Genomic DNA, 94,454 nt, shown 5'->3' with positions numbered 1-94,454 from the left:
AAAAACAGTTTATATTTGTGTATCACCACCAATACAAAAACGCCCTGAACTTAAAAGCTCAAGGCGTTGTTTCATATACGGACTTACCAACTAACAATTAATAGTGATATGGAAACTTAGAGAAGTTTTTTGGACGTTTTTCTAAGAATGAATCACGGCCTTCGCGCGCTTCATCAGTGCCGTAGGCGAGGCGAGTGGCTTCACCGGCGAAGAGTTGTTGTCCAACCATGCCATCGTCAGTCATGTTTAAGCCAAACTTCATCATGCGTAGTGCAGTTGGTGATTTTTGGCAAATGATCTTACCCCACTCAAGCGCTTCTTTTTCAAGGTCAGCATGTGGAACCACTTTGTTAACCATGCCCATTTCAAAAGCATCTTGTGCGCTGTAGTCTAAACCTAGGAAGAAGATTTCACGCGCTTTCTTTTGGCCAACCATTTTCGCTAGATAAGCTGAACCGTAGCCTGAGTCAAAGCTCGCCACATCGAGATCGGTTTGTTTAAATGCTGCGTGTTCTTCTGAGGCAATTGTCATATCACACACAACATGCAATGAGTGACCACCACCAGCAGCCCAACCCGGTACGACTGCGATCACGGCTTTTGGCATAAAGCGGATCAAACGTTGTACTTCTAGAATGTGTAGTCTGCCTAATTTTGCAGGGTCGATTTGGTCTTGTGGCATACCTTCGTATTTGTAGCCATCTTTGCCACGAATACGTTGATCGCCACCAGAACAAAATGCCCAGCCGCCATCGCGGGCACTAGGTCCGTTACCGGTCAGCAAAACGCAGCCTACATCGCTCCACATACGTGCATGTTCAAGCGCGCAAAAAAGCTCATCGACGGTTTTAGGTCGAAATGCGTTGCGACATTCTGGACGGTTAAAGGCGATACGGACTACTCCGGCATCTACTGCGCGGTGGTAGGTAATATCTTCAAATGAAAAACCTTCAACTTCTTGCCAATCTTCAGGGTTAAAAATATCTGAAACTTTATTCATGCTGACAGACCTTTATTTGGTTTAGTTCGATGTATTAATCTTGTTTTATTTCGGTAGCTAATGTTTGTTTTTTTAACGCGACCAGTGTGATTATCATAGAAACCACAGCCATGATCGCCATTAATAAGTAAATCGCATTGAAGCCTGCTGCCAAGGTTTCATGGCTATATTCCGCAAGGCTATTTTGTTTGGTAACACCTTCATGATTTAGGCTCAATTGGAATACGGTTGAACAAGCAGCAACGCCGATAGCTCCGCCTAATTCACGACCAAAGTTAAATAATGACATGCCAATACCGCGGTCTTTTGCTGGCAATACGTTTTGCACCATTACGCCAATCGCTGGCAGGGTAAAGCCGATGCCTAGACCTGCTAAACCAAGAGCTACCGCTGGATAAAAATGTTGTTGGATCATCGCAAAGCTAATTGCCGCCAGTAAAAACCCAAACAATGCATAGCGTTTGGTTTCACCTGATTTATTGACTAGCTTGCCACCGCAGTAAGCGCCAATAGTGATGCTAAACATGAAGATCACCATGATTTCGCCGCTGGCTGAAGCGGATAAACCACGCTGCCACTGCATTTGCATTGGTAGGTACACCAAAATGGCAAACATTAATAACTGTGAGCATAAAATCAGTAAGATGCAAACCAAGTAGTTGGGTAGTTTAGCTAAGCGAGCAGGCAGCATAGGATCGGAAACGCGTCGCTCAACCAAAACTAATATTAAGATTGAGGCAATAAACGCACCCCCCGTCCAGCCCATAGGAAGTTCGGCTTCGGGAGAGAGTAAAAGCAGTAAGCTGGTGGAGCCGATCATCAGCATCATCGCGCCTAGCCAATCAAATTTCGAATTACGCTTTTTATTTAAATGTGAAAGGTTACGACGAATCAAAAATACTGCCAGTAAACCGAGTGGGATATTAATCCAAAATACCCAGCGCCAGGATAAGTGTTCAGCAAAATAGCCGCCAAGCAATGGGCCAGCGATACTGGAAACCGCATAGACCATTGAGATGAAGCCTTGGTATTTACCTACTTCACGCGCCGGAATACAGTCGGCAATGACAGTAAAGGCGAGGGCAATTAAGCCACCACCACCGATGCCTTGAATGACACGAGCAATGATTAAGGTTGGTAAATCTTGCGCGAAGCCACATGCTGCCGAGCCTAGCACAAAGAGCGTAATGCCGATATACAGCATTTTTACTCGGCCTAGAATGTCACTGAGTTTACCATAAACCGGTAATACCGCAGTCGCCGCTAATAGATAGGCAGTGACGACCCAAGTGAGTGCATTGCCTGCATTGAGTTGCTCACCAATGATAGGCAGCGGGGTGGTGACGATGCTCTTTTCTAGCGATCCGAGCGCGATAACGAGTGCGACACTCATGAATATTTTTTGTGGTGAAACCGCTTTTTGTTCAGTCACTATTTTTCCTCAACACAACGTTTATCAAAGCTATTCTTGTTCAAAATGGATATTAGCCTAGTGCTTAATGAATCTGAACCACGGTATTGAGAGTTTAGTCTGTTATCCGCAGTTTAGACTGATTGATTCACTCTTTAGTCATTAACCAATAAACGATAAGTAACCTTGGATGATAATTAAGTTCACAATATCGATGAAAAAGGCACCGACAATTGGCACGACCATAAAGGCTTGTGGCGAAGGCCCGTAATGCGTCACAATTGAACCCATGTTCATTACCGCGGTTGGTGTAGCGCCCAAACCAAAACCACAGTGACCACCAGTGATTACCGCTGCGTCATAGTTTGAGCCCATCACACGGAAAGTCACATTGTAAGCAAACACCGCTAAAATAATGGTTTGTACACATAAAATGATCAGCAGGGGAATCGCGAGTGAAAAGATTTCCCATAATTGTAAACTCATCAAGGCCATCGCTAAGAATAGAGATAAGGATATGGTTCCGAGAATATCAACGGTATCGGTATTGAGTTTGTACTTGCCTGAAACTTCCAAAATATTAGTGATAATCACACCTAAGAATAGGGCATATACAAAGTCTGGGATCTTTAGCCAACGGATTTCAACGGTATTTACCCATTGCTCAACATAAACCGCACCCACTACGCAAATCAGCATCATAAATAACGTTTCAATCACGCGATAAGCTGAGACTTTATCTTCTTCACGGTCGTTGTAAGTTATGACATTTGGGAAATTATCGTGGTGCTTGTCACCGGTGCCATATTTTGACACTAGGGTGTGCTTTTGAATGCGTCGTTGTGCCACTGGTCCGCCAATGATACCACCAACAATTAAGCCGAAGGTGGCTGCCGCCATGGCAAATTCAAGAGTATTAATGCCATAGGTATTTTGGAAAGTGCTTGCCCAAGCTGCACCAGTACCGTGTCCACCAGATAGCGTGATAGAACCTGCCACTAAACCAAGTAGTGGGTTGATCTTCAGTGCTTCTGCTAAGCCAACACCTACCGCATTTTGAATAATGATATAGATAGATGCAACACCAAGGAAAATAAAGACTTTTTTACCACCTTTTAGTAACTGAGTGTAGCTTGCGGATAGGCCAACCGTAGTAAAGAAGAGCAGCATTAAGGTATGTTCTAGCGGTAAATTAAATTCAAGTGTGATGTTTTGGAAATGTAAGATTGTGCTAATAATCGCCACAATTAAGCCACCGACAATTGGCTCTGGGATTTTATATTTAGATAAAAATGGTACTTTGGAATTAATAGAATGACCGAGTAGCAACACGAAGATCGCGAGCAAAAAAGACTCGATAGAATTCACAGGATAAACTGTATTCATATACTGCCTCTAAAAAAGTAAAACTTAAAGAGTGAAAATGTAGACCGCCGTTATTGAGCATAAAGCTTGTTTTAACTTGACCTTCGGGAGCTTCATTCAAATCTCTTCTTTTTATAAGAGATAGGCTGCGTCAGATTAGTTTGAAAGGTGCTTACATCCTTCGCCAATCTTCCTTGCCTAAAGGATTGGATGATAGCTCTGAATTCTGCATCTTGAAGTCACTTGGGTATAGATATCATTGAGAGCAATTAGGACAGATGATCACACCGTTCGCTACTTATGTTTTGAAGTAACAAAAAGTTGCATCATTAGTGGCTCTAGTGGTTAGTAAAGTTTGATCTTGATTGAATTATTGACATGGAGTTTTCAATTTTATGACGTCAGAATCAAAGTAGGATTTAGTATGTTAAATAATAGTTTCGTATTTTGTTCTAGAGCCCGATTACTGGAGATTTTATGCCTGTTTTATTTTGCCAATCATGCTGCCGCGATACTCAACATAAAGCGATATTACGTAAGCGAGCGGAAGATGATATGTCATTAAAAAACAAGTTCCAAAAATTCAATGAGTTGATCAATCACCTTTTCAGCGGCGTACCTTACCACAAAATGGACCGTGTGTGTTTATGTCGTTATTGTAATCATCAAAATGCCGTATATTCATTAGATTCTGCTCATTGAGGACTTTATTTATCTAGACGATTTTTTATATACCAATACTTTTCTTTTGTCTGCTCTTACTACCAGCTAAAAACTCAAGTACAGTAAGTCATTATCACTCTATATCTAACATGGAAGTGCACAATGACGCGTTATTATGATCATGCTTTATCTCTCTGGAAGTATTTAAAATTCGATCAACCTCTTCAAAAAACGGATGCTTTATTACTTCTAGGCAGTTCTGATTTACGTGTTGGTGAGCGAGCCGCTGAGCTTTATCATCAAGGTATTGCCCCGTTATTGATTATTTCAGGTGGCAAAGGCCGAATGACCGATGAGTTGTTTGAACATTCTGAAGCGGAAACTTTTGCTAAAATCGCCATGGATTGCGGTATCCCTAATCATGCTATTTTACTTGAGGCTCAATCAACTAATACTGGTGAGAACTTTCGTTTCACGCAACAATTATTGCAATCTAAAGGGCTTACTCTCAGTAGTGTGACTTTAGTACAGAAGCCTTATATGGAGCGTCGTGCGTTGGCGACTTGTCAGCAACTATGGCCACAAGTTCAAGCTCAAGTCAGTTCTCCTCAATTTGAATTCCTCGATTATTGCAGTGCGCTGCATCCTTCTTCTGAAGTGATAAACCTGATGGTCGGTGAAATTCAACGCCTTAAAACCTATCCAAACCAAGGTTTCTTTGCTGCTCAAGATATTCCTGAATCGGTTGAACAAGCATTTTCTGTTTTATGCAATATTGGTTATGACGAGCACGTGGATGTGTAATATGAAAATGACGATCTCGACTCAATCATGGCCAATCAATGGTGCGTTTACTATTTCTCGCGGTTCGAAAACTCATGCTGATGTAGTGGTCGTCACTTTAGCTCAACAAGGACATGTAGGGCGAGGGGAGTGTGTGCCTTATGCTCGCTATGGCGAGTCGATTGAACAAGTGATGGCGGATTTAGAAACTATTTCGGAGCAGTTATCTCAAGTCGATTCAGCGCAAGATATTCAACAGTTACTACCCGCAGGCGCAGCACGTAATGCCTTAGATTGCGCTTGGTGGGATTTACACTGTAAACAGCAACAAAAGACCATTTGGCAGTTGCTTGAAATAGAGCCTCACGATCTTACTACGGCGTTTACTTTATCGTTAGCCAGCCCTGAAAAAATGGGTGAGGATGCCAAAGCCAATCAAACTCGCCCAGTGCTGAAATTAAAATTAGCCGGAGAAGGTGATATTGAGCGAGTTGCAGCAGTCAGACGCCATTCACCTAATGCGAAGATTATTGTTGATGCCAATGAAGGTTGGAATGTGGAATTGTATAATGCGATGATCCCTCAACTCAAAGCATTGAACGTGGCGATGATCGAACAACCGTTTCCTGCGGATAAAGACCATTGGCTTGATGGATTAACGCGTCCAATCACCTTGTGTGCCGATGAGTCATGTCATGGAGTTTCAAGCCTAGCTAAGCTGGTGGGGCGCTATGATATGGTCAATATTAAGCTTGATAAAACCGGTGGATTAACCGAAGCGCTTAAACTGAAACAAGCCGCTATCGAACAAGGTATGCAAGTTATGGTCGGTTGCATGGTCGGCTCATCACTTGGCATGGCTCCAGCTTTTGTAGTTGCTCAAGGCGCACAAATCGTTGATCTTGATGGCCCACTTTTATTAGCCCAAGATCATCTGCAAGGTTTTGAATTTGATATCTCTACAATGAAGGTGATGAGCCCAGAGTTGTGGGGGTAGAGGTCAGCAACTCCACCAACATACCTAAATAGTGCTCACAGGCATAATCTGCAGAAACTGGCGGTAATTCTACTGTTACGCACAATAAATCACGCTCGGCACACCAAGAACCAAATGATCCCGGCGTGTCGTAGCCAACATCTTTCACCATCGGCAAGTTCATTTTCTGAGATAACCAATGAGCTAAAGGTGAAAAGCTAGGATCGTCAATGCAGGCTAAAGGTTCATGAAATGAGGTTACCCATGCTGGATTGATCTCTTCAATTAGATGACATAACGCTGCGGTTTCTGGCTCTGAATTGCCTGTCTCACCGGTTCCTACTGCAACATCGCGCTCTGGCTCTTGAGTACTCCAACGATATACCGTGCCGCCTGCTTGCCAATTTTGACTCGCAAAGTTGCGGTTTAAATCTACTCCATTGGCATTAGTGCGAGTCCCTAATTGATTACCATCAGGGTTCATACTGAGCACAACATGGTGACGAAGTTGGCCAGTTTCTATTGAGCGCAACGCGCAAGAAAGATTCACGATTGAAGCAGTTTCGTCACCGTGAGTACCGGCGATAATCAACCCGGTATTTTCATCTTGAATTTGCGCAGGGAAATAGACTAGTGGCGCACCGAGTACAGAATGACCATAGGTAGTGGGTTTGAATTGAAATTGAGCGCGTTGCTCACGAGGTCGAAGAATGACAGCCATACGATCTTCCTAATCTAGATTTGTAAATCCATTATTAAGCAGTATTACCGAATTAGGCTCACATAGAAAGTATAAAATCGTAATAAAAATATGGGTTAAAACGATAGTTAACGTTATAGTTATTATTATCTTTTCTATCATTACTTCTTCATTTACAAGGAAGCCTCATGCTCTCTTTTAAACCTTCAGTTTTAGCGTTAACCCTTTCTGGCCTTCTTTTACCTACTTCAAGTTTTGCGGCTCAAGTACCCGATGGTGTGACACTAGCCAAAAAACAAGAGTTGGTGCGTGGTAACGATGCAGAGGCGGCAACGTTAAATCCATTAAAAGCGGAAGGTATTCCTGAGATGCATATTCTGCGTGACTTGTTTGAAGGATTAATGATTCAAAACCAAGATGGTAGTGTGGTTCCGGGTGTGGCAGAAAGCTGGGAAACTAAAGATAACCAAACATACACTTTCCACTTGCGCCAAGATGCTAAATGGTCGAATGGTGAACCTGTTACCGCACAGGACTTTGTTTATAGTCTACATACTGCGGTCGATCCAAAATTCGCATCACCCAACGCTTGGTATTTAAAACTGACCGGCATTAACAATGCAGAAGCGATCATTGATGGTAAACAGCCTGTTAAAAAGCTTGGTGTTAAAGCGCTAGATGAACATACGTTACAATTTCAATTAGATAAGCCTGTCCCATATTTTGTGGCTATGACGGCGCATACAGTGATGATGCCGATTCATCAAAAGTCGGTTGAAAAGCATGGTGATAATTGGACTAAGCCTGAAAATATGGTTTCCAATGGTGCGTATAAGCTAACCAATTGGGTGATCAATGAGCGCTTGGAAATGGAACGAAATCCTAATTACTGGGATAACAAAGATACCGTGATTAACAAAGTGACTTACATTCCATTTGAAAGCCAAACTGCGGCGATGAACCGTTATATGACGGGAGAAGTGGATATTACATCTGATGTACCGGTCGCGATGGTAGACAAGTTAAAACAAGAACACCCAGATGCTTATAAAATCACACCGCTGTTGTGTACTTACTACTACGCTTTAAACACCAAGCGTAAGCCGTTTGATGATCCTAGAGTACGTAAAGCGATTTCATACACTATTATGCGTGATGTAATTGCTAACGGCGTGACCAAAGGCAATGTGCCCGCTTATACTTTTGCTCACCAAGATGTTGCGAATTTCAAAGCGACACAGCCGGAATACAGCCAGTGGACACAACAACAGCGTGATCAAGAAGCGGCTAAGTTATTAAAAGAAGCAGGGTATGACCACAATAATCCGCTAAAAGCCGACTTACTTTACAACACCAGTGAAAACCATAAAGCGATAGCGGTGGCGATTGCCTCTATGTTGAAAAAGAATTTAGGTATGGAAGTGACGCTCGATAACCAAGAGTGGAAGTCTTACCTAGCCGCGCGTCAAGAGCGTAACTTCGACATCATGCGCGCTTCGTGGTGTGGGGATTACAATGAAGCGTCAACGTTCTTAACCTTATTAGGCTCTGATAACGATAAAAACTTCCCATCTTATGTAAACCCTAAATACGATGAAGCCTTAGCTAAAGCTCAATCCGCCGTTGATTTAAAAGAGCGTAATCAATATTACAATCAGGCAGAACAAATGTTGGCGCAAGATATGCCGATCGCACCAATTTACTACTTTATGCAATCACGCTTAGTCGATCCAAAACTAGGGGGTTACCCAATGCACAATGCGGAAGGGCGTATTTACTCGAAGGATTTGTATTTCGCCCAATAAGTACTCTCTAAGTCCAATTAGCTTTAACAAACCCGATCATGTATCGGGTTTATTTTTGGCTCTAAGATAGCTTTTGCCCAGAAATAGCCGGATGATAAATTGGTTGAACAACATTGCCTGCCGGATCGGTACAGTGAAAACTACGTGCACCATCGCTATGATCGTGAGGGGTATCGATCAACGGAACTCCTTGGGATTGTAAAAATTCATACCATTGCTGCAACTCTTGTTTGCTATCTACCACAAAGCCAAAGTGATCAAGGTTATGGTGACCGCTTTCTTGCTCTGAATGGGAGCGAGACAGTGATAAGTTATCGTTGCCACAACTTAGGTAGACTAGGTTGTCATTCGCACGACGAAGTATCGCCATTCCCATAATCTCATGATAAAAATGGACACATTCCTCAAAAGCGTAGACCTGTAAAGCTAAATGTCTTAATCCATTAAATGGTTTTGGTCTTTGCATATATCCTCCTTAAATGACTTTGTATTATTTATTGTATACAATTATGGTGATTTTGCTAAGCATGGAGGAAAATATGTTTTGTATCATTGTGAAAAATGAAGTGAAGAATGGATGTCGTGAGCAGTATTTATCAATTATGCAAGAGAATGCAAAAGCCTCAGTTTTAAACGAATCAGGCTGCCATGCTTTCGATGTGCTGGTGGATCAAACCAATGACCATCATTTTTATTTATATGAAATCTATCAAGATGAAAGTGCGTTAGCGGAGCATAAAAAGACCGAGCATTATTTAGAAAGCCGAAAATATCTGGCAGATATTGTTGAAAATGTCTCAGTCATTCGTTGTGATGTAGTTCAGCGAAATCAATAGTATTGAGAATAGAAAGGAGCAAATATATGAATTGGAATGTCTACTTGTCAGGTGAAATACATACAGATTGGCGAAACCAAATTATTCAAGGTTGTGAAGAGAAAGGGTTGGATATCACATTTAGTTCAGCTGTGACAGATCATGAAAGTAGTGATGCAGCTGGCGATGGGCTAGGCGAGGAGTCTAATGCTTTTTGGCGCGATCATAAATCAGCCAAAGTGAACGCGATTCGAATTCAAAAGCAAATTAAGCAATGCGATCTAGCGATTATCCGCTTTGGCGATAAGTACAAACAGTGGAACGCTGCTTTTGATGCGGGTTATTGTGCTGCGTTGGATAAGCCTTATATTACCTTGCACAGTGAAGATATTATCCACCCACTAAAAGAAGTTGATGCTAGCGCACAAGCCTGGGCGATTAACCCTCAACAAGTCGTGGATATTTTGTCGTATTTGTTATTGCAGAAGTAAATTGTTGTTTAAATGAAAAAACTCTCGCCGATACGAGAGTTTTTTATTTAGGTAGCTTGTTTTATCTGTGGGTTAGGCTGCATTTGAGCTTTGCTCGAAGCTTTGATAATTACCCAATAAAGCATTATAAAACTCGCTGTCGTTCAATACTCCAACTAGCTTGCCATGTTCAACCATTAAAACGGGATGAGCGGTGCGATTTTTGAGTTCAATGGCATCACGCATACTAATTTCAGGGCTTGCCATGACCAGCATGTTGGGCTCAATCGCTGTTAAATCTTGAATTTTTTCCCATTCTACTAGTGTTAAAGACTCAGTACTGTTGATGGTTAGATTCTCTAAACTCGATGTTGAGGTCGGTTTTTCTATCCAGATCCCGGTATTCGCGCATAACTGAATGCGATGATCATCTGATCTAAGATCGTGAGTCGGCTGCATTAAAGAGCGACCTTTTAGCACGTTGAGTGGGTTTGTGTGTGCCACAAAATCTTTAACGTATTGAGTTTTAGGCGCGAGGACGATTTCTTCTGGTGTGCCGTGTTGAATTAAACGACCTGACTCCATAATCGCAATGTTGTTGCCGATTTTAAGCGCTTCATCTAAATCATGGCTGACAAACAAAATAGTCTTGTTTAATTTTTTTTGCAGTTCGAGTAGCTCATCTTGCAGTTGAGCGCGGATTAATGGATCGAGCGCTGAAAAGGGTTCATCCATCAGTAGGATATCGGTATCCATAGCGAAAGCACGTGCAAGACCGACACGTTGCTGCATGCCACCAGATAACTCGTGTGGGTGTTTATCTGCCCATTCTGCTAGGCTCACCATTTCCAATTGCTCGAGTGCTTTTTTACGGCGATCGGATTTGCTCATTCCCTTCATTTCTAAACCAAAGGCAACGTTATCAAGTACCGTCAACCAAGGCATTAAGGCAAACTTTTGGAATACCATGGATACTCGATGAGTTCGCAAATGACGTAAAGTTGTGCTATCGCAGTTCGCAAGATCAACAAGGTTATCACCATCTTTGATTTCTAATGAACCTCGAGAAATGGTATTCAGGCCATTGACCGCGCGTAGTAGGCTTGATTTACCTGAACCAGATAACCCCATTAATACACAAATTTCGCCTTCTTTGACCTTGATATTGACGCCATCGACCCCGACGACTTGGCCGGTCTGGTCAATAATATTTTGGCGAGATTTACCTTTGTCGAGTAGTTCTATCGCTTTGTCTGGGTTATCACCAAATACCACATCAAGGTTGTTAATTGTAATTGCGTCCATAATTATCCCTCTTTAGCTTGGTTTGGTGTTTTACATAAACGATCAAGAATGATGGCGACCAGAACAATCGCGAGTCCTGCTTCAAACCCTTGAGAAATATTGACGGTGTTTAATGCTCGGATCACTGGTTTGCCTAAGCCATCCGCCCCAACGAGTGCCGCAACGACAACCATAGAAAGCGATAACATAATGCACTGTGTGACACCTGCCATAATGCTTGGTAGCGCCGCAGGTAACTCGACTTTAAACAATAACTTCATTCGGCTGGCTCCAAATGCTTTACCGGCTTCCACTAGCTCTTCTGGCACTTTAATAATGCCGAGATAGGTCAAACGGATTGGGGCGGCGATAGCAAAAATTATGGTTGAAATCAGTCCCGGTACGATCCCCAATCCAAACAATACCAAGGTTGGGATTAAGTAAACAAAGGTTGGTACGGTTTGCATTAAATCTAAAATAGGGCGCATTAAGGTATACAACCAAGGGCGATGCGCTGCCATGATGCCTAGTGGGACGCCAATTAATACGGAAATCGTTGTCGCCGCGAAGACGAGAACAAAGGTTTCCAGCATTTCTTGCCAATAGCCCATATTTAAAATTAGTAGTAGTGAGGCAATGATGAACATCACTAAAGATAATTTACGGTGTAAATACCAAGCCAGTGCGGCGGTAACTACGATAGGGACTGCAGGTGGCAGCCATTGAAAAACACTGACTAGGCTCATTATGATGGTTTCAAGAAAGATAGAAATTGCATCGAAAAGTGTTGCTGCATTGATGGTGAGCCAATCGACAACAATTTCCATCCAATGCCCAAGTGGGATTTTATGATCGGTAATAAAATTCACAGTACTGCCTTATCTGGCGAGTTTACACCCACCAGCTCAATTGAAAATATTAAAAAAAGAGTGTTGCGTTTGCTAATTACTTCATGGATTGCTTGAGATAAGTAATGACTGCTGGTGCGGCAGCTTGACCATCCAGAGTTTTGACATTTTTGAGCCAAGTTTGGATTTGTTCAGGGTGTTGGCTTAACCATTCACGAGCAGCAATAGCGGGCTTCTTATTTTGGTTTAAGATTGAATTCATGATCTGGTTTTCCATTTCCAGACTGAATTTAAGATTGGTTAATAAGTTGCCGACATTTGGACACTGGGTTAAGTAATCTTGGCGTACGTTGGTGTGTACGCTTGCTCCACCATAGTTAGGGCCAAAGAAGTCATCGCCACCGGCAAGGTACTTCATTTCAACTTTGCTGTTCATCGGGTGTGGAGCCCAACCTAGGTAAACGATCCATTGATTACGACGTACTGCGCGGGTGACTTGAGAAACCATGCCAGCTTCACTAGATTCGACTAAGCGGAAGTCCTTTAGGCCAAAAGCATCTTGATCAATCATGCTTTGCAATAGGCGATTACCATCGTTACCTGGTTCGATACCGTAAATTCGGTCATTAAATTTATCGGCATTTTTAGCGATATCTGCAAAAGTTTTTACCCCAGCATCGTAAACATACTTAGGCACTGCCAATGTGTATTTAGCGTCTTCTAGGTTGGCACGCACGGTCTCTACTTTGCCTGATTCGCGGTATTTTTTGATATCGTTTTCCATGGTTGGCATCCAGTTACCAAGAAAGACATCAATATCGCCATTGGCCATAGAAGAGTAAGTCACGGGAACCGAAAGTAATTCTGTTTCGGTTTGGTAGCCCATGCCTTTTAATAGTTGGCTTGTAACGGCGGTGGTTGCGGTGATATCGGTCCAACCAACATCCGAGAAACGTACCGTTTCACATTGATTTGCGTAGGCGTTAAAAGTGGCTAGGCTGGTAAGTCCTAACGTAAATAGTGCTGTTTTTTTTAGTGGCATAATCATTCCTTGTAATCAGTGACTTGCTATTAATTATTCGGCCAGTGGTAAAGCGCGTACTGGCTGTTGGATGCGTTGGGTATGTTGCCAATTGGGGTCAATCCAAACCGCAACATTATCGGGAGTCAGTAATGGTCGACCTAAGATCATATCGGCGGCACGTTCAGCAACCATAATGGTTGGCGCATTTAAGTTGCCATTAGGGATAACTGGAAAAACAGAGGAGTCGACGATTCGTAGATTGTTAATGCCTAGGACTCGGCACTGCTCATCAACTACTGCCATAGGATCATTCTCTGCACCCATTTTGCAGGTACAAGATGGGTGATAGGCACTTTCTACGTTTTCTTTTACCCATTGATCAATCGCCTGATCGGATTCAACCTCAATACCGGGTTGGATCTCTGTGCCTCGGAAATTATCCATAGCAGGTTGAGCTAAAATTTCACGAGTAAGGCGAATACAGTCTCGCCAGTCTTGACGGTCTTGATCGGTTGAAATGTAATTAAATTCGATGCTTGGCTTCGCATGAGGGTTACTGGATTCAATCGCGACGCGACCACGACTTTCTGGTTTATTCGGACCAACATGAACTTGAAAGCCATGACCATCAAATGCGGCTTGACCATCATAACGCATGGCGGCTGGTAAGAAATGGTATTGAATATTCGGCCATTTCAAGCCTTTACGTGAGCGGATAAAAGCGCAAGATTCAAAGTGGTTGGTAGCACCTAACCCAGTGCGTTTTAAGATCCATTCAGCGCCAATTAAGCCTTTGCTAACTAAACCGAGTTTGCTATTTAACGTGATGGGTTGTTTACACTCATATTGAAAGTAAACTTCTAAGTGGTCTTGTAGGTTTTCACCCACACCAGGTAATTCGTGCTTTAACTCTACGCCAGCTTGTTTTAATGTTTCGCAATCGCCGATACCTGATAGTTGAAGCAGTTGCACCGAACCAATAGAACCGGCACTTGAAATCACGTCTTGATCCGCATAAACCTGAACGATTTTTCCAGATTTTTCGAATTCAATCCCACGTGCGGTTTTGCCTTCGAGTAAGATTTTATGAGCGACGATACCCGTTAATAACGTTAGATTAGGACGTTTAAGTGCTCGGCGTAGATAAGCGTTGGAAGTGGAAGCGCGCACGCCACCATCAACCGTCATGTGCATCGGGCCAAAGCCTTCTTGCTGATAGGCGTTGTAGTCTTGGGTTTCTGGATAACCCGCTTCTTTTCCAGCATCAATAAAAGCTTGGTATAAAGGGTTACGATCCATGTTATTACCGTTACAGGTACCAACAGGGCCGTTGCCACCACGATAATCATTAGCGCCTTCGAACCAGCTTTCCGCTTTACGAAAGTAAGGTAAACAGTTTTGATAATTCCAGCCTTGTGCGCCAGATTCTTCCCATTGATCAAAATCACAAGCATGGCCACGTACATAAACCATACCGTTAATCGAGGAACTACCACCAAGTACTTTTCCGCGAGGGCAGTGTAATTGACGGCCATCAAGACCAGACTCTGCTTTGGTTTCAAATTGCCAAGCGTACTTATCACTGTTCATCGGATAAGAAAGTGCGGTGGGCATTTGAATGAAAATACTTTTATCACTGCCACCAGCTTCTAATAGTAAAACGTTATGTTCACCAGATTCGCTAAGTCGGTCGGCTAATACGCAGCCGGCCGAACCCGCACCGACGATAATATAATCGTAGTGTTGTTGCATAAGATTGATTCTCCGCTTCCGTTTAAGAACGTATCGGTTTAAAGACTCGTGAGTGACTGCTCAACGATAGATAAATCACTCGCTTTTATTCATAAGGGCTTTCGAAGTCACCAAGATGGACAAACACACTTTTGGTTTGCGTATAGTGACGTAGGGTTTCAGTACCATTTTCGCGACCAATGCCGGAATGCTTATAACCACCGACAGGCATTTCTGCAGGGGAATCTCCCCAGGTATTTATCCAACAAATACCGGCTTCTAGTTGATGAATAACGCGATGAGCGCGTGATAGGTTTTGCGTGAACACACCGGCGGCAAGTCCGTAGTCGGTTGCATTAGCGCGAGTGATTACTTCGTCTTCATCCCTAAAAGGGAGAACGGACATAACAGGGCCGAAGATCTCTTGTTGAACATGCGCCATGTCGTCTTCACAATCGATAAAAACCGTTGGGGCAACAAAGTTACCTTTATCTAATCCATTTTCGGTTACTTGGTAGCCGCCAGTGAGCAATTTAGCGCCGCTGTGTTTGGCGGTTTCAATTGCGCCCAGTACTTTGTCTAAATGCTGTTTAGAGATCAACGCACCGACTTGAGTATTAATGTCCATAGGATCACCAATAGTCATTTTTTCGGTGCGAAGTTTTAATTGTTTAATGAAATCTTGGTAGATAGCTTGATGTACAAAGACTCGAGTACCATTGGTACACACTTCACCTTGAGTATAAAAGTTCGCCACCATGGCGGCAGATACCGCTTGATCAAGTTTGGCATCGTCAAAAACAATTAAAGGTGATTTACCACCTAACTCCATAGTGACCGATTTCAAAGTCTTAGCACTGTCACCCATAACGACTTTCCCTGTGCCTGATTCACCTGTGAAGGAAACTTTCGCGATATCAGGGTGAGCCGTTAGCATTTGACCTGCGCGGTAATCGCCTTGGATAACATTAAATACGCCATCCGGCACACCTGCTTGGGTAAATATTTCAGCCAGTTTGAGAGCGGACAGCGGCGTTTCTTCTGAAGGTTTGAAAATCATCGCGTTACCTGCAGCGAGGGCTGGAGCTGATTTCCACATGGCGATTTGAATTGGATAGTTCCAAGCACCAATGCCAGCACAAATGCCTAAAGGTTCACGGCGGGTATAGAAAAACTGTTCATCACTAAGGGGTTGTTGTTCACCTTGTAGGCTTGGAACGAGGTTGGCGTAATATTCAATTACGTCAGCACCGGTGATAATATCGACTTCTAGTGCTTCTTGCAGTGGCTTGCCGGTATCGGCTACTTCTAAAGTCGCCAGTTCATCGTTTCGTGATCTAAGGATTTCAACCGCTTTTAATAAAATACGACTGCGTTCCACGGCGCTCATTTGGGACCATACTTGAAAGCCTTGTTTCGCTGATGCTATCGCTTTGTTGAGATCATCCTGTGAGGTTTGGCCGATTTCAGCGATCACTTCACCATTGGCAGGGTTAATACTGTTGAAGGTCTCACCAGATGTTGCAGCAGTCAATTGGCCGTGGATGTATAGAGTTTCTGTGGTCATATAAAAGCCTAATGATGTAATTTAAAGTGAAGGTTGATTGTAAAAAGCGAGTTGTTTATCGAGGTAGTCATTGATGATTTCTCGTGCTTTTTCGGCATCAATACCCTCCGGGTTTAAGGTGCCACGCAGCCAAATACCATCGATTAGAGATGCAATGCCATGTGCCACTAAGTTGGCTTGTTCATCAGGGAGTAGCGCTTTTAATTCAATTCTCAAATGTGAAAGCAAACGCTGTTCATTGACGCGTTGAAGCCTTTTTAATTGTGCGTCATGCATCGAGTAAGACCAGAATGCCAACCATGTTTTGGCAACTTTATTTTCAGCCTGAAAGCCTTCAAAGTTAGCGTTCACAATGCCAATAATGCGTTGTTGGTGAGCATCGCTTGGTAAACCATTGAGTTTGATTTTTACCGTGTCTGAGAGCGCTCTTAAAATGGCTCGCATGGTCTCCTCTAGTAATCCGTGTTTACCGCCGAAATAATGGTTAATGATACCAGTGGATACGCCCGCTTCTTTACTGATGAGAGAAATGCTTGCGCCGTGCAAACCTACTCTTTCAATGACCGCCATCGTGGCTTTTACTAGCTGCGGTTTTCTAATATCAGGCATTCCAACTTTTGGCATATTTCGAACCCATTTATTTTTTATTGAACGGTTAATTAACAATAATGCTACACGCAAAATGTTTAGACCTCAAATTAATATTTTTAGCTTTACAGGGTTTTCCAGATGGGGTGTGAAGGTATTTATTTAATTATCATGATGTTATGTATTGTTAAGGAAATTAACAAGTAGAGATTTTGATTATGGATGTAATGAGTTTTTTGGAAAAAAAATGCCAACCTATTTAAAAAGTAGGTTGGCATATTGGTTATCAGTAATGCATGGATCTCTGGTGGATTAGAATCCTACATTCATTCCTACCCAGTAACGACGTCCGTCTTCTACATAACCATATTCATCATAAGTGACTTCTTGATCAAGTAGGTTATAAACCGCCGCATTCACTGATACATTGCTGGTTAAGTGATAGCTAACACCCATATCCCAGAAAGTATAAGATGGCGCCTCGATGCTTCTTGATGATGGACCAGTGATCGGCTCCATTTCTTCGCCGTGATATGTCACTTGAGTCCAAGCTTCTAAATCAGACGTGGCTTGCCAAGAAAGATCGGTACTAAATAAGTGTTTTGGCAGTTGAACTAAAGGTTGGCCTTTGTAAGCTCCTGATTTTTGCTCTGAATCATTTAAGGTGTAGCTTGCGTTCCAGAAGACACTTTCACCGAGCGGAGTGCCTAGAGCAAATTCGACCCCTTGTGTTTCTGCTTTATCTACGTTTGTGCGTTTAGTCGCTACACTACCACTGCTATTGATTGGTCCGCAGCTTGGGCAAGCAACGCGAGTAATTTTATCTTTGAAGTCATTATGGAACAGAGTGACCGACGAGGTTAAGCCAAAATCAGCTTGGTAGTTTAGACTGATTTCTTGGTTAATTGACGTTTCTGGTTTTAGATCCGGGTCACCATAAATATCACCGCCTCGGCTACCTTGCGCCCAATCAGCCGATGTTTCTCTTAGTGTTGGTGCGCGGTAACCAGTTGATACTCCGCCTTTTAGAACCCAGTTTGATGTAATGCTCCACACGCCGTAAGCACGTGGGCTGACATGAGTGCCATAATTTTTATCGTCGTCCAAACGTGCACCAACAGTTAAGCTGAATGAGTCGACAATCGCCCATTCATCTTCTAAAAAGAACGCATAACGATAACTATCTAATTCGGTTAAATCAGATGCGCTATTTGAAGTGTAATCTTCAAGTTTTTCATAAGTGTATTCAAAGCCAGATGTCAAAGTATGAGAATAAATGGGTGTGACAAGGCTGGTTTTAAACACCGTATTCATGCTTTCCATTTCTCGGCTTTTATTTTCCGAGTCTTCGTATTGTAGGTAAGTATTGGATTGTCCAACCGCACCCCAATTACCATTATGGGTGATCGCGTAATTAGTACGCTTATATTCATCTAAAGAATCTGCACAAGTACCTCGACATCCGGTTGTTGGTACCGATTTTCCTACTGTGCCAGCACGAGATTGCTTACTAATACCCGCTTCAAGAGAAAAGTCATGATCGTCATTTAATTGATAAATGAGTTTAGAGTTAAAGCTATTTAAATCTTTATCTTCATAACCATTGGTAATGTCATCTTCATCACGGACGGTGGTTTGGCCATTAAACTGAGCGGTCAAGTTGTCAGTCAGTGGGCCTGTTAAGTAAAAGTTAGCACTACGCTCATCACCTGAATCACGGTTTTCTTGAATCGTGGTACCAAGCTGAACATTACCATGCCATTGCTGAGCATCTTTACGGGTGATCACGTTGATAACACCGCCAATCGCATCAGAGCCATAAAGCGTCGACATAGGACCACGAATCACTTCGATACGTTCAATCGCTTCTAAAGGTGGCAGCCAGCCTTGTTCGATACCAGGACCATCACTATTAGGACGAGTTTGACGAGAAGATTGACGCTTACCATCAACCAGAATCAAGGTATAGGCTGAGCCCATGCCACGAATACTAATGTCTTTGTTATCGCCACCACCGGTAATGGTGACACCAGGAACGGTTTTCAGTGCATCAGTCACATCGCGATAATACTTATTTTCTAATTCATCACGAGTGATCACACTGATACTCGCCGGAGCGGTCATTTCAGCTTGTTCATAACCAGAGGCAGTGACGACCATAGTTTCGGTTTTTGTAGGTTGAGCAGCGTGTGCTTGAGTGGCCAATAAAATTGATCCCGCTAAAGTGGAAAGCGGTAAACGATAACTAGACATTATTATTCCTTTAAATGATAATGATTATTAAATTCATTTGAGATTATTATCATCTTGGCAGCTATTGAATAGATCAATGTATGGAACAGACAGTTCCAAATATGGGATATGGGTTAGAGAGCGATGAAAACTGAACTACAAGGAATTCGAGCTTTTGCTGCATTAAGTCGTTATCACAGTGTGACGGCTGCGGCCAAAGCATTAAATCAACCAAAATCAACCATTAGCCGTCGCTTGGCACAATTAGAGACCGAGCTAGGGCAAGCTTTATTTATCAAACAAGGTTCTCGTTTAATGTTGACGCGTGCCGGTGAAGTGTTTGCGGAATATTGTGAGCGCTTACTTACCATGGCAGAGGAGTCACAGAACGCTTTACAATCATTAAAGCAAAGCATCAGTGGCGAAGTAACCATGATTGCTCCACCTTGTTTGATTCGTAGCTGGTTGCGCGCACAATGTCATCAATTCCTCGATGATCACTCACAAGTTAACATTCGTTTATTTACTGAAGCTCGCGATGAATATTTTCAAAATGAACCGGATATTGTGTTGTCAATTGGTGAACAAGACTTGCCTGGCACATGGCGTAAGAAAACCTTAGGTTATTGGCAATTTGGATTATACGCGTCGCCTAGTTATGTCTCTCAGAAGGGAGCACCAACCCATCCCAATCAGCTCAGTCATCATCAATGGTTACCATTTGAGTGTGATAACAGTAGTACAATTTATTTATCAAATGGCCAAGAACATTGTATGGCTATGCCACCAATAAGTCGTTTAACTAGTGATAACTTATTGCTACAGATAGATTCTATTGCATCGGGATATGGCATTGGCTTGTTACCAACTTGGGTTGCTGATAATTATTCAAAAGTACATCCGGGAAATATAGAGTTGTGCATGCCAGATTGGTATAGCGCAGCTCGCCCGGTGGTGTGTTATTTTGCCGCAGGAGTCTTGCCATTAAGAGTTCAAACGTTGATTAAAGCGCTTAATGACAATACTCCGAAAGAATGGCTAGAGCCTAGAAGTGTTAAAAGTAGTGTTAACAATACAACATCTGATCATGAGAAATATAAACACATGCGATTACCGTCGACTTCAATAACATTAAATGGTGTTTCGTAGATTTCAGATAACACAGAGGCCTCGATGACTTGATTGACGTTTCCTTTTGCCACAATTTCGCCTTTTTTCAGAGCGATAATGGTATCGGAATAGCAAGAAGCAAAGTTGATATCATGGATGACAATCACTACGGCTTTATTGAGTTCATGGGCGAGCCGACGAATGGTCGCCATGATTTGCAGTGAATGTTTGATATCAAGATTATTCAGCGGTTCATCTAAAAAGATATAGTCAGTATCTTGTGCGATAACCATGGCAATAAAAGCCAATTGTCGCTGGCCACCACTGAGTTCATCGAGATATTTATCTTGAATTAAAGTAAGGTCAAGGTAGTCAATTGCCTTATCAATCGCTTGATGATCGATATCTTTTAAGTTGCCTTGGCAATAAGGGAATCGTCCAAAAGAAATTAGTTCTCGTACGGTAAAACGCAAATTAAAGCTATTGGCTTGGCGTAGTACTGATAAGCGTTTGGCGAGGGCTTTAGTATCCCATTCCACCAGTTCTTTACCATCAATCCATACTTCACCTTCATCACGTTTCAGTAGTCTTCCTGCCATCGAAAGTAGGGTACTTTTCCCTGCACCATTAGGGCCAATAATCGCAGTGACTTTCCCTTTGGCAAATTCTGCACTAGCATTTTGTACTACAGGATGTTTGCCAAAGCGTTTGGTTAGTTGTTTTAATTCAATCATCAAGGTTACATCACTTTATTGCGTAATAGCAGGAATAAGAAATAGATCCCGCCAACAAAATTAATTACCACACTTAAGGTGGTTTCAAATCCGAATGCTTTTTCAATAATCCATTGTCCTGTCAGCAAGGTCGCTACAGACATCAAGCCACAGGCAGTAAGTAAGTACTTATGTTGGTAAGTGTTTAGCCATTCACGTGTTAGGTTGGTAATTAATAGACCGAAGAACATAATCGGCCCAATTAAAGCCGTTGAAATTGCAATTAACACGGAGGATAAAATGAGCACGGTGCGTGTAGTGCGCTTGATATCAACGCCTAGGCTGGTGGCGTTATCTTGGTCGAGTAAATACACATCAAGCGTGCGATGTAGCTTAAACAACCAGATGGATACGATGGCTAATATCGGGATGGTCCAGTAAACCAGTTCAGTATCAATATTATTGAAGCTGGCAAACATACTGGCTTGAAGATTGGAAAACTCATCAGGGTCCATCAGCATGGTTAAAAAGGAAGATCCGCTTTGGAATAGCTGACCGAAAATCACTCCTAATAGTAGTAGTGAAATAATATTGCTGGCGGAATAGCGGAAATACAATAGAAATAATACTAATGAGAAACCCATCATCATGACTACGGAAATTGAAAAGTTGATCACATGGTTAGTCATCATCACGCTTAAGCCACCAAACAAGGTGACTACTAGCACTTGAATCAATAGATACAGTGAATCAAACCCCATAATACTAGGCGTTAATATGCGGTTGTTTGTGATGGTTTGAAAACAAAACGACGCAATGCCAATTGCAAATCCGGCAATCACCATGGCGAGTACTTTAGGTACTCGACGTGATAAGAAGTATTGATAGTTATCTTCGGTTAAACCATAGCCAATAAACAGAGTTGCCATGACTAGGCTTAACAGTAACAAAGCGATGATTTTTTGTTTATCACCTGACCATGAAGGCATACGGGTAAAGACATGCCTTTTGTTTTTAAGCATCGGTTTATTTAATAATTTAGCGCTCATGTTTCATACCTTTTAACACTAAGAAAATAAACACGCTGCCACCTAATAAACTAATCACCATAGAAATTGGGATCTCGTAAGGGAAGATAATAATGCGCCCAACCACATCACAAGCTAGTACCAAAATCGCGCCCAATATTGCGGTGCGAGGAATATTCTTACGTAGATTATCGCCATAAAAACGGTTCACTAAGTTAGGCACAATTAAACCAAGAAAGGGAAGCTGACCGACGATCATCACCACAGAGGCAGACATGATCGAAACCAGAGCGACACCAATAGTCATTACTTGCTGATAATTTAATCCTAGGTTAATCGCAAAATCTTTACCCATGCCAACTGCCGAGATTCGAGTTGCGTAAAGGTAACTAAAAATAGCGACTGGAATAGCGATATAGAGTAGCTCGAAGTTACCTGCCAAAATGTTGGCAAAATTAGCTACCGCCCAACCAGATAGGTTTTGTAGTGCATCGTACTTATAGGCAATGAACGTGGCCATTGAAGAAACAATGTTGCCGAAAATGATACCGATAAGCGGCACAAAAACGGCATTTTTAAATTGAATACGTTGAATCAATTGAACAAAAAAGAGGGTGCCAATCATTGAAGTGGCAAAAATCAGCCAGAGTTGATCGCCATTACCAAAAATCACTAAGCTTAAAACGAAACCCAGCATGGCACATTCTATAGTGCCGGATGTGGAAGGCGCTGCAAATCGGTTTTGGCTGATTTGCTGCATAATAAGGCCAGCAATGCTTAAACCGCTCCCAGCTAATAAAATGGCTAGTAAGCGTGGTACACGACTGGTGAGAAATAATTGCCAAGCATTCGCATTACCTGAAATAAGGTGGGTTAACGAAACGTTACCCACCCCAACAAATAATGAAGATAGACTTAGGCAGACTAAAATTAACAGCAATTTAGCCACAACAACCTCAGGTTTTTATTATTTGGTTAATGACTCAATATCGGTAACCATAGTCTCTGTTGCCGTAATGCCAGAGCTTGCCACATACCAAGCGGGGATATCTAGGTAGATCATACGGTTGTTTTTATAGGCATTTGTTGACTTAACTAACTCATTATCAAAGTCTTGGCGAGTCGTGCTTTTACCTTTGTTGACTAATTTATCGCGATCTAAAATCAATAATGTAGATGGGTTTTCTTGACTAACCAGTTCGTAAGACACTAATTGACCATGACCACCTGTTTTTTCAGATTTTTTGTCTTTGACTGTGATGGTTGGTTTGAAACCGAAATCTTTATATAGAACGGAAAAACGCGAACCTTCACCAAATGATGTCACATTACCACCAGAACTCATCAGCATTAATGCATCTATGTCATGGCTTTGGTTATAAGATTTAATCGCTGCAAAGCGTTGGTTTAAACCATCAATTTTCTGATTGACCAATTCTTGTTTATCAAAAATTAAGCCTAAATCATTCCAGAGAGATTGGGTGTTCTGCCAGTAATCAGAGCCATTTTCCACCGCAAAGACAAAAGTAGGAGCGATTTTCGACAATTCTTTGAAATGTTTAGAGCTGCGTGGTCCAACAATAATAAGATCAGGCTTCTGAGTGTAAATGGTTTCAAAATCAGGTTCAAAAATGGTGCCAGAAGAAGCGATGTTATCAGCGTTATATTGATCAAGATAATCAGGTAGGGGGGTCCCTTTTGACACTGCAACAGGCTTTATTTTAAGTGCATCAACGGCATCAAGTACGCCTGTACCAATGACCACCACACGCTGTGGTGATGATTCCAGTGTGGTTGAACCCATAATATGATCAACCGTGATAGATTTAGCATTCACTGAAACTGAGCATAACGTTGCAATTGAGATGAAAGCGGAGGCTATCAAACTAGATTTATTGAAACATTTCATTTCTTATCCTTTACGTAATCGATAACTATTATCATTTCGATTACTATATAGGGCAAACGTAAGAAATCAAGAGCGAATAGTGTAAATTTAGTTAAATTGATTTTTTATTTTGTGCGGTGATAGCGAAAGTTAAATTCTTATCATTTCAGAGAGTAAGTTTTAGTCTACATCTTTGATAATTTTATCAAGAAGTTGAATTAATAACTGAGCTTCTCCATCATGTAAACTTGGAAATTGGCATCGAATATGTTCAGGTATTTTTGCTGCTTTTGATTGTAAATTCTCTCCCGAGTCACTCAATTTAACGACACGTTTACGCTTGTCGTGCTGATCTTTCACTATGCTCAATAACTGTTTATCTTCCATTTTTTTGAGAATTTGCGTCATAGCGCTACCATCAATTGCGGTTTTCTCAAGTAAAGTGGTAATGCTGATGCCATCTTTTTCCCACAGTGCCATCATCACAACATATTGAGGGTAGGTTAAATTGAGCTCGGCTAATGAATCTCGGTAGGTACGAGTAAGTCCATTAGAGGCCATATATAAACGGTGGCAGATTTGGTTGTCGAGTTTGAGTTGGGGATGTTTCATGTCTATTCTCATTTTGTGCTTATCGCCATTTTAGTTTGCACACAAAATATTTGCAATTAACGTTTTTACGATCTACTATTTTGTATGCAAAGTATTTTCGTCAACCCAAAAGGAATAAAACATGAAAGAACTACAAAGTGTTGCCTACACCGCTAAAGCGATTGCAACAGGTGGACGTGAAGGTTCAGCAAAATCAGATGATGGTCGCTTGGATGTGGCTCTTTCTACACCAAAAGGCTTAGGTGGTGATGACGGTCAAGGCACAAACCCTGAGCAACTTTTTGCCGCAGGTTACGCAGCATGCTTTATTGGCGCACTGAAATTGGTAGCAGGTCAGGCTAAAGTAGCACTACCACAAGACACGCACATTAACTCTGAAGTATCAATTGGCCCAATTGAAGGCGGATTTGGTATTGCTGTGAAATTAGAAGTGAATGTTGGCGACCTTGATAAAGCGATCGCTCAAGATCTAGTAAACAAAGCACATGAAGTTTGCCCGTACTCAAACGCGACTCGCGGTAATATCGCGATTGAACTATCCGTTGCTTAAGTCATTTAGGCTCACGTTTAGATAAAGCGTTCAAATAAAACAAAGGCCTCACGTTATTGATATAGCGTGAGGTCTTTTTGTTTTTGGTATCTCAATGTTAAATCAGTCGAATTGACTAGTCTGCAAAGGTGATATCTCTTAAAAAGAGTGCAATGCTTGGGAAGAAAATGAGTAAAGCGGCTGATAATAATAAGATAAAAATAAATGGCCCAGTGCCACGAATTACTTCCCAATAAGGGCGCTTAAAGATGGCAATCGCGGTAAATATGTCACAGCCAAACGGTGGGGTCGCAGAACCAATCGCAACTTGCAAGGTAATGATGATGCCGACATGAACCGGATCGAGTCCCGTTGCCGCAACCGCGGGCGCAAATATGGGGGTTAGTACCAAGATCACGACGATAGGGTCAACAAACATACAAGCCACGAAAAAGGCGATTGAAATAGCTGCTAATACGCCAAGTGGCCCCATTTGATCAATGCCAATCGCATCTAAAATGGTTTGTGGTACTTGAGCAAAAGAAATGATCCATGAGAAGCCATTTCCTACTCCAACGAGTATAAATACCACTGCGGTAATTAGCCCGGTAGATTTGGCTATCACATAAATATCTTGTGTATTAAGTGAGCGGAAAATAACAAACTCTAAGATGATGGCATATAGAACACACACCGCTGCAGCTTCTGTTGGGCTAAATACACCACCGTAAATACCACCGACGATAATCACAGGGAACATTAATGGCCAAATTGCTCGCTTGGAGGCGGTTGCTCTCTCGCTCCAACTTGCTTTTTCTTCGGTTGGCACTTTTTTGACGGTCGCGTAGATGTAACTGTAAATAGAGAAGAACAACAAGATCATTAAGCCAGGGCCAATGCCGGCAATAAATAGTTCTGCAATTGAAGTCTCCGAGATCACGCCATAAATAATCATGCCGATACTTGGTGGAATTAAAAATGCGATATCACTAGCATTAATAATAAGGGCTAATGAAAAAGAATCACTGTAACCTGCTTTAAGTAATTTGGGGCGTAACGCTGAACCGACGGCGACTACGGTTGCTTGGGTAGATCCAGAAACCGCACCGAATAAAGTACATGAAGCCGCAGTACTAATCGCTAGCCCACCTTTGATGTGGCCAATAAAGGTCATCACCATATTGATTAATCGATGTGCTGATTGTCCGCGTGTCATAATATCGGCGGCAAGAATGAACATAGGAACCGCGATCAGGGAAGCAGGGCGAATACCTCCAAGTACTTGTTGAATAAAGGTATCCATTTGGCTCATTCCACCAAACATCATATAAAAGCCCGTTAGAGCGGCCGCGGTGAGAGGGATCATCATTGGAAAGCCAATTAATAGCAGTACCAACATGATGAGCATTAAAGTCAGTGCCATAAAATAGTGCCTTTAGAGGTCTTGTTCATGATCGGTGTAGCCATCAACGACACCACTTGATAAGTAAACTTTTTGACTAGTGAGGTTTTTAAATACAGTGAGTAAGTATTGAATACCGGTAATAGCAAAACCCATTGGTACCCAAATATAAATCCACCAAATTTCGAACCCTAGTGCCGGTAAGATTCGACCTCGCTCATAAACGCTTACCACGTATTGAAAAGCAAAGTAAGCTAAGGCGAACATAATGACGGCAGTGATAAGTGAAATGAGGATCATCAAAAATTTTCGGCCACTATCAGGCAACATATCGAAAAACGCTGACATGCGAATATGACGCCCAAGACGAGCAGCAAAGCCGATTCCGGCAAACGTAATAAGAATGATCAATATTCGATTAATTTCTCCAGCAAAGAACAAGCCTTCACCAAAGGCAAATCTCGCTGCGACATTGATGCAAGTATTTAAAGCCATGAGCAATACGCCTGTCGCGAGCATCACCGCTTCTATTTTGCTTAGAAAGTTATCGAGGGTGCCCAAAAAACCGGGCAGTTCGGAGTGGTAATCTAACCTATCTGAATTAGGCATAGTGCTTCCTTCAATAAAGAGCACCGAATACTCTCATGCGATAAAGTGACTCGGTGCCCAGTCCTACTGTAATTAACCTTAGTTAAAGCTAATTATTATTGTGAAGCTTTTAAATCAGCCTTGAATTGATCAAGTAAGGCTTGGCCACCTTCACCTGTCATTTCAATAAACGTTTTTTCAACTTGAGGAGCTCTTGCTTTAAATTTAGCAAGTTGCTCATCCGTCAAACGAGTGACGGTGACTTTATCGCTCTTAGACTGGATTTGTTTAAGTGATTTTTCCGCTAAACCCGTAATGTGCTTAATGGTTCCGTCATAAGCGAAATCTGAAGCTTTTTGGATCAATGTTTTATCTTCATCTGATAAGCCATCATAGAACTTCTTATTCGCCATTGAAGCGGTAGTAAACCAGCCGTGATGAGTGAAAATTAGATTTGGTGACACTTCATATAAACCGCCTGATTCAATCCAGAAGATTGGGTTTTCTTGGCCTTGAATCATATTCGTTTGTAGTGCGCCGTAAACTTCACCCCAAGGGAGTGGGGTCGGTGTTGCCCCAAAGGCTTCATAAGTTGATGACAATAGAGGGTTTGTCATGACACGTATTTTTTTACCTTTTAGCTCATCAGGAGAAGTGATTGGTTCATCGGTGGTTAAAACCATTTCACCTTCTGGATACATTTTTAGTAGCTCTAAGCCTTGCTCTGCATACAGTTTAGGGAAGTCTTCATTGATGGCTTTACTGCTACCAAAGAATTTAATAACCGCTTGAATATCCGTAGGCATTAGATAAGGAATAAAGAAAATTTGCGCCTCTGGAATTAATGAACCCGTGAAGCCAGGTGATTGGTTAACAAACTGCAAAATACCACTTTGAGTTTGCTCCATAATGTCATCCGATTCACCAAGCTCACCAAAACGATAAACTTTTAGAGTGTGATCAGAATTATCCTCGATGTACTTTTTGAATTGTTGAGCATAAATATCTTGAACATCATTTTCATATTCTTCATGGGCATAACGCCATGTGTCGGCACTAGCAAAACTTGAAAATCCAATACTTGCGGTAATGCAAGATACGGTAGCAAGCTTTTTTAAGCTATTTCGAGTAAACATTTGCTCTCCTTTCCTTGGTGATGTCGTTCATAACGATGTTTATACCCTTCGTATTTGGAGCTGCAGCTTTGTTGATAGCGCTCATTTGCACCAACCGAATAAGACGAGCTATGCTCATGGGGTCTCATTCACTTGTCGCCTCACTGTAACTCCAATTAATTTGGGTATATCTAAGGTTTTACTTAATCATCTTTTCATAAACATTTTGGACTAAACACATGGGAAGAATGCGGACTTTTTGTTGGTGTGATCATTGTCACGATTTTGGTGTGGTTTTATTCCAATATGTTGAGTGATCTAACAAATTTAAACATTCAATTTGCTTAGGTTTTTACTGCTTTTGGCTGAAAAATGTTAAGTACACTACACATTTATTTTGTGAATAATTAAAATAAATTAGCCAATATCAGCTATTTAGTCACTAAATTTAATAATAATTCAAAAGTTTCTCTTAACTAAAACTTAGAACACTATAGATAAAATTCAAGTATATAAGGCTATTGGCTAGCATCAGAAAGAAGGAGGAGAGGATTACAAAATATTGTTACGCACTAAACCGCGTTTAACGTTTTTACATAGTTTGCCAAAACGGCGGATTTCATCAAATTGTGGGGTGACACCACGCCTTAGGGCACTTTCCCAATATGACAGTTCTGAATCAACCAGTTCCATTAACTTTTTAGGGCAGCCAATACAATTCCCTTCCGTACCGCAAACAAAGGTATCTTCTTCATATAAAGGAAAAGTCTCCTTTGCTTCATTAATGATGATTTGCATGGCTTCTGTACGTGTCGGTTTTCTGTTCATGCTATATCCTCTTGGTTACTAGGGTTATAATAAAATTTTAAACTTTAAAAATAAATTGAACTTTGGAGGTAGATTGAGCGTTGCAGAATGTGAAATATACCTAGCGTACTTAAATCATTATGCTTTCTTCTTCAGTTAAGGTACTCTCATTATGGAAGTCTATACGGCTATTTTTATTTAAAAGGGATATTTATGACAATGAAGAAAACCATTACCAAGCTTGCACTACTTTTTCCTTTGGCATTAGGGTTAACCGCTTGCGGACAAGAAGACAAAACGGAAGTCATCAAAGTGGGCGCGACGGTTGGGCCTCACGCTCAAGTGGTTGAAGCGGTTGCAGAGGAAGCGGCTAAACATGGGTTGAAAGTGGAGGTGGTGACCTTTTCTGATTACATCACACCGGATGCCGCGCTAGTCGATGGCAGTATTGATTTAAACAGTTATCAGCACCAACCTTTTTTGAATAATTTTAATGATAACAATAAGAAAGCGCACTTAGTTTCTATTGGCCGATCTATTTTGATGCGCATGGGCGTGTATTCCGATAAGTATCAAAATTTGGCTGATTTACCGCAAAACGCCACCATTACTATTCCAAATGATCCAACCAATAGTGGCCGTGCTTTATTGTTACTAGCAGAAGCTAAGCTTATTACGTTAAAACCGGGCGTAGGCTCGAAAGCGACAGTGTTTGATATTGTTGAGAACCCAAAGCAGTTTGATTTTATCGAAATGGACGCCGCACAATTACCAAGAACGTTAACCGATGCTGATGCGTCTGTGATCACAATGAATTACGTAATGTCTGCTGGTTTAGATCCAAAAACACAAGGTATCTACTTTGAAGCAAAAGATGCGGAATTAGCCGTTATGATCATTGCCTCACGAGAAGCGGATAAAGATAACGAAACGTATAAAAAGTTCGTTGAGATTTATCAGTCACAACCGATTCGTGACTTTATCCAAACCACCTTTAAAGGCACGATTGAGCCAGCGTTTTAATTGACCATTTAAAATAAAACAAAAACGAGCACTTTAGATGGTAGTGTTCGTTTTTGTTTATAGTGTCCATACGCTACAAGTTTCAACATTTACGATAGAATAAAACCATGATTAGCCCTGAATGGACGGCATTGAATTTACTATGAACATAGAACACCTAAAATTACTTGTTCGTTTAGCCTCAAGTCAGAGTATTAGCATGGCAGGTCATGAGTTAGGCTTATCTCCGGCGGTCGCCAGCTCACATATTAATAAGCTAGAAGAAGGCTTAGGGGTTCGATTGGTACACAGAACCACGCGCAAAGTTTCGTTGACTGAAGAAGGGCTCGCTTTTTTGCCGTATGCGGAAGAAGTATTGGCCTCTGTTGAAGCTGCCAGAGGTGCGGTAGGCGCTGGGAATAATAATCCAACTGGGACTTTACGAGTGACTGCACCAGCCTCATTTGGGCGTATGCATTTGATCCCTGGATTAAACGCGTTTATGGCTAAATACCCTGATATCACCGTCGATTTTCGTTTTTCTGATTCGATTATCGATATGGTGGAAGGTGGATTTGACGTGGCGATCCGCGTGGCTGAACTCAAAGACTCAACGTTAATTGCTCGTAAGCTTGCTCCTGATCGTCGTATCGTGGTGGCCTCTCCAGATTATCTAAAACAGAATGGTGAACCCAATACGCCACAAGAGCTGGTGGATCATGATTGTATCAACTTAATGGGAATGGATAACTGGGCTTTCAAAACTGAAAATGGCCTAGTGAATGTGCATACTTCAGGACGTTTTCGAACGGATAATGGGGATGCGATGCGTGATGCCTCTATTCATGGTGTTGGTATTTCGATCAACTCATTATGGAGTGTTCATCAGCATCTTGAAAATGAGGAGTTGGTGGAAATATTACAAGATTATCCACTGGATATGAATGCCAGTATTTGGGCCGTCTATCCAAGTTCTCGTTTAACCCCGTTAAAAGTTCGAGCGTTTATTGATTACTTTATTGAGTACTTTAGTCAGCAAACCTATTGGGAATAAAGACTATCTAAAGTTTTTATAACATCGTTTACCTTCGCTGAATCTAAAGCATCCGAGTGAGGCATAGCAAAAGCTTCAATATCGTTATCAAAATAGGCACCATGTGCTTGAGCAAATTCGTCTGATAGCGCCGCTTTTACTAAAATATCGGCGCCAAGTTGAATATCGCCACCGGCAACACCATAAGCCTCTTTCACCATTTTACTTCCCAGAAAAGACTTGGGATTCACCGATACGATCATAGGACCAGTCTCTTTATAGGCTAAACCCAAGTGCCGAGACCACATCGTAAGTGCTAACTTGCTTTGGGCATAAGCGGCATTGTCGTTGAGATCGGTTTTCCCGATAAGTGCATTTAAATCGACACTCGTTTGTGCTGCTGATGAAAGATTTACTACGCGACCAGTTTTATCGAATAGCGGTAATAACTCTTTGGTTAAGATGTAAGGAGCGAGGGTGTTGACCACGAAGCGAACATCTAAATTATCTTGCATCTTAGGAGTAGAAGTGGTGAAAACCCCGGCATTATTGATGATGATATCTAATTTTCCAAAGCGCTCAGCCACTTCGATCACCATGGCTTTAACCATAGTGATGTCTGATAAATCTGCTGTGATCGTTTCAACTTTATTTTGAGCGGTTTGCTTCAGTGTTTGTTGCAGTAAATTTAATTTTTCTGAATTTCGACCATGTAAAATCACATGATGGCTTTGTTGCACTAATGATTTTGCTGTTTCTAAGCCAATGCCATCTGTTGCGCCAGTGATTAAGATAATTTTTTTCATAGGTCAGATTCTCTATGGGGGGTATATGGATATTGTAAGTTGTAAATATCATACCCCAATCATTTTCAATAAAATCTATAAAGTAATTCAACAAATCACTCTATTATCAATTTTAAACTTTCACGTATGATTGCTTTCAACGTTAGCGCATTGGTTGATTTTTCCCTTAGCGCTGTAATCTACATTGTATTGAAATAAGGTATCAAGATGTCTCATCCAATCATCACAGATCTAAACAACCGTTACACTGCAAAAAAATATGATGAAGAAAAGCGTATCTCTCAAGAAGATATGGCTATCATTAAAGAAGCGATTCGTTTATCGGCATCATCGATTAATTCTCAGCCTTGGAAATTCCTTGTTTTGGAAACGGATGAAGCAAAACTTCGTTTTCACGATACGTTTGCCAATATGCACCAGTTTAACCAACCACATGCGAAAGCGGCCTCACATACGATTCTTTTGGCGTACGATCCAAAATTTACCAAAGAAAAGTTTGCCAAACGGGTTGATGCTGAAGTGACATCAGGCCATTTACCAGCAGAGATGTACGATCAATTTATGGGTGCTTATGCCTTCGTTGATGCCAATACCGATGAATCAGGTTTTAATGGTCACTGGTCTAAAGCTCAAATGTATCTTGCACTAGGTAACCTATTGCATACTTTGGCTCGCTTAGGTATTGATTCCACTCCAATGGAAGGCGTTGATTCAACCTTAATCGGAGAGTCATTCAAGTCGGAGTTAGATGGTCATATTTGTGAAGTCGCCATCGCGATTGGTTACCACAAAGATGGCGAAGATTATAATCACGGCTTACCGAAAGCTCGATTGGCTCTCGATGATGTGATTACGACGTTGTAAAGATTAAGATAAGGTAGCCATTACATATAACGAGTATTTCAGATGAAGTACTCGTTTTTTATCTTCATAACTCCTGCTCAATTTCCCACATCGTTTTACATCTCCCCCTTTTTTTTGTTAAGGTGCGCGCGCATCAAATTTGTGAGAGGGATAAATGAAATTACTGTATAAGTTGGATGAATGGGTATCCCTTTCCGAAAACGAACAGCAATCCCGTCTTCCTTTCTCTGGAAGTAGTCAACTTGATGATGTGTTTGTCCGCTATCAGCTGGTGGATTTAAACAAGCCACTATTGTTTACTTTCTCTCCTTCTGGCACGGATGTGAAAGAGCGAGATCTGCATGACAACTTCTCTCCCTGGGGCTATGAACTTGCCCAACAACATCAAGTGAATGTGATTGCTTTTCAGCACCTTGGGATCAGTAATTGGTTCCGCAGCCCGAATTTGATTTATTTCCTTGAGCAACTTTCGATGTTGCTAACGCCTTTCAAGCTTCGATTAGGTTATGGCTTAAGCCGTGGTGGCTTTGCGATTGGGGCTTTCGCTAACTTGCTTAAACTGGATCATGTTTTGTTGTTCTACCCAGTCAGTACCAAAAATCAATCATTGGTGCCATGGGATGATCGTCCTAGTACCCAGCTCGCTCAACAGTTTGATTGGCAAGGTGATTATCATGATCGTGACCTAGGTAATGCTCAGGGTTATATTATTTATGACCCAACCAATGACATCGATAAGCTCCATGCTGAACGTTACCCAGAACTGATCCATTTTACTGTGGTGGGAATGGGGCATGGCGTTCACCCGAATAATTTAGACAGGCGAGATTTTTATAATCAGATGGTCGAGCAATTTATCCATCATCAAACAATAGATATTTCTCAATTTAATGAACAAGTCAAAATCCAGTTTTTAAAAGAGGACTGAACGCCCTTATATGGGAGATACGACACAAATAATTTTAAAACAATTGCTTACGGCAGTTTAGATGGAGGATAAATGAAGTTACTGTATTGGTTAGATGAATGGTCTGCGCTTGATAAACAAGAGCAACAAGCGAGGCTACCAATAACAGGAGAAGACTTACTAGACGATGTTTTTGTTAAATATGAGTTTGTCGATTTAAACAAACCATTGTTGTTTACCTTTTCGCCTGCCGGCACCAATCTACAGCAACAAGATTTACACTCAGACTTTGCACCTTGGGGTTACAGTCTTGCTCAAAAGCAAAATGTGAATATCCTCTCTTTCCAGCATCTAGGCAAAAGTAATTGGTTTCGTAGCCGTAATTTAATTTTCTTCCTAGAGCAACTATCTACCTTATTAGCACCGTTTGAGTCTCGCTTAGGTTACGGGCTAAGCCGCGGTGGTTTTGCCATCGGGGCATTCGCAAAATTGCTGCAATTGGATCAAGTATTGTTGTTTCATCCTGTCAGTACCAAAAATAAAGATCTTGTACCTTGGGATGACAGAAGCAGTACTGAGCTCGCCCAACAATTTGATTGGCAAGGGGATTACCACGATTTAGATCTTGGTGATGCTCAGGGTTATATTATTTATGATCCAACCAATGACATCGACCGTCTACATGCCAAACGCTATCCACAACTGACCCATTTAAGAGTGTTCGGCATGGGCCACGGTACCCACGCCACCTATCTCAATAAGTTTGGTTTTTATAAACAAGTTGCGGTGGATTTTATTTGTCACCAACAGATCGATATTGCTCAGTTTCGCCATCAAACCAAAACGTTGCGCTTAAAAGAGGAATACTACGATAGCCTCAATAAAGCGAATGTAAACTCTGCCCATCGTTTAGGTTTATTGAGCACCGCACATAACGTGTTAATTGATGAGAAAAGAGCCCACGTCAAAGAACATAAGAAGACCATTGATATTCAACCACTGGTAGAGATTGCGACCAAGCACCAGCAAGATAACCCGCAAGATGCGTTAAAGCTTTTAGAAGTCGCTAAGAAGATCGCACCAGATGATTTGTTGGTTGAGCATAAATTGCAGCAGTTGTCTTAAATTGGCTATATGGAGCGTCCCTTCTCTAGAGCAATTTACAATACAAACCCCAACAAAAAAGCGAGCACTTCTCAGTACTCGCTTTTATCATTTTAGCTTTTTATAAACCCTTACTGATAACTCTCAATACTCGGGCATGAGCAAATCAAGTTACGGTCACCGTAGACGTTATCGACACGGTTGACGGTTGGCCAGTATTTGGCATCTTTGGCTTGAGCCGATGGGAAGCAAGCTTCTTCGCGAGTGTATGGGCGATCCCAAGTATCGCTCATTAAGTCCGCTTGAGTGTGTGGCGCATTGACTAACGGGTTGTTGTCGAGCGGCCATTCACCTTGTTGTACTTTGTCCATTTCTTGACGGATGGCGATCATGGCGTCACAGAAGCGATCTAGCTCGGCTTTGTCTTCCGATTCCGTTGGCTCAACCATTAAGGTTCCCGCTACAGGAAATGACATGGTAGGTGCGTGGAAGCCGTAGTCCATTAAGCGTTTAGCAATGTCTTCTTCGCTGATGCCGGTTGCGTCTTTAAGCGGACGAATATCAATAATACATTCATGCGCGACACGGCCATTGTGACCACGGTAAAGCACGGGGTAGTGTGGGCGTAGACGCTCCATGATGTAGTTAGCATTTAAAATGGCGATCTTAGTGGCTTCGGTTAAGCCTGTGCCGCCCATCATGGTGATGTAAGCCCATGAAATCGGTAGAATAGAAGCACTACCTAGATCTGCTGCTGAAACCGCGTAGTCTTTGCCTTCAACGCCATTTTCAATGTGACCTGGTAAGAATGGAGCAAGGTGAGATTTAACACCAATAGGTCCCATACCTGGACCACCCCCACCGTGTGGAATGCAGAAGGTTTTGTGTAGGTTCAAGTGTGAAACGTCACCACCAATCACGCCCGGGTTCGTTAAGCCAACCTGTGCGTTCATGTTGGCACCATCCAGGTAAACCTGACCGCCAGCGGCATGTACCATGTCACAGACTTTTTGCACTTGTTCTTCGTACACACCGTGAGTCGATGGGTAGGTGATCATAATGCTTGAAAGCTCGTTGCGGTGTTTATCGATTTTCGCAGCAAGATCTTGCATATCGATGTTGCCGTACTCATCACACATTACCACCACCACTTTCATGGATACCATAGAAGCAGTAGCAGGGTTGGTGCCGTGTGCAGAACTTGGAATTAGACAAACATTACGATGACCTTCACCGCGGCTTTGGTGGTAGCGTTGAATCGCGATTAAGCCTGTATATTCACCAGAAGCACCGGAATTAGGCTGGAGAGAAAACTCATCGTAGCCGGTGATTTCACACAGTTGTTTTTTCAGAGAATCAGCAAGGGCTGTGTAGCCAGCGGCTTGCTCTAATGGCGCGAATGGGTGGATTGCACCAAACTCTGGCCAAGTGATCGGGAGCATCTCAGCGGCTGCGTTGAGTTTCATAGTACAGCTACCCAATGGGATCATGCCGTGTGTTAAGGAGAAATCTTTGTTTTCCAGTTTCTTCAAGTAACGCATCATTTGGGTTTCGCTACGATGGGTGTTGAATACTGGGTGAGTTAAGAACTCAGAGGTACGCTGACAATCGGCTGGAATGGCTGAAAATTCATCGGCGGCAATTTTGCTGGAGAAATCTTCCACTTTGCCTTCTACCGAGAACACAGCAAATAGCGCTTCGATATCTTCTACTTTAGTTGTTTCATCCAGGCTGATACCAATTTGAGATGGTAGCTTACGTAGGTTAATACCCGCATGTTGCGCCGCTTGGTATAAACGCTCGGTTTGTTCTTGGCTGTCGATCGTGATGGTGTCGAAGAAAGTATGGTGTACTAACTTATGACCAGCTGATTGTAAGCCAGCTGCAAGGATCGCGGTAAAGTGGTGAGTGCGGCGCGCGATGGTACGTAAACCTTCAGCGCCATGATAGACCGCATAGAAAGAAGCCATGTTGGCAAGTAGAGCTTGAGCAGTACAAATGTTTGAGGTCGCTTTTTCACGGCGAATATGTTGCTCACGAGTTTGCATTGCCATGCGTAGTGCTTGTTTGCCTTTACTATCGATAGACACACCGATCACACGGCCTGGCATGGTACGTTTGTGTTTTTCACGGGTTGCCATAAAGGCTGCGTGTGGTCCGCCGTAGCCAACGGGTACGCCGAAGCGTTGTGCGCTACCAATCACGACATCAGCACCCATTTCACCCGCTGGTTTTAATAGAGTAGAGGCCAGTAGATCAGTGGCAACCGTCACCAGTGTTTTATTGGCTTGAGCCGCTGTGATTACATCGGTTAAATCACGAACTTCACCTGTAGTGTTTGGGTATTGAAGTAGCGCACCAAACACATCTTGCTGAGGTAGGCTATCAATATTGCCAATCATCACTTCAAAACCAATGAATTCAGCGCGTGTTTTGACGACTTCGATGGTTTGAGGATGCACATCATCAGCCACAAAGAACACGTTACTTTTGCTTTTGCCAGCACGTTTACATAAAGTCAACGCTTCACCGGCAGCGGTGGCTTCATCAAGAAGAGAAGCATTGGCGATATCCATGCCGGTTAGGTCGATCACCATTTGTTGGTAGTTAAGTAGAGACTCTAAACGACCTTGAGAGATTTCTGGTTGATAAGGTGTATAAGCGGTGTACCAACCTGGGTTTTCAAGCACATTACGCAGGATAACGTTTGGCGTGAAAGTGTTGTAGTAACCTTGACCAATAAAAGTACGTTGCACCTTGTTAAGCTGTGCAATGCCTTTTATTTTTGTCAGCATATCTGCTTCGCTCATTGGTGCGTCTAAGTTCATAGGCGCTTGCAAGCGAATGTTAGCCGGAACGGTTTGTTCGATTAATTGATCAAGTGAATCTGCCTTGCTATCACTGAGTGAGTTAATGATATCGAGCATGGCTTGTTGATCGTTAGAGTTCGGCCCATTGTGGCGACCAATAAACTCTTGGCTGTTACATAAATCATTGATTAGATTAGTCATGGTGTTACCTGAATGAAAGTAAAAGCCAGCGAATAAAGGCTGACTTTTTGAATGTAGATTCGATTTTCGAGCGCTGCGCTTCTCGTTACTCGTGTCTCGAAGCGTTTAACCACAGCCTTCTTTTCCAAGCCCCGAGCAGCGCAGCGTCCTAGTTACGAGAAACGTAATTACTCTTCTTCAATGCTCGCCAGATAATCTTCCGCACCTTGCAAGTTATCTAATTCAGAGGCGTCATCTAACTTCACTTTAACAATCCAGCCGCCTTCATAAGATTCGCTGTTGATAAGTTCAGGGCTGTCTTCTAGCTCTTCGTTGATTTCAACAATTTCACCTGTCACAGGAGCATAAATATCCGACGCCGCTTTTACCGACTCCACTAAAGAAAAGCTATCACCGGCATCGATGGTGTCACCGACTTCCGGTAGATCAACAAAAACCACATCGCCTAGCATTTCTTGAGCGTGTTCAGAAATACCGATGGTTACTGTACCATCACCATTATCACGAACCCATTCGTGGCTTTCGGTAAATTTTAGAGTCATGTCCATTTTATTTGCTCCTAAAAATAGAAAGTTTTTCTAATCAATGATTTATCGCGCAATCGTTTGCTTTTGGGTCGGCAAAACGATCGTGTTAATTAGTGTAGTCATTGAATGTGTATTTAAAAAGAACGGAAGTTGGCGAGAAATATTTCCTTTCAAGCCTTACCATTCTTGCATGCGATTACCCATAACATACTTTTCACAAGTCGATTATTCAACCAAAAGTTTCCTATAAGAAACAAGATTTCCATTTTTGTTACCTAACGCACCTTTTAGGAAATAGTTTCCCTTTAATCTGATATTTTGAATCGGTAGACTGTTTAGGCAATCGTTTGCTTTAACCCTAAGTCATTTGGGTATATCTAGTGAAATCCTAGATTTTAAAGCAATGAAAAAGGGATAGCACGATAGGGGACATCGGTGAGTGTAAAAAGTGAATTAGTAAATAAACAGATGACGTTTCAGTCAGACGATCCTGATCAAACCTTAACGCCATTGAATTTAGGGCAGCGTTTGAAAGATATCCGTTTACAGATGGGGCTAACGCTAGAAGAAGCGAGTAAGCGCACAGGCTTGGCGCGTTCGACATTATCTAAAATCGAAAACGAGCAAATTTCTCCGACTTTTCAGGCTTTGCAAAAATTGGCGACTGGATTGGATATGCCGATCCCACAAATTTTTGAGCCACCAAAACAAGCCAGTGCTATTGGTCGACGTGACGTGACTTTAGCAGGTGAAGGTAAACCTCATCCAACGACAACTTATGAGCACGAATTATTGGCGACTCAACTTTCCAATAAGAAAATGGTGCCGTTTAAAAGCCGAATTCGCTCACGCAACTTTGATGATTATCAAGAATGGATTCGCCACGATGGTGAAGAGTTCTTGCTCGTGCTGGAAGGGGAGGTGCGCTTTTATAGTGAATTTTATGAACCTGTTGAATTAAAACAAGGCGATAGCGTGTACTACGATGCCAGTATGGGGCATACCTTGATTTCTGTCAGTGATGACGATGCATTAATACTGTGGGTTACCGCTAAATAAGCATAATGTTGTTTATTTGTTACAAAAATGAGTGTTTTTTCACAATTTTATGATTCTTACTAGGTACGATCGTTTTTCATGCTTATTATGAAATCATTCAGAGTATGCTCTATGGAGTGGTTTTTGCATGGCTCTGGTTCGATTTGTGTTCTTGTTGTGGGCATAAGTGAATAATCATAAGAGAAAGGACTTCATATGGAAGCGTTAACCAATTTTATTTCTGCTATTAATGGGGTTGTCTGGGGCGTCCCAATGCTGGTTATTATTTTAGGTGTCGGGTTATTTTTAATGCTCGGTCTAAGATTTATGCCAATCTTAAAACTACCGCAAGGTTTTAAGTTGTTATGGAATGGGCGCACCAGTTCATCGGAAGGGGACATTACGCCATTTAACGCCTTAATGACTTCGCTTTCTGCCACTATTGGTACCGGTAATATTGCTGGTGTGGCAACCGCCATTGCACTCGGTGGTCCAGGTGCATTGTTTTGGATGTGGTGTACTGCGTTAGTCGGTATGGCAACTAAATATTCAGAAGCGGTATGTGCGGTGACGTACCGTGAAAAAGATGAATATGGGAATTATGTCGGTGGCCCGATGTATTACATCAAAAACGGTTTATCGAAAAAATGGACATGGCTAGGAACGCTATTCGCCATTTTTGGTGCAATTGCCGGTTTTGGTATTGGGAATGGTGTACAAGCTAACTCGGTTGCAGATGCATTAGATAGTAATTTTGGTGTCTCTCCTGTGATCACTGGCGTTGTGTTAATGTTGTTGGTTGGTCTGGTTCTTATCGGTGGTATCAAACGTATTTCTGAAGTGGCGGGTAAGCTGGTTCCTCTAATGGCGTTGTTTTATATCGTTGCCGGTCTAGGGGTAATGATTGCCCATATTTCAGATATTCCAGCCGCATTTGCTTTGATCATCGAAAGTGCCTTTAGCCCAGTAGCGGCACAAGGTGGCTTTGCTGGTGCAGCGGTTTGGGCTGCTATTCGTTTTGGTGTGGCTCGTGGTGTGTTCTCCAATGAAGCCGGTTTAGGTTCTGCGCCGATTGCTCACGCAGCCGCAAAAACCAAGAACCCAGTGAAACAAGGTTTGGTTGCGATGCTCGGTACTTTCATTGATACCATCATCGTATGTTCAATTACCGGTTTTGCGATCATTTTGTCTGGCGAATGGATGTCGGGCGAAACAGGCGCATCGTTAACGTCAAGTGCGTTTGGTAGTACTTTCTCGTTTGGTAATGTGATTGTGGCTATCGCGTTGGCTATTTTTGCTTTCACGACTATTTTGGGTTGGAGCTTCTATTGTGAGAAATGTGTCCAATTCTTATTTGGTACCAAAGCGATTAAACCGTTTCGTATTGTATGGGTACTTGCCGTGCCAGTTGGTGCGATGAGCTCATTAAACTTTATTTGGCTACTGGCCGATACCATGAACGCTATGATGGCGATTCCAAACTTAATTGCCTTGGTGTTACTAAGCCCAGTGGTATTTAAATTAACTCGTGACTATTTCTCAGGGAAAGACGTCACAATTAAAGAAACGAAATAGTTTCGGCTGTTATCAATGGCGTGAGCCTGATGGAGGATAAATGACAGATCAACATACTTCAGACGTATGTCTAAAAACACCTTTGTATGATGTACATGTAGAGGCTGGGGCAAAAATGGTGCCATTTGCGGGCTATGAAATGCCAGTGCAGTATCCACTTGGGGTTAAAAAAGAGCATTTGCATACTCGTGATGCAGCCGGTCTTTTTGATGTTTCTCATATGGGGCAATTACGTTTGAGAGGAGAAGGTGCAGCTGCGGCGTTAGAAGCACTTGTGCCAGTTGATATTATCGATCTTCCATCAGGTAAACAGCGCTATGCGTTCTTTACTAATGATCAAGGTGGCATTATGGATGATCTTATGGTGGCAAACCTTGGAGATCATCTTTTTGTGGTAGTCAATGCGGCGTGTAAAGAGCAAGACATTGCTCATTTGCAAACGAACCTACCGCAAGGTGTGGAACTTGAAGTGATTGAAGATCGTGCATTATTAGCTTTGCAAGGTCCGAAAGCGGCAGAGGTGTTAGCACGTTTTCAACCACAAGTGGTTGAGATGCTGTTTATGGATGTGCAAGTGATCGATATCGATGGCGTAGAATGCATTATTAGCCGTTCAGGTTACACAGGTGAAGATGGCTACGAAATTTCGGTTCCTAGTGATAAAGCGGCGGAATTGGCGAATAAGCTGACTGCTTGTGAAGAAGTGGAATGGATTGGCTTAGGTGCACGTGATTCATTGCGTTTAGAATGTGGTTTGTGCTTATATGGTCATGATCTTGATACGACCACTACACCAGTTGAAGCAAGCCTATTATGGGGCATTAGCAAACCGCGTCGTGCTGATGGTGAACGTGCTGGTGGTTTTCCTGGCGCTGATATCATTCTTGAGCAAATTGCTACAAAAGCGGTCAGACGTAAACGTGTTGGCTTGGTTGGACAAACCAAAGCGCCGGTGCGAGAAGGCTGTAAACTGTTTGATGCTGATGATAATGAAATAGGTATTGTGACGAGTGGTACTGCAGGTCCAACTGCTGGAAAACCGGTTTCAATGGCCTATGTTGCTACTGAGTTTGCAGTCATTGGCACTGAGATTTTTGCGGATGTACGTGGTAAAAAACTACCAATGACAGTCGAAAAAATGCCGTTTGTGCCTCAGAGATATTATCGCGGTTAATTGTTGTTAATTAATTAAAACCCAGTTTTTACCTCAAATACCATTCTCTCTTTGGTATAGGGATGATCAAAAGCCAATTGTTGCGCATGTAAATGCAGACGGTTGGCTTTTTCTCCATATAGGTCATCACCTGTGATAGGCATGTTTAAACCATTTTGATGGGCACAATGGACCCTTAACTGATGAGTTCGGCCAGTTTTCGGGTAGAGATACACCTTACTTTTTTCTAAACCATTAATGGTTAGTGTTTCGACTAATTGCCAATGGGTTTGCGCTGGTTTTCCGTACTCAAAACACACCATTTGTCTTGGTCTGTCTTCTAAATCGCCGCACAACGGTAAATCAATATCACCACTGGTTTCTGATAATTTCCCATCCAGTAGTGCGACATATTTTTTTTCGACACCACGGGTAATAAATTGTTTTTGTAGGCCTTTATTGGCACGTTTGGTCAGTGCAAAAACCAGTAAACCAGACGTCGACATATCCAGGCGGTGCAGTACAAATGGACCTTCTACATCAGGGTAGAGTGCTTGCAAGCGAGTGTAGACTGAATCTTTTACATTCACACCGGGTACCGATAAGAACTCTGCGGGTTTGTTGACGACTACTATCGCTTCATCTTGATAAATAATGTCGATGTCTTGGCCTTCAGCGTGATTCTTAAGCAGAGGATTTTCGTCGAGTTCAATACCTTCTAGCATGTGAGAAAGAATAGGATGACATTTACTTTGGCAAGCAGGGTAGTATTTCTTATGTTGGCGAATTTCCGACTTCGGTGAGGCTCCCCACCAAAATTCAGCCAAACAAATAGGCGTAAAGCCATGCGCGAAAGCATATTGTAGAAGCTTAGGCGCAGCACATTCTCCTGAGCCTGCTGGTGGCGTTGGATTGGCGGTAGTCTCGAAAATATCCAGTAGCGATTTGGATTGTTGGTCTTGATTGAGAAATTGGTACTGAGCAAATAATTCTCGTTGTAGTTTGGCAGATTGTTGTTTGCGATCTTGTTTTAATCGTTCGATCACTGCCACTTTTTGCTGTAGCTGTTGTTCCGCTTCTTCTATTTGCTGTTGCCAATGCGCTTTTAAGTGCTTTTGTTGTGCTTTTTCTGCCACGCTTTGTTTGCCTAAATCCGCAAAGATAGCTTGTAAGTCTTGATCGTCAATCTGGTTATTTTGATGTTGGTTTTCGGCTTGTTTGCGTAATGCTTTTCTTTGCTTGCGGCTTTCTACTATCGAAAGGCGTAATGCTTCTATTTCTTGTTGTGCTTGCTGGTTAAAATCACGGATAGTTTGTTGTAATAAAGCAAGTTCAGGCTCTGATTCAAGCTGTTTAATTCTATGGTTTATTTTATTAATCGGCGCAGTGCCTTCAAGGAAAAAGCTGCCTTCGGTAAGCATATCAAAAACTGGTGGTACAAAATGAGGAAGGTGATTCTTCTCAGCCAGTTTGCCAGAAAATGCCGATAAAAAACCAAGTTCTTCTTGAGCGTTTTTTACCACTAGTACCCCAAACATTTTACCGGCTTCCTTGCGGCTTTCTTCAAAACCAAAGTCATGTTGCCAATCCGCTTGAGACTCTAAATACTGCTGTAGTTGTTTGGCGGCAATTTGGCTTAATGGATGTGGCTCATAGCAAAATGGAAAGGTGAACTTTTCTGGTAAGTCGATATCAGAAACGTCAGTAGTAAAAGCGGTGAAACAAGACATAGCAGCGACTCGAATTAAATAAACGGAGCAATTGTACTGATTTCATATTGGAATACCAATTTATACCCTTGGTGTTGGAGGATATTAAAGCTTACAAATGACAATAAAGTTCAAAATGTTTTGTCGCTGTTGTAGCAACTTACCTTTTGTTCTACAAGTTTTTCCCAAAGTAGTTTAGCGTAACTAACCCATCCAGCTTCCCTTCGATGCATTTGACTAAACAGAAAGGAAGTACAAAGAACGCCCTCCCTTTACCAATGAAAAATACTTGGCATCAAGATTTACAGCCAAGGGAGGGCGGATGTGACTTATTTACGTCTAAGAGTGTGTTGGAGCAGTCCATAGCAAACACTTGCTTTGGATTACTCGACTCCGAGTAACTTTATTGCTATGTTTGGCAAAAATATATGAATAATTTCCTGCACATTATTTCCCATATGTCGTACTGAGTAATATCTTGATAGGTTGAGGGAAGGAAAAATGAAAGCCAATATAATAATGTTGTTTCTACTCAGTACCTTGTGTGTCAGTGTTAGTGCGAAGCAGCCAAAATACCATTCTGGGCTAACAGTCAAAACGGTATTCAGCGAAGACAGAGACAAATATGTAGAAGTCTATTACTGGTATCCTACAACGAACGAAAAAAACAATTTCACGTTTGGCAGGGGGAACATTTTTAAATCAGTCGAAACGCAGTTAGATGCCCCGTTAGCAAGTGGAAAATTTCCCGTTGTGCTTTTGTCGCAGGGTGGAATACGGTCAGCATTTTCCCACAGTGGTTGGATAGCCTCGAGCCTGGCGCAACAAGGTTATGTCGTTGTTGTACCAAAGCCTCCTGCACCGAACGAAATCAATGCAGAAATGGCTGTTGATGAAATCACATTCAGGACTAGTGATTTGGTGCTTGGGCTGAATGAATTAAGTTCGGTCGAGATATTGTCCGGAGGTGTAGATACTGATGAAGTGCAGGGGGTCGGCTTTTTTCTGGGCGGCACATCTATGCTGATGCTCTCCGGTGCACAGATAAGCCCCGAAAAATACCGAACATCGTGTCACAACGCCACCAATGTAGACTGTCATTGGTTACGTGAAAATAACGTTGATATTACCAACACCCCGGATCAAAAATTCCCCCGGTTTCAGTCTGAAAACAAACTGAAATCGGTCGTCGTTATCAACCCTGAGTTAACGAAAACCTTTGCCTCCAAAACTCTGGCCTTGATGAACAATACCATCACCGTAATGACACTTTCTGCCTCGCAACATCCCGCACTGACACCTGCTAAATCACTCGTTGCTCTTCCCAATGTGACACATCAAGAAATCCCCAGTGCAACTCAGTTTAGTGCGTTCGCAGAATGTACTGAACGTGGCATTAAAATTCTTGCATCAGAAGGAGAAGAAGCACTTTGCTATGAACGTGACGAGGTGTCCAGAAAGGATAATCACCAATACATTTTGGATGTGATTTTGGCTGGGTTAACAAAGTCATAAGAATAGCAACAATGCGGAGCTTCTTACGCATTGTCTGCTTGAACCAGTGATATGTGTAGAGATTTATGGGGAAATCTCTACGGAGATAAGGGCTACGTATCAGAAATATTACATGATGAATTCGCTCAAAAAGAGAGTAACTTTATCACTGGTTCTAGGAAAAATATGAAACCTAAGGCTATGAAGTTATAGGGTAAGTTAATGTTACGGAAGAGGTTTATTACCGAAGCTGTGTTTGACCAATTAAAAAACATCTCCCAGATAGAGCATACTAGACACAGAAACTGTATTAGCTTCATGGTGAATTTAGTCGCAGGATTAATTGTTTATACTTTTCAAGAAAAAAGCCGAGTATTAAAGTGACTCGGCTAGAAAAGCAATTTCTTATGCAGATCTGAGGTTAAACACATACTTTGCAAAAATATAAAGAGAGATAGATTAAATTTTGAGATCTTTATGGATCTGATGGGTATATTTATTTGAAAACAAAAAAACCGCGAGCCATGCAATATGACTCGCGGTTTACACTGTAAAGTGATGGCTAGAATTTAAGTTAAGCAACTAATCAATTAAGCCGTAACTGCCTGAGCTTCAGCCTTGTTTTTTAAGAAGGCATAAGTCACGCCGGTTACTACCGTACCGGCAATAATTGCCACAAGGTATAAAAGCACAGGACTAATTGCATTTGGAATTAATAATACAAACAAGCCGCCGTGTGGTGCCATTAGTTTTGCACCAAATAGCATAGAAAGTGCGCCGGTTAATGCGCCGCCCGCCATACAGCTTGGGATTACGCGCATTGGATCTTTCGCAGCAAATGGAATCGCACCTTCTGTGATAAAGCACAGACCCAGAACAAAAGATGCTTTACCAGCTTCACGTTCAGATTGAGCAAATTTATCTTTGGCTAAGAATGTCGCTAGGCCCATACCTAGCGCTGGAACCATACCTGCGGCCATTACCGCTGCCATTGGTGCGTAAGTTTGCGATGCTAATAGACCAACCCCAAATGTGTAAGCGGCTTTGTTGATTGGGCCACCTAAGTCGAAACACATCATACAGCCTAGGATAATACCAAGTAGTACTGCGTTAGCTGAACCCATATTATTTAGGAATTCAGTCATTGCGGTCATAATGCCTGAAACCGGGCCACCGACAATGTAGATCATCACAAGACCCGTAAATAAGCTCGCTAATAATGGAATGATCAGAATTGGTTTTAACGCTTCCATTGATTGCGGTAGCTTCACTTTCTCAGCAATAAATTTAGCTGCGTAACCGGCTAGGAAACCGGCAATGATACCGCCGATGAAGCCTGCACCTGTTGAGCTAGCAAGCATACCGCCAATTAAACCAGGAGCTAAACCCGGGCGATCGGCAATGGAGAATGCAATGAACCCCGCCAGAACCGGGATCATTAATGCAAAGGCTGAACCTCCACCAATTGTCATTAAGGCTGCCGCTAGCGTCCCTTCTTCTTTAAAGGCTTCGATACCGAAAACGAATGAGAGAGCAATTGCCAAACCACCGGCAACCACTAATGGCAGCATGTGAGAAACACCGGTCATTAAGTGCTTGTAGACGCCAGCTTTTTCTTCTGAAGATGCACTAGAAGAACTTGATTGTTGACCGGCTTGATGTGGTGTAGCTTGCTCAAAAGCTTTGGCAAATTCTTGTTCGGTTTTCTTTAAAGCCAAACCTGTGCTGGTTTTGTATAACTTTTTACCTACAAATCTGTCCAATGGTACTTCGATATCTGCTGCAATTATGACGAGATCAGCCTCGGCAATATCTTGATCGGTCAGTTGATTTTTTGCACCAACTGAACCACGAGTTTCTACTTTAATTTTGTGACCAAGTTTCGCACCGGTTTCTTCTAGCGCTTCCGCTGCCATGAAGGTGTGAGCGACACCCGTAGGGCAAGCGGTAATCGCGACGATCTTAGCTTGACTATTAGTTTGTGGTTGCTCAGTAGGTGTGGAGCATTGCTCTAATACGCTTGCTTGCTTAACGGCATTTTCAAGCCAAGCTTGTGCATCATTCAAGCTAGAGTTGATATCACCTTGGTACACTTTCTTGCCGACAAAACGCGTCGTATCAACGGCAGTATTGGCTGCAATGACGATCACTTCAGCGCGATCAATTTGTTCTTGAGTTAGTTCGCTACCAGGAATGAGGGAAGACTGGCATTCAATGATTGAATTCCAGTTTAATGCTTTAGTTGCTTGTTCTAGTACACCAGCGGCGATAATGCTGTTGGCAACGCCACTTGGGCATGCAGTTATAATGGCAATATTCATAGGATATCCTTAGCTCTTCTATATACGAGAGTTCGTTTCAGTGCGAATTTTTTGTTGTAGGTTTTTCACGGTATTAAGGTCGGTTACGCCAACGCCTGTTTGAGTAACCGCTAATGCTGATAATGCTGTAGCAAAGCTTAGAATTTGCTGTTGTGGCCAATTGTCTTTGTCCAAATCTTGGTTAATGTGCCCCCAAATCAGTCCAGCAACCAAAGTGTCACCAGCACCTACTGTGCTCACTACTGCCATTTTGGGCGGCTTAGCTTGTAGCCATTGACCTTGGTTTAGCCACATCACGCCTTTAGAACCCATGGATACCACAATGTTGTCGATGCCTTTTGATTCCAAAGTTTGCGCGGCTTGCTGGTAATCTTCGATGCTATGTAGCTCTTTTCCAATTAGATCTGAAAGCTCTTCATCATTGGGCTTAATGAGCCAAGGGTGAGAATTCAGACCTGCTTTTAGTGCCTGACGACTACTATCAAAAATCACTTTTTTGCCTTTTTGATGTAGCGATTCAATCCACTGGGCACAAAGCTCTGGACTAATGCCACGGGGTAGGCTACCCGCCATCACAAAGTAATCATGATCATTGGCAAGCTCATCAAGGGTGGCTTCGAAAGCTTCAATAGCGGTTTGATCGACTTCGACACCAGGGAAGTTAATGTCACTTACCTCACTGGCTTGATCGACCAATTTGACATTGATACGAGTGGCTCCAGAGACGCGAATAAAACGGTCGTTGGCGTTAATTTCTTTGAATAACTGACAAAATGCTTCTTGGTTATCGGCACCTAAGAAACCAGTGACCGTCACATCTGCACCTAAATCAGAAAGTACTTTCGCGACATTGACGCCTTTACCTGCAGGGTGCAATGTGCTGCTCGATACTAGGCTGACACTACCAACGCTGAGGTTATCGGTTAACTGACCAGTTAAATCAAGGGCCGGGTTTAAGGTAATCGTGACCACTTTTTTAGATGACGTTTTTTTGATAGACATACCAACTTCCTTAACCTTCACCAAGGCCTGATTCAATCGCTTTACCAATCGAAGTGAGTGCTAACTCGGCATCGGTACCATCGGCAGTAAATTGCAGACGGTGACCATGTTTTACCCCTAATGCGATCACTTTCATTAAGCTTTTAGCATTCACACTGCCGCCTTCGCCATCTAAGTTTTCAACGCGAATCGTAGATTCAAACTTCTTAGCTTCGGCTACTAACATCGCGCCAGGGCGAGCGTGCAAGCCGTGAGTGTTTTTGATTTTAAATACGGCTGTGTTGGCCGCATCTTCATTGATTTCTGGTGCTTTTTCAGTGAGGTCGAATAGCTCAAGTAAGTGATTGATATCTGAATCTAAAATGTCATTTTGACGCTGGGATAAAATCAATTGAGTTAATTTATCTAGTAGAGGTTTATGACTTGCATTACAAGCAGCAAAGGCAATTAATCCTTTAACTGGCTTACCTTCAAATTCACAATCATTAGCGGTTGAAACAAATGACATGGCAGAGCGATGCACGCCGGCACCACCGCTGATTAACCATAAGCCATTGCCTAATTCAGTTGGTGCTTTGGTGATGATCTCAGAAATATATTCATCAGTTGTGCAACCTGTATTGCGGAGTAGACCACCGGCAACGGCTGTCATTTGCAGCATATCGCTGGCTGGAAATTTCAATTGAATTAATGAAGCATCAAAATCTGCAGTAAGTTGAGTTTGGCCACTTAATATATCGATGATGTCTTGCTCCGTTTTGGCATTTTTTAGTGCCGTTTCCACACCATCGGCTGATAGGACTTTCGTTAACTGTTTTAAAATGCCTAAGTGTTCGTCAGATTTTGCAGCAATACCAATCGCGACATAAACCGTACCATTTCCCCAATCCACACCTGCTGGGAAGTGGTGAACGCTTACGCCGGTTTTTTGTACTAGGCCACGTGTATCAGTCGTACCGTGTGGAATGGCGATACCGTTACCTAAAAAGGTCGAAGATTGTTCTTCACGGGTCAGCATGCCTTTGACATATCCAGACTCCACATAACCTTGTTGAGTTAACGTCGCGGCAATATTCTTAATTGCCGTTGATTTATCTGATGCCGATTGTGTCAGCGTCACTTCTTGAGTGGTGATAGTTAGCATGATACGTCTCTCTTTTAGCCGTATTAATAATTAACGGTCGAAATTATTTTTGATTGTGCTGAATCGATTCAGCTTTAAAGTGAAAAAATTCAGCAAATGTTAATTGCTTTGCCACGTATTGATAAAGTTACTTATATATATTGAGTAATACATAAGAGGTTTTTTCGTTAATGTGACTAAACTTAAAATTTGCTGAATCCTTTCAGCTTTCATACTGAATCGATTCAGCATATAATTCAAATAAGAAAATGATCGAAATAAAAAATTTTTGATCCAGTGCACATAAGCGTGAATAAAAGAGGTTAACCCGATGACGCTTGATGAAATTGCCAAACTCGCAGGAGTATCAAAAACGACAGCGAGCTATGTCATCAATGGTAAAGCGACCAAGTACCGTATTAGTCAAAAAACACAGCAGAAAGTCATGGCTGTAGTCGAAGAGCATCAGTACCAACCTGATCATGCAGCTTCTTCTTTACGCGCCGGGCAAAGCCGTTCATTTGGGCTTGTGATACCGGATTTAGAAAACAGCAGTTATGCGCGTCTCGCTAAATTATTGGAATTTAATTCTCGTCAGGCGGGCTATCAAATTTTGATTGGTAGCTCTGATGACGATCCGGAAACTGAAAAATTAGTGGTCAATGCTTTAGTCAGTCGTCGGATCGATGCGTTATTTGTCGCAAGCTCTCTTCCAGATGCCAATGAGTTTTACACTAACATTCAAACGCGTGGTATTCCGGTGATTGCTCTCGATCGCCCATTAGATGATGAATACTTTAGTTGCGTGATCAGCGAAGATTTTGAGGGGGCTTTAAGTTTGACTGCTTCGGTATTGTTTGATGATGTTACCTCAGTGGGGTTAATTGGTGCATTACCCGATTTGAATATATCCAAAGAACGTCAACTAGGTTTTGAAGCGGCTGTTCGTCAACATAATAAGCCTTTGCAAACGTACGTTGAGTATGGCGCGTTGTTTAATTCTCAATCCGGTCGTTCAGCGATACAAAAATGGCTAGATCAAGGCACGATGCCAGACGCGATCATTACCACTTCTTACACTTTGTTAGAAGGTGTGCTTGATGTGTTATTCGAATACTCAGAACTGATGGGTAAAGTTAAGGTTGCCACTTATGGTGATAATCGTTTATTGGATTTCTTACCGATTAAAATTAACTCGCTATCTCAACGTTTTGAAACCATTGCCGACAGCGCGTTAGAACTTGCCTTGAATGCCTCCGCGAAACGCTATAAGCCTGGAGTAGAGCTGGTGGCGCGTAGGTTGAATGTCAGAAATAGAATGACCTGAATGAATTGAAAACTACCTTGAAGTTACTTGAGGATAAAAGTATGAGGGAGCCACGGATGCCTTATGCTATTATGCACATGAGTTTATTTTTATTTCTTTTGGAGCACCCCTTTGCAGTTTAAAGATCTTGGTTTAGATAATCGTCTACTGAAAAACCTACAACACTACAATTTTGCACAAGCAACGGATATTCAGCGTCAAGCGATCCCAGTTGCGATTGCAGGTAAAGACTTATTGGCTTCATCCAAGACAGGTTCAGGTAAAACATTAGCCTTTGTTTTGCCTATGCTGCATAAAGCGTTAAAAACCAAAGCCTTTTCTGCTAAAGATCCTCGTGGTGTGATTTTGGTCCCAACCCGTGAGCTAGCGAAACAAGTATTCGGTGAGCTAAAAGCCATGCTTGGCGGTCTTTCCTACACTGGCACTTTGATTGTTGGTGGCGAAAACTTTAACGACCAGGTGAAAGCACTACGTAAATATCCGAAATTTATCGTGGCAACACCAGGCCGTTTAGCCGATCACCTTGAGCATCGCTCTTTATATTTAGAAGGGGTTGAAACGCTGATTCTTGATGAAGCTGACCGCATGCTAGATCTAGGTTTTGCTCCAGAATTACGCCGTATTCATAACGCAGCTAAACACCGTCGTCGTCAGACGTTAATGTTCTCAGCAACACTTGATCATGCCGAAGTAAGCGGTTTATCGAATGAAATGCTTAGAGATCCAAAACGTATTTCAATTGGTTTATCAGCAGAAGAACATAAAGATATCGACCAATCATTTTACCTTTGTGATCACCTCGATCATAAAGAAGCGATTCTTGAGCGACTGCTTGAAGAAGCGGAATACAAACAAGTGATTATCTTCACCGCAACTCGTAGTGATACGGAACGCTTAACTACTAAGCTAAATGAGAAACAGCTCAAAGCGGTGGCGTTAAGTGGTGGGTTAAATCAGACTCAGCGTAATAACATCATGAGCCAGTTTGAGCGTGCCGTTCATAAGATTCTTGTAACGACCGATATTGCGTCTCGTGGTCTTGATATTGCAAACGTAACCCACGTGATTAACTTTGATATGCCAAAACATACTGAAGAATACGTACACCGTGTTGGTCGTACGGGGCGTGCTGGCAACAAAGGTACCGCAATCTCATTAGTTGGCCCGAAAGACTGGGTGAGTTTTAAGAACGTCGAAACCTACCTACAGCAAGATTTGACCTTCTCAGTACTTGAAGGTTTGAAAGGTAAATTTAAAGGTATTAAGCCACGTAAACCTTTTGTGAAAAAAGGGGCGGCGAGTACGAAGAAAGTGACTAAGAAATCTAATACGGTTAAGAAGCCAGTCAAACGTGATAAGAGCTTCTATAAGAATGTCGATGTTGGCGAACAAGTTTTCATGATCAAGAAGAAAAAGAAACCAATCGTTGATGATGAATAAAACATTGGCTTAGCCAAATAAAGAAGGGCTTATCTACTTTTAACTAGGAAGAGTAGATAAGCCCTTTTTATACCCTTGGTATTTGAAGCCGCAGTTTTGTTAACGGCGTTCTTTCGCTTTAATGTTACTTTAATTACTGGTTGGGGTATTACTTCGCTTGAATAATCGACTGCAGGAAGCGTTGCTTGGTTTCACTGTCGGCTTTCTCATACCAGTAGTGCAACATTTGTTCTTCAGTGGTTTTGTACTGGCTGTTAGCCGGCATTTTTAGTACGACTGCAGCCGTTGTTGCTGGCATGATGGCTGCTACGCCACCGGTTTTGTTGTAAGCAACGGATTCTTGATCGTAGTTACGACCAAGTTGAACACCCGGCTTTAACAACTTATCTTGTTTTACTTCAATAGCATTTCCATCTTTTTTAACCAATTTCCAATCTGGGTTATGATCAAAGTCTCGTGCGAGATCGGCATTACGGTATTTAGGAAGGTCAAAATTTAACTCAGTATCTGAGGCAGTAAATTTGGTGATGATAGCATCAGTAGTAACGGTTATTTGATCATTACCTTGTTTGAATACTGGGTTGTAACGGAAGACGATTTGGTTTTCACCATTCGGTAAAGTGATAGACTTAGTGCTTGAGAAAAAACCACCTTCAATTTCTGCTTTTTGGCTATTGGCTGCTAATACATCAACTTCAGAAGGGATATTAATGACAACATTAGCGAAAGCGGAAGAACTTAAGCCGAGTAAGACACAAAGTGTTATTGGTTTTAAAAGCACACGTTTCAGAGTCATTATTATTTCCTTGTAGATTTAAGTGATTTCACATAAAGCGCGGTAAAGTTAAATCTCTAGTAACAAAACAAAGGCCTCATAACAGAGGCCCTTTTATATATTAAACCATTACTTATTTTTTGCGTTTGTGTGTTGTAGTTTGTCTGCTTCAGTCAGTTCACGGATTTTTCGACTGATTTCACGGCGTTGTTTAGAAATTTCAGCACCTTTGATGATGTGATCATCAACACGGTCTTCATAATCAGCTTTCATATTCTTGATAATTTCCACGATTTCTTCGTGAGTCATTCCTGCGTGAATGTAATCAAGTAGATTATCTAGTAAATCAACACGTTTACGGTTATCACGAATTTTCTTTTCATTATCAATAATTTCGCGTTTAAGTTTATTTTTGCGACGAGCTTGGTTTACGATTTCAAATACGTTAGCCATAGTTTCTTCCTAATTCTGATGATTAATTAACTTTTCAAATTAAACCATATACCTAACAGACAAAACAGAGTTAAGATCAAAAAAATATACCCAAGTGACTTCAAGGTGCAGGATTCAGAGCTATCATCCAAACCTTGAGGCTGCGTTAAATTGAACAGAGATAGAATCACTATGATCATATTCAATTTGTCTTGCCTAAAGCTTGTTTTATTCTTGCTGAAACTCACACCTTAAAGTCACTTGGGTATATAAGGATAAGCCTAAAAGCATAGTCTTACATTGTGATGAATTGAATTCATTGATACTTACTAGATGAAAAATTCATCAATTATGATGTTTGGGCAGGTTAAATTTTAGTTGAGTGAGGTGTGACCTTGATTTATTCACATACAAAACCAATATCTTAATAATAATATGTTGATCTATACCCAAGTAACTTTATAGATAATCTGATTAAGAATGACAGAGAATAATTCAACAGCAGACAATAAAGCGTCAGTCACGACCGAATCTTGCGACCAAGGTACTGCACAGCAGCGTTTTAGGAAAGCCTATTTAACGTCACGTAAGATGATGCAAAGAATCGATTTAGATTTGAATCGAAGTCAAATTGTCGTCGTGGCAGATAATGGTCGCCAGATCTATCGCCCTTATCGCTGGGATCATTGATGTTATGAGTAACAGGCCCAAGGAATAAACAATATGAATATAGAACTCACCCCAATTGAAGCCAGAATCATTGGTTGTTTAATTGAAAAAGAAGTGACGACTCCTGATTACTACCCACTCACTCTAAATAGCCTTACCACCGCTTGTAATCAAAAAAGCAACCGTGATCCTGTGATGGCATTGAGCGAAGCGGAAGTGATGGATGCTGCAAACGCTTTGATTGATCGCCGCTTAATGACAGATGAAAGTGGTTTTAATAGTCGCGTGTCTAAATTTCGTCATCGTTTTTGTAATACCGAATTTGGCTCATTGAAGTTAACAGACCAAGAGCGTGGCATCGTATGTTGCATGTTATTGCGTGGTGCGCAAACTCCCGGTGAAATCCGTACTCGGACCAATCGCCTATGTGAATTTACTGATGTGAAACAAGTTGAAGCGTTATTGGAGCAAATGGCATCACGTGAAGAAGGGGCTTTAGTAGTGAAATTGCCACGTGAGCCGGGTAAACGTGAATCACGCTATCAACATTTGTTCTGTGGCGAGGTGGATGTTGAATCTTATGCTAATACAGCACCAACATCCGTTTCTTCTAGCCGCAATCAATATGAAGAACGTATCAGCACTTTAGAGCAACAAGTCGCTGAATTGAAAGCACAGGTTGAAGAACTGAAAGCCTTGATCGTAGATTAACGTATGCCAACCACATCTTCTCAACCAACAGAAAAATCTTGGTTCGTGTATTTAATTCGTACACGAACCAAGACGCTTTATTGTGGTATTACGAATGATCTTGAACGTCGGTTTGAGCAACATCAAACGGGTAAAGGTGCTAAGTATTTAAGAGGGAAGGGGCCGCTCTCACTAGTCTGGTCACAACAAGTGGCAGATAAAAGTGCGGCGATTAAAGAAGAAATTCGCATTAAAAAACTGAGTAAAGCAGCAAAAGAAAGTTTTATTACTCAATAGTTATCATCTCGTATTATCGCTCAAACCAATGTAGTTGGTGGTGCAGTGAAACCACGCTACCAACAATGATGAGTGATGGGCTGATGGCTTGAGTTGCTAGTGACTCTAACTCTTTTAATGTGCCTGTTAACACGCGTTGTTGAGGGGTAGTGCCTCGTTCCACAATTGCACATGGGGTTTCATGCGGTAGTCCATTTGCTATTAAGTTTTGGCGAATTACGGGTGCTTGTTTGAGTCCCATATAAAAGACTAAAGTGTGGTTATTTTGCGCCAAACTCGGCCATTGAATATCTTGACCTTCTTTCTTTAAATGCCCAGTAATGAACTGCACACTTTGCGCATGATCGCGATGAGTTAGCGGAATTCCGGCATAAGCACTACAACCTGATGCTGCAGTAATCCCCGGCACGACTTCAAATTCAACGCCATTTTCGACAAGAGTTTCTAGCTCTTCACCGCCACGACCAAAGATAAATGGGTCACCGCCTTTCAAACGCACCACATGCTTATTTTCCAGCGCTTTGTCGACCAATATTTGGTTGATTTGATCTTGCGGCACACAATGATGATTCAGTTTTTTACCCACAAACAATTGCTCTGCATTAGGATTCACTAATGCCATGATTTCCTCTGAAACTAAGCGGTCATAAACCACCACATCCGCTGATTGAACCAAGCGATAAGCTTTCATGGTCAGTAAATCCGGATCGCCAGGACCCGCGCCAACAAGGGAAACGAATGGACGAGCGTTAAAAGAGGTGGCCTGCATAGTGAACTCCGAAAACCGAATAAAGTAGGAGACAATGATTGAGTTTAGTGTAGCGATTCTCGTGACTCGTTGCTCGAACAAGATTTCATCAAAACCAGTGCCGAGTAACGAGCCACGAGTCGCCGAGGAACGTTTACGCTTTTACTTCCTGTACACTCTCAACGTCTTCTTTATCAAAAATCGGACGCTCTGCTTTTGGTGTTGAAATCCAGTAACCAACGCCCATAAAGATCGCACCAGAAACCAAGTTACCTAATGATACCCATAGTAGGTTGTGGCCGATACCCACTAGTGTGAAGGCATCTGAATGGTTACCAAAATAAGAAAGTGCAAAAATAGTCATGTTAGCAATTGAGTGCTCAAAACCTGCGCCGATGAAAGCCAATAAACACCACCAAATAGCGATGAATTTACTGCTGCCTTCAACACGTTGACACATCCAAATTGCTAAACATACTAACCAGTTACATAGAATGCCTTTAAAAAATAGTACACTAGCAGGCGCTGCTGTTTTACCTAGTGCTGCTGCGTGTAAGAAGCTTTTTGCATCTGGTAGAAGATTTCCGCCACCAGCAAGGAAGAATAGGTAAGCAACTAATACGGAGCCGATTAAGTTACCTAGCCAAGTTTGTGGCAAGATGCGCGTATTATCTTTCCAAGAAATTTGGCCAGTTAATGCGCCAAATGCCAAAAACATAGTGTGACCTGTGAACAGTTCAGAGCCAGCAATGATCACCAGTGTTAATGCAATACCAAAAGTTGCGCCCATGACAATTGGACGAATAGAAGGATCAACAAGGTTTCCGAAAGTGAAAATTAAAATAATGCCGATGCCGACATAAGCGCCTGCCATCGCTGAGCTAATCCAAAAACCCAGAGGGTTATTATCAGCAAGCTTGACGATACGAGCCGCGTTGTTCGAGCACTTTTTAATAGTGTCTGCGTACATAATGATTTCCTACAAAAATTAAAGTTTAAATACTAATAGCGATTCAGGATGGAAAGGGAATCGCTATGGATATGGAAACTTATTAACGGTACGCGGTTATCGAATCTCGTTTCTCGAAAGGGCAGTCCGAGAAACGAGTCACGAGATTTCGCAAGTCGTTTACGCCTTCACCTCAATTTCATTACCTTTTACACGAATCTCATAAGCTTGTACGCTCATGGTTTCATCTTCAAGACAGCGACCAGTTTCTAGGTTGAAACGTTGTTTTTTAAGTGGACTGGCAACCCAAAGTTCACCATCGTGCTCGCAAATTAAACCGCGAGATAACACGTTCGATTGAGCAAATGGGTCCATGTTGTTGATGGCGAAGAGCTGCTCATCAAAACGTGGACGGAAGATCGCAACTTGCTTACCGTTCACTAGGGCGCAAACCCCAGTTTTTGGCGTAATGTCGCTGAGCGCACAGACTTTTACCCAACTAGGTTTATGACTTTTTTGATTCGTATTTGGTTGACTAGTCATTACGCTTCCTCCGTTACTTTTTTATCGTTTAGGTCGGTGTGTAGAATGTCACCACGTAAGTGTGGGTGCTTCTCTGTAAATGTCGCTGGACGGTGTTGTTCTCGCTCAGGAACAAATACCACGTTTTCATCGCGCGCATCGCTGTTGATGAAATGAGCAAAACGGGTTAACTGGCTTTCATCATTAATCGTGTTAGTCCATTCACAGGTGTAGCTGTCTATTAGTGTTTGTACATCTTTTTCAAGCTGATCATTGATGCCTAAGGTATCATCAATAATGACTTTGCGTAGGTAGTCTACGCCGCCTTCTAAGTTTTCTAGCCATACTGATGTACGTTGTAATTTATCCGCGGTACGGATGTAGAACATCATGAAACGGTCGATGTACTTGATTAGGGTTTCTTTATCTAAATCAGAAGCCAGTAGGTCACCATGACGAGGATTCATACCACCGTTACCACCGACATACATGTTCCAGCCTGCATCGGTGGCGATGATACCTAAATCTTTACCTTGAGCTTCCGCACATTCACGAGTACAGCCAGATACACCGAATTTCATCTTGTGAGGGGTACGAATGCCTTTGTAACGGTTTTCTAGGTAAGAACCTAGGCCAACACTATCTTGTACGCCGAAACGACACCAAGTGCTGCCTACGCAGGTTTTCGCCATACGCAGTGCTTTAGCATAGGCTTGACCAGTTTCATAACCCGCTTCGATGAGTGTTTTCCAGATGGCTGGAAGATCATCTTTTTGCGCGCCAAATAAACCAATACGTTGTGCGCCAGTGATTTTGGTATACAGGTTGTATTCGGCCGCCACATTAGCAAGTACTGCTAGAGCTTGAGGGGTCACTTCACCGCCGGCCATACGAGGGATAACAGAGTAAGTGCCATCTTTTTGTAGGTTACCAAGGAAGTTATCATTGGTATCTTGGAGGCCAACATGCTGTGGTTTTAAGACGTGGTCGCCCCAGCAAGACGCTAAGATAGAGCCGACAGTTGGCTTACATACTTCACAGCCATAACCGTGGCCGTGTTTTTCAAGCAGTTGATCGAATGAACGAATACTTTCAATACGACATAGGTGGAATAGCTCTTGGCGAGAATATTCGAAATGCTCACAGATATGATTTTTAACTTCAATACCGGCTTTAGCTAGCTCAGCATTCAGTACTTGCGTGATCATTGGAACACAACCACCACAACCAGTACCGGCTTTGGTGACCATTTTGATATCACCGAGTGTGGTGTGGCCTTCAGCAACCGCGGCCGCAATTTTGCCTTTCGTTACATCAAAACAAGAACAGATTACTGCTGAATCAGGTAGTGCATCGGCACCCATTGATGGTTTTTCTGCGCCAGCATGAGCAGGAAGAATTAAGGTGTCTGGATGCTCAGGTAGATCCATATCATTTAAGTGCAATTGCAGTAAATTGCCGTAATCTGATGTATCACCGACTAATACCGCACCTAGCAGTTTTTTATTGTCTGCAGAAACGATCAAGCGCTTATACACGTCTTCTTCATCGTTTTGGTAAACAAAGCTCTTACAGTTTGGTGTACGGCCATTGGCATCACCAATACTACCCACTTTCACACCAAGTAATTTCAGCTTGGCACTCATGTCAGCGCCAGTGAATTGGCTTTCTGTATTACCTAACAGATGGTCAACCGCCACTTGCGCCATTTTGTAACCCGGAGCCACTAAACCAAAGAAAACGCCATTCCAAGAAGCACACTCACCCACTGCGTAAATGTCTGGATCGGAGGTTTGGCAATGGTCATTAATGGCGATACCGCCGCGTGGGCCAATTTCTAATTCTGCTTGGCGAGATAGGCGATCTTGAGGGCGAATACCCGCAGAGAACACGATAAAGTCGACTTCCAAATCGGTGCCATCAGCAAATTTCATCGTGTTACGGGCGCTGTCACCTTGGGGTAATATCTCTAATGTGTTTTTACTGGTATGAACTTGCACACCCATACGTTCGATTTTGTTGCGTAGTTTCAAGCCGCCTTGTAGATCAAGCTGCTCCGCCATTAATACAGGCGCAAATTCGATGACATGAGTTTCAACACCGAGTGCTTTTAATGCGCCAGCGGCTTCAAGACCCAGTAAACCACCACCGATTACCGCGCCGCTTTTGCTTTTCTTCGCGGTCGCTTCAATCGCTTTTAAATCTTCAATCGTACGGTATACAAAGCAGTCTTTACTTTCGTTGCCTTTAATTGGCGGCACGAATGGGTAAGAACCGGTCGCCATGATCAACTTGTCATATTGCACTTCACGACCAGAGCTTGAATACACAGTTTTGTTTTCACGACTAATATTAATGGCACGCTCACCAATTAAGACATTAATGCCATGTTTTTTATAGAAGCCTTCTTTAACAAGGGATAGCTCATCAGCCGTGTGATGGGAGAAGTATGAAGAGAGATGAACTCGGTCATAAGCGACGCGGGGTTCTTCACAAAATGCCGTGATTTCGTATTGGTTTAAATCACCTTTTTCGACGATATCTTCGATAAAACGGTGGCCAACCATGCCGTTACCGATGACGACGAGTTTGATCTTATTCATATATATTTCGCCCATAAAAATAAATTAACTGGGGTTATCATGGCGAAACGGTGAGCAAGAATACTGATTCAAATCAATTCTGAACTAAAACTACCCTAAAGTGGTAGCCCTAAAATGGTAGTACCAAAGAGTAGGTAAAAGTGTAAGGTGTAAATAGCACTTGGAAGAAGATAATTTAAGGAGTGATTAAGATGAATGTACATGACTTTAAAGTAAGAGCAGTGTCGGGTGAGTTAGTTAGCTTGTCTAAGTATCACGGCAAGATATTATTGATTGTTAATATTGCAACCAAGTGTGGTTTAACACCGCAGCTAGAAGGTTTGGAAACGCTACATCAAGCCTATAAAGACAAAGGATTTGAAGTGCTGGGTTTTCCTTGTAATCAATTTTTGGAGCAATCGCCAGAAGATGATCAAGGTATTATGGATTTCTGTCAGGTGAACTATGGCGTGAGCTTTACCAACTTCGCTAAAATTGAAGTCAATGGCCCAGATGCCGATCCATTATTTAAGCATTTGAAAATGCAGCGGCATGACGATAAATCCAATGATGCCTCAGAAAGTTTACTTGAAAAGCTCACCTCAATTGGTCAAGTCTTTGATGATGGGGAGCTCAAATGGAACTTCACCAAATTTCTTGTCGATGGAGAGGGGAAAGTGGTTGAGCGTTATTCGCCAACCTATTCGGCAGAAGAGCTTGCTGAAGATATTGAAAAGTTGCTCTAAATCCTTCGTACTTGAAGATGCAGCTTTGTTGACTGCACTCATTCACCCCAATCACATAGGCGAGCTATGCTCATGGGGCTTCATTCACTTGTCGCCTCACTGCAACTCCAATTACTTTGGCTATAGATAGTCTGCGGATAAATCCAATAAAAAAGCTTCCAATTTACTGGAAGCTTTTTGTATGTGCTGCTGAATTATTGATTGTGATTGGTAATATTCTTAATAAGGTAGCGACTAGGTAAGAGAGCTATTAATCACGATCAACTGCAAATGGCGACCAAGCTTGACGAGTTGGCATGACTTCTAATCGGTTGATGTTGATGTGATCTGGCAATGTCGCAACATAGAACATTTGCTCAGCAATATCTTCAGCGCTTAGCGGAGTGGTGGTTTTGTATAGATTATCAGAGGCAGCCTGATCGCCTTTAGTGCGAACTAGTGTAAATTCGGTTTCCGCCATGCCAGGGGCAATATCTGTGACACGCACACCGGTGCCTAATAAATCACAACGTAAGTTATAGCTAAATTGTTTTACAAAGGCTTTGCTCGCACCGTAAACATGGCTGCCAGGGTATGGCCACTCACCCGCAATTGAACCAATATTAATTACGCTTGAACCTGCACCTGTTTCAATTAGGGTTGGTAGTAGGGCATGAGTCACATTGACCAAACCAGTAATGTTGGTATCGATCATAGTATGCCAATCTTTAAGGTCGACCTTTTCAGCACTTTGTGGTGCAAGAGCAAGACCGGCATTGTTAATCAATACTTTGATTTGAGAAAATTCAGCAGGCAGTTCGGCAACGGCAGTTTTCACCGCTTGGTCATCACGAACGTCGAGCTGCATGATATGTACCGGAACGCCGCTTAATTCTTCTTTCAATTCAATTAAACGTTCCATGCGACGGCCAGATAAAACTAAAGACCAACCATCTTGAGCAAAACGACGCGCAGCCGCTCGGCCAAATCCAGAAGTGGCACCCGTGATAAAAGCGATATTTGTCATAAATCGTTCCTTGTTTGAAAGTGATAAAGAAAGGCGGAATAGCGAGAAGCTGTCCTATTGCCGTTAATCATACCGAGATAAATGAGGCATAACAAAGAAATAGATGGCTTATTGAATTCTTCATTTTGAAGTTACTTGGCTGAACGCCAGTAAGCGATTTTTGAAAGGATAAAAAATCGCCCGAATAATTAGATATTCAGGCGATTGATATACACCCAGTTACTTTGGCTATAAAAGCTAGTAAACGACAGGCTAGTCGATTTGCTTATCTTTAGTGAAAGATAAAATAGCGATGCAAATGGCCGCCACAGCAGCAAATCCACCTAGGATAATCGCAGGCATGGCTGCGTAACCTAATATATGCCAGATAACGTATTCTAGAGTACCCATAAATCTTTCTCCTTTTTATCTGGTGGTTTATTGCCAGCCTTCCACATCTCTCATGTCAGGCAATTTATGTGCGATGCCTTTATGACAATCTACACATGTTTTATCGCCATCAGCCAGTGCTGTCGAGTGCTGTTTTATGGCTCGCGGACCTTGTTCTGAGAAATCCATGTAGTTAAATTGGTGACAGTTACGACATTCTTTCGAGTCGTTCTCTTTCATCCTTTGCCACTCACGGTGAGCAAGGTGGCCACGACGCGCTTTAAATTTCTCTTCAGTATCAATGGTACCGATAAAGTGGAAAAGTAGCTCTTTTGATGCTTGTACTTTACGTACAATTTTGTCTGTCCACTGATGTGGTACGTGACAGTCTGAACAAATGGCACGAACACCAGAGCGGTTAGAGTAGTGAATAGTTTCACGAATCTCTTTCACGATAGGTGCGTGACAACCAGAACAAAATTCTTCTGTGTTGGTTGCTTCCATACCAGTGTTAAATGCGCCCCAGAAGAGTAGACCACCCATAAAGCCCATAAACAGGATAACGCCTGCTGCTGCTTTACTTGGGGTGGATAAACGCTTCCAAAAGTTTTTTAAGATTTTCATAATCGTCTCTCTTTTGGCCTAGGTTCACTCTTTCATCATATTGATTTACAGTTCACCTAGGCGCAGCGTTTATTTTAATGAGTCTACTGGCTCATATTTGTTCTCAACTAACGGTTTTGCATCTGCTTGAGGTACGTGACATTGCAAACAGAAGTAACGACGAGGTGATACGTCAGACAATACCGCGTCTTGACGGTTTACATAGTGCGTTACACTGATTTTTGTCGCCCCCATCTCTTTAGCATTTTTCCAGCTATGACAAGCAAGGCATTTGTTAGCATTTAACGACACTTCGTAGTTACGAATCGTATGTGGTATCAATGGTGGTTGGTACACATAGTTGCTATCGACTTTGTGATCTTTTGGGAAACGTTTAAAGTCGTCGGCAGGGCGTGTTGCTTCAAGTTCGGCACTACCACGTAATGATTGAACACCACCGATACCACCTGGATTGGTTTTAGCGGGGGTAATGATGTCACCATCTTCAGCTTGTACGGCACCTATGATCAATGCACTTGCGGCGATCAATGCCATGATGATTTTTTTCATAATCTTCTCCGATTCTTTGTTGGCCATTCATGTCGAATGGCCATCATTTCTTATTGCTCGTGCTTAAATCAGTCTTAAACACTGCCAACTTTCGTGATCTTCACAGGACATTTCTTGTAGTCAGTCTGTTTAGATAGTGGGTCAGTCGCATCTAAAATCAATTTGTTGACTAGGATACGAGCATCAAAGAACGGTACGAAAACCAAGCCTTGTGGCGGACGGTTACGACCACGAGTTTCAACACGGGCGCGCACTTCACCACGTGGCGATTGGATAAGAACTTCATCACCACGGCGTAAGTTACGAGCTTCTGCATCATCGGGATGAATGAAGCAATGCGCATCTGGTACAGCTTTATATAGCTCCGGCACACGACGAGTCATGGTGCCGGTATGCCAGTGCTCAAGAACACGGCCAGTACATAACCATAAATCGAATTCTTCATTTGGCACTTCCGGTGGTGCTTCGTAAGGCGCTGAAATAATTAGCGCTTTACCATCAGCTTGACCATAGAAGTCACGACCAGCACGTTTTGCGTATGGGTCATATTCTGGGTTAAAGCGCCATAAGGTTTCTTTACCATCGACGACCGGCCAACGTAGACCACGTACTGTGTGGTAAACATCGTAAGGTGCTAAGTCATGACCGTGGCCACGACCAAATTCGGCGTATTCTTCAAACAGGCCTTTTTGTACGTAGAAACCAGCTGATTTAGCATCATCGTTAAGCTCTTGCGCTTCTTCTAGCGGGAACTTATCAACATTACCGTTGCGGAATAAGATATCGTACATGGTCTTGCCGCGAAGCTCTGGTGCTTTCGCCATCAACTCTTCAGGCCACACCTCTTCAATTTTGAAGCGTTTTGAGAATTCCATGATTTGCCAAAGGTCAGATCTTGCCCCTTCAACAGGTGATACTTGTTGGTACCAAGCTTGAGTACGGCGTTCTGCGTTACCGTAAGCGCCTTCTTTTTCAATCCACATTGCCGTTGGAAGAATCAGGTCAGATGCTTGCGCGGTGACTGTTGGGTATGGGTCTGAACATACGATGAAGTTATCAGGGTTGCGGTAACCAGGAAGACGTTCAGTATTGATGTTTGGACCGGCTTGCATGTTGTTGTTACACATTACCCAGTAAGCATTGAGTACGCCGTCATTCAACATGCGATCTTGCTGTACTGCGTGGAAGCCAGGTTTTGGTGGAATAGTACCTTCTGGTAGTTTCCAAATTTTCTCAGCAATCGCACGGTGTTTAGGATTGGCAACGACCAGATCTGCTGGTAGACGGTGTGAGAAGGTACCTACTTCACGAGCTGTACCACACGCCGATGGCTGACCAGTTAGTGAGAACGGGCTGTTGCCTGGTTCTGAAATCTTACCTGTCAGCAAGTGTAGGTTGTACACTAAGCTTTGCATCCAAACGCCACGAGTATGTTGGTTCATACCCATCGTCCAAAGTGACATCACTTTACGGTTTGGATCCGCATATTGCTTGGCTAGTTCAATGAGGTCTTCTGGTAGTACCCCTGACATTTCAGAGGCTTTTTCTACGGTGTATGGCGCCACTGATTTTTTGTAGGCTTCAAAGCTGATATCAGACATGTCGCCTGAGTTCGGGTTTTTCGCTTTTAGCTGTAGAGGGTCGTCATCACGCAGGCCGTAACCAATATCGGTTACTGCTTGTTTAAAGTGGGTGTGCTTATTTACGAAATCCCAGTTTACTGCATCATTTTGGATGATGTAGTTAGCAATGAAGTTAGCAATCGCAAGGTCTGATTGAGGGTGGAAAACCATGCCGCGATCAGCTAATTCAAAAGAACGGTGATAGTAAGTTGAAAGAACGTTTACTTTCACATGTGGGTGACTTAAACGACGGTCAGTAATACGAGTCCAAAGTACAGGGTGCATTTCTGCCATGTTTGAACCCCAAAGTACGAAAGAATCCGCATGTTCGAAATCATCGTAACAACCCATTGGTTCATCAATACCGAAAGTACGCATGAAACCAACTACCGCAGAAGCCATACAGTGACGAGCATTCGGGTCGATGTTGTTAGATCGGAAACCTGCCTTCATTAATTTAGAAGCCGCGTAACCTTCCATGACTGTCCACTGGCCAGAGCCAAACATACCGACGCTGGTGGGGCCTTTTTCTTTAAGGGCTTTTTTGAATTTCTCAGCCATTACATCGAAAGCTTGATCCCAAGAAACAGGTGCAAACTCACCATTCTTATCGAACTTCCCATCTTTCATACGCAATAATGGCGTATTCAAACGGTCTTTACCGTACATGATTTTCGATAAGAAGTAGCCTTTAATACAGTTCAAACCTTTGTTTACTGGCGCTTCAGGATCACCTTGTGTTGCCACAACGCGGCCATTTTGCGTACCAACTAAAACCGAACAGCCAGTACCACAAAATCGGCATGGAGCTTTATCCCATTTGATGGCGGTTTCGTCTGAGCTTACGATCAGGTTAGTAGCAGAAGCGGGGAGGGTTATCCCTGCGACGGCGGCGGCGGAAACGGCTGCATTTGCTTTAACAAACGCACGTCTTGTCATTTTCATACATCACCCTCGGGTTTTTAATCCAGTGTTTTACTTAAAAATAATTAAGTACTTAATTGTTATTATTCCGTTATTTCTGCTTCATCATCGAGATTGTCCTCGATTTGATGAAAAACTAATGCGGTGCTTAAGACGTGATCAAGTTGATTGATCGCATCAATGGTGTCGGTAATGTAACCCTGATTTTCAGTTTCAATTACGACAACCAATTTCCCTTCTTCGCTTTCGCCGTAGATTTCGGTTCCTTCAAAAGACTCTATTACCGTTTTTATGGATGCTAAATGTTCGGGTATAACATGAACGACTAAACTTGAGATATGAACTTCATTAAGCGACATTACAGCTCTCTATATTGTTATTAGGTTTATTCAAACCAATTAATTTACGACTCTTTAATGGTAATGGCTGATGTTGGACAGACTGATATACAGGCACCACAACCATTACAGAGATGCGTATCTATCTCGGGCTGAGCGACTGTGCCTATCGCCAATTTAAAACGAATAGCTTGAGGCTCACAACTGTCACCACATGAACGACAGTCAACATTTTTTTTGGCTAAACACTCATCAGTAATGTGTGCTTTGACCTGCCAAGGAAGGTCTGTTTTAGGGTGAAATAAAGGCTCGGGACAACTTTCTGCACATTGATAACAAAAAGTGCACTCACCATAATTAAAATCAACCCGAGGAAAGCCACCATCCGAGGTTTTTATTATTTTTTCAGGGCATGCTTGAATGCATTTTCCACATTGGATACACGCATCGGTAAAAATATGGTTTTTCACCCAAGGTAAATTGGGTTTATCGGCATCTTTACGGCGAGTAAATAATTGCCGTCTTGAGAGGTTTACTTGAGAGTTAGACACGCCAGATACCTTGTAAAACGAACCCATTATCATGACCAATAATAGTTCAGTTAAATCTTTTAATTTCCCACATGAAAATTGTAGTTTTTATAGGTAAAGCTGAAATACCTACAAAGGGGTAATTGAGGGGTAGAGTTGTTCTAGATCAATTAATCACTTGTAGAAAGCTCACATATTTTCCATCGTTCAAGTAATATTACCTATAGAAGAAAGGTTTATTTCGATTAAAAACTAGGTGATAGGTGAATATTCTCGTTAATTCAGACCATTATGTGGCCCCAAAAAAACCGATTGCAACAACGATAGCGAAGGGACTCGGCTCAATTATTATATTAGCCCTTGTGGCGATATTTGTTGCGATGTTCACTATCACCTATAGTTTAAAAGATGCTGAAGTGATCAATGTGGCAGGATCGTTAAGGATGCAAAGTTATCGCTTAGCGTATGATATTCAAAGTCAATCTCCGCAGCTTACACAACATATGGTAAGTATGGATAAATCGCTTCGATCATCGAGTATGCAATCACTTGATAATGTATTAGTACCCAACACTATTCGTGAACAATACCAAAAAATTGTCGAGCAATGGTCTCAACTTTCATCTCAAATTCAATCTGGTAATCAAAATGTGTATTTACATCAAGTGAGCACATTGGTCGATGAGCTTGATTTGTTCGTATTAAATTTGCAGCGCTTTTCTGAAAATAAACTAAAGATGTTTGCACTGGCTGGTGCATTATGTCTGTTTTTGATTTTTGGCATCACGGTTTTAATTGTTCGATTTACCCGAAATAAAGTCGTCAAGCCTTTAGCCCAACTGGTTGCAGCGAGCCAATCGATTCAAAATAAAAACTTTGATATTCAGTTAGATATGAATAATCAAACTGAATTAGATGTATTGAATCTATGCTACCAGTCGATGGCTCGAGAGTTGGCGTTATTTTATCATGGTTTAGAGTTGGCTGTTGATGAGAAAACCAGAGAATTACAGCAAGCGAATGATTCATTAAAAATTTTATATAATTGTTCAGAAGCGTTGTCGAGTTCGCGGTTAACAATTCATGATTTTCAATTGGTATTGGACACTTTTAAACAAGTGGATGGAATACAGGCTTGTCGTTTATCGATCGATGAAAATGAAGGGGGCCAAATTCAACTCGTCTCTGGTCATTGTGATCAATATTCAAGTTGGAAAAGTTTTTCATTAGAAGAAAATGGTATGCCATTAGGTAAGCTCGAATGGCAACAAACACAAAATAAAGCCGTGAACTTAGTGATGGAGAGCTTAAGTCATATTATCGCTAGAGCTTTGTATTTTAGTCATAATCAAAAGCAAACCGAACAACTGATCTTAATGCAAGAACGTGCGACTATTGCACGGGAGTTACATGATTCATTAGCGCAGTCATTGTCATACCTAAAAATTCAAGTCACTTTACTTAAGCGGAGTTTAAATCAAGATCTTTGTGCTAAACGTTGCGAGGTTGCAACAGACATCATTCAGGAAGTCGATGAAGTATTAGCCCAAGCTTATACTCAATTAAGAGAACTCTTAAGTACTTTCCGCCTTAAAATTGAAGAGGCTCATTTTGGCGAAGCATTGAAGCAGCTACTGGAGCCACTTAAAGCACATACAAAAGCTCAGTTAATCGTTGATAATCAATTGCTTTCAATTGATTTAGATGCACAACAACAAGTACATTTACTGCAATTTATACGAGAAGCTGTACTCAATGCAATTAAACACGCATCAGCCGATCACATTAATGTGAATTGTTACCATGAAAATAATACTATCCATATTAATGTCGATGATGACGGTGTTGGTTTTGATATTAATAAGCCTAAGCTCAACCATTACGGATTGAGTATTATGAAAGAGAGAGCTTCTCGTTTAAAGGCAGATTTTAAGATTACCTCAGAGCGAGGACAAGGTAGTAAAGTAAGCTTACAAATGGAATTAACTAATCTGAACCCTGGATAATTTAAGCCTCACCAGCACACCTCTTTTTGCGTCTAACGTCGTTAAAATTAACGCAATACGCCAGCTATGGACTTATGATTTTGCTAGTTATCTATCAAAAATAGAGGCACTCTGGTACAGAGTTAACTAACGTGTTGATATACAAAATTAATTCACTTTCTTATCCGCAGTTCAGGTTAACGAATAACAATGATAATAAGAGCGACGAAGAAGAGTAATATCATCGCCACTGCTTGATAAATACTCTTCTTCTTTTTTGAACATAGATTAGTAGGTAATAACGAGATGACAAATTTAGTATCAAAAGTTTTATTGGTTGATGATCATCCATTAATGCGTCGTGGTATTGGCCAACTACTGAATTTAGAATGCTGCTTTGAAGTAGTAGGAGAAGCCAGTAATGGGGTAGATGCTATCGCGCTTGCCAATGAATTTGATCCCGACATTATTTTGTTGGACCTAAATATGAAGGGCATGTCGGGTTTAGATACTTTAAAAGCGATGCGCAAAGAAAATATTGATAGTCAGATTATTATTTTAACCGTATCTGATAACCCAGCGGACATTGATGCACTAGTCAAAGCACAAGCGGATGGTTATTTGTTAAAAGATAGTGAGCCTGAAGAACTGATCGAACTATTAAAGCAAGCACAGCAAGGTGAGCCAGTTTATAGTCACCTAGTAAAAGAGCATTTAGAAACGCGTGGTGAAGGCGATAACTTAATGGATCAGCTCACTGACCGTGAAATGCAAATTTTGAAAGAAGTCGCAAAAGGTTATCGTAATAAGCAAATTGCGGATCGCCTATTTATCTCAGAGTCGACAGTAAAAGTGCACATGAAAAGCTTGTTAAAGAAGCTGAATGTTGCCTCAAGAACGGCCGCGACAGTCTTGTACTTAGATACTTATGGCCGAGATTAATCACTTCTTTGTCTTGGTATCAAGCGACAATTTTGACAATATAGTCACTCCTTTCGTTTAATGCTGGATGTTTTATGTTTACAGGTATTGTTCAAGCCGTTGCAACACTGAAAAAAGTTACCGATCATCAGGGTATTCGTAGCTTTGATATTGCTTTCCCTGAAGGCTTTTGTCAGGAAATTGAAATTGGTGCTAGCGTTGCCATTGATGGTGTTTGCTTAACGGTGACTGAAATAGTAAGCGCTAACATTTTGCGTTTTGATGTGATGCTAAAAAGCCTGCAAATTACCACCCTCAGTGAAGTGGTAGAAAACGATACAGTGAATGCAGAACGTGCCGCGAAAGATGGTGCTGAGATCGGTGGACATCCACTTTCTGGCCATGTCGATTTTTGCGCTCAAGTCGTCAGTGTTGAGCATATTGAAGAAAACTACCGCATCCGTATTGGGGTAGGACCTCAATGGTTACGTTATATTTTCCCGAAAGGTTATATTGCGATTAATGGCGCGAGCTTAACTATCTCTGATGTTGATAAAAAACAAGGCTGGTTTGATGTTTGGCTGATCCCTGAAACTCGCCGAATGACGACGTTTGAATTGAAGCAAGCCGGTTCTAAGTTAAACATCGAAATCGAACGCAGTACCCAAGTTCTAGTGGATACGGTACGTGAAACCTTGGAAGAGAATCTAGGTGAATTATTCCCTGCTTTAGAGAAATTACTTGAGCAAAATGGTATTGATTTAGAGCAGTTGGCACAGAAAAATAATACCAAATCCAATAAGTAAATGGTCTACATTAGTGCAGAGAAAAAGCTTGATAATAAGGCATGAAATTTCTGTTAGTAGTGGGTATATACATCTTATAACGTAATGAGCAAGTTTTTAGCAGGCTAAGATGAGCAGTTATTTGTTGGAATAGATATAAATCAGAATTTTTTCTTTTTCTCGCAAAAAAGCCCCTCAGTAAGGGGCAAACGTTCCATCGCTTTTTTATAGTTATTCTTAGTGTTAGGCTCCGTTTTTTTAGAGCCTAACGACCTACTTACCTTTTAACCGAAGTCACCATTCACGTAACCTTGTGTGCGGTCATCTTTTGGGTTGCTGAAGATGATTTGTGTTTCATCATGCTCAACCAGTTCACCCATTAAGAAGAAGGCGGTACGGTCTGAAATACGACGTGCTTGCTGCATTGAGTGAGTCACGATAACGATGGTGAACTCTTTCTTTAGGGACTCCATCAATTCTTCAATTTTATGAGTGGCAATTGGGTCAAGTGCCGAAGTTGGTTCATCCATTAAAATCACATCAGGCTGCATGGCAATGGTTCGTGCAATACATAAACGTTGTTGCTGACCACCAGATAGGCCAAACGCATGTGATTTCAAACGGTCTTTCACTTCATCCCATAACGCTGCGCCGTGTAGTGATTTTTCTACTACTGAATCAATGTGCTTTTTGTCTTTAATCCCTTGAGCACGTAGGCCGTATGCGACATTTTCATAAATGCTCATTGGAAATGGATTCGGTTTTTGGAATACCATTCCCACCTTAATACGTAGATCTGATACGTCGATATTGCCATAAATGTCGTTATTATCCATGGTCACTTTACCGGTGATTTTAACCCCTGCAATCAAGTCATTCATGCGGTTTAAGCAGCGTAGTAGGGTCGATTTACCACAACCAGAAGGGCCAATTAATGCGGTTACTTTCTTTTGTGGAATCGGCAAGTTAATGCTTTTTAATGCTTGGTTTTCGCCGTAAAAAAGATCTAGGTTTTCGATGTTAAATTTATTCATTGTGATATCTCTTTGTCGTGGTAGCCGCTGATATCTTTATCGAGCCACTACTATCATTCATTTAAGGTTTAATTCGTGTGTTAGTTAATAACGAGCTTATAAATTACGCTTGTGTGAATCAGTAGTTCGCTTTATTGATGCGACTCGCGATTAACTTGGTCAACATATTGATGATCAGAACCAGCACAATCAAAACGGTGGCAGTGCCGTAAGCTTGGTTCCATTCATCGACCGTAAATAGCTCTGTCGTTAATTTATATAGGTGAACAGTTAGCGTACGGCCTGAATCAAGTAGCGATTCTGGAATACGAGCAACCATACCTGCGGTTAAGAACACCGGGGCAGATTCACCAATGACACGACCAATACTTAGAATGACCGACGTTAAAATACCTGGCATAGCACTTGGTAAAATTAAGCGCCAGATAGTATAGATTTTTGATGCGCCAAGGCCGTAAGAACCTTCACGGTAAGTTTGTGATACCGCCATTAATGCTTCTTCGGTGGTACGAATGATCACCGGTAGAATCAAAATGCTGAGCGTAAGAGCACCAGACAAGATTGAGAAACCAAAGCCCATTACCGCAACGAAGAATGTCATACCAAATAGACCAAAGATGATCGATGGAATACCAGCTAATGATTCAGTACAAAAACGGATCACTTTAACCAATTTACTGCCCGGTTTGGCGTATTCGGTTAAGTAAATCGCCGTCATAATGCCGAGTGGGGCAGCCACCGCAATGGAAGCAATTACCATATAGATGGTTGACACGATCATCGGGAAAATACCGTGCTCTTCACCCGTACGAGTGTAGTCATCGGTGATGAAGTTCCAATTTACGTGCTGTAGGCCATTGGATAAGATGTACCAGATAATCCAGAACAAGAAACCAACGGTTAGACCAGCCGAAATCCAGATAAATACATTTAAAATAAGATCTTTATTTTGGCGTTGTTTTTTCAGTTTGAGTAATTCTGAGTCTTTTGAGAAATTCATAGTGCTTACCTCGCTTTCTGACGGTTAAGGTACAGAAGAGCTGCATTTAAAATCATGATGAAGACTAATAACACCACACCCGTTGCATAAAGCGCGTTGGCGTGAATACCACTTGCATAAGACATTTCAATGGCAATATTGGCGGTTAAGGTACGAGCTGAATCCAGAATGCCTTCTGGCATCGCAGGGGCGTTACCCATCACCATAATAATGGCCATGGTTTCGCCTAAAGCGCGGGCGATACCTAGGATGACACCAGTCATAATGCCTGAGCGAGCAGCAGGTAAGAGGATTTTAAATATCGTGAAGGTTTTTGAAGCCCCGAGTGCCAACGAACCTTCTTTATAAGCATGGGGTACCGCACGGATAGAGGTTTCTGAAACCGTAATTACCGTTGGTAGAATCATCACACCAAGTACAATAATACCGGCAAGAATGGTGTTACCCGCTGGAACTTCAAAGATTTGCTGAATGAGTGGCACGATGATCACCAGACCAAAGAAGCCGTACACGACGGAGGGAATACCCGCTAATAATTCAACCGCAGGACGAATGACATCGGCGACACGTTTAGGGGCAATTTCAGCAATAAAAATAGCGGTTAATAAGCCGACTGGTACCCCAACAAGGACAGCACCAAAGGTTGATACAATTGACGCGACGATCATGGTGTACACACCATATAACGCCGGTGGTAGCCAGTTATCACCTAATACAATGCCTGAAACGCCCACAGCTTTAAATGCAGGGATACTTTCAGCAATGATGAAATAAGCGATGAGGGCAAGAGACACGATACCTATAATGGCACTACCTAAAAATAAACCGTGGAAAATTTTCTCTTTCCAGTCGATACCTTTTTTCTGGCGTAAGTTGCCATTGTTTTCAGACGTTGGGTCTTCCGAATTGGCGACAGTATTCATAAGCTTGTCACTATTTGTTGTTTGGTCACTATAAGTGGCGATGGTCATAATCAAAACTCACATATCGAAAATGTTTATACCCGTTGAACATGCTGCTGCCCTTTTGTTGTATTCACGGCAACTACAATGACTTTAGGTATGCTAAGTATCCGAGATGGAAAATAAGCTCAGCCCTTGCGAGCTGAGCAATTAAAGTGAAAGGTGTTGCTTAGTGGATATCAATGTAGCCCTGTTCGGTTACTAACTTTTGAGCGTCTTTAGTTAGCATCCAATCTAGGAATTTTTGAGCCGTTGGTGTTGGACGACCTTCGTGGTAAAGCACTAAGAAAGGACGAGCAACCTTGTAAGTATCATTCTTAACATTTGTAACGGTTGCTTCAACGCCATCAACTGTGAGTGGGTGAACCGTGTTATCAACCGTACCTAATGAGATGTAACCGATAGCGTAAGGGTTGCTTGCGACCATTGTTTTTAGACCGCCGTTACCGTTAGCAACTTGAGCTCGTTGAGAAATAGCCGATACTTTCATATCGTTCACTTTCATTTTTAAATTCATGATGTCTTCAAATGCGCCACGAGTACCAGAGGCAGTATCGCGTGTAATGGCGACGATAGGCTTGTCTTCACCACCAACCTCTTTCCAGTTAGTGATTTCACCTTTATAAATTTTCGTGATCTGCTCAGAAGTTAAACCCTTCAATGTGTTTTTTGGGTTAACAACCACGGCGATACCATCACGTGCAACGACTTCTTCTATTAATGTCGGCTCTTTTTCTTCCGCCTTTAAAGCACGAGAAGACATGCCAAGGTCAGCTGAATTATTTTTTGCAGCTTTGATACCAGCCGAAGAACCAGGACCTTGAACTTCAATAAATACATCCGAGTTGGTTTTCATGTATGTTTCAGCAAAGACTTCCATTAACGGAGTAACACTACTTGAACCTACCGCAGAGATAGTTTCTTTGGCTGATACTGGGTTTACTGATAGCGCGCTTAGGATTGCTAGAGCGCTGATTACTGTCTTTTTCATACTTTCGTTTCCTTTATGGCTTCATGCCGTTAAGTCGTTCAGTTGACGAAAGCCACTTTAGGGTTGGAATATGACAGTTGTGTTACAGTAATTTGAAACATAAATGACACTGAAGAAGATTCTGAATCTGCTTTATTCTTGCTGAAGCTTCGCATCTTGACGTTGAATTCAGGGGTATATAATGACGTTAAGAGGCTGAGGTTTTTATGAATCGATTATTGAAAGGCTTTATTGAGCAATACCATCATCAACAAAATGATGCGCCTCAAGAGTCGAAAAGTCAGTAAGTTTTTAGGGTAAATAACGTGATGTTTGAAAATAAAAAATATGCTACGACAGCCTTATGGATGACGGCTTTTTTGTCAGAGTGTTCAACCTAGTCATATTCCCGAAAGTTTGTACCCTGACTATGTGCTCGATACAAAGGTGTATAACGATATCGCCAAACATGACCAAGAGTTTGATCGCAAAGAATACCAAGCCCTATTAGAGCAAAAAATAAGCAGTAGGTTGGGGTTCTACTGCTTTAATCGGGGAAAGAGACAGCGTTTTAATTACCAGTAGTTCTCAAAGCTAAATTGGCCAGCTTCCCGACGTAGGTGTTTTTTATAACCCATTTGCTGCAAGCAATCCCTTGTGTCATGCACCATGTTTGGGTTGCCACATAAATAGAAGAAACTGCTTTCTATACTTGGTTTTACGTGCGCAGCTTTAGCAAGTGAGCCATCTTGCAACCTTTGTGGAATTCGCCCAGATAAGGCACCAGAGACCTCTTCCCGAGAGACAATCGGCACATAACGTAACTTACCCTGATACGTTTTCATCAGTTCCATGATCTTTTCTTTATAAACCAACTCTTCCTTGGTACGTACCGCGTGCACTAAAATTAAATGCTCAAAACGCTGGCATTGTTCAACTTCTTCTAAAATCGATAAGTATGGCCCGATGCCAGTGCCAGTTGATAGCATCCATAAATCTTTCGGCCCTTCAGGCACTTCATCAATCGTCATAAAGCCAGCAGGAAGAGTACCGACGAGTACCTCATCGCCAACCTGTTTGTGTTCAAGTAATGGGGTAAGTTGACCATTTGGAATTTCTATGACTAAAAACTCCAACTCAATTTTATCACCACTTAAGCAAGGTTTATTGACCATTGAATAGGCGCGTCTTACCCATTCACCTTGTTCATTGAGTACGGCAAGTTTGCTGAATTGACCCGCAGTGAAAGCCGGAGTAGGAAAGGCATTGATAGGGGCTTGCACGCGAAGAGAGAATAAATGTTTTGCCCAATCTATCCGTTTGATAATAGTACTAGTAACAAATCCGAGTGGTACTTCTTTCATCTGCATCTCCTTGTTTATTCTTGGGTATTTAAGATAAAAATTAACAATTCCAGCATACACTTTCAGTATATACCCAAGTCACTTCAAGGTGCGAGTTTCAGCAAGAATAAAACAAGCTTTAGGCAAGACAAATTGAATATGATCATAGTGATTCTAATAGATTGGCAAATCTGTTGTGACCTTATCTTGCGCTAAGTTTCAGTGCATCTTCAGTAAATCTTCAGTTTGACCCTTTAAAGTTGTGGTTAATGAAGAGAATTGAAGTAGGTACTGTATGAGTATTAAAACATGGTTACGGAATTTTGATCGATATCGTCGACGTAAGATGGCAATACTAGAACCATTATGGTATCGATTGTTTCTGAATAGCAGCCAAAATCAATCTCGCCTCTTACAAAAGGAAGAGGTGAGTTCAATATTGATAATCAGAAATAACAAAAGAATCGGCAACATTTTATTTTTAATTCCTTTTATTAAACAAGTAAGATCTGCCTATCCTGATGCCAAAATCACTTTGCTACTATCTCAATCATGGCAGAAATCTATTTTTGAAAATATCGGCATAGATGAAATTTTGGTTTCTAACTTCTCATTTTCGAAATTCGTGTCATGTTTAAAGTTAATAAAGTCGTTAAGACAAAAAAACATAGATTTGATGTTAATTCCTTACTCTTCTTCTGAAGATAGTTTTATCGCATCAGTGCTACCAGCTAAAAACAAAATTTCATCTCATAGTGAAAATAGAAATATATGTTTTACGCATACATTTAAAAGTGATTTTGAATGTTCACATATGGCATTTAATAAACTATTTCTTATTAAAAACATAACGAATGAAGCATTGACCAAGGTGTGTCATAAGTTGGTTTTTAGTGAGAGTGAAGAGTTGCTAGGTATGAAAGACAGATCTTTAATTTATGATGGAAATAAAAGATTAGTTGCTTTTTTCCGAGGAGCCAGAGGGAAAAAAAAATTATCCGATCAACAATGGAAAGACATATTAATTAAATTCGAAGAAGAGTCCATAGAACCTATTCAATGGGTCGAAATCTTGAGCAGTGATATTAATCAGCCACTGTCTAATCAATCATTAATGTATCAAAACAATGATTTGCGCTTGCTTGCCAGTTTTTTGAAAAATGTAGATACCTTTATTTCTTGTGATACAGGGCCTTTGCATTTGGCGGATGCTGCAGGTGTTAATTGTATTGGTTTGTTTACTCACACAAATTCAGAGACCTACGGTGTCATTAATGGGCATTCTTTAAATCTTTATGATTGGTATCACACGGGGGTTACTGAGCATTTGCCGATAATGGCTCAATAGTAGTGCGGTCATTCAGGTTTCTTATTCATATTTGTGGCTTAAACAAGGTTTTTCAATGACGTCTTTTATATTTCGATTATTTACTTTTGATAATGCGTTTCGTCCTAAGGTGAAAACAAGTACTTTTATTCTTGTCGTCTCTTTCTATTTTGGATTTATTCTAAATTATCCAATCATATCAAAAGTTTTTGCACTTGGTAAAAATGTTCCAGATATTTGGTTTCCCTATACTGGACCTTTTGTGCTTTTCTTTGCTTTTATTGTTATTTTTTCAATTTTAACACTACCATTCATCTTTAAGCCTTGGTACGGTTTTTTGTTTTTAAGCTCGGCGATAGCTCTTTATGCGGTGCAAGAGTTTCACATACTATTTGATACTTCAATGATTGAAAATATTGTTGAAACAAATGTATCAGAAGCTTTGTTTTATTTTAATATTCGCTCAGTATTTTACTTTTTGATTTTTGGCCTGATTCCTACCTTATTACTTATTTGGGTTAAGGTCGAATTTCATTCATCAGTTTTTCGTGAGCTAGTGAGCCGAGTGATATTAATATTGGTTTCAATTGTTTTTATTACCATCATTGCGATCACAACTTATAAAGATTATGCCTCCATTGGGAGAAATAACCGTTACCTTAATAAGATGATAATTCCTGCGCATGTGTATGATACGTATAAGTACATTAAGCGTAATTATTTAACTCAACCCTTGCCATATACGTCATTAGGCGATGATGCCAAATTGCTGCCAACAAAAAATGGCAAGCCAACCTTAGTGGTCATGGTATTAGGGGAAACGGCTCGTGCAATGAACTTTTCGGATAATGGTTATTCTCGCGACACGCAGCCATACACTAAAGATCTTGGTTTGATTTCATTTAAAGATGTGTCGTCATGCGGCACTTATACCGCACTATCGGTACCTTGCATGTTTTCGAATATGAATCGCACTGGTTACAATAAAGCGAAAGCGAATGCACAAGATAATGCGGTCGATATTATTGCCAAGGCAGGGGTGGAAACATTGTGGGTTGATAATGATGGTGGAGACAAAGGCGTTGCTCATAATACTCAGTTAATTAAGACCGACCCGACTAAAGATGACGCATTATGCGACGGAAACACTTGTTTTGATGAGGTGATGCTAAAATCTTCTCAGCAATTTATTGAAAAAGATCATAAAGATAAGTTGATCGTTTTACATGCGATTGGCAGTCATGGTCCCACTTATTTTCAGCGTTTTCCGGCAAGGCTTGCGAAGTTTGCCCCATGGTGTAATAGAAAAGATATTGAACAATGTACCGATCAAGAAATTACCAATGTGTATGACAATACTCTGGTATATACTGACTTCTTCTTAGCGCAGGTGATCAAACAACTACAGAGTTATGCGAAAGACTATAATGTGTCGATGATGTATGTGTCTGATCATGGTGAATCACTCGGTGAAAATGGCTTATATTTACATGGTACGCCTTATGCTATTGCACCAAAAGAACAGAAAACCGTTCCTTGGTTATTATGGCTTCCGAAGCAATATGCAAAACAAAAGCAGATTGATAAGTCTTGTATAGCAGAGGAAGCTCAGAAATCTCGCTATACACATGATAACTTTTTTCATAGTTTGATTGGGTTGTATGGTGTAGAAACAAAAGCTAAACAAGCAGACTTAGATTTATTTTCTAACTGTCACGTATAAAATTGGATAGAGTGACCAAAAAAAGATGAATGAAAAAGTTGTCGTAAAACGAACTGGGATTATGCGTATCATTTTTACTTTAAAGCACAGTTTTAATGGTTTGAAGTGGATGATAAAAAATGAGGCGGCATTTCAGCAAGAGTTAGTGTTATTCATTCCATTAACTGTTTTGGCTTGCTACCTTGATGTTAGCGCAGTGCAATCGGTGTGCTTAATTTTATCTATGATGTTTGTGCTATTTGCGGAAATGGTCAATACCGCTATTGAAGCGGTTGTTGATCGAGTGGGTTTGGAATATCACACTTTATCTGGTGTGGCGAAAAATGTGGGTTCAGCCGTCGTCACCTTAAGCATGATTATGTCTGCTATGGTGTGGGGAGTGATTGTTTACCCGCTATTTTAATGGCGTGAATACAGACCAGATCGAATTTGAGCAGAGAGTAGCAAAAATGAAAGTATTGATCATTGAAGACTCTGAAGCATTGCGTCGCGGCTTGAGTGTTGGATTAAACAATCTTGGTTTTACCGTTAATGAAACGGGTGATGGTTCCGTTGGTTTAACCATGGCCTTGAACCAGCAGTATGATGTGATTGTTTTAGATCTAATGCTTCCGAATGTTGATGGCATGAGTATTTTGCGATCTCTACGCCAGCAAGGAATTCAAACTAAGGTTCTGATCTTATCCGCCAAAACACTACCTCAGGATAAAATTGATGGTCTAATGCAGGGGGCAGATGACTACTTAACCAAGCCATTTTCCTTTGAAGAATTACATGCCCGAATTTTAGCTTTGTTACGTAGAGGCCAACTGTTACAACAAGGAAACCGTCATCAAGTCGGAGGTTTTTGTCTCGATCTTGAAACGAAGAGATTTAGCTATCAAGATCAAGAGATCGAACTGACGCGCAATGAGTTTAAAATTATAGAATGTTTGTTTTTTGCCAAAGGGCGGGTAGTCAACGTTGAGAAGATCAGTGAATCTGTGGTGGGAAACTTTGATTATCTATCGAAAAATACCATTGAATCTCACTTGTCTTCAGTACGAAAAAAAGTCAGAGCACTAGGTGGTGTACTACCCGTTAAAAATAAGCGTGGCTTTGGCTATTTTGTCGAAGAGACCCCTTAATGTATAAGCAATCACAAACATCCTCAATTAAGCGAAATTTAGTCAATTCCATTTCTTGGGTATTTGGTATCATCATTTTTGCGGTCTATTTATCGATTGATTTAAGTATCGATAGTTGGGTAGATAAGCAATTTGATAAATCCCTCGTCAATAAAGCAAATTATATGAAATCTCTTGTTAAGGTTTCGGGAGATCGCTTAAGTTTTGATGATGACCACCTCTCTGAATTTCAAGAAGACGAAGATGCTCACTTTTATCAGTTTTGGTCTAATAGTCGAAGTTTTAAACGCTCAAAGTCATTGGAAGAGTATCCAAAGATAAATCTTATTAAGTTAACCCTACCGTTAAATACCAATCAACTACTCGATGTCACCTTGCCAAATGGGGAAGAGGGAAGAGCATTTCTTTCCTATTTTTTACCTGAATCTGAACAACGGTCGGTTAGCCACGAACATCCTGCTTACTTCGCCTTATATCAGTCCAACCATTCTTCAGAGAGCATGTTGGTATTGATTGATATTTTGTTGGTTGTGACATTTTTTATGTCTATTGTAGTGATGCGTTATATTGCGATACGTATCGTTGATAAAGGCTTGAAACCACTACAAACCATGAATGCTCAAATTAAACAAATTGGCATTGACCAAAGTTCGGTAACAGAAATTCCTGAGCCTGATTTGCAGTTTGATGAAATCGAACCTATTCGCCAAGAATTGAATGCTTTTATTAAGGCGAACCAAGTATTTTTACAGAACGAAAAGCGCTTAACAGGCGATATTGCTCATGAACTGAAAACGCCAATTGCAGAAATTATGAGTTTGAGTGAGATTTATATTCGCTACCCTGAAGATGAGCGAATAGGGGCAACTTATAAACAAGATATGTTTAAAATCGCCCAAAGAATGAAGAAAATAGTTGATAACTTATTGTTATTGCAAAAGACATCATCAGCGACCATTCAGATTGAATTAGAAGCGATCGATTTATACCAGTTGATTAATGAAGTGATAGAAGAGTTGGCTTTTAAGTTTTCTGATGTCGATAACCGCATTCAAATATTGATTGATAAGCCTTTGATATTTGGTGATTCATTTTCATTACATACGATCTTGCAGAATTTAATTGATAACGCATTATTTTATAGTCCAGAAGGTTCTCAAGTCACGGTATCGTTAATACCGGCACAAGCAGAGGTAGTGTTAGAAGTTCGAAATCAAGTACACACGATATTGACTGAACAAGATATTGAATACCTATTGGAACCAATGTATCAAGCCGATCAATCCAGAACGTCTAATGATCGTTATGGCCTAGGGTTGTCGATTGTGAATAACCTATGCCGGTTAAATGGCTATCAACTTGATGTTGTATATCAAGGTGGAGAAATTTGTTTTAGGGTTCAAGGGTTAGAAGATACTAGCGCAGAAATAGGGAAATAATCCGCCATCAAATCTTCTGTTTTTACCTATGCTGAAAAAGTCGATACTAATCAGGCTTTATTATGTTATTCCCCCTAATACATAAGAGCAGCTGTACATGACATAAGTAATACATAATGAAAGAAACCTAGCTCGCCTATAAAGTGAGCTAGGTTTCTTTATGTCTGTCCGTTAACCAATTAATTAGTCGGACGAATAAATGGCATGTGACGGTTGACGTCTTTATACAGCAAGTAGCGGAACGGGCCTGGGCCACCGGCATAACAAGATTGAGGGCAGAAAGCACGTAGCCACATGAAATCGCCCGCTTCTACTTCAACCCATTGTTGGTTTAAGTGATAAACCGCTTTGCCTTCTAGAACATATAAGCCATGTTCCATAACGTGAGTTTCATCAAATGGGATCACGCCACCTGGTTGGAATGTCACAATATTCACGTGCATATCGTGGCGCATATCGGTTGAATCAACAAAGCGTGTTGTCGCCCACGCATCATCGGTTTCAGGCATCGGAATCGGCTCGATGTCGTTTTCATTGGTCACAAATGCTTCAGGTGCTTCTAATCCTTCTACGTATTGATACGCTTTACGCACCCAATGGAAACGTACAGGTTCATTTGCCTTATTGTGTACTGTCCAATTGCATTTTGGTGGCAGATAAGCATAACCGCCTTCGGTCATATGGTGCTTTTCACCTTCGATAGTCAGTTCCATTTCACCGGCAACCACAAATAATACCCCTTGAGCGGCTGGGTCGAGTTCAGGTTTATTAGAGCCACCACCGGCTTCAATTTCGACAATATATTGCGAAAACGTTTCTGAAAATCCGCTAAGTGGGCGAGCGATCACCCACATACGCATGCCTTCCCAAAATGGTAAAAAGCTGGTCACGATATCGCTATATACGCCTTTTGGAATAATGGCATAAGCATCGGTCAGTACCGCACGATCAGACAATAGTTGGGTCTGAGGTGGTAAGCCTCCCTGCGGAGAGTAATAGGTGTGTTTATTGGTCATTCTTGTGGTCCTTCATACAAGAGAGAAAACGAAATATAGATTTATTATGCGCTTCACATTTGTAATTTAAAAATTAAATAATTTAATTACTATTAGTGGATTATCCACTAGTTTAGGGTGGTAAGTGAATCCGGCGAATCAATGAGTGAGATGAAATATGAATACAATGTTAGATCCTGTGTTATTACGAAGCTTAGTGGCGGTGGTGGATACCGGAAGTTTTACTCGTGCCGCCGACAGTACTCACTTAACGCAATCGACGATTAGTCAGCAGATCCGCAAGCTCGAAGCACAACTTGATTGTGAATTGCTAGTACGTAAAAAACGCTACGCCACGCCAACAATAGAAGGTGAACGCATCGTGAGCCATGCTCGTCGAATTCTTAGCATGATGGAAGAAGCGATTGCAGAAACTGTGAGCACAGCAGAGCAAAGACCAATTAAACTTGGCGTGCCGGAAGATTTTGCCACTCACGAATTAGTCCCGACATTATCGCTATTTTCTCAAGCCTTTCCCGAAGTACGTTTGGAAGTGAAAAGCGGTATGTGTAGCGAAATTTGGACGCAGTTTCAAAACAATGAATTGGATATAGCACTTGTCAAACATCGCCCTGGTCAAGCCGAAGGAATTGCTAAATGGCAAGAACCATTAAGTTGGATCGACGGGAAAGGGTTTAATAATTTACACAAGGCTACCGTGCCGTTGGTGGGTTTGCCAAGCACCGGGTTATATCGCAGTGAAATGGCACATACTTTTGATTCACTAGGGAAACGTTGGAGAATGTCTTACATCACTAGTAGCCTGTCTGGAGTAGGCTGCGCAGTAGAAGCCGGCCTTGGTGTTTCGTTACTGCCTACACGCCTAGTGACACCGCTGCATCAAGTTTTAAATGCAAAGGATGACTTGCCAGATGTGCCACCATTGGAGTTAATCCTGCATGCGCAGACGCTATTGAGTCAGCAAAGTAAGTTGTTAGTCGATAAATTAATCGACGCTTGTGATGGGATTTATACCCAAGGCGCTTCAGCTCGCCCCTCTTCTTCTTTATAACTCCTCTTCTTTTTTATAAAAGATAAGCCACGTCAGATTGGTTTGAAAGGTATCTACATTCCTTCGCCAATCTTCTTGCCTAAAGGTTTGGATGATAATTCTGAATTCAAACCTTGAAGTCACTTGAGTATATTTTCAAAATTCGAGCTTTTGATCTTGCTTGTGATTGAATTAACGGTTTAATGTAAATGACAACTTTGTTATAAATGAGTTAAGAAAGACACGTTTTGTCTTTTCGATAGGCTGCGGGATGCGGCGATAAATAGAATAATGATACGGATGTTTTATGAAAAAATTACTTCAAGCGGTTGTGCTTTCAGCCACTTTATTTACGGCTACTTCAACGCTAGCGGATACCACTCTGCAAAATATTACCAAATCAGGCGAGCTTCGTGTTTGTTTTGATGCGGGTTATATGCCTTTTGAAATGAAAGCTAAAAATGGTGAGTTTATTGGCTTTGATGTGGATTTAGGCAAAATGCTCGCAAAAGCAATCGATGTAAAATTCACACCAGTAAACACGTCTTGGGATGGCATTATCCCAGCTCTTCTAACCAATAAATGTGATGTCATCATGGGTGGCATGACCATTACGGCTAAGCGTAATATGCAGGTTAACTTTACCCAACCTTACGTGGTGATTGGTCAAAGTATTCTTTTAAATGCTAAGCATGCCGGTAAAATTACTAGCTACCGTGATCTGAATGACGAAAAATATACTATTGCGACTAAACTCGGCACGACAGGTATTATTGCGGCTGACCGCTTCTTACCAAATGCGAAACAAAACAAGTTTGAAACGACGGCAGATGCAGCCCTTGAAGTGTCTAATGGTAAAGCCGATGCCTTTGTTTATGACCTACCATTTAATGCTATCTATACCGCGCAACATAAAGGTGAAGTGGTTCACCTAGATAAGCCATTTACTTTTGAGCCTCTAGGCTTTGCGGTTCGTCAAGGTGATCCTGATTTCCTTAACTTCTTGAATAACTACTTAAATCAAATTAAAGGCGATGGTACTTATGATCGCATTTACGACAAATGGTTTAAGTCTGCTTCTTGGTTAGATAAAGTTCAGTAAGAAACGGTATAACAGCCAGAAAGAGTGAACGCTATCTTCTGGCTGTTTTTGTATCTGTCTTTTACGTTGTTATTCAAAGGATTACTATGCAGTCTAAACCCAATACGGTTTTTTGGAATCTTGTTTTTGTTGGCATTATTGCGGCGCTTTTTACTCTCGTCTATTTATCGACGTCTAGAATTAATTACAATTGGAATTGGGAACGCGTCGTTCCTTATATCATTGATACTCAACCAGAGGTCATCAATGCTCCGCTTGATGGTGATATCGTTGAAAATGCTGAAGGAACATTAATTCTACAATCGGTTTCCGGTGATGAATTGATGGATTTATCGCAATTTAAACACCTTAAAGTGGCTGCCGGCGATTTAGTGTTTGAAGGTGATACTTTGGCTGAAAAGAAGCAATGGAAGCTGGGCACTTTAAGTAAAGGTGTGATTGTTACCATACAGCTGTCTGTGATCTCGTTAGTCTTTGCGATTGTGATAGGGATGTTTCTTGCCTTAATGAGGCTTTCTAGCAATATCGCATTACGTAAACTTGCCGTGAGTTATATTGAATTGATCCGTGGTACGCCATTATTAGTTCAAATCTTTATTGTGTATTTCTTTATCGGAACAGTACTCGACCTTGATCGTTTTACTTCCGGTGTCGTGGCGCTCTCGATGTTTACCGCTTCTTATGTAGCTGAAATTATCCGTGCAGGTATTCAAGGGATTCACAAAGGTCAAATGGAAGCATCACGTTCATTGGGTATGACCTATCCACAATCAATGACGTATGTCATCTTGCCTCAAGCGTTTAAACAAGTCCTTCCACCATTAGCAGGGCAGTTTATTAACCTAATTAAAGATTCTTCTTTGGTCTCTGTGATTGCGATTACTGATTTGACTAAAGCCGGTCGAGAAGTCGTCAGTGGTACTTTTGCACCGTTTGAGGTGTGGATCACTGTCGCGTTATTATATTTATTGCTAACAGGCAGTTTATCTTGGGGCATTCAAGCATTAGAAAAGAGGTTATCAGTTAGTGATTAATTCTAATCAAAGCCAGTCGTCTCAGTCATCAGCGCCAACAACAGCGCAGGGCGAGCCGATGATCGTGGCTGAAAAGATCAACAAAGTGTACCCAAATGGATGTCATGCATTAAAAAATGTTTCCGCAACCGTCAAGCGTGGCGAAGTCGTGGTGATTGTTGGGCCATCGGGTTCAGGAAAATCGACATTTTTACGTGCGATTAATCAGCTTGAGACGATTAGTGACGGCTCGATAGTGATTGATGGTGTTGATATGTACGCACGTTCAACCAATATTAATACCTTACGTGAAAATGTTGGCATGGTATTTCAGAGCTTCAACCTGTTTCCACATAAGACAGCACTTGAAAACGTCATGCTAGCGCCGATGGTAGTATCAAAACGCAAACGTAAAGACGTTGAAGCGGATGCTAAAGCGTTAATGGCGAAAGTTGGTCTTGCTGAGCGTATGACTAATTATCCAAACCATTTATCGGGTGGGCAACAACAACGTGTGGCGATTGCTCGAGCATTAGCGATGAACCCTCATATTATGTTGTTTGATGAGCCCACTTCTGCGCTTGATCCTGAAATGGTAGGGGAAGTATTAGAAGTAATGAAAAGCTTAGCCAATGAAGGGATGACGATGGTAGTCGTGACTCACGAAATGGGCTTTGCTCGCGAAGTGGCTGACCGAGTGTTGTTCATGCAAGATGGTGAGTTATTGGTTGATGCTAGCCCGGATGACTTTTTCGATAATCCAGAACATCCAAGATTGCAGCAGTTTTTGTCGATGTTGCTTTAATGATTGATTCGTCTTTAATTAGCGATAGTTAAGAGTATCGATTAAATAGCGCTATTAATAATAAATAGACCCTGAATAGTTGAACAATTGAACGGACCCTCAAGGTTGGTTGTTCAACTTTAAAGGGTCATTTCAATGTATCTAGATATAACGTTACTTAACTTGCCATTCGATTTGCTCATTCGCGCGAATTGGCACGACAACGTCTTCACCAAACGGCATGGTTGCCGGCACATCCCAAGCTGACTTTTCAAGCGTGATGCTATCGCTATTACGAGCAATGCCGTAAAAATCTGGGCCATTGTGACTCGCAAAGGCTTCTAAGTTTTCTAGTTTGCCTTCCTTATCAAATACTTCAGCATACAATTCAATCGCAGCGTGAGCCGTGTAAGAACCCGCACAGCCACAAGCGGTTTCTTTTTTACCTTGTGCGTGTGGTGCCGAGTCAGTCCCTAAGAAGAATTTTTTCGAACCAGACGTTGCCGCTTCAATCAAAGCTTGTTGATGGCTACCACGCTTTAAAATTGGTAGGCAATAGAAGTGAGGACGAATACCCCCCACTAACATGTGGTTGCGATTAAATAATAAGTGATGAGCAGTAATGGTTGCCGCAACGTTATCACCAGCCTTGTTAACAAACTCAACCGCTTCACGAGTCGTGATGTGCTCTAACACGATTTTAAGATGTGGGAAGTCATTAACGATTGGCGCAAGCACAGTCTCTAAGAAGGTCTTTTCACGGTCGAAAATATCAACATCGTGAGTAGTTACTTCGCCGTGAATCAGCAGCAGCATACCGACTTCTGCCATTGCTTCTAAGACTGGGTAGATTTTCTTAGCGTCCGTTACGCCTGAATCTGAGTTAGTCGTCGCGCCAGCAGGGTAGAGCTTACAAGCAACAACTTTGCCAGAAGCATGAGCTTCACGGATATCTTCAGGCGTGGTGTTGTCTGTGAGATATAGCGCCATTAACGGCTCAAATGTGTCGCTGTGGTGATGCGCCATGATACGCTCACGATAATCAAGCGCCATTTGTAGGTTGGTTACAGGTGGAACGGTGTTTGGCATGATTAACGCACGACCATTATAGCGGCTAATATCTTTCACGGTATTGGCTAGGGCGTCACCATCGCGTAGGTGAACGTGCCAATCATCCGGGCGTGTAATGGTCAAAGTTGTCATGGTTTCCCACCTCATTAATCAGTTGCAATTTAAAAAAGCAAACGCTTTCGTATGGGGCGCAATGATAGAGTAAAGCCTGCTTTTTTTCATCTTATTTTGTTTATGTATACCCAAGTGACGTCAAGATGCAGAATTCAGAGTTATCATCCAGACCTTTAGGCAAGGAAGATTGGCGAAGGAAGGTACCTTTCAAAACAATCTGTATATAACTTATCGAGGTAAGGTTAATTCTGATATTCTTTAGCTAAGTCGATTTAAAAAAGGGAAGAGTGATGAGTCAGTCGGAGCGTGGGAAGTCTGAATTAGAGAAAAAACTCGCTAAAATAGAAGCCACATTAGGATTAGAGCCAATGCAAGATGCGATATTGGATGCGATTAATGTTTACCCAGTGAAGTCTATCACCGGTATTGAGTTGTCATCAGCATGGGTTGAAAAACAAGGTCTCAGTTTTGATCGTCGCTTTATGGTGGCCGATTCGACTGGCCGTATGGTGACGGCACGCGAACATCATCAAATGGTGCGAGTAAAAGCAGCGTTGCATCCAAACGGTTTGGTACTGACTTACCCAGAAGCGAAAGAACCATTAGTGCTGCGTTTTGATGAATTCGATATGGCAGAAGTGGAGTGCACCGTTTGGTCGGACACTTTTACCTCTTATAGTACCCATGAAAAAGCCAATCAATGGTTTAGCTTTATTATTGGCAAACCAGTTCAACTACTGTTTACTGGTGAGCAATCCAATCGTCAGCGTGAAAAAATTCAAACCAATGTCAGCTTTGCCGATGGTTATCCATTATTGCTGATCAGCCAAGCTTCTCTTAATGAATTAAATGAACGTGGCCCAGTGCAACATTCGATGGCGCAATTTCGTCCTAGCATTGTGGTTTCTGATACCGAAGCGTTTGCTGAAGATGGCTGGAAACGCATTCGAATTGGCGAAGTCGAGTTTGAAATCGTCAAACCTTGCATGCGTTGCGTGTTGACGACGGTGAACCCAAAAACAGCCATGCGCAGCGAAAAGAACGAGCCGCTTAATACTTTATCTCAATTCCGCGCTGATGAAACTGGCGGTATTTTCTTTGGTCAAAATGTAGTGGCAAAAAATGAAGGCATGATCCGTGTCGGTGATGTGGTTGAAGTGCTGGAAACCAAACAAAAAGAATGCTATTCCGATACCAGCCAAGATGTCGTGGAAGTAGAACCAGTAAAAAAAGTGACCATTAGTATTGATGGCAATTTATTTGAAGGGGATAACCAATCGACTTTACTCGAGCAAGCTGAAAAAGCGGGAGTTCCAGTTGCTAATAGTTGTCGTTCTGGCTTTTGTGGTAGCTGTAAAATGACATTGGAATCTGGCAAGGTCGATCAACCTGACATGCCAGCATTATTTCCCGGTGACATTGACGAAGGGAAAGTATTAGCGTGCTGCTGTGTACCGAAGTCCGATGTTGAGCTAGTAAGCTAACTGTTCGTTCCCTACCGTTTTATATGAAAGTGAGTGGTTTATGACCCAACCCGATATTAAGTTTATCGCCTCCGATATGGATGGCACCTTGCTGGATGAAAATAGCCAGCTAGACCCTAAGTTTTATGAAATTTACGAAAAGTTAGAAGCCAACGGAATTATGTTTGCCGCCGCTTCTGGCCGCCAGTATTACAGCCTAGTGGAAACCTTTGCTCCACTAAAAGATCGTATGTTTTTTATTGCTGAAAACGGCACCTTAGTAATGCATAAAGGGCAAGAGTTGTATAGCTGCACTATCGAACGTTCTGAAGTTGAAGCGATTGTTCAAGCTGCCAGAAGCATTGACGGTGTGCACCTAGTGTTATGTGGTAAACGTTCCGCTTATACTGAAACGCAAGATCCGCAAGCCTTAAAAGAATTCGCTAAATATTACCACCGTCGTGAATCCGTAGAAGATGTTTTAACCGTAGACGATGATTTTATCAAAGTCGCGATTTGTCATTTTGATGGTACGGAAGAATTAGTATTACCCACTATCGATAAGCATTTTGGTGACACTCATCAGGTGGTCGTTAGCGGTAAAATTTGGCTGGATGTGATGAATGCCAAAGCATCAAAAGGCACAGCCATTCAACATCTACAAAACACACTTGGTTTTCGCTATGAGCAAACCATGAGTTTTGGCGACTACTTCAATGACGTTGAGATGCTACAACAAAGTTATTACTCATACGCGGTTGAAAATGCTCATGAAGGCATTAAAAAATATGCTCGTTTTACTGCTCCAAGTAATAGAGAGGCTGGGGTGCTACAAGTGATCGAAGGCTTAGTTAGATAGCAACGATTAAATTCGTTAAGCATAGAAAAATCCCCAACTCATGTTAAGTGAATTGGGGATTGATAGTTAAGTGACTTTACTTGTGTCGATTAACGTAAAGTAGACTATTTAAGATCAAAGCGATCCAGTTCCATTACTTTAGTCCATGTTTTCACAAAGTCTTTAACAAATTTCTCTTTGGCATCATTTGATGCGTACACTTCAGCAATCGCACGAAGTTGAGAGTTTGAACCGAACACTAGATCTGCGCGAGTCGCTTGCCACTTGGTTTCGCCAGTCTTACGGTCTGTACCTTGGTAGACTTCCTTCTCATCGCCAACGGCTTTCCATTCAGTGCCCATATCTAGCAGATTAACAAAGAAGTCATTGCTTAATGTTTCTTTCTTATCAGTAAACACACCGTAGTCAGTTTGCTGGTGGTTAGTGCCTAACATACGTAGACCGCCAACAAGTACTGTCATTTCTGGTGCCGTTAGTGTTAGTAGCTGTGCTTTATCGACTAATAAGAACTCGGCGGGTGCTTTTGTCTTACCGCTGTTGTAGTTACGGAAACCATCAGCCAGTGGTTTTAGGTATTCAAAAGAATCCACTTCCGTTTGCTCTTGGGTGGCATCAGCACGGCCAGGAGTAAATGGGACTTCAACATCAAAGCCTGCATTTTTAGCGGCTTGTTCAACGGCTACGTTGCCTGCTAGTACAATTAAGTCTGCAATAGAGACCTCTTTGCCACCCGATTGAGCTTGGTTGAATTCCGCTTGGATTGTTTCTAGTGCCGCAATCACTTTCGCTGTTTGTTGTGGTTGGTTTGCTTCCCAATCTTTTTGTGGAGCAAGACGAATACGCGCACCATTCACACCACCACGCATATCAGATCCACGGAAAGTGGAAGCCGCAGCCCATGCAGTTGAGGCAAGCTCCGATATGGATAAGCCAGAATCCAGAATGCTCTTTTTCAATTCAGCGTGGTCAGATTTATCAATCAGAGGGTGTTTTACCTCTGGAATGGGATCTTGCCAAATTAAATCTTCAGCCGGTACTTCTTGGCCTAGGTATCGAGCTTTTGGTCCCATATCGCGGTGAGTCAATTTGAACCAAGCACGAGCAAAAGCTTCTTGGAACTCAAGAGGATTTTTTAGGAATCGACGTGAGATTTTTTCATATTCAGGATCAAAACGTAGTGATAAATCCGTCGTTAGCATCGTGGGTTTATGCTTCTTACCGGCTTCAAATGCATCGGGTACACTGTCATCATCCGTTTTTGCAACCCACTGCCAAGCGCCTGCTGGGCTCTTCACTAAATCCCACTCATAGTTGAATAAATTTTCTAGGAAGTAGTAGCTCCATTTCGTTGGGGTTTGTGTCCAAGTGACTTCAAGACCAGAACCAATCGCATCACCAGCAACACCTGAACCAAACTTGTTACGCCAGCCTAAACCTTGTTGTTCAATATCGGCCGCTTCTGGATCGGCACCCACATTGGCCGCATCACCTGCACCGTGAGTTTTACCGAATGTGTGACCACCCGCAATCAGGGCAACAGTTTCTTCATCATTCATTGCCATACGAGCAAAGGTATCGCGAATATCTTGTGCGGCGAGGAGTGGGTCTGGCTTGCCACCTGGGCCTTCTGGATTTACGTAGATTAAGCCCATTTGTACTGCGGCAAGTGGGTCATCTAAATCACGGTCACCAGTATAACGTTGGTCATCGGTTAACCATTCGGTTTCTTTACCCCAATAAACATCTTGCTCTGGTTCCCAAACATCTTTACGACCACCTGCAAAACCGTAAGTTTTGAAACCCATAGACTCTAGAGCGACGTTACCCGTTAGGATGAATAAATCAGCCCATGAGATTTTTTTGCCGTATTTTTGTTTAATAGGCCAAATTAAGCGGCGCGCTTTATCTAGGTTTACGTTATCTGGCCAACTGTTTAGTGGTGCGAAACGTTGTTGACCAGTACCGCCGCCACCGCGACCATCTTGTACACGGTAAGTACCTGCACTGTGCCATGCCATACGAATAAATAGAGGACCATAATGGCCGAAATCGGCTGGCCACCAATCTTGAGAATCGGTCATTAAATCATGCAAATCTTTCTTAACGGCTTTAAGGTCAAGGCTTAGGAATTCTTTTTCATAGTCAAAATCTGGATCCATTGGGTCAGATTTTTGTCCTTGTTGATGAAGAACGGAAAGGTCAAGTTGATTTGGCCACCAATCCTTGTTTTGAGTACCGGTAGCAGCAGTATTACCGCTATTATTTACATTATTGTTATTATTTGCACTGTTGCTATTGTGGAAAGGGCATTTCGATTCACTAGACATAAGGTGTCTCCCTGTCGATTTGAATTATGGTTGCGTTCAATTCAAGTTACGCTTGATCGTGATTCGTTACCAATCGGAATTACCGATATCACATATAGGAAATTTCATATAGATGCAGAGGTGTTATCCTAATCTTATAAGATAGTGCATGAGTGATCTTCTATATACCCAAGTCACTTCAAGATGCAGAATTCAGAGCTATCATCCAATCCTTTATTGCCGTGAGATAAAAGAGCGGCATAACTAATTACATAAAACTGAGCATTGATCTTATCTTGAAAAAATAGTCTAAAACCTTAAACAGCTTAGGCATAAATTGGTTACAATAAGACATCTATTTAACGTTTTGAGATATTCGATGCCATTTTCTACACTGGAATTAAGCCCTTCCATCCTGCAAGCGGTTGCTGAGCAAGGTTATGAAAAACCAACAGAAATTCAACGCAAAGCCATTCCTATTATCCTTGATGGAAAAAACTTAATTGCCGCGGCGCAAACCGGTACCGGTAAAACGGCCAGTTTTGTCTTGCCAATATTGCAGCGATTAAGTGGTGGTCAAACTCAACGTAAAAAGCGTATTCGAGCCTTAATTCTAGTCCCTACTCGTGAACTTGCTATTCAAGTGAATGAAAATATTCAAGCTTATAGCAAACACCTTAATTTAACCTCGTTAGCCATGTACGGTGGTGTTGACTACGCACCACAGAAACAAGCATTAATTGATGGGGTTGATATTCTGGTCGCCACTCCAGGTCGTTTGATTGATTTATACGGCCAACATTCTGTACATTTTGATGAAGTTGAAATGTTAGTGTTAGATGAAGCCGACCGCATGCTAGACATGGGGTTTATTGAAGACATTAATAAGATTTTAGCGCGCCTACCGGAAAACATTCAGAACCTATTATTCTCGGCAACTTTGTCTAATCCAGTTCGAGAATTAGCCCGCACGGCAATAAGCGATCCTGAAGAAATCGTGATCGCCAAACATCAAGCTTCGAAAGACTCAATCAACCAGTACTTAATTACGGTTGATAAAGATAAGAAATCAGCCTTATTGAGCCACTTATTAACCGAGCGAGACTGGTCGCAAGTGTTGATCTTTATTGGCACAAAACATGGCGCGGCGAAATTGGTTTCTCAACTAGAAAAACGCGGCATTGCAGCAGAGGCAATTCACAGTGGACGCAATCAAGCTTCTCGTGCTCGCGTATTAGATGAATTTAAGCAAGGCAAAGTGAAGTATTTGGTGGCAACGGGCGTTGCAGCACGTGGTATTGATATCGACGATCTACCGTGTGTGATTAACTACGACATGCCATTCCCTGCTGATGAATATGTACATCGAATTGGTCGTACTGGCCGTGCAGGCTCAAAAGGTGAGGCGGTATCATTCGTCTCACGTGATGACTTTAAAAACCTATGTATGATTGAAAGCCGCCTTGGTCATTTGATCAAACGTCAAACGGTAGAAGGCTTCACGCCAAATAAAGAAGTGCCAATTTCTATTTTAAATTATGTACCTAAGCATAAGCGCGAAAGGCAAGAATAATAGAAAACCTGTCATCCTGAATAGCGACGAAGGAGCGTGGTTCAGGATCTCCTACCGCACGTTACTCATTCAATTAGGTCGTCATCCTCGAGGAGCCTAGGCGACATCGGGGATCTATGAATCACGTGTTGTAGACTTAATGGCAATAATGATTCGGTATGCTGTGAGTAGATCCCTGCTCTCGCTAATGCTCGGCTGGGATGACAAGATAAGATAATGCTCGGTTGGGATGGCAGGATAAGCTAATGCTCGGCCTAATTGAAATGATATTCCACCGTCATCCTCGAGGAGCCTAGGCGACATCGGGGATCTATGAATCACGTGTTGTAGATTTAATGGCAATAATGATTCGGTATGCTGTGAGTAGATCCCTGCTCTCGCTAATGCTCGGCTGGGATGACAAGATAAGGTAATGCTCGGTTGGGATGACAAGATAAGATAATGCTTGGCTGGGATGGCAGGATAAGCTAATGCTCGGCTTAATTGAAATGACATTCCACCGTCATCCTCGAGGAGCCTAGGCGACATCGGGGATCTATTAATCACGTGTTGTAGATTTAATAGCAATAATGATTCGGTATGCTGTGAGTAGATCCCTGCTCTCGCTAATGCTCGGCTGGGATGACAAGATAAGGTAATGCTCGG

Annotated in this window: 88 protein-coding genes and 1 pseudogene; 39 read left to right on the top strand and 50 right to left on the bottom strand. The window is 41.8% G+C overall.

Annotation, left to right across the window (positions count from 1 at the left end; translation table 11 throughout):
* Nucleotides 1–97: 97 nt before the first annotated feature.
* The 3 genes from ACN0T8_RS12790 to gltS form a co-directional block, all read right to left on the bottom strand.
* Nucleotides 98–1,000, bottom strand: a complete 903-nt coding sequence (locus tag ACN0T8_RS12790; RefSeq protein WP_417881009.1) for a 1,4-dihydroxy-2-naphthoyl-CoA synthase — start codon at nt 998–1,000, stop codon at nt 98–100.
* Between the two features lie 34 nt (nt 1,001–1,034).
* Complete coding sequence (locus tag ACN0T8_RS12785; RefSeq protein WP_417881014.1) at nt 1,035–2,393, bottom strand: MDR family MFS transporter; 1,359 nt, start codon at nt 2,391–2,393, stop codon at nt 1,035–1,037.
* 180 nt (nt 2,394–2,573) lie between these two features.
* Nucleotides 2,574–3,797: a sodium/glutamate symporter gene (gene gltS / locus ACN0T8_RS12780; RefSeq protein ID WP_417881008.1), complete on the bottom strand. Its 1,224-nt coding sequence runs from the start codon at nt 3,795–3,797 to the stop codon at nt 2,574–2,576.
* 456 nt (nt 3,798–4,253) lie between these two features.
* Here gltS and ACN0T8_RS12775 point away from each other — a divergent pair, with 456 nt between their 5' ends.
* The 3 genes from ACN0T8_RS12775 (at nt 4,254) to dgcA (ending at nt 6,219) form a co-directional block, all read left to right on the top strand.
* Nucleotides 4,254–4,478 (top strand): hypothetical protein, encoded by a 225-nt coding sequence (locus tag ACN0T8_RS12775; RefSeq protein ID WP_417881007.1) that lies wholly within the window; start codon nt 4,254–4,256, stop codon nt 4,476–4,478.
* 123 nt (nt 4,479–4,601) lie between these two features.
* A complete protein-coding gene (locus tag ACN0T8_RS12770) occupies nt 4,602–5,243 on the top strand; it encodes a YdcF family protein (RefSeq protein WP_417881006.1) in 642 nt (213 codons plus the stop codon).
* Nucleotide 5,244: 1 nt separating this feature from the next.
* On the top strand, nt 5,245–6,219 hold the full coding sequence (gene dgcA / locus ACN0T8_RS12765) for an N-acetyl-D-Glu racemase DgcA (protein ID WP_417881005.1): 975 nt from the start codon (nt 5,245–5,247) through the stop codon (nt 6,217–6,219).
* On the opposite strand, the gene mpaA is transcribed toward dgcA, so the two are convergent.
* On the bottom strand, nt 6,182–6,919 hold the full coding sequence (mpaA, locus tag ACN0T8_RS12760; RefSeq protein WP_417881004.1) for a murein tripeptide amidase MpaA: 738 nt from the start codon (nt 6,917–6,919) through the stop codon (nt 6,182–6,184). The genes dgcA and mpaA overlap by 38 nt on opposite strands.
* 167 nt (nt 6,920–7,086) lie before the next feature.
* Here mpaA and ACN0T8_RS12755 point away from each other — a divergent pair, with 167 nt between their 5' ends.
* Entirely contained in the window at nt 7,087–8,703 is a 1,617-nt protein-coding gene (locus ACN0T8_RS12755) for a peptide ABC transporter substrate-binding protein (RefSeq protein WP_417881003.1), read from the top strand.
* A gap of 61 nt (nt 8,704–8,764) precedes the next feature.
* On the opposite strand, the gene ACN0T8_RS12750 is transcribed toward ACN0T8_RS12755, so the two are convergent.
* Nucleotides 8,765–9,169, bottom strand: coding sequence for a VOC family protein (locus ACN0T8_RS12750; protein ID WP_417881002.1), 405 nt, complete (start codon nt 9,167–9,169; stop codon nt 8,765–8,767).
* A 73-nt stretch (nt 9,170–9,242) separates the two neighbouring features.
* Between ACN0T8_RS12750 and ACN0T8_RS12745 the strand changes: the two genes are divergently transcribed.
* Together ACN0T8_RS12745 and ACN0T8_RS12740 are read left to right on the top strand one after the other, a co-directional pair.
* The gene (locus ACN0T8_RS12745) at nt 9,243–9,539 is read left to right on the top strand and encodes a putative quinol monooxygenase (protein ID WP_417881001.1); all 297 of its coding nucleotides are present in this window, start codon (nt 9,243–9,245) and stop codon (nt 9,537–9,539) included.
* 26 nt (nt 9,540–9,565) lie between these two features.
* Entirely contained in the window at nt 9,566–10,009 is a 444-nt protein-coding gene (locus ACN0T8_RS12740; protein ID WP_417881000.1) for a YtoQ family protein, read from the top strand.
* A 72-nt stretch (nt 10,010–10,081) separates the two neighbouring features.
* Here the strand turns inward: ACN0T8_RS12740 and choV are convergent, their stop codons facing one another.
* From choV to ACN0T8_RS12705, 7 genes are all read right to left on the bottom strand, one after another.
* Nucleotides 10,082–11,293 (bottom strand): choline ABC transporter ATP-binding protein, encoded by a 1,212-nt coding sequence (choV, locus tag ACN0T8_RS12735; RefSeq protein WP_417880999.1) that lies wholly within the window; start codon nt 11,291–11,293, stop codon nt 10,082–10,084.
* A gap of 2 nt (nt 11,294–11,295) precedes the next feature.
* Complete coding sequence (gene choW, locus ACN0T8_RS12730) at nt 11,296–12,141, bottom strand: choline ABC transporter permease subunit (RefSeq protein ID WP_417880998.1); 846 nt, start codon at nt 12,139–12,141, stop codon at nt 11,296–11,298.
* Between the two features lie 76 nt (nt 12,142–12,217).
* Nucleotides 12,218–13,162 (bottom strand): choline ABC transporter substrate-binding protein, encoded by a 945-nt coding sequence (locus tag ACN0T8_RS12725; RefSeq protein ID WP_417880997.1) that lies wholly within the window; start codon nt 13,160–13,162, stop codon nt 12,218–12,220.
* A 33-nt stretch (nt 13,163–13,195) separates the two neighbouring features.
* A complete protein-coding gene (betA, locus tag ACN0T8_RS12720) occupies nt 13,196–14,896 on the bottom strand; it encodes a choline dehydrogenase (RefSeq protein ID WP_417880996.1) in 1,701 nt (566 codons plus the stop codon).
* 85 nt (nt 14,897–14,981) lie between these two features.
* A complete protein-coding gene (gene betB, locus ACN0T8_RS12715; RefSeq protein WP_417880995.1) occupies nt 14,982–16,442 on the bottom strand; it encodes a betaine-aldehyde dehydrogenase in 1,461 nt (486 codons plus the stop codon).
* A 21-nt stretch (nt 16,443–16,463) separates the two neighbouring features.
* Entirely contained in the window at nt 16,464–17,066 is a 603-nt protein-coding gene (gene betI / locus ACN0T8_RS12710; RefSeq protein WP_417880994.1) for a transcriptional regulator BetI, read from the bottom strand.
* A 276-nt stretch (nt 17,067–17,342) separates the two neighbouring features.
* On the bottom strand, nt 17,343–19,283 hold the full coding sequence (locus tag ACN0T8_RS12705) for a ligand-gated channel protein (RefSeq protein ID WP_417880993.1): 1,941 nt from the start codon (nt 19,281–19,283) through the stop codon (nt 17,343–17,345).
* A 123-nt stretch (nt 19,284–19,406) separates the two neighbouring features.
* Here ACN0T8_RS12705 and ACN0T8_RS12700 point away from each other — a divergent pair, with 123 nt between their 5' ends.
* A complete protein-coding gene (locus ACN0T8_RS12700; protein WP_417880992.1) occupies nt 19,407–20,411 on the top strand; it encodes a LysR family transcriptional regulator in 1,005 nt (334 codons plus the stop codon).
* Here the strand turns inward: ACN0T8_RS12700 and vctC are convergent.
* The 5 genes from vctC to ACN0T8_RS12675 form a co-directional block, all read right to left on the bottom strand.
* Nucleotides 20,348–21,106, bottom strand: a complete 759-nt coding sequence (vctC, locus tag ACN0T8_RS12695; RefSeq protein WP_417880991.1) for an iron chelate ABC transporter ATP-binding protein VctC — start codon at nt 21,104–21,106, stop codon at nt 20,348–20,350. The genes ACN0T8_RS12700 and vctC overlap by 64 nt on opposite strands.
* Nucleotides 21,107–21,111: 5 nt before the next feature.
* On the bottom strand, nt 21,112–22,074 hold the full coding sequence (locus tag ACN0T8_RS12690) for an iron chelate uptake ABC transporter family permease subunit (protein ID WP_417881013.1): 963 nt from the start codon (nt 22,072–22,074) through the stop codon (nt 21,112–21,114).
* A gap of 49 nt (nt 22,075–22,123) precedes the next feature.
* Complete coding sequence (vctD, locus tag ACN0T8_RS12685) at nt 22,124–23,062, bottom strand: iron chelate uptake ABC transporter permease subunit VctD (RefSeq protein ID WP_417880990.1); 939 nt, start codon at nt 23,060–23,062, stop codon at nt 22,124–22,126.
* An 18-nt stretch (nt 23,063–23,080) separates the two neighbouring features.
* A complete protein-coding gene (locus ACN0T8_RS12680) occupies nt 23,081–24,022 on the bottom strand; it encodes a siderophore ABC transporter substrate-binding protein (RefSeq protein WP_417880989.1) in 942 nt (313 codons plus the stop codon).
* A 159-nt stretch (nt 24,023–24,181) separates the two neighbouring features.
* Nucleotides 24,182–24,613, bottom strand: coding sequence for a MarR family winged helix-turn-helix transcriptional regulator (locus ACN0T8_RS12675; protein ID WP_417880988.1), 432 nt, complete (start codon nt 24,611–24,613; stop codon nt 24,182–24,184).
* Nucleotides 24,614–24,734: 121 nt separating this feature from the next.
* Here ACN0T8_RS12675 and ACN0T8_RS12670 point away from each other — a divergent pair, with 121 nt between their 5' ends.
* Nucleotides 24,735–25,163 carry an organic hydroperoxide resistance protein gene (locus ACN0T8_RS12670; protein ID WP_417880987.1) on the top strand — a complete coding sequence of 143 codons (429 nt, stop codon included), beginning with the start codon at nt 24,735–24,737 and terminating at the stop codon, nt 25,161–25,163.
* A 115-nt stretch (nt 25,164–25,278) separates the two neighbouring features.
* On the opposite strand, the gene ACN0T8_RS12665 is transcribed toward ACN0T8_RS12670, so the two are convergent.
* From ACN0T8_RS12665 to ACN0T8_RS12650, 4 genes are all read right to left on the bottom strand, one after another.
* Nucleotides 25,279–26,565, bottom strand: a complete 1,287-nt coding sequence (locus ACN0T8_RS12665; RefSeq protein ID WP_417880985.1) for a TRAP transporter large permease — start codon at nt 26,563–26,565, stop codon at nt 25,279–25,281.
* 12 nt (nt 26,566–26,577) lie between these two features.
* Nucleotides 26,578–27,153: a TRAP transporter small permease gene (locus ACN0T8_RS12660; RefSeq protein WP_417880984.1), complete on the bottom strand. Its 576-nt coding sequence runs from the start codon at nt 27,151–27,153 to the stop codon at nt 26,578–26,580.
* Between the two features lie 95 nt (nt 27,154–27,248).
* Nucleotides 27,249–28,268, bottom strand: a complete 1,020-nt coding sequence (gene dctP, locus ACN0T8_RS12655) for a TRAP transporter substrate-binding protein DctP (RefSeq protein ID WP_417880983.1) — start codon at nt 28,266–28,268, stop codon at nt 27,249–27,251.
* A 531-nt stretch (nt 28,269–28,799) separates the two neighbouring features.
* A complete protein-coding gene (locus tag ACN0T8_RS12650) occupies nt 28,800–29,075 on the bottom strand; it encodes a hypothetical protein (protein WP_417880982.1) in 276 nt (91 codons plus the stop codon).
* A gap of 192 nt (nt 29,076–29,267) precedes the next feature.
* On the opposite strand from ACN0T8_RS12650, the gene ACN0T8_RS12645 reads away from it, so the two are divergent.
* Nucleotides 29,268–30,077, top strand: a complete 810-nt coding sequence (locus tag ACN0T8_RS12645) for a MetQ/NlpA family ABC transporter substrate-binding protein (protein ID WP_417880981.1) — start codon at nt 29,268–29,270, stop codon at nt 30,075–30,077.
* A gap of 142 nt (nt 30,078–30,219) precedes the next feature.
* Nucleotides 30,220–31,110, top strand: a complete 891-nt coding sequence (locus tag ACN0T8_RS12640) for a LysR family transcriptional regulator (protein WP_417880980.1) — start codon at nt 30,220–30,222, stop codon at nt 31,108–31,110.
* On the opposite strand, the gene ACN0T8_RS12635 is transcribed toward ACN0T8_RS12640, so the two are convergent.
* A complete protein-coding gene (locus tag ACN0T8_RS12635) occupies nt 31,098–31,895 on the bottom strand; it encodes an SDR family NAD(P)-dependent oxidoreductase (protein ID WP_417880979.1) in 798 nt (265 codons plus the stop codon). The genes ACN0T8_RS12640 and ACN0T8_RS12635 overlap by 13 nt on opposite strands.
* Nucleotides 31,896–32,102: 207 nt before the next feature.
* Between ACN0T8_RS12635 and ACN0T8_RS12630 the strand changes: the two genes are divergently transcribed.
* The 3 genes from ACN0T8_RS12630 (at nt 32,103) to ACN0T8_RS12620 (ending at nt 34,791) form a co-directional block, all read left to right on the top strand.
* Nucleotides 32,103–32,759, top strand: a complete 657-nt coding sequence (locus ACN0T8_RS12630; RefSeq protein WP_417880978.1) for an NAD(P)H-dependent oxidoreductase — start codon at nt 32,103–32,105, stop codon at nt 32,757–32,759.
* A gap of 154 nt (nt 32,760–32,913) precedes the next feature.
* The gene (locus ACN0T8_RS12625; protein WP_417880977.1) at nt 32,914–33,687 is read left to right on the top strand and encodes a cytosolic protein; all 774 of its coding nucleotides are present in this window, start codon (nt 32,914–32,916) and stop codon (nt 33,685–33,687) included.
* A 72-nt stretch (nt 33,688–33,759) separates the two neighbouring features.
* Entirely contained in the window at nt 33,760–34,791 is a 1,032-nt protein-coding gene (locus ACN0T8_RS12620; protein WP_417880976.1) for a cytosolic protein, read from the top strand.
* A gap of 110 nt (nt 34,792–34,901) precedes the next feature.
* On the opposite strand, the gene gcvP is transcribed toward ACN0T8_RS12620, so the two are convergent.
* A complete protein-coding gene (gcvP, locus tag ACN0T8_RS12615; protein ID WP_417880975.1) occupies nt 34,902–37,781 on the bottom strand; it encodes an aminomethyl-transferring glycine dehydrogenase in 2,880 nt (959 codons plus the stop codon).
* Between the two features lie 167 nt (nt 37,782–37,948).
* On the bottom strand, nt 37,949–38,329 hold the full coding sequence (gcvH, locus tag ACN0T8_RS12610) for a glycine cleavage system protein GcvH (RefSeq protein WP_417880974.1): 381 nt from the start codon (nt 38,327–38,329) through the stop codon (nt 37,949–37,951).
* Nucleotides 38,330–38,776: 447 nt separating this feature from the next.
* Between gcvH and ACN0T8_RS12605 the strand changes: the two genes are divergently transcribed.
* From ACN0T8_RS12605 to gcvT, 3 genes are all read left to right on the top strand, one after another.
* Complete coding sequence (locus tag ACN0T8_RS12605) at nt 38,777–39,367, top strand: helix-turn-helix domain-containing protein (RefSeq protein ID WP_417881012.1); 591 nt, start codon at nt 38,777–38,779, stop codon at nt 39,365–39,367.
* A gap of 195 nt (nt 39,368–39,562) precedes the next feature.
* A complete protein-coding gene (locus ACN0T8_RS12600; protein WP_417880973.1) occupies nt 39,563–40,921 on the top strand; it encodes an alanine/glycine:cation symporter family protein in 1,359 nt (452 codons plus the stop codon).
* Nucleotides 40,922–40,961: 40 nt separating this feature from the next.
* On the top strand, nt 40,962–42,095 hold the full coding sequence (gene gcvT, locus ACN0T8_RS12595; RefSeq protein ID WP_417880972.1) for a glycine cleavage system aminomethyltransferase GcvT: 1,134 nt from the start codon (nt 40,962–40,964) through the stop codon (nt 42,093–42,095).
* 14 nt (nt 42,096–42,109) lie between these two features.
* Here gcvT and ACN0T8_RS12590 read toward each other — a convergent pair whose 3' ends face one another.
* Nucleotides 42,110–43,804 (bottom strand): pseudouridine synthase, encoded by a 1,695-nt coding sequence (locus tag ACN0T8_RS12590; protein ID WP_417880971.1) that lies wholly within the window; start codon nt 43,802–43,804, stop codon nt 42,110–42,112.
* Between the two features lie 480 nt (nt 43,805–44,284).
* Here ACN0T8_RS12590 and ACN0T8_RS12585 point away from each other — a divergent pair, with 480 nt between their 5' ends.
* On the top strand, nt 44,285–45,298 hold the full coding sequence (locus tag ACN0T8_RS12585) for an alpha/beta hydrolase family protein (protein WP_417880970.1): 1,014 nt from the start codon (nt 44,285–44,287) through the stop codon (nt 45,296–45,298).
* A gap of 51 nt (nt 45,299–45,349) precedes the next feature.
* Nucleotides 45,350–45,661, top strand: a pseudogene (locus ACN0T8_RS12580) (transposase).
* A gap of 206 nt (nt 45,662–45,867) precedes the next feature.
* On the opposite strand, the gene fruA reads toward ACN0T8_RS12580, so the two are convergent.
* Genes fruA through fruB form a run of 3 tightly spaced genes read right to left on the bottom strand, consistent with a single transcriptional unit; the run spans nt 45,868 to nt 49,744 of the window.
* Nucleotides 45,868–47,598 (bottom strand): PTS fructose transporter subunit IIBC, encoded by a 1,731-nt coding sequence (gene fruA / locus ACN0T8_RS12575; protein ID WP_417880969.1) that lies wholly within the window; start codon nt 47,596–47,598, stop codon nt 45,868–45,870.
* 18 nt (nt 47,599–47,616) lie between these two features.
* Nucleotides 47,617–48,600: a 1-phosphofructokinase gene (gene pfkB, locus ACN0T8_RS12570; RefSeq protein WP_417880968.1), complete on the bottom strand. Its 984-nt coding sequence runs from the start codon at nt 48,598–48,600 to the stop codon at nt 47,617–47,619.
* Between the two features lie 10 nt (nt 48,601–48,610).
* Entirely contained in the window at nt 48,611–49,744 is a 1,134-nt protein-coding gene (gene fruB / locus ACN0T8_RS12565) for a fused PTS fructose transporter subunit IIA/HPr protein (RefSeq protein WP_417880967.1), read from the bottom strand.
* Nucleotides 49,745–50,054: 310 nt separating this feature from the next.
* On the opposite strand from fruB, the gene cra reads away from it, so the two are divergent.
* Both cra and ACN0T8_RS12555 read left to right on the top strand, forming a co-directional pair.
* Nucleotides 50,055–51,050 (top strand): catabolite repressor/activator, encoded by a 996-nt coding sequence (gene cra, locus ACN0T8_RS12560; RefSeq protein ID WP_417880966.1) that lies wholly within the window; start codon nt 50,055–50,057, stop codon nt 51,048–51,050.
* A gap of 111 nt (nt 51,051–51,161) precedes the next feature.
* Nucleotides 51,162–52,490, top strand: a complete 1,329-nt coding sequence (locus ACN0T8_RS12555) for a DEAD/DEAH box helicase (protein ID WP_417880965.1) — start codon at nt 51,162–51,164, stop codon at nt 52,488–52,490.
* A gap of 148 nt (nt 52,491–52,638) precedes the next feature.
* Here ACN0T8_RS12555 and ACN0T8_RS12550 read toward each other — a convergent pair whose 3' ends face one another.
* Nucleotides 52,639–53,286 carry a DUF2057 family protein gene (locus ACN0T8_RS12550; protein ID WP_417880964.1) on the bottom strand — a complete coding sequence of 216 codons (648 nt, stop codon included), beginning with the start codon at nt 53,284–53,286 and terminating at the stop codon, nt 52,639–52,641.
* Nucleotides 53,287–53,394: 108 nt separating this feature from the next.
* The gene (locus ACN0T8_RS12545) at nt 53,395–53,718 is read right to left on the bottom strand and encodes a DUF496 family protein (RefSeq protein WP_417880963.1); all 324 of its coding nucleotides are present in this window, start codon (nt 53,716–53,718) and stop codon (nt 53,395–53,397) included.
* A 459-nt stretch (nt 53,719–54,177) separates the two neighbouring features.
* On the opposite strand from ACN0T8_RS12545, the gene ACN0T8_RS12540 reads away from it, so the two are divergent.
* The 3 genes from ACN0T8_RS12540 to ACN0T8_RS12530 are packed head-to-tail and all read left to right on the top strand — an operon-like array spanning nt 54,178 to nt 55,353.
* Nucleotides 54,178–54,387, top strand: a complete 210-nt coding sequence (locus ACN0T8_RS12540) for a hypothetical protein (protein WP_417880962.1) — start codon at nt 54,178–54,180, stop codon at nt 54,385–54,387.
* 33 nt (nt 54,388–54,420) lie between these two features.
* A complete protein-coding gene (locus tag ACN0T8_RS12535; protein WP_417880961.1) occupies nt 54,421–55,077 on the top strand; it encodes a YceH family protein in 657 nt (218 codons plus the stop codon).
* 3 nt (nt 55,078–55,080) lie between these two features.
* The gene (locus ACN0T8_RS12530) at nt 55,081–55,353 is read left to right on the top strand and encodes a GIY-YIG nuclease family protein (protein ID WP_417880960.1); all 273 of its coding nucleotides are present in this window, start codon (nt 55,081–55,083) and stop codon (nt 55,351–55,353) included.
* Nucleotides 55,354–55,366: 13 nt separating this feature from the next.
* Here ACN0T8_RS12530 and cobA read toward each other — a convergent pair whose 3' ends face one another.
* The 4 genes from cobA to nirB all read right to left on the bottom strand — a co-directional run bounded on the left by cobA (nt 55,367) and on the right by nirB (nt 60,175).
* Nucleotides 55,367–56,122 carry a uroporphyrinogen-III C-methyltransferase gene (gene cobA / locus ACN0T8_RS12525; protein ID WP_417880959.1) on the bottom strand — a complete coding sequence of 252 codons (756 nt, stop codon included), beginning with the start codon at nt 56,120–56,122 and terminating at the stop codon, nt 55,367–55,369.
* Nucleotides 56,123–56,255: 133 nt separating this feature from the next.
* Nucleotides 56,256–57,071, bottom strand: a complete 816-nt coding sequence (gene nirC / locus ACN0T8_RS12520) for a nitrite transporter NirC (RefSeq protein ID WP_417880958.1) — start codon at nt 57,069–57,071, stop codon at nt 56,256–56,258.
* 159 nt (nt 57,072–57,230) lie between these two features.
* On the bottom strand, nt 57,231–57,593 hold the full coding sequence (gene nirD / locus ACN0T8_RS12515; protein WP_417880957.1) for a nitrite reductase small subunit NirD: 363 nt from the start codon (nt 57,591–57,593) through the stop codon (nt 57,231–57,233).
* Entirely contained in the window at nt 57,593–60,175 is a 2,583-nt protein-coding gene (gene nirB, locus ACN0T8_RS12510; protein ID WP_417880956.1) for a nitrite reductase large subunit NirB, read from the bottom strand. Before nirB ends, nirD begins: the two co-directional genes overlap by 1 nt.
* Before the next feature lie 191 nt (nt 60,176–60,366).
* On the opposite strand from nirB, the gene ACN0T8_RS12505 reads away from it, so the two are divergent.
* Nucleotides 60,367–60,900 (top strand): glutathione peroxidase, encoded by a 534-nt coding sequence (locus ACN0T8_RS12505; RefSeq protein ID WP_417880955.1) that lies wholly within the window; start codon nt 60,367–60,369, stop codon nt 60,898–60,900.
* Nucleotides 60,901–61,150: 250 nt separating this feature from the next.
* Here ACN0T8_RS12505 and ACN0T8_RS12500 read toward each other — a convergent pair whose 3' ends face one another.
* The 7 genes from ACN0T8_RS12500 to napF form a co-directional block, all read right to left on the bottom strand.
* Nucleotides 61,151–61,906, bottom strand: a complete 756-nt coding sequence (locus ACN0T8_RS12500) for an SDR family NAD(P)-dependent oxidoreductase (protein ID WP_417880954.1) — start codon at nt 61,904–61,906, stop codon at nt 61,151–61,153.
* A 252-nt stretch (nt 61,907–62,158) separates the two neighbouring features.
* Nucleotides 62,159–62,296 (bottom strand): TIGR02808 family protein, encoded by a 138-nt coding sequence (locus tag ACN0T8_RS12495; RefSeq protein ID WP_083962801.1) that lies wholly within the window; start codon nt 62,294–62,296, stop codon nt 62,159–62,161.
* A gap of 27 nt (nt 62,297–62,323) precedes the next feature.
* Nucleotides 62,324–62,899: a NapC/NirT family cytochrome c gene (locus tag ACN0T8_RS12490; RefSeq protein ID WP_417880953.1), complete on the bottom strand. Its 576-nt coding sequence runs from the start codon at nt 62,897–62,899 to the stop codon at nt 62,324–62,326.
* A 69-nt stretch (nt 62,900–62,968) separates the two neighbouring features.
* Nucleotides 62,969–63,448: a nitrate reductase cytochrome c-type subunit gene (locus ACN0T8_RS12485; protein ID WP_417880952.1), complete on the bottom strand. Its 480-nt coding sequence runs from the start codon at nt 63,446–63,448 to the stop codon at nt 62,969–62,971.
* A gap of 74 nt (nt 63,449–63,522) precedes the next feature.
* Complete coding sequence (gene napA / locus ACN0T8_RS12480) at nt 63,523–66,015, bottom strand: periplasmic nitrate reductase subunit alpha (protein ID WP_417880951.1); 2,493 nt, start codon at nt 66,013–66,015, stop codon at nt 63,523–63,525.
* Nucleotides 66,016–66,077: 62 nt separating this feature from the next.
* Nucleotides 66,078–66,353, bottom strand: coding sequence for a chaperone NapD (locus ACN0T8_RS12475; protein ID WP_417880950.1), 276 nt, complete (start codon nt 66,351–66,353; stop codon nt 66,078–66,080).
* A 44-nt stretch (nt 66,354–66,397) separates the two neighbouring features.
* A complete protein-coding gene (gene napF / locus ACN0T8_RS12470; protein WP_417880949.1) occupies nt 66,398–66,883 on the bottom strand; it encodes a ferredoxin-type protein NapF in 486 nt (161 codons plus the stop codon).
* 242 nt (nt 66,884–67,125) lie between these two features.
* Here napF and narQ point away from each other — a divergent pair, with 242 nt between their 5' ends.
* From narQ to ACN0T8_RS12455, 3 genes are all read left to right on the top strand, one after another.
* Nucleotides 67,126–68,868: a nitrate/nitrite two-component system sensor histidine kinase NarQ gene (narQ, locus tag ACN0T8_RS12465; protein ID WP_417880948.1), complete on the top strand. Its 1,743-nt coding sequence runs from the start codon at nt 67,126–67,128 to the stop codon at nt 68,866–68,868.
* Nucleotides 68,869–69,153: 285 nt separating this feature from the next.
* A complete protein-coding gene (locus tag ACN0T8_RS12460; protein ID WP_417880947.1) occupies nt 69,154–69,789 on the top strand; it encodes a response regulator in 636 nt (211 codons plus the stop codon).
* 74 nt (nt 69,790–69,863) lie between these two features.
* Entirely contained in the window at nt 69,864–70,574 is a 711-nt protein-coding gene (locus tag ACN0T8_RS12455) for a riboflavin synthase subunit alpha (RefSeq protein WP_417880946.1), read from the top strand.
* A gap of 263 nt (nt 70,575–70,837) precedes the next feature.
* Here ACN0T8_RS12455 and pstB read toward each other — a convergent pair whose 3' ends face one another.
* From pstB to ACN0T8_RS12430, 5 genes are all read right to left on the bottom strand, one after another.
* The gene (pstB, locus tag ACN0T8_RS12450; protein WP_417880945.1) at nt 70,838–71,587 is read right to left on the bottom strand and encodes a phosphate ABC transporter ATP-binding protein PstB; all 750 of its coding nucleotides are present in this window, start codon (nt 71,585–71,587) and stop codon (nt 70,838–70,840) included.
* 118 nt (nt 71,588–71,705) lie between these two features.
* The gene (gene pstA / locus ACN0T8_RS12445) at nt 71,706–72,587 is read right to left on the bottom strand and encodes a phosphate ABC transporter permease PstA (RefSeq protein WP_417880944.1); all 882 of its coding nucleotides are present in this window, start codon (nt 72,585–72,587) and stop codon (nt 71,706–71,708) included.
* 5 nt (nt 72,588–72,592) lie between these two features.
* The gene (pstC, locus tag ACN0T8_RS12440; protein WP_417880943.1) at nt 72,593–73,558 is read right to left on the bottom strand and encodes a phosphate ABC transporter permease subunit PstC; all 966 of its coding nucleotides are present in this window, start codon (nt 73,556–73,558) and stop codon (nt 72,593–72,595) included.
* 160 nt (nt 73,559–73,718) lie between these two features.
* On the bottom strand, nt 73,719–74,540 hold the full coding sequence (locus ACN0T8_RS12435) for a phosphate ABC transporter substrate-binding protein (protein ID WP_417880942.1): 822 nt from the start codon (nt 74,538–74,540) through the stop codon (nt 73,719–73,721).
* A 554-nt stretch (nt 74,541–75,094) separates the two neighbouring features.
* Nucleotides 75,095–75,883 (bottom strand): ferredoxin--NADP reductase, encoded by a 789-nt coding sequence (locus tag ACN0T8_RS12430; protein ID WP_417880941.1) that lies wholly within the window; start codon nt 75,881–75,883, stop codon nt 75,095–75,097.
* 274 nt (nt 75,884–76,157) lie between these two features.
* Between ACN0T8_RS12430 and ACN0T8_RS12425 the strand changes: the two genes are divergently transcribed.
* Genes ACN0T8_RS12425 through ACN0T8_RS12405 form a run of 5 tightly spaced genes read left to right on the top strand, consistent with a single transcriptional unit; the run spans nt 76,158 to nt 81,478 of the window.
* Entirely contained in the window at nt 76,158–77,210 is a 1,053-nt protein-coding gene (locus tag ACN0T8_RS12425; protein ID WP_417880940.1) for a glycosyltransferase family 9 protein, read from the top strand.
* A gap of 55 nt (nt 77,211–77,265) precedes the next feature.
* Nucleotides 77,266–78,912 carry a phosphoethanolamine transferase gene (locus ACN0T8_RS12420; protein WP_417880939.1) on the top strand — a complete coding sequence of 549 codons (1,647 nt, stop codon included), beginning with the start codon at nt 77,266–77,268 and terminating at the stop codon, nt 78,910–78,912.
* A 25-nt stretch (nt 78,913–78,937) separates the two neighbouring features.
* Nucleotides 78,938–79,315: a diacylglycerol kinase gene (locus ACN0T8_RS12415; RefSeq protein WP_417880938.1), complete on the top strand. Its 378-nt coding sequence runs from the start codon at nt 78,938–78,940 to the stop codon at nt 79,313–79,315.
* A gap of 46 nt (nt 79,316–79,361) precedes the next feature.
* Nucleotides 79,362–80,039, top strand: a complete 678-nt coding sequence (locus ACN0T8_RS12410; protein ID WP_417880937.1) for a response regulator transcription factor — start codon at nt 79,362–79,364, stop codon at nt 80,037–80,039.
* Nucleotides 80,039–81,478 (top strand): sensor histidine kinase, encoded by a 1,440-nt coding sequence (locus ACN0T8_RS12405; protein ID WP_417880936.1) that lies wholly within the window; start codon nt 80,039–80,041, stop codon nt 81,476–81,478. Before ACN0T8_RS12410 ends, ACN0T8_RS12405 begins: the two co-directional genes overlap by 1 nt.
* Nucleotides 81,479–81,657: 179 nt before the next feature.
* Here the strand turns inward: ACN0T8_RS12405 and ACN0T8_RS12400 are convergent, their stop codons facing one another.
* Nucleotides 81,658–82,494, bottom strand: a complete 837-nt coding sequence (locus tag ACN0T8_RS12400) for a bifunctional allantoicase/(S)-ureidoglycine aminohydrolase (protein WP_417880935.1) — start codon at nt 82,492–82,494, stop codon at nt 81,658–81,660.
* A 157-nt stretch (nt 82,495–82,651) separates the two neighbouring features.
* Between ACN0T8_RS12400 and ACN0T8_RS12395 the strand changes: the two genes are divergently transcribed.
* From ACN0T8_RS12395 to ACN0T8_RS12380, 4 genes are all read left to right on the top strand, one after another.
* On the top strand, nt 82,652–83,545 hold the full coding sequence (locus ACN0T8_RS12395; protein WP_417880934.1) for a LysR family transcriptional regulator: 894 nt from the start codon (nt 82,652–82,654) through the stop codon (nt 83,543–83,545).
* Between the two features lie 286 nt (nt 83,546–83,831).
* Nucleotides 83,832–84,626 (top strand): transporter substrate-binding domain-containing protein, encoded by a 795-nt coding sequence (locus ACN0T8_RS12390; protein WP_417880933.1) that lies wholly within the window; start codon nt 83,832–83,834, stop codon nt 84,624–84,626.
* Nucleotides 84,627–84,712: 86 nt separating this feature from the next.
* On the top strand, nt 84,713–85,660 hold the full coding sequence (locus ACN0T8_RS12385; protein ID WP_417880932.1) for an amino acid ABC transporter permease: 948 nt from the start codon (nt 84,713–84,715) through the stop codon (nt 85,658–85,660).
* A gap of 58 nt (nt 85,661–85,718) precedes the next feature.
* Nucleotides 85,719–86,444, top strand: a complete 726-nt coding sequence (locus ACN0T8_RS12380; protein WP_417881011.1) for an amino acid ABC transporter ATP-binding protein — start codon at nt 85,719–85,721, stop codon at nt 86,442–86,444.
* Nucleotides 86,445–86,597: 153 nt separating this feature from the next.
* Here the strand turns inward: ACN0T8_RS12380 and pyrC are convergent, their stop codons facing one another.
* Nucleotides 86,598–87,626: a dihydroorotase gene (gene pyrC, locus ACN0T8_RS12375; protein ID WP_417880931.1), complete on the bottom strand. Its 1,029-nt coding sequence runs from the start codon at nt 87,624–87,626 to the stop codon at nt 86,598–86,600.
* Between the two features lie 272 nt (nt 87,627–87,898).
* Between pyrC and ACN0T8_RS12370 the strand changes: the two genes are divergently transcribed.
* On the top strand, nt 87,899–89,092 hold the full coding sequence (locus ACN0T8_RS12370) for a YcbX family protein (RefSeq protein WP_417880930.1): 1,194 nt from the start codon (nt 87,899–87,901) through the stop codon (nt 89,090–89,092).
* 40 nt (nt 89,093–89,132) lie between these two features.
* Nucleotides 89,133–89,930 (top strand): Cof-type HAD-IIB family hydrolase, encoded by a 798-nt coding sequence (locus ACN0T8_RS12365; RefSeq protein ID WP_417880929.1) that lies wholly within the window; start codon nt 89,133–89,135, stop codon nt 89,928–89,930.
* Between the two features lie 104 nt (nt 89,931–90,034).
* Here ACN0T8_RS12365 and katG read toward each other — a convergent pair whose 3' ends face one another.
* A complete protein-coding gene (gene katG, locus ACN0T8_RS12360; RefSeq protein WP_417880928.1) occupies nt 90,035–92,257 on the bottom strand; it encodes a catalase/peroxidase HPI in 2,223 nt (740 codons plus the stop codon).
* Nucleotides 92,258–92,615: 358 nt separating this feature from the next.
* On the opposite strand from katG, the gene ACN0T8_RS12355 reads away from it, so the two are divergent.
* Nucleotides 92,616–93,809: a DEAD/DEAH box helicase gene (locus ACN0T8_RS12355; RefSeq protein ID WP_417880927.1), complete on the top strand. Its 1,194-nt coding sequence runs from the start codon at nt 92,616–92,618 to the stop codon at nt 93,807–93,809.
* Between the two features lie 114 nt (nt 93,810–93,923).
* Here the strand turns inward: ACN0T8_RS12355 and ACN0T8_RS12350 are convergent.
* A partial coding sequence (locus ACN0T8_RS12350; RefSeq protein WP_417880926.1) for a hypothetical protein occupies nt 93,924–94,454 on the bottom strand: 531 nt, incomplete at its 5' end.

Origin of the sequence: Vibrio sp. (genome assembly GCF_048266485.1) — a bacterium.
GTDB lineage: Bacteria > Pseudomonadota > Gammaproteobacteria > Enterobacterales > Vibrionaceae > Vibrio.
This window is presented reverse-complemented; position numbering and strand designations above follow the sequence as displayed.

Excerpts from the sequence above, each read along its gene's own strand:
- ACN0T8_RS12370 (WP_417880930.1), top strand. The coding sequence starts at position 87,899 with ATGAGTCAGTCGGAGCGTGGGAAGTCTGAATTAGAGAAAAAACTCGCT.
- ACN0T8_RS12530 (WP_417880960.1), top strand. The coding sequence starts at position 55,081 with ATGCCAACCACATCTTCTCAACCAACAGAAAAATCTTGGTTCGTGTAT.
- cobA (WP_417880959.1), bottom strand. The coding sequence starts at position 56,122 with ATGCAGGCCACCTCTTTTAACGCTCGTCCATTCGTTTCCCTTGTTGGC.
- ACN0T8_RS12675 (WP_417880988.1), bottom strand. The coding sequence starts at position 24,613 with ATGAAACATCCCCAACTCAAACTCGACAACCAAATCTGCCACCGTTTA.
- ACN0T8_RS12390 (WP_417880933.1), top strand. The coding sequence starts at position 83,832 with ATGAAAAAATTACTTCAAGCGGTTGTGCTTTCAGCCACTTTATTTACG.
- ACN0T8_RS12585 (WP_417880970.1), top strand. The coding sequence starts at position 44,285 with ATGAAAGCCAATATAATAATGTTGTTTCTACTCAGTACCTTGTGTGTC.
- ACN0T8_RS12400 (WP_417880935.1), bottom strand. The coding sequence starts at position 82,494 with ATGACCAATAAACACACCTATTACTCTCCGCAGGGAGGCTTACCACCT.
- ACN0T8_RS12600 (WP_417880973.1), top strand. The coding sequence starts at position 39,563 with ATGGAAGCGTTAACCAATTTTATTTCTGCTATTAATGGGGTTGTCTGG.
- ACN0T8_RS12535 (WP_417880961.1), top strand. The coding sequence starts at position 54,421 with ATGAATATAGAACTCACCCCAATTGAAGCCAGAATCATTGGTTGTTTA.
- nirB (WP_417880956.1), bottom strand. The coding sequence starts at position 60,175 with ATGAATAAGATCAAACTCGTCGTCATCGGTAACGGCATGGTTGGCCAC.
- ACN0T8_RS12430 (WP_417880941.1), bottom strand. The coding sequence starts at position 75,883 with ATGAAAGAAGTACCACTCGGATTTGTTACTAGTACTATTATCAAACGG.
- ACN0T8_RS12415 (WP_417880938.1), top strand. The coding sequence starts at position 78,938 with ATGAATGAAAAAGTTGTCGTAAAACGAACTGGGATTATGCGTATCATT.
- ACN0T8_RS12660 (WP_417880984.1), bottom strand. The coding sequence starts at position 27,153 with ATGCCTAATTCAGATAGGTTAGATTACCACTCCGAACTGCCCGGTTTT.
- ACN0T8_RS12700 (WP_417880992.1), top strand. The coding sequence starts at position 19,407 with ATGAAAACTGAACTACAAGGAATTCGAGCTTTTGCTGCATTAAGTCGT.
- fruB (WP_417880967.1), bottom strand. The coding sequence starts at position 49,744 with ATGCTAACTATCACCACTCAAGAAGTGACGCTGACACAATCGGCATCA.
- ACN0T8_RS12425 (WP_417880940.1), top strand. The coding sequence starts at position 76,158 with ATGAGTATTAAAACATGGTTACGGAATTTTGATCGATATCGTCGACGT.
- gltS (WP_417881008.1), bottom strand. The coding sequence starts at position 3,797 with ATGAATACAGTTTATCCTGTGAATTCTATCGAGTCTTTTTTGCTCGCG.
- fruA (WP_417880969.1), bottom strand. The coding sequence starts at position 47,598 with ATGAATATTGCCATTATAACTGCATGCCCAAGTGGCGTTGCCAACAGC.
- gcvH (WP_417880974.1), bottom strand. The coding sequence starts at position 38,329 with ATGGACATGACTCTAAAATTTACCGAAAGCCACGAATGGGTTCGTGAT.
- ACN0T8_RS12380 (WP_417881011.1), top strand. The coding sequence starts at position 85,719 with ATGATCGTGGCTGAAAAGATCAACAAAGTGTACCCAAATGGATGTCAT.
- ACN0T8_RS12420 (WP_417880939.1), top strand. The coding sequence starts at position 77,266 with ATGACGTCTTTTATATTTCGATTATTTACTTTTGATAATGCGTTTCGT.
- ACN0T8_RS12460 (WP_417880947.1), top strand. The coding sequence starts at position 69,154 with ATGACAAATTTAGTATCAAAAGTTTTATTGGTTGATGATCATCCATTA.
- ACN0T8_RS12745 (WP_417881001.1), top strand. The coding sequence starts at position 9,243 with ATGTTTTGTATCATTGTGAAAAATGAAGTGAAGAATGGATGTCGTGAG.
- ACN0T8_RS12645 (WP_417880981.1), top strand. The coding sequence starts at position 29,268 with ATGACAATGAAGAAAACCATTACCAAGCTTGCACTACTTTTTCCTTTG.
- ACN0T8_RS12670 (WP_417880987.1), top strand. The coding sequence starts at position 24,735 with ATGAAAGAACTACAAAGTGTTGCCTACACCGCTAAAGCGATTGCAACA.
- ACN0T8_RS12435 (WP_417880942.1), bottom strand. The coding sequence starts at position 74,540 with ATGAAAAAGACAGTAATCAGCGCTCTAGCAATCCTAAGCGCGCTATCA.
- ACN0T8_RS12790 (WP_417881009.1), bottom strand. The coding sequence starts at position 1,000 with ATGAATAAAGTTTCAGATATTTTTAACCCTGAAGATTGGCAAGAAGTT.
- ACN0T8_RS12770 (WP_417881006.1), top strand. The coding sequence starts at position 4,602 with ATGACGCGTTATTATGATCATGCTTTATCTCTCTGGAAGTATTTAAAA.
- napA (WP_417880951.1), bottom strand. The coding sequence starts at position 66,015 with ATGAAAATGACAAGACGTGCGTTTGTTAAAGCAAATGCAGCCGTTTCC.
- pyrC (WP_417880931.1), bottom strand. The coding sequence starts at position 87,626 with ATGACAACTTTGACCATTACACGCCCGGATGATTGGCACGTTCACCTA.
- betB (WP_417880995.1), bottom strand. The coding sequence starts at position 16,442 with ATGACCACAGAAACTCTATACATCCACGGCCAATTGACTGCTGCAACA.
- ACN0T8_RS12475 (WP_417880950.1), bottom strand. The coding sequence starts at position 66,353 with ATGTCGCTTAATGAAGTTCATATCTCAAGTTTAGTCGTTCATGTTATA.
- pfkB (WP_417880968.1), bottom strand. The coding sequence starts at position 48,600 with ATGTCTATCAAAAAAACGTCATCTAAAAAAGTGGTCACGATTACCTTA.
- ACN0T8_RS12490 (WP_417880953.1), bottom strand. The coding sequence starts at position 62,899 with ATGAAAATCTTAAAAAACTTTTGGAAGCGTTTATCCACCCCAAGTAAA.
- ACN0T8_RS12705 (WP_417880993.1), bottom strand. The coding sequence starts at position 19,283 with ATGTCTAGTTATCGTTTACCGCTTTCCACTTTAGCGGGATCAATTTTA.
- ACN0T8_RS12505 (WP_417880955.1), top strand. The coding sequence starts at position 60,367 with ATGAATGTACATGACTTTAAAGTAAGAGCAGTGTCGGGTGAGTTAGTT.
- gcvT (WP_417880972.1), top strand. The coding sequence starts at position 40,962 with ATGACAGATCAACATACTTCAGACGTATGTCTAAAAACACCTTTGTAT.
- ACN0T8_RS12405 (WP_417880936.1), top strand. The coding sequence starts at position 80,039 with ATGTATAAGCAATCACAAACATCCTCAATTAAGCGAAATTTAGTCAAT.
- ACN0T8_RS12455 (WP_417880946.1), top strand. The coding sequence starts at position 69,864 with ATGTTTACAGGTATTGTTCAAGCCGTTGCAACACTGAAAAAAGTTACC.
- ACN0T8_RS12540 (WP_417880962.1), top strand. The coding sequence starts at position 54,178 with ATGACAGAGAATAATTCAACAGCAGACAATAAAGCGTCAGTCACGACC.
- ACN0T8_RS12690 (WP_417881013.1), bottom strand. The coding sequence starts at position 22,074 with ATGCCTTCATGGTCAGGTGATAAACAAAAAATCATCGCTTTGTTACTG.
- ACN0T8_RS12550 (WP_417880964.1), bottom strand. The coding sequence starts at position 53,286 with ATGACTCTGAAACGTGTGCTTTTAAAACCAATAACACTTTGTGTCTTA.
- pstC (WP_417880943.1), bottom strand. The coding sequence starts at position 73,558 with ATGACCATCGCCACTTATAGTGACCAAACAACAAATAGTGACAAGCTT.
- ACN0T8_RS12680 (WP_417880989.1), bottom strand. The coding sequence starts at position 24,022 with ATGAAATGTTTCAATAAATCTAGTTTGATAGCCTCCGCTTTCATCTCA.
- nirD (WP_417880957.1), bottom strand. The coding sequence starts at position 57,593 with ATGACTAGTCAACCAAATACGAATCAAAAAAGTCATAAACCTAGTTGG.
- ACN0T8_RS12385 (WP_417880932.1), top strand. The coding sequence starts at position 84,713 with ATGCAGTCTAAACCCAATACGGTTTTTTGGAATCTTGTTTTTGTTGGC.
- ACN0T8_RS12365 (WP_417880929.1), top strand. The coding sequence starts at position 89,133 with ATGACCCAACCCGATATTAAGTTTATCGCCTCCGATATGGATGGCACC.
- ACN0T8_RS12775 (WP_417881007.1), top strand. The coding sequence starts at position 4,254 with ATGCCTGTTTTATTTTGCCAATCATGCTGCCGCGATACTCAACATAAA.
- ACN0T8_RS12640 (WP_417880980.1), top strand. The coding sequence starts at position 30,220 with ATGAACATAGAACACCTAAAATTACTTGTTCGTTTAGCCTCAAGTCAG.
- choV (WP_417880999.1), bottom strand. The coding sequence starts at position 11,293 with ATGGACGCAATTACAATTAACAACCTTGATGTGGTATTTGGTGATAAC.
- nirC (WP_417880958.1), bottom strand. The coding sequence starts at position 57,071 with ATGTACGCAGACACTATTAAAAAGTGCTCGAACAACGCGGCTCGTATC.
- ACN0T8_RS12630 (WP_417880978.1), top strand. The coding sequence starts at position 32,103 with ATGTCTCATCCAATCATCACAGATCTAAACAACCGTTACACTGCAAAA.
- betI (WP_417880994.1), bottom strand. The coding sequence starts at position 17,066 with ATGCCAAAAGTTGGAATGCCTGATATTAGAAAACCGCAGCTAGTAAAA.
- mpaA (WP_417881004.1), bottom strand. The coding sequence starts at position 6,919 with ATGGCTGTCATTCTTCGACCTCGTGAGCAACGCGCTCAATTTCAATTC.
- betA (WP_417880996.1), bottom strand. The coding sequence starts at position 14,896 with ATGCAACAACACTACGATTATATTATCGTCGGTGCGGGTTCGGCCGGC.
- pstA (WP_417880944.1), bottom strand. The coding sequence starts at position 72,587 with ATGAATTTCTCAAAAGACTCAGAATTACTCAAACTGAAAAAACAACGC.
- dgcA (WP_417881005.1), top strand. The coding sequence starts at position 5,245 with ATGAAAATGACGATCTCGACTCAATCATGGCCAATCAATGGTGCGTTT.
- vctC (WP_417880991.1), bottom strand. The coding sequence starts at position 21,106 with ATGATTGAATTAAAACAACTAACCAAACGCTTTGGCAAACATCCTGTA.
- gcvP (WP_417880975.1), bottom strand. The coding sequence starts at position 37,781 with ATGACTAATCTAATCAATGATTTATGTAACAGCCAAGAGTTTATTGGT.
- ACN0T8_RS12355 (WP_417880927.1), top strand. The coding sequence starts at position 92,616 with ATGCCATTTTCTACACTGGAATTAAGCCCTTCCATCCTGCAAGCGGTT.
- ACN0T8_RS12410 (WP_417880937.1), top strand. The coding sequence starts at position 79,362 with ATGAAAGTATTGATCATTGAAGACTCTGAAGCATTGCGTCGCGGCTTG.
- dctP (WP_417880983.1), bottom strand. The coding sequence starts at position 28,268 with ATGTTTACTCGAAATAGCTTAAAAAAGCTTGCTACCGTATCTTGCATT.
- ACN0T8_RS12495 (WP_083962801.1), bottom strand. The coding sequence starts at position 62,296 with ATGGGTACTCTAGAATACGTTATCTGGCATATATTAGGTTACGCAGCC.
- ACN0T8_RS12740 (WP_417881000.1), top strand. The coding sequence starts at position 9,566 with ATGAATTGGAATGTCTACTTGTCAGGTGAAATACATACAGATTGGCGA.
- ACN0T8_RS12785 (WP_417881014.1), bottom strand. The coding sequence starts at position 2,393 with ATGAGTGTCGCACTCGTTATCGCGCTCGGATCGCTAGAAAAGAGCATC.
- ACN0T8_RS12725 (WP_417880997.1), bottom strand. The coding sequence starts at position 13,162 with ATGCCACTAAAAAAAACAGCACTATTTACGTTAGGACTTACCAGCCTA.
- ACN0T8_RS12635 (WP_417880979.1), bottom strand. The coding sequence starts at position 31,895 with ATGAAAAAAATTATCTTAATCACTGGCGCAACAGATGGCATTGGCTTA.
- ACN0T8_RS12750 (WP_417881002.1), bottom strand. The coding sequence starts at position 9,169 with ATGCAAAGACCAAAACCATTTAATGGATTAAGACATTTAGCTTTACAG.
- cra (WP_417880966.1), top strand. The coding sequence starts at position 50,055 with ATGACGCTTGATGAAATTGCCAAACTCGCAGGAGTATCAAAAACGACA.
- katG (WP_417880928.1), bottom strand. The coding sequence starts at position 92,257 with ATGTCTAGTGAATCGAAATGCCCTTTCCACAATAGCAACAGTGCAAAT.
- ACN0T8_RS12500 (WP_417880954.1), bottom strand. The coding sequence starts at position 61,906 with ATGACAAATATCGCTTTTATCACGGGTGCCACTTCTGGATTTGGCCGA.
- ACN0T8_RS12625 (WP_417880977.1), top strand. The coding sequence starts at position 32,914 with ATGAAATTACTGTATAAGTTGGATGAATGGGTATCCCTTTCCGAAAAC.
- ACN0T8_RS12650 (WP_417880982.1), bottom strand. The coding sequence starts at position 29,075 with ATGAACAGAAAACCGACACGTACAGAAGCCATGCAAATCATCATTAAT.
- ACN0T8_RS12605 (WP_417881012.1), top strand. The coding sequence starts at position 38,777 with ATGACGTTTCAGTCAGACGATCCTGATCAAACCTTAACGCCATTGAAT.
- ACN0T8_RS12395 (WP_417880934.1), top strand. The coding sequence starts at position 82,652 with ATGAATACAATGTTAGATCCTGTGTTATTACGAAGCTTAGTGGCGGTG.
- ACN0T8_RS12545 (WP_417880963.1), bottom strand. The coding sequence starts at position 53,718 with ATGGCTAACGTATTTGAAATCGTAAACCAAGCTCGTCGCAAAAATAAA.
- ACN0T8_RS12620 (WP_417880976.1), top strand. The coding sequence starts at position 33,760 with ATGAAGTTACTGTATTGGTTAGATGAATGGTCTGCGCTTGATAAACAA.
- ACN0T8_RS12485 (WP_417880952.1), bottom strand. The coding sequence starts at position 63,448 with ATGAAAAAAATCATCATGGCATTGATCGCCGCAAGTGCATTGATCATA.
- ACN0T8_RS12755 (WP_417881003.1), top strand. The coding sequence starts at position 7,087 with ATGCTCTCTTTTAAACCTTCAGTTTTAGCGTTAACCCTTTCTGGCCTT.
- ACN0T8_RS12665 (WP_417880985.1), bottom strand. The coding sequence starts at position 26,565 with ATGGCACTGACTTTAATGCTCATCATGTTGGTACTGCTATTAATTGGC.
- pstB (WP_417880945.1), bottom strand. The coding sequence starts at position 71,587 with ATGAATAAATTTAACATCGAAAACCTAGATCTTTTTTACGGCGAAAAC.
- ACN0T8_RS12590 (WP_417880971.1), bottom strand. The coding sequence starts at position 43,804 with ATGTCTTGTTTCACCGCTTTTACTACTGACGTTTCTGATATCGACTTA.